Source organism: Pseudomonas alkylphenolica, from assembly GCF_016009175.1.
GTDB lineage: Bacteria > Pseudomonadota > Gammaproteobacteria > Pseudomonadales > Pseudomonadaceae > Aquipseudomonas > Aquipseudomonas alkylphenolica_B.
In genome coordinates, this window is record NZ_JADUCM010000006.1 from 114,633 (window position 1) to 199,231 (window position 84,599).

Sequence of the window (84,599 nt, forward strand, 5' to 3'; positions counted from 1 at the left end):
GAGATCTTGCTCGCGTAATCCGGGTCGGTTGCGTAACCGGCCCGCTGCAGCTCGCGTACAAACTGTTCCGGTTTATCGGCAGCCTTGACCGCATCTTTATAGCGCGCGTTGTTTTGCAACAGGCTCACCAGGTCATGGAAACTGTCCTGGTAGGAATCGTAGGAACGGAACGCCGCCGTCTCTTTGACGAACTGGCCATCGCGGTATTCGCTGGTGATCGCCCGCGCTTCATCGCCTTGCCAGTTACCCGTCGCCTTGATGCCGAACAGGTTGTGGCTGCTGCGGCCATCGGCCGTACGCATGACCGACTTGCCCCAACCGGTTTCCAGCGCGGCCTGGGCCACCAGGTAACGCGGATCGATACCGATGCGCTTGGCGGCCTGCTCGGCCATCGGCAGCATGGTGGCGACAAAAGCGTCCGAAGATTCGAAGGCACGCTTGGCCGGTGCCAGCGGCGGCTGAGCCATGGCGCGACCGTAAATGCGCACGCTGCCAGGTGCGGCAAACGCCTGCGCCGGCTGCCAGTCACCCTTGACCACGGCATCACCGACCTGGGTCGAGCGCCCGGGAATCGGCGCGGTGTTGGTGGTTGCCGGCACACCGCCTGCGGCAGGCACCAGGCCTGCCAGCAAGCGATCGGTAAGCTTGCCCGGCAACGCCAGGCGTCGCGAATTCAGCGCTGCCACGTCATTGCGCGTGACCGCGGTTTCCTGTGGCCGCTCAGCCACACCCACCGCCACCGCGCCCAACGGACGCGCCTGCACATCGTAGCGCGGGAACGGGCTGGTGTTGCCTGCCGGGGCGGCCTTCTGCTTGGACAGCTGGCGCATCAGCACGTCCTGCAAACCGATACCACCCCCCTCGCGTGACATGCTCACCGCCAGCTGCTGGTCGTACATCTGCTGGTACTGCTTGGTGGTCTCGGTGTTGAGCGGGTTGTCCTTGGCCAGCACATCGCTGGCCGAGCGCATCGACTTGAGCATTTCGTTGAGGAACAGCGACTCGAATTCCTGGGCCACCTTGCGCAGGTTGGCCTCACTGTCGCGATCACCGACCTTCAGCGAACTGAGGCGATTGAGGTCGGTGTAGGCACCGCTGTCAGCCGACGAGGCAATTGCATGCTTGGGCATATCCATCGACCGGCCCTCAGATCACGATCAGGTCGGCTTGCAGGGCGCCGGCCTGTTTCAGGGCTTCGAGAATCGCCATCAGGTCACTGGGCGCTGCGCCCACCTGATTCACCGCACGGACGATTTCATCCAGGGTAGTGCCCGGGCCAAACTTGAACATCGGCTTGGCTTCCTGCTCGGCGTTGACCCGCGAACGAGGCACGACGGCAGTCTGGCCGTTGGAGAACGGCCCCGGCTGGCTGACGATCGGGTCTTCGGTGATGGTCACGGTCAGGCTGCCGTGGGTAACCGCAGCAGGCGAAACCTTGACGTTCTGGCCAATGACGATAGTGCCGGTACGCGAGTTGATGATGACCTTGGCCACCGCCTGGCCCGGATCGATCTCGAGGTTCTCGAGGATCGACAGGTAGTCGACACGCTGGCTTGGATCAAGCGGCGCAGTCACCCGTACCGAACCACCATCCACCGCTTGCGCCACACCCGGGCCGAGCAGTTCGTTGACCTTGTCGACGATACGCTTGGCGGTGGTGAAGTCCGGACGGTTGAGGTTCAGGGTCAGGCTGTTGCCCTGGTTGAACCCACTGGGCACGGCACGTTCAACCGAGGCACCACCCGGGATGCGGCCGGCCGAGGGGACGTTGACGGTGATTTTCGAGCCATCGCGCCCTTCGGCGTCAAAGCCGCCGACCACCAGGTTACCCTGGGCAATCGCATAGACGTTGCCGTCGATACCCTTGAGCGGCGTCATCAACAGGCTGCCACCGCGCAGGCTCTTGGAGTTACCGATCGACGACACAGTAATGTCCACCACCTGCCCCGGCTTGGCAAACGCCGGCAGGTCGGCATGCACCGACACTGCCGCGACGTTCTTGAGCTGGACGTTGCCCGAGCCCGCCGGCACCTTGATGCCAAACTGCGACAGCATGTTGTTGAAGGTCTGCAGGGTGAACGGGGTCTGGGTGGTCTGGTCACCCGTACCGTTAAGCCCCACCACCAGGCCGTAGCCGATCAGCTGGTTACTGCGCACGCCGGAAATGCTGGCGATGTCCTTCAGGCGCTCGGCCTGTGCGGCAAAGGCGGCGGACATCAGAAGCGCGGCGGCGATCAGCTGCTTGTAGTTGAACATGGTCATCCGAACCTAGAAAGGCCAAAGCGGGCTGAGGAAGAAACGGTCAAGCCAGCCCGGCTGGCTGGCATCGGCAAACGAGCCGGTTCCCGAATAAGTGATGCGTGCATCGGCGACCCGCGTCGACGGGACGGTGTTGTCCGTAGCAATGTCGTCGGCGCGGATCATGCCGGCGATACGCACCAGTTCGTCACCGGTGTTGAGGGTCAGCCACTTCTCGCCGCGCACGGCGATGATGCCGTTGGGCAGCACATCAGCGACGGTCACGGTGATCGAACCGGTCAACGTGTTGCCCTGCGCCGCCTTGCTGTCACCCTTGGTCGAGCGGTCACCCTTGTACCCGGCACTCAGGCTCAGGTCGCCACTGCCAAACGGGTTGTTGGTGGTGGCGGACGAGCCGAACAACGAGCTCAGACCGATGTCGGCCGTGCTGTTCTTGTCGATCTGCGAGTTGGCGTTCTTGCTCGCCGAGGTTCTCTCATTCAGGGTGATGGTGATGATGTCACCCACCCGGAATGCCTTGCGGTCGCTGTACAGGTTCTGATCAAAACCCGCCTGGTAGATCGAGCCGTTGTTGGCCGCAGCCGGCAGTGGTGTACGCGGCAAAACCGGCGCGTAGTACGGATCATTGGGCTTGGGTGTCGGCGCAACGCAGCCGACCAGCACAGTGACCCCACTCAGGGCAAGTACGGATAACAAACGACTCATGACTCTGACCTCACGGTGTAACAGGCGCAGTAAAAGCGACCTCGAAGACTTCACTTACAGGTTCTGGGTAACGAACGAGAGCATCTGGTCGGCGGTGGAAATGACCTTGGAGTTCATTTCGTAGGCACGCTGGGTGGTGATCATGTTGACCAGCTCTTCCACGGTGCTGACGTTGGAGTTTTCCAGGGTCTGCTGCTGCACCACGCCAAAGCCGTTCAGGCCCGGGGTACCGACTTGCGGCGCGCCACTGGCGGCAGTTTCCAGGAACAGGTTGCCACCCACGGCCTGCAGGCCGGCCGGGTTGATGAAGTCGGCGGTCTGGATGTTGCCGATGACCTGCGATGCCGGGTTGCCGGCGGTGGTGATCGATACGGTGCCGTCACGGCCCACGGTGAAGGTTTGCGCCTCAGGCGGCACCACGATCGCCGGCTCCAGGGCAAAGCCGCTGGCAGTAACGATCTGGCCGTCGGAGTTCAGGTGAAAGGTACCGTCACGGGTGTAGGAGACGGTGCCATCGGGCTGCAGGATCTGGAAGAAACCACGACCGTCGAGGGCCATGTCCAGCGGGTTCTCGGTGGTTTGCAGGCTACCGGCGGTGAAGCTCTTCTGGGTGCCGACAATGCGTACACCGGTACCCAGTTGCAGGCCCGACGGCAGCTCGCTGTCCTGGGTCGACTGGGCGCCAGCCTGGCGACGGGTCTGGTACAGCAGGTCCTGGAACTCGGCACGATCACGTTTGAAGCCGGTGGTCGAAACGTTGGCCAGGTTGTTGGAAATGGTGGTCAGGTTCATGTCCTGGGCGGACAAGCCTGTTTTACTGACCCAAAGAGCCGGAAGCATGCTGTTCTCCTCGCGCGCCTGTTTTACGGCGCTACGTCTGTGTAATTAGCCGATTTGCAAAACCCGAGCCATGGCTTCATCGCCTTCCTTGGCCGTGGTCATCATTTTGATGTGCAGTTCGAATTGACGGGACAGCGCCAGCACCGAGGTCATTTCCTCGACCGCATTGACGTTGCTGGTTTCAAGAAAACCCGACACCAGCTTGACGTCGGCATCAGCCGCAGCCGGTTGACCATTGGTGGTGTGGATCAGGCCATCAAGGCCTTTGGTCATGGTTTTCAGGTCCGGGTTGACCATCTTGATGCGGTCGACTTCAGCCATCACCCGCGGCCCCTCACCCATGGCACGGATGCTGATCGTGCCGTCTTCACCGACTTCGATCTTCTGCTCCGGCGGCACGGCGATCGGCCCGCCATTGCCCATCACCGGCATGCCGTTGCCGGCACGCAGCACGCCCAGGGCGTCAATGTTCATGCTTGCGGTACGCACATAGGCTTCGCTGCCATCCGGCGCCTGCACGGCGATAAACCCGTCGCCACCGATGGCCACGTCCAGGTCACGCCCGGTTTCCTGCATCGAGCCTGGCGAGAAGTCTGTCGCCGGGCGCTCGGTCATGGCATAGGCACGCGCCGGAAAGCTGTCGCCGAACACCGGCATCGAACGCGCCTGCTCCAGGTCGCGCTGAAAGCCGGTGGTGGAAATGTTCGCGAGGTTGTTGGCATGTGCCTTTTGCGCCAGCGCGTTCTGGCTGGCCCCGGTCATGGCCACGTACAGCATCTTGTCCACAGTATTCCTCCCCTGCGCTGGCGAACACTTGCCGTTCGCCGCTGCTTTGCAGTGCATGAAGCAAGTTTCAAACCAACTTTACGCAAGCGCCGCAAAGCCCCGCCAGACAAGGCCTCGAGCAGTGCGCACGGATCAGAACAGAAGAAGCGCCGTCGAAATTACGGCGCCGGCTTGCCGCTAGCGGCAACACTCAATAGGCGCGGCATGCCGCATTGTTGAAGGGACCGGCAAAACGCTTCCAGCCATCGCCCGGCGAAAACTGTGAGCACACCAGACGCCCGTCGGCCTGGCTCTCCCAGCGATACCAGGCGGCAGCATCGGCCCTCACCCCGGTTATCAGCAGCGCGGCACACACGCCCAACAGCCATCGTTGCCACATGATCAGACCCTCTGAAATGAAAGACCCCTTCCGAAAAAGGGGTCCGTCGATCACTAACGCACTACACCGGCATCAGGTCATCTGAATGATGGTCTGCATGATGGTGCTCTGGGTCGAGATGGTCTTGGCGTTTGCCTGGTAGTTGCTCTGCGCCTTGATCAACTCGACCAGTTCGTTGGTCAGGTTAACGTTGGACGCTTCCAGCGAGTTGGAAGCGATCGAGCCCAGGGTGCCGGTTTTCGGCGCGTCGATACCCGGAATGCCCGAGGCGTAGGTTTCGGTCCAGCGGGTACCGCCCATTGGTTGCAAGCCCTGCTCGTTGGCGAACGAGGCAACGGCCACCTGGCCAATGGCACGAGACTGCTGGTTGCTGAAGCTGGCGAACATTACACCACTGGAGTCGATGCTCAGGCTCGACAGAATACCGGTGGCATAACCGTCCTGGCTTTGCGACAGGCGCGTGGTCGGCGTGTTGTACGAGGTGGTCGCGGTCATGTCGATGGCGATGCCGCCAGCGTTGGCCTCGGAGCCGTTATTACCCCAGGTTGGCGGCGTGGTGGTGGCATCGGTGACGGTAGCCGGAATCCAGCCGGTCAACTTGAAGACCTTGTTCACCACTTCGTAGCCAGAACCTGCTGCACCGGCAGTCATGGTGTCGACGCTGCCATCAGGCTTGAAGGTAATGGTGCCTTCCAGTGCCTGCGGCGGCTCCTGGGTCGGGTCGAGCGGGTTGCGGCCATCGATCAGGGTGTAGGACTTCCACTCGTTGGTGTCGGTCTTCACGTAGTACTGATCCATGACGTGCTCGTTACCCTGGCTGTCATAGATCTTGGTGGCGAAGGTCTTGTTCCAGGTCGAGTCGTCGCTTGGGCTGAAGGTCACTGTGCCCGGAATGACCTTGTCCGACGAGTTCAGGTTGATGCCCTGGTCGATCGACGTCGTGGACTTTGGCGCCAGCGCCGAGGTATCGATCTTCAGGTCGGTCAATACGCCGTTGATGATCTTGCCGTTTTCATCCACACCATAGCCACGCAGGCGCAGACCATCGGCCGTCACTACGTAGTTGTCCTTGTTGGTCTGGAAGGCACCGGCACGGGTGTAGCTCAGCGAGCCGTTGTCGCTCAGGACAAAAAAGCCCTGACCCTGAATCCCCATGTCCAGCACGTTGCCGGTGTTGGTGATTTCGCCGTTGGTGAACTGCTGGGAAACCGAGGCCAGGCGCACGCCGTTGCCTACGCTCTGCGAGCCGACACCCAGCTTGTTGGCCGAATAGACGTCGGCGAATTCCGCGCGCGACGATTTGAAGCCGGTGGTCGCAACGTTGGCGATGTTGTTGCCGGTCACGTCCAGTTGTTTGTTGGCTGCATAGAGACCGCTAAGGCCGATATTGAATGACATCTTTCACTCCTTGTGCCGCGTTAGCCGGCTCTATATACCGATGGTTTGGACTTTGGACAGCGCGATGCTGCCCAGGCCGGCAAGATTGAGCATCATCTCGCCGCCGGTCTGACTGATCGTTACGCTGCTGACCGTGGCAGGCAGCATGGTGTACATGTCCAGCTGCTTGCCATCGATGGTGGTTTTGGCGCCAAAGGTGTAGGTACCCGGGTCAACCTTCTCGCCCGCATCGTTGGTGCCGTCCCAGACGAAGGCAGCGTTGCCGGCCGCCTGCTCACCCAGCTCGATGGTCTTGACCACCTTGCCGTCCTTGTCGGTAATGGTGACAGTGGCGTTGCTCAGCGATTGCGGGACAACCACCGAACCGTTGAAGCTCTTGGTGGTATCGACCACCGCCTTGTCCGTCTGGGCAATCACCGAGCGACCGACCAGCGAAGACGCCTGCAATGCTTGCGACGATTTGTAGTTGCCGGAAATAGCCGTCACCGACTCGTTCAGCGAGGTGATGCCTTCCAGGCTGCTGAACTGCGCCAGCTGGGCCACGAACTCGCTGTTGTCCTGCGGATCGAGCGGGTTCTGGTTACGCATCTGGGTAACCAGCAACTGCAGGAACGCATCCTTGCCCAGGGTCTGGTTGCCCGTGGCACTGTTGGTTGCCGAGGCAACGCCGGTAGAGGTGCCGGTCGTGGAGGTCTTGGCCGACGCCTTGAGGACGTCGTTCAGGTTGACCCCGGCGGTGGTGTCGTTAACGCTTGCCATTGGCTTCGTCCTTTATCACTGACCCAGGGTCAGGACCTTCTGCATCATGGTCTTGGCCGTGTTCATCAACTCGGCATTGGTCTGGAACGAGCGACTGGCGGAGATCATGTCCGCCATCTCCTCGACCACGTTGACGTTCGGGTAGTAGACGTAACCGTCCTTGTTCGCCGCCGGGTGATTCGGCTCGTAGCGCGCCTCCAGATTGCTCTGGTCTTCCACCACGCCCAGCACCTGCACACCCTGCCCGGCGGCATCCTGATCCTGGAACAGCGACTGGCTGACGCCGGCCTGGGCGTTCTGGAACGTGGTGGCAAACACGGGATGGCGGGCACGGTAGGTCTGATCGATGCTCGACGACACGGTTTCGGCGTTGGCGATGTTCGAAGCGACGGTATTCAGGCGCGTGGTTTGCGCACTCATGCCGCTACCGGCAATGTTGAAGACACTGGCGAGGGACATGACTTACTCTCCGCGCAGGGCCGATACCAGCCCTTTGAATTTACTGTTGAGCAGCGTAAAGCTGGCCTGGAAACCCACGGCGTTCTCCGCATAGCTCGATTGTTCAAGCTGGGCATCGACGGTGTTCTGATCGATCGACGGCTGCATCGGCGTACGGTACTGCAGGGTATCGTCGGCCATGGCCAGCCCCTCGGCATCGATATGCCGGGTGTTGGTGCGATCCAGCGCAAAGCGGCCGGTCTTGGTTTTTTCGCTCTCGGCCGCCAGCACCGAAGCGAAATCCATGTCGCGCGCCTTGTAGTTGGGCGTGTCGGCGTTGGCGATGTTGTTGGCCAGCACTTCAGCACGCTGGGCGCGAAAGCCCAGTGCCTTTTCGTGAATGCCGAGCGCTTTGTCGAAGCTGATGCTCATGTCGGGGAAACCTTCGAAGGTTTTTCGTTGACTGAGCTAGAGCAAGAGCCATGCCAAAAAACAAAACCCCGTAAATATGGGGCTTCGAAGGGTTTGCCGCTGGCGGCAATGCCAGAAAAGCGGCAAAGGATTTCCGCTGCCGCCAGCAAAGTGGCAAAAAAAAGCGGCAAGTCAGAAGCTGTAAGCGGCAAGGAAAGCACACCGCGTTCAGCTTGTAACTTGCCGCTTTCAGCAGGCAGCTTGCCGCTTATTTGGCCTGATAGATGATGCCCGGGCTGCACTGAACCATCTGGTAATGGTCAGGCAGACCATTGAGCGCCTCTGATGCGCCGAGGAACAGGTAGCCACCCGGCTTGAGCGTGCTGTGAATGCGCAGCAGGATGTCTTTTTTGACCTGCGCCGAGAAGTAGATCAGCACGTTGCGGCAGAACACGATGTCGAACTTGCCCAGGCTTGCGTAGCTGTCGAGCAGGTTGAACGAGCGAAACTCCACACGGCTGCGAATCGGCGCCTTGACCGCCCAACGCCCTGGCGCCTTCACGTCAAAGTAACGCTGCAGACGCTCCTGGGACAAACCACGGGCAATCGCCAGGCTGTCATATTCGCCACTCTTGCAGTTGGTGAGCATGGAGCCGGACAGGTCGGTGGCGACAATCTGTGCCCCCATCTTCAGCTGGCCGATGTTGCTGCGCTCGAACTCATCGATGGCCATGGAGATCGAGTACGGCTCCTGCCCCGAGGAGCAGGCCGCCGACCAGATACGCAGGCGCTGACCGGGGTTGGCCTTGATCTGCTCGGGCAACACCTTGTTCTTCAGCACTTCGAAGGGATAGGTATCGCGAAACCAGAGCGTCTCGTTGGTGGTCATGGCATCTACCACCTGCTCACGCAAGCCGCTGCGCGGCTGGCTCTGAATGCGCTGCACCAGTTCTGTCAGGGACTTGATACCCTGCTGTTCCATCAGCTTGTTGAGACGGCTGGAGACCAGGTACTGCTTATTTTCGCCCAGCAGGATGCCACAGGCTTTTTCCAGGAAGACCCGGAACTGTTCGAAATCCAAATTACCCGTAGACAATGATGCCGCCTCTTAAATCGTGTGAACCGCCAGGGGCTCAGCCCCTGGCCGTTAGTGCGTAGCCTTGATGCGATCGACAACGCGCTGGGCGAGGTCGTCTGGCTTGAATTTGGCCAGGAAGTCATCCGCCCCGACCTTCTTGACCATCGCCTGGTTGAACACGCCGGAAAGCGAAGTATGCAGGATGATATGCAGCTTTTGCATGCGCGGGTCGTTGCGAATCTCGGCGGTCAGGGTATAGCCGTCCATCTCCGGCATCTCGATATCGGAGATCATCATCAGGAATTCATCCTCCGGACGCTTGCCTTCATCCACCAGCTTGCGCAGGTAGTCGAGCGCCTGACGGCCATCATTGAGTGCCACCACTTCGACCCCGACAGTCTGCAGGCAACGGCTGACCTGCTTGCGCGCCACCGACGAATCGTCGACCGTCAGCACCCGCAGCAACACCGCCTTGTCCTGCACCTCGGCATCCACCACGCCGGCCGAGATGGACTCGGAGGTCGGCGCGACTTCGGCGAGGATCTTCTCCACGTCGATGATCTCGACCATCTTGTTGTCGACCCGGGTCACCGCCGTCAGGTAGTGATCACGGCCGGTCCCCTTGGGTGGCGGATGGATCTCTTCCCAGTTCATGTTGACGATGCGCTCCACCGAGTGCACCAGAAAACCCTGGGTCTTGGTGTTGTACTCGGTGATGATCACGAAACTGTTGCTTGTTTCTTCACGCAGACCGGGCATCCCGGTCGCCATCGCAAGATCGAGGATCGGGATGGTTGCCCCACGAATATTCGCGACTCCGCGCACTACCGGGTTGGACTTTGGCAACACGGTCAGGGGCGGGCATTGCAGCACTTCCCGCACCTTGAACACGTTGATCCCGTAGAGCTGATCGCCATTGAGGCGGAACAACAGCAACTCCAGGCGATTCTGTCCAACCAATTGCGTGCGCTGGTTAACCGAATCCATTACACCAGCCATGCCAGACTCCTTCACCAAACGCTACAGGCTACGTACCCAGTCGGCACGCGCTTTGCTTTTTTTAATCGTATGAACACGAAAACGACATTTTTCCGACGCCTGACCTGCCAGCTACCCGGCTTCCTTGCTGCGCTGTGCCTGATGATGCCAGGCGCCCGCCCCTTGGCTGATTCTTTCACCTTGCCTGAACAGCTTATCGGTGTCACCCAAGGGTTTCTTGAATTCACCGTCGAAGATTACCTGGCCAGCAGCCAGACCGAAGGACGCTATGAAATCCAGGTCAACACCCTCGACCCGCGCCTGCGCATGCCCCTGTGTGACCGTCAGCTGGACGCCAGCCTGGAAAGCCCTGCGCAGCCCCTGGGCCGGGTTACGGTAAGGGTACGTTGCGCAGGCAGTGGTCCTTGGACGGTGTTCGTGCCCGCCCAGGTACGCCTGTTTCGCAATGTCGTGACCGTCACCCGCCCGCTCAAGCGCGAAAGCATTGTCGGCGAGCAGGACGTTGCCCTGCGCGAGCGCGACGTAGGCACGCTCAACCAGGGTTTCCTGAGCAGCCTGGACCAGGCCGTCGGACTGAAACTTATCCGACCGACGGTCATGGACCAGGTGCTGACGCCTCAGCACCTGGAGCAGGCCGAGGTAATCCGCAAGGGCGATCAGGTGGTGATCACCGCGCGCAGCGGCAGCCTGAGCGTGCGCATGCCCGGCGAAGCCCTGGCCAAAGGCGGCCTGAGCGAGCAGATCCGGGTGCGCAACCTCAATTCAAAACGGGTGGTCAAGGCCAGGGTAACCGGGCCAGGCCAGGTGGAAGTGGCCATGTAAACGCTAAATCAGCAAGAACTCTGGCGATCAGGAACTGCTTTTCCTAAACTGTGTCCCATTGGGAGCCCAGACGTGCCGCTCAGGTTGCAGTGCATTTGCGCCTAAAGTTTCTTTCGGGTTGGCCGAAAACAAGGCAAGCGTCCATATACCCAGAGGTTTTCTGATCATGGTCATCGACATCAGTCGTTTGAATAGTTCTCCGTCAGTGACTGGCGTGCGTACTGGCAACAGCCAGGAAAACACCGCCAGCACCGCAGCCACCAAGGCCGACAGCGTCGCCCAGGGCAGCGCCAGCGGAGAAACCGTACACCTCAGCCAAGAGGCACAGCAGTTGCAAAAGGTCAGCGATAAGCTGCGCGACCAGCCGATTGTCAACAGTGCCCGTGTGGCCGAGTTGAAACAGGCTATCGCCGACGGCAGCTACCAGGTCGACAGCAACCGCGTCGCCAGCAAACTGCTAAATTTCGAAGCCCAGCGCTAGCCCCTGGCGCGCTGACTTCAGGACGCTTGAACCAAAGAGCCAGCCATGCACGACACTACCTTGCTGCAATTGATCGAAGACGATTTTGCTCCAGCGCAACAACTGCTCGATTTGCTGCAGGCCGAATCAACTGCCCTGCACGGTCGCGACATGCCGCTGCTTGAAGACATTCTTGCGCGCAAGCAGTCGCTGGTACTCCTCCTCGATCAGCAAGGCCGGCGGCGCAGTGAGCTACTGGCAGGCCTTGGCCTGAGCCCGGACCGCGAAGGTGCGCAACAGCTGGCCAGCCAGTCATCGCTGGGTGAGCTGCTGATGCAGCAACTCGATGCATTGGGCAAGATGCTCGCCGATTGCCAGGTAATCAACGAGCGCAATGGCCGCGCCATCACGCTTCAGCAAAGCACCACCGCCAACCAGATCAGAATCCTCATGGGCGGAGAAGCACCTTCGCTCTACGACAGCCGTGGGTCGACCTCCCCCCTTTCCAAGCCGCGCGCACTCAGCCAGGCTTGATTCCCTGTATCAAGGCGCAGAACATACTGGCAAAATGCCGTTACTTGCGTGTGTCGTTTTTGCCTGGAGATTGATTAACCGTGTTCAATGAAGCAGAAGCTCCGCAGCCTCCAAAGGTGCTTACCACGCCGTTGGAAATTGCCGCCAACTTGCGGTCGCTGCAAGAGAGCCATGACCCGCTGATCATCACTTTCCACGAACGCAGCCAGCGTTTCCAGAGCTATGTGGTCGAGGTCGACCGCGAAAGCAATCGCCTGGCGCTTGATGAAATGATCCCCCGTGACGGTGAACGCTTCCTGGAGAATGGGGAGCCGTTTCGCGTCGAGGGCTTTCATGATGGCGTACGTATTGCGTGGGAATGCAACACGTCGCTGACCATCAGCGAAGTCGATGGCCACCGTTGCTACCGCGGTGCCTTGCCGAGCGAAGTGGCCTACCACCAGCGTCGCAATGCCTTCCGTGCCGCGCTCAAGCTGTCGCAGCTGGTCGACATCAAGCTCGATGGCGACAAGCTCAAGGGCAATGGTGATCTGCGTGGCAAGTTGCTGGACATCTCGGCCACCGGCTGCAAGTTGCGCTTCGAAGGCGATGTGACTGAACGCCTGCAGCTGGGCCAGGTGTACGAAAAGTTCGCCACCGGCACACCGCTTGGCTTGTCCCAGGTTGAAGTTGAGCTGCGCCACCTGCACTTTGAAGAGCGCTTCAACACCACCTTTGCCGGGGTGCGCTTCCACAACCTGAACGGGCAGATGCAGCGCAAGATTGAAACTTTCGTCTATCAGTTGCAGCGCGAAGCGCGGCGTTTCGATAAAGACGACTATTGAGTTGATGGCTTCGCCGCAATGCCTGACTCCCCTGTAGGAGCCAGGCTTTCCGGCGAAGCAGACACCGCAGTGTGGCTGATACACCGCGTTCTCGTTCTTCGCGGGCAAGTCGGAGCGCCGCCCGCTCGCTCCTACGACGCCATGCGGTCATGACTCACACTGGCGTCGGCTTCTCCTCCGGCTCGCCAGCGGCACCCTCCTCGTCTTCCTCTTCGTCTTCGGTGTCTTCGGCCGCCACTGGTGCCTGCATCTGATCCTGTACAACCTGCTCATCAACCCGCGGGTCGAGTGCCGCCGACAACGGTGAGCCCGCCGCTGGCATGGCCACGTGATTGAGTGGCGCGTCGTCGACCTGGTGCAGCCCGGTAACGGCTTTCGGACGAATTCGCCAGACCAGCACCAGGGCAAAGAACACGAAGAAGGCATACAGCATCTGGGTGCCCAGCATCTTCATCAGCACCCCCGCCACCAACGGCCCGATACTGGCGCCAACACCATAAGTCACCAGCAACATGGCGGTAAGCGACACCCGTCGCTCACTTTCCACATGGTCGTTGGAAAATGCCACTGCCAAGGGGTACAGGCAGAACTGCAGCAACGACACCACAAACCCGGCAACAAACAACACCACCAGCGGCACCGTCGGCATGATCGCCAACGGCAACGCCGCCAGCGCCAGGCCCACCGCCACGCTGCGAATCAACTGCGCCCGGTCATAACGGTCCGATAACCAGCCCAGCGGCCACTGCACGACCAGGCCCGCGAAAATGCAGCAGCCCATGAACAAACCGACGTACTCGGTGCTCAAGCCCTGCTTGGCCGCATACAGCGGCGCCAAACCATAAAAGGAGCCGACAATCAGCCCCGAGCCGAGCACGGTACTCAGCGACTGCGGCACACGCTTGATGAAGAAGCGCGGCTCCATGGGGGCCGGTCGCAGCGGTGCCGGGTGAATACGCCGGGTCAACGCCACCGGCACAAGGCACAGGGCAAAACACATCGCCACCAGCATCAACAGTTCAGGCCCCAGTTGCGGGTGCGCAACCAGAATCAGCTGACCAAGTACCAGCCCCAGGTAGGACGCGATCATGTAGCCACTGAACACCATCCCGCGTTGCTTGGCGTCGGCCTGCTCATTGAGCCAGCTTTCGATGACCATGTACTGGCACATCATCCCCAGGCCGACAATCACCCGCAGCACCACCCACGCCGGCAGCCAGCTGACCAGGCCATGGCCAAGCACCGCAGCGCCGACAATGCCGGCACAGGTGGCGTAGGCGCGAATATGCCCGACCCGGGCAATCAGCCGGTGACCGATCTTGCCACCCAGGGCCAGACCAAAATAGTTGGCCGCCATCAGTGCACCCACCCACAGGCTATCGACATGGTCGGCCGTCAGGCGCAAGGCCAGGTAGGTACTCAACAGGCCAGAGCCGATCAACATCATCAGCGCGGCAAAATACAGCGCGCGAAAAGACTTCCAGATCTGTCGCATCAGCGTCCCTAACGGCTCCTTGAACAGGTGGGAAAAACTGCTTGAAAGCATAAGTGAAAATGACGGTGTTGCAGGCGCCAGGCATAAAAAAACAGGCAGCAGACCTTCATTGAAAAATGTCTGCTACCTGCCTCAATGATCTCCCATCGCAGTGATCACTGCGTTGCCAAAACTACGCTTGAGCTGCCAAAACGCGACGTTCCCACGGGGTAATTTCATCAAAGAAGCTGGTCAGCTCCATCGTCTTGGTAGCGATGTAGCCGTCAATGAATTCCTTGCCGAACAGCTCCCGCGCCAGTTCGCTGCGTTTCAGACGCTCAAGGGCCGCATGCAAGGTACACGGCAGGCTCAAATGATCGGGCACTTCGAACTCACCCTGGATTGCCGCTGTCGGGTCAAGCTGCTGCTCGATGCCGTGCAGGCCTGCCGCCAGGCTGGCGGCGATGGCCAGGTAGGGGTTGGTATCGGCGCCCGGCAGGCGGTTTTCCACCCGGCGTGCCACCGGCGCACTGGCCGGAATACGCAGGCCCGCCGCACGATTGTCTTCGGACCAGCAGGCATTGTTGGGCGAGGCGTAGGGATGGCACAGCCGCTGGTAGGAGTTAACGTTAGGTGCGAACAGCGCCGTGAAGTCGGCCATGCAGGCCTGCTGGCCGCCAATGAAATGGTAGAAGGCCGGTGTTGGCTTGCCGTCGTCATCACTGAACACATTGCGCCCGCTGCCGACCTCCACCACGCTTTGATGGATGTGCATCGAGCTGCCGGGTGTGTGGGCCAGGGGCTTGGCCATACACACCACGGTGAGGCCATGCTTGAGCGCTACCTCTTTGAGCAGGTGCTTGAACAGCAGGGTCTGGTCGGCCAGCAACAGCGGATCGCCGTGCAGCAGGTTGATCTCGAACTGGCTCACGCCCATTTCATGCATGAAGGTGTCGCGCGGCAAGCCCAGGGCTTCCATGCAGCGGTAGACTTCATTAAAGAAAGGGCGCAGACCGTTGTTGGAACTGACGCTGAACGCCGAGTGCCCTTCTTCGCGGCGACCATCCCTACCCACGGGCGGCAGGAACGGCTGGGTGGGATCGGTGTTGGGGGCAAAGACAAAGAATTCGAGCTCGGTCGCCACCACCGGCGCCAGCCCCCGCGCCGCATAACGGGCGATCACCGCCTTGAGCAACCCGCGGGTGGAAAGCCCGGAGCTGGCTCCGCTCAGTTCGACCGCATCACAAATTGCCAGTGCACGCGGCTCGTCGCTCCAGGGCAGGCGATAAATGTGCTGAGCATCGGCTACCAGGGCCAGGTCGCCATCATCGCTGCCGTAAAAACGCGCTGCCGGGTAACCGCCCATGATGCATTGCAACAACACGCCTCGCGCCATTTGCAAACGGCGGCCCTCGAGAAACCCTGCGGCGGTCATTACCTTGCCGCGCGGTACGCCATTGAGGTCTGGCGTTACACACTCGATCTCATCGATGCCCGTCAATCGCTCGGCGAGAGAGCGGTGGCCACTGGTCGTCATGACGCTATCCTTATTGTTTTCGCATGCCGGTATCGGCGACACCTACAACATAGGCATTGGCCGTTCGAAATTTCAAGCACCCAAAGCCTTGGTGATCGTAATTATCTACACACGGGGCATCGTCTCTCAGGCCGGCAAGGTCAGGCCATTGGCCGGCAACGGCAGCGCAGTCTTGTAGCGCACCTGCTTCAAGGCAAAGCTCGAGCGGATATTGGCCACACCCGGCAGACGCGTGAGGTAGTCGAGAAAGCGCTCCAGCGCCTGGATGCTTGGCAGCAGTACGCGCAACAGGTAGTCCGGGTCTCCGGTCATCAGGTAGCACTCCATGACTTCCGGGCGCTCGGCTATCTCCTCCTCAAAACGATGCAGGGATTGCTCCACCTGCTTTTCGAGGCTGACATGAATGAACACATTGACGTCCAGCCCCAGCACCTCGGGCGCCAGCAGGGTCACCTGCTGGCGAATCACGCCCAGCTCTTCCATGGCCTTTACCCGGTTGAAACAGGGTGTCGGCGACAGATTGACCGAACGTGCGAGCTCGGCGTTGGTGATCCGCGCATTTTCCTGAAGGCTGTTGAGAATGCCGATATCGGTGCGATCCAGTTTACGCATGAGAAAATTTCACCTGTTTTTTGTCTTTATAAAGAATGTTTATCCGCAAGCCCAAGCAAAGGCAATGAACTTGAGATAAATATTCTTCAGGCGCCCGAATATTATGTAGGACAAGACTGACTCTCTGGTCACAAGCCGGGGTTTCAGTAGCGACCGCTTCAAAGCTCAACAAAAACACAAGACAGAGCGAGCGTAAAAAAGCATGAACGAGTACGCCCCCCTGCGTTTGCATGTGCCCGAGCCTACCGGCCGGCCAGGCTGCCAGACCGACTTTTCCTACCTGCGGCTGAACGATGCCGGCAAGGTCCGTAAACCCCCCGTTGATGTAGAAGCCGCCGACACGGCCGATATCGCCTACAGCCTGATCCGGGTGCTGGACGACAAAGGCAACGCCCTCGGCCCGTGGGCTGAAGACATCGGCCCCGACGTCCTGCGCCAAGGCATGCGCACCATGCTCAAGACCCGCCTGTTCGACAGCCGCATGGTCGTCGCCCAGCGCCAGAAGAAGATGTCCTTCTACATGCAGAGCCTGGGTGAAGAAGCCATCGGCAGTGGCCAGGCGATGGCCCTGAACCGCACCGACATGTGCTTCCCTACCTACCGCCAGCAAAGCATCCTCATGGCCCGCGACGTCTCGCTGGTGGAGATGATCTGCCAACTGCTGTCCAACGAGCGTGATCCGCTCAAGGGTCGCCAGCTGCCAATCATGTACTCGGTACGCGAAGCCGGTTTCTTCACCATCAGCGGCAACCTCGCGACCCAGTTCGTCCAGGCTGTCGGCTGGGCCATGGCCTCGGCGATCAAGGGCGATACCAAAATCGCCTCGGCGTGGATCGGCGACGGCGCCACCGCCGAATCCGACTTTCACACAGCCCTGACCTTCGCCCACGTTTACCGCGCGCCGGTGATCCTCAACGTGGTCAACAACCAGTGGGCCATCTCCACCTTCCAGGCCATCGCCGGCGGCGAGTCGACCACTTTCGCCGGTCGCGGCGTCGGTTGCGGCATCGCCTCGCTGCGTGTAGACGGCAACGACTTCATTGCCGTCTACGCGGCCTCGCGCTGGGCGGCCGAACGCGCCCGTCGTGGCCTTGGCCCAAGCCTGATCGAATGGGTCACCTACCGTGCCGGCCCGCACTCGACGTCGGACGACCCGTCCAAGTACCGCCCGGCCGACGACTGGAGCCACTTCCCGCTGGGCGACCCGATCGCACGGCTCAAACAGCACCTGATCGCCATTGGCCACTGGTCCGAAGAAGAGCACCAGGCGGTGACCGCCGAGCTCGAGGCCGAGATCATCAAGGCGCAGAAAGAAGCCGAACAGTACGGCACCCTCGCCGGCGGCCAGATGCCAAGCCCGGCCTCGATGTTCGAGGATGTCTACAAGGAAATGCCGGAGCACCTGCGCCGCCAGCGCCAGGAACTGGGGGTCTGAGATGAACGATCACAACACTTCTATCCAGCTGGAAACTGCCATGGCGACGACCACGATGACCATGATCCAGGCCCTGCGCTCGGCCATGGACATCATGCTTGAGCGCGATGACAACGTGGTCGTGTACGGCCAGGACGTAGGCTACTTTGGCGGCGTATTCCGCTGCACCGAGGGCCTGCAGGCCAAATACGGCAAGTCGCGGGTGTTCGATGCACCGATCTCCGAGAGCGGCATCGTCGGTACCGCCGTCGGCATGGGTGCCTACGGCCTGCGGCCGGTGGTGGAGATTCAGTTCGCCGACTACTTCTACCCGGCCTCCGACCAGATCGTCTCGGAAATGGCGCGCCTGCGCTACCGTTCCGCCGGCGAGTTCGTTGCTCCGCTAACCCTGCGCATGCCTTGCGGCGGTGGCATCTATGGCGGCCAGACTCACAGCCAGAGCCCCGAGGCGATGTTCACCCAGGTGTGCGGCCTGCGCACGGTGATGCCATCGAACCCGTACGACGCCAAAGGCCTGCTGATCGCCTCGATCGAAAACGACGACCCGGTCATCTTCCTTGAGCCCAAGCGCCTCTACAACGGCCCGTTCGACGGCCACCACGACCGCCCGGTGACGCCGTGGTCGAAACACCCGACCAGCGCCGTGCCCGACGGTTACTACACCGTCCCGCTGGACAAAGCCGCCATCACCCGCCCCGGCAATGACGTAACCGTGCTCACTTACGGCACCACCGTCTACGTGTCGCAAGTCGCCGCCGAAGAAACCGGTGTCGACGCCGAAGTCATCGACCTGCGCAGCCTGTGGCCGCTGGACCTGGAAACCATTGTCGCCTCGGTGAAGAAGACCGGTCGTTGCGTGGTGGTCCACGAAGCCACCCGCACCTGCGGCTTTGGCGCCGAACTGGTGTCGCTGGTGCAAGAACACTGCTTCCATCACCTCGAAGCCCCGATCGAGCGCGTTACCGGCTGGGACACCCCCTACCCGCATGCGCAGGAATGGGCGTATTTCCCAGGCCCCTCACGTGTGGGCGCGGCTTTGAAACGGGTCATGGAGGTCTGAATGGGCACGCACGTCATCAAGATGCCGGATATCGGTGAAGGCATCGCACAAGTTGAACTGGTGGAATGGTTCGTCAAAGTCGGCGATACCGTCACCGAAGACCAGGTCGTGGCCGATGTCATGACCGACAAGGCCACAGTGGAAATTCCTTCCCCCGTCAGCGGCAAGGTATTGGCCCTGGGTGGCCAGCCTGGCGAAGTCATGGCGGTGGGCAGCGAACTGATTCGCATCGAAGTCGAAGGTGCCGGCAACGTGCACGCCAGTGCCAGCACAGCTGCCACTGTGGGAGCGGGCTTGCCCCGCGAAGAGCCCCGCGCAGTCGATACGCCTGCACCGGCAACCAAGCCAGCTGCACCACCTGTAGCCGCCCCCACTGCACCCGCACCTTCCGCGCACCAGGCCGCTCCAATCGTCCCGCGCGAAGCCAACGAGCGCCCACTGGCCTCCCCGGCCGTGCGCAAACGTGCCCTGGATGCCGGTATCGAATTGCGTTATGTACACGGAAGCGGGCCGGCCGGACGCATCCTGCATGAAGACCTGGATGCGTTTCTCACCCAGCCGACCCTTAGCACCCAGAGCGCGCCGGGCGGCTACGGCAAACGCACCGACAGCGAGCAGATCCCGGTCATCGGCCTGCGCCGCAAGATCGCCCAGCGCATGCAGGATGCCAAACGCCGTGTCGCGCACTTCAGCTACGTCGAAGAGATCGACGTCACCGCCCTGGAAGAGCTGCGCCTGCACCTGAACAAGAAGTGGGGCGACAGCCGCGGCAAGCTCACCCTGCTGCCATTCCTGGTGCGCGCCATGGTCGTGGCCTTGCGCGAGTTTCCCCAGATCAACGCGACCTACGACGATGAAGCCCAGGTGATTACCCGCCACGGCGCGGTGCATGTCGGCATCGCCACCCAGGGTGACAATGGCTTGATGGTTCCGGTGCTGCGCCATGCCGAAGCCGGCAGCCTGTGGAGCAACGCCGGCGAAATCGTGCGCCTGGCCAATGCCGCGCGCGGCAACAAGGCCAGCCGTGAGGAGTTGTCCGGATCGACCATCACCCTGACCAGCCTCGGTGCCTTGGGCGGAATCGTCTCGACACCGGTGGTGAATACTCCGGAAGTCGCCATCGTCGGCGTCAACCGCATGGTCGAACGGCCGATGGTGATCAACGGCCAGATCGTCATCCGCAAGATGATGAACCTGTCCAGCTCGTTCGATCACCGCGTGGTCGACGGTATGGACGCAGCCCTCTTCATCCAGGCCATCCGCGGCCTGCTCGAACAACCTGCCAGCCTGTTTGTGGAGTGACCATGCAACAGACGCTTAACACCACCCTGCTCATCATTGGTGGCGGCCCTGGCGGCTACGTCGCGGCGATTCGTGCCGGGCAACTGGGCATCCCGACCATTCTTGTCGAGGGCCAGGCGCTCGGCGGCACCTGCCTGAACATCGGCTGCATTCCGTCCAAGGCACTGATCCATGTTGCCGAGCAGTTCCACCAGACCCAACAGCACAGCCAGCAGTCAAGCCTGGGCATCAGGGTTTCGCCTCCCAGCCTCGACATCGGCCAGAGTGTGGCGTGGAAAGACGGCATCGTTGACCGGCTGACCAGCGGCGTCGCTGCCCTGCTGAAAAAGCACGGGGTCAAGGTAATCCATGGCTGGGCGAAGATCCTCGACGGCAAGAGCGTCGATGTCGATGGCCAGCGCATCCAGTGCGAACACCTGTTGCTGGCCACCGGTTCCAGCAGCGTCGCGTTGCCGATGCTGCCACTGGGCGGCGCGGTCATCTCGTCCACCGAAGCCCTGGCGCCCAAAGCTTTGCCCAAGCACCTGACGGTGGTTGGTGGTGGCTACATCGGCCTGGAGCTGGGCATCGCCTACCGCAAGCTGGGCGTCGCGGTCAGCGTGGTCGAGGCCCGTGAGCGGATCCTGCCCACCTACGACAGCGAGCTGACTGCACCGGTGGCCGAGTCGATCAAGAAGCTCGGCATAACGCTTTACCTTCAGCACAGCGTCGAAGGCTTCGATGCCGACACGCAGTGTCTGCAAGTGCGTGACCCGGCGGGCGCGTTGCTGCAGCTTGAGACCGACCAGGTGCTGGTCGCGGTGGGCCGCAAGCCTCGCACCCAGGGTTTCAACCTGGAAAGCCTGGCACTGAAGATGAACGGTGCGGCCATCGCCATTGATGACCGCTGCCAGACCAGCATGCGCAACGTCTGGGCCATCGGCGACCTCAGTGGCGAACCGATGCTCGCTCACCGGGCCATGGCTCAGGGCGAAATGGTTGCGGAGCTCATCGCCGGCAAATCCCGTCGTTTCGAACCCACCGCGATTGCCGCGGTGTGCTTCACCGACCCGGAGCTGGTGGTGGTGGGCAAAACACCGGAAAACGTCGAGCAGGAAGGCCTGGACTGCATCGTGTCGCAGTTCCCCTTTGCCGCCAATGGTCGCGCCATGACCCTGGAATCGAAAAGCGGCTTTGTCCGCGTGGTGGCGCGTCGCGACAACCACCTGATCCTCGGTTGGCAGGCCGTGGGCGTCAGCGTCTCGGAGCTGTCGACCGCGTTCGCCCAGTCGCTGGAAATGGGCGCACGCCTGGAAGATGTGGCAGGCACCATCCATGCGCATCCAACCCTGGGCGAAGCGGTCCAGGAAGCGGCACTGCGCGCACTGGGTCACGCCCTGCACCTGTAGAACACTGAAGCGGCTGCGGCCGATTTTGACCCGCTGCACGGCGCAGCGGGTCCTTTTTACTCGCTGATGAACTGCTTGCCGGCCGCCTTGGCCCGGTACAAGGCTTGATCTGCACGTGCCAACAACCCCGCCTGTGCTTCCCCCTCCGCTAACTGCACAATGCCGATGCTCAAGGTCAGACGCGTCTCGCCCACCGGCAGCGCTTGCTGCATGGCCCCACTGATACGCTCAGCCAGCGCTCGCGCCTTCGTCAGCGGCGCCTGCGGCATCACCACGACAAATTCGTCGCCGCCCCACCGTGCCAACAACTCGCCTGCGCCCAGGCAGCCCTTGATACGCTCAACCACGTCGATCAGTGCCGCATCCCCACAGGCATGACCGTAACGGTCATTGACCGGTTTGAAGTCGTCGATGTCCATGACCACAAGCGACAGCGGATGGCGAAAGCGCCGGGCCCGCTCGCACTCCTGCAGCAGGACTTTTTCCAGACGGTACCGGTTGGCGATCAGGGTCAGCGCATCGCGCTCGGCCAGGTCACGGTTCTCGTCGAGCTGGCGCTGCAACTGCTCGTTGACCCACGACAGCTCACGGGTGCGCTCGGCAACCAATGCTTCCAGCGACAGGTTCTGCTGTTTCAACTGTTCGAGCAAACGCTTGCTGGCGTCGATGTTGCGGTGGGCACCGAGCATGCGTGCCACCGAACCATCCGGGTTACGCGCGATGATATGGCCGCTGTCTTCTATCCACAGATAACTGCCGTCCTGACACTTGCAGCGGTACTGCACCCGATACTGCTCTGCACACTGCGTGATATAGGCCTCGAAGTGCTCCATCACCCGCGGGTAGTCATCAGGGTGGATGACGCTTTCCCAGGTGAACACCGAGTTATCCAGCGAATGATGGGCATAACCGAGCATCGCGTACCAACCCGGGTTGCGGTAGACATAACCGGTGTTGGCATTCCAGTCCCAGATACCGTCGCTGATGAGATCGAGCAGGGTTTGCAATTGAGCGTGCTCAAACGTTACGTACGGAACCTTCGGTACTGCCGATTCAGGTGCTTGACTCATGGACTTTCTCCCTTGTCCTCGACGACGGCATCCCAGCCTTGCCTTGACGCTGCCTTGCGCTTTGAATTGGCGCTGACAGGGCCGCCACGACCCGCCCCCTTCATAGCGTAGAACCTTAAGCGCTGTTGGCCAGCCGGCTTGAGACTCGGTTCGATCAGGCATGCACCCAGAATGCACTTTCGGCAAACTGCTCGCCCTTCCACCAGTTTGCCCTGCCAGTGCCATAGCGAAAATTGCTGGCACCCGCCTGGCTCTGCAAGGGCGAAGTCACTTCACCTGCAGCGCTGCGGGTGGCGCTGAACTCAGGGGTTTCGGGAACGACCACGACAATATGCCCTGACTTCCCCTCTTCCTTGCGCCTGGCCACAATCAAACCTATGCCGCCCTGGTCGGCAACTTGCTGGAGCTTGCTCAGCGTCCCGGTCTGGCGCCAGCCAAAGTCGGGACCAAAATCCCGTAACCAGCGAAACAGATCGTTAGCGCGCATCTCGAAGATCGTGTCGCCGATCAGGGGCTCTACCGGGTTGCCCTTGGCAAGCGCAATGGCAGCCCTGGATGTCCACCAGACGCGCGGCAGGTATACCCCTGCCAAATGACAATAATCGTGACAGTAGATATTGCAGAACGTCAGGCCATTATGCGGCTGATAGCGTGTGTGGGAAGGATTGTCCACAGCCAGCCACTTGATGATGGCGGCAAGCTCTGCCCGCAACGCGTCCGGCGTCGTGCCATGTCGTGTCGGCTGGCCAGACTCGTTCAAGGAATGAGCACCCGCCGCGTCCGTTCGTTTGGTCACCCGCCCGGGCTTTCTCGGCATTGATACCGCCACCACGCCAGTGACCGGCGGTGAGTCGGCAGGCGCCATGACAGGGATATCCTGAACTTCCGATGCTGCAACCAGAAACTTCTGCGAGACAAAGCCGTGCAACAGTGCGCCCGCCAGCGACGTTTCTATTTCACGAAAGCCGTTCTGGGCTTTGCTGGCAACCGCTCGCACAGGATGCCCGTCCGGTAAATGACCAATGACGTTGGCTTGTGCCGGGTTACTGATGCTGGGTGCGCTGCGCACCCGCAGCATGCCCTCGCGCGTGTCGACCCTGAAGAAGTCACCTTGCGCGCTAACCGGGCTGGCTGCCGGCATCAACGCCAGGCCGGCTGCCGGCGCCACGAGTTCTGGTGTAGCGCCTGGCAGGGCGACAGTTTGTGCCAGGCGGATGAAATCAAAGATCTTCTCACCATAGAAGTGCTTGCCATCAAAATGGCCTTGCTGGAGTCCTTTCTTAGGATTGAAGCCCCCCGTGTTATAGGCAATGGCGACAGCGGCCAGTTCTTGGGTCGTCAGCTCAGAGCGTCCCTGGAAGCCAAGCTTCTTCAAACCCCGCGAGAGCTCGCCAATGCACATGCTCAGGGTTTCATCAAAATGCTCGTAGCGCCGGTCAAGGAAGTAATCGGGGTCGGTTTTGAAAAACTGCAGATCGCGCTGAAACATGCCAAAGCCATGACAGAACTTGTTCGGTCTCTTGGCCACTGCGGCAAACTCGGGGATATGCACGGCCATATCGATCAGCGCCTGGTGGGCCAAAGCGAACATTTCGTCGCCACGGGGCGCCGCCAGCAAGTCCGACTTGTTCCCGGGAAATGCCGATCGCCCTTTATCAGCGTCCAGCGTGTCTCCCACGCACAAGGCAAGAATCTGTTTGATCGTCATTGATTTGTTACGCAGAACCGACCAGACATGCCCGGTTTCCTGGCAGGCAATCGCTGCAATGAAATCGACGGTGAACGGCACGCCTGCAAGGCGGGGGGTGATCAGGGCTTGAAACTGCGTCTTGAACCACAACACATCAGCACTGTTGGGCATGGTGGGTCTCCCGAGAACAAGTGAACTCGCACACGGATACCACCCGGACTGCGACTCGGGAAAACTGGTTACTTTTCAGGTCCTTCATTAATCAAGTAAAGCTACGAACGGGGGAGCGTCAAGCGTTCGTCCAGGCCAGCGGCCAAGTAACCCTGACGAGATGGTCGTGAAGACAAGAAACAAGCAAAAGCGATTGCGAGCACGTCAGTGCCCATTTGCCCACTTGAGTAGATTGATATGGTGTCCCAGGGCAGGTTCGAACTGCCAACCTTCCCCTTAGGAGGGGGATGCTCTATCCAATTGAGCTACTGAGACACAGGTGTCGGCAACGGGCGCTGCACGACGGAGGACGGCGTGCATGTTAACCAGCACGTCGGCATTTGTCATGTCATCCGTGGGGCTTTTTGACTGTGGCTTTTTCCCACCCGCTGAAGGCCATCGTGCATTTTGCAACAAGGCAGTGAGCCATCATTGCAGAGTGCACGGCCCCGTCACCTCAATCTGAATATAACCATTTGATTAAAATAGAGAAAAGCAGGCAGCTCGACTGGCATGCAGCATGCACTCCACTCTCTAAAAAACGCCCGGCTACCGCCTTTACACTTGTGGAGTACGCCAGATGAACCGCACGCTGCTCTTGCTCAATGCCCTGGCACTGACCGCTTTGCTGGGCCTTATCTTTCAGCCGCAAAGCATGACGCCAACGCCACAGGTTCACAGGATCAGCGCAACCCCTGCACAACTGACAGTACTCGACGACGCCAGCAGTAAAGCGACCGCCACCACGTTGCCAGCCCAGCGCTTGCCTGCTGCTTCTCAAGGAAGGCTGGTGTTCTGAGAGGAATGTTACGGGCTGACAACCACGCCCTGATCACGCAGCAGGTCGAGCAGCCGCGCCACGGCATCGTCGAGCCGGCCGGAATTATCCAGTACGTGTACGCCATCATCCATTACTGACAGCTGTTGACTACGTGCCAGACGCTGCTCGATGTCCTCCAGGCTCTCGCGGCCACGCGCGAGCAAGCGCTGACGCAGCACCTGCGGCTCGACAGCCAATAGCACTGGCAGCAGGTCTGGGTAACGCTGGCGCGCTTCAGGCAAATGCGCACGGGAGCCGTTGACCAGCACCGCCCTGCCCTGCTTCAACCAACCGTCGATCTGCTCCGGTATGCCATACGCCAGACCGTTGGCCCGCCAGTGCAAGGCAAAGGCGCCCTCGGCACACAGCTGCTCGAAGCGCTCGCCTGAAACACCCACGGCATCTTCGCCCTTGGCTTCGGCCGAACGGGTGATAACACGTCGAGCCACCATGACGTTGTGCTGCTCGAGCGTGGCACGGGCAGCCTCTATCAATGAATCCTTGCCGGAACCGGAAGGCCCCATCAAATAGATCAATCGCCCAGAGGCGCTAGAATCGGGCGCGACGCTTGCGTCATGCTGCATAGCCACTATGCTCAGTTGAAGGAAAGCCTGCGCATTCTAGACACTTTCCCCGCTGTTTTCGCCTGTTACCCATTGCGGATGGCGGAGGTTCTGTTCACGTGCCAAACGAAGAAATGAAAACTTTTCAAACCAGTGCTCATTTCTGATAATTGGTACTGGCAAATCGCCTTTACCCGGTTCAATATTTGTCACAGAATTGACGCCAAGGAACCGGCGACAATGAGGCATGATTCACGCCTCATTCACAATTCAGGTTGAACATTTTGTCGCCGTGATGGTCGTAGTTTCATCCTGCGGCCAATTTCGAGAACCGCTTCCCCTGAACTAAAACCGGTCAATTATATGCGCCCAATGAAACAGGCTGTTTACTCAAGCCGCACCGCTGACAAGTTCGTCGTCCGCCTGCCAGACGGAATGCGTGAGCGCATTGCCGAAGTAGCGCGCCACCATCACCGCAGCATGAACTCGGAAATCATCGCCCGCCTGGAGCAGAGCCTGATTCAGGAAGGTGCACTGGGTGACGAACTCAGCATGCGCCTTGACAGCCCGGAGCTGTCGCTGCACGAACGTGAATTGCTGCAACGCTTCCGTCAACTGTCCCACCGCCAGCAAAACGCCCTGGTGGCGCTGATCGCCCACGACGTTGAAATGGCCGCCGACGCGTCCTGAAGTCCGACCTGCAATTGAAAAAGCCAGCGAAAGCTGGCTTTTTTGTGTCTGCGGTATTGTCCAGACCTAGAGCAGGAAAATGGTCGCCAGGCCAAGGAAGATAAAGAAGCCGCCGCTATCGGTCATCGCAGTGATCATCACACTGGCGCCCATCGCCGGGTCACGCCCCAGGCGCGCCAGGGTCATGGGAATCAATACCCCCATCAGCGCTGCCAGCAGCAGGTTCAGGGTCATTGCCGCGGTCATCACTACGCCTAGCGACCAGCTGCCATACAGCAGGTAGGCCACCACACCGATCACCCCACCCCAGACCAGGCCGTTGATCAACGCTACCGCCAATTCCTTGCGCATCAGACGCGAAGTATTACCCGGGCTTACCTGGTCGAGCGCCATCGCCCGCACGATCATGGTGATCGTCTGGTTGCCGGAGTTGCCACCAATGCCCGCCACGATCGGCATCAGGGCCGCCAGGGCCACCAGCTTCTCGATGGAACCTTCGAACAAGCCGATTACACGGGAAGCAACAAACGCGGTGATCAGGTTGATTGCCAGCCACGCCCAACGGTTGCGCAGCGATCGCCAGACCGAGGCAAAGATGTCTTCTTCTTCGCGCAGACCGGCCATGTTCAGCACTTCGGTCTCGCTTTCTTCACGAATCAGATCGACCATCTCGTCGATGGTCAGACGGCCGATCAGGCGGCCGTTCTTGTCGACGACCGGTGCCGATACCAGGTCGTAACGTTCGAACGCCTGGGCGGCATCGTAGGCGTCCTCTTCCGGCTGGAACACCACCGGGTCGTCGGCCATGACCTCGGCCACCTTCTTCTCGGGGTCGTTGACCAACAGGCGCTTGATCGGCAGCACGCCCTTGAGGATGCCGTCGTAATCAACCACGAACAGTTTGTCGGTGTGCCCCGGCAGCTCCTTGAGCCGGCGCAGGTAGCGCAGGACCACTTCAAGGCTGACGTCTTCGCGGATGGTCACCATCTCGAAGTCCATCAGCGCACCGACCTGCTCCTCGTCATAGCTCAGCGCGGAGCGAACACGCTCACGCTGCTGGGCATCGAGGGTCTCCATGAGCTCATGGACGACGTCACGGGGCAGCTCGGGCGCCAGGTCAGCCAGTTCGTCGGCGTCCATCTCCTTGGCGGCAGCAAGCAGCTCGTGATCGTCCATGTCGGCGATCAGGGTTTCACGAACCGAGTCGGATACTTCGAGGAGGATGTCACCGTCACGCTCGGCCTTGACCAGCTGCCAGACCGTCAGACGATCATCCAGGGGCAAGGCTTCGAGAATGTAGGCGACGTCGGCAGAGTGCAGGTCGTCGAGCTTGCGCTGCAACTCGACCAGGTTCTGGCGGTGAACGAGGTTTTCTACCAGGTCATGGTGATGACCTTCCTGACGGTGGGTCAGGTCTTCAACCACACGCTGACGCTGCAGCAGCTCGACCACCTGGGCAAGGCGGTCCTGCAAGCTTTCTTGCGTCTTTTTTGCTTCGTTTTCAGTCATAGGCGAACTCCACTCCCAGCAGCGGAGCACGCCGGGAGATTCAATCAGTCAGATCTTGATTGGCAAAACTTGCTATTGAGTAACTACTGGGTAAGTCCATGGTGGTTTTCCACAAGCCCCGGCGGGGCTGACGGGCGCATCATACACCGCTTGAGCGGTAAGGGCGCTTAAAAAATCGCGGCTAGAACAATCGTTTGCGAGCTATAGCTATGACAGTCTATGCAACTATCAGTGCGACGGTGGCCAGAATAAAAAAAACACATGCCTGAGCGAAAAATAACAGACGCAGAAAAGCAAAAAGCCCGCCTGAGAAGGCGGGCTTTCTGTTGTATGGTGCACTCAGGAGGATTCGAACCTCCGACCGCTCGGTTCGTAGCCGAGTACTCTATCCAGCTGAGCTATGAGTGCAGGTTGGCGCTTGATAGACCAGATCACCTCTGGTTGAAGCTGAAACAATCTTCACGAAGAAAACCGCTTCATATATGGTGCACTCAGGAGGATTCGAACCTCCGACCGCTCGGTTCGTAGCCGAGTACTCTATCCAGCTGAGCTATGAGTGCAGGGTTGGCGCTTGATGGACCAGATCACCTCTGGTTGAAGCTGAAGCAATTTTCAAGATGAAAACCGCTTCGTCGTATGGTGCACTCAGGAGGATTCGAACCTCCGACCGCTCGGTTCGTAGCCGAGTACTCTATCCAGCTGAGCTATGAGTGCATTTGTTGCCGCGCATTATAGACCGCTAAATCTTTTTGCCAACCACTTTTTCGTTTAATTTCAACGACTTACGCGATTCAGGCAGATTACAGCGTCCTACATGAATAATGGCGGAGAAGGGGGGATTCGAACCCCCGATACCCTTGTGAGGTATACTCCCTTAGCAGGGGAGCGCCTTCGGCCACTCGGCCACCTCTCCGCAACACGGGGCGTATAATAACCAGAGCCTTCCCCGTTTGCAAACTCTTTTTTGAAAAAAACTCGATAAAAATTAATGGGTTGGTTCTTCGTCCTTCTCTTTCTTGATCCGCAGGTAGATTTCTTCACGGTGAACGGCCACTTCTTTAGGGGCATTCACGCCGATTCGCACCTGGTTTCCTTTGACGCCGAGCACCGTCACGGTGATCTCGCCGTCGCCAATGATCAGGCTCTCGGCGCACCGACGAGTCAGAATCAACATACCTTTCTCCTCACGAAATTCAGTTCAGGGATAACAGTCTGCAAAAAAAAGGGCTTGGGCCTGCAACCGCTGACGGTTACCGACCCACGCCTTAGTATTGACCAGTGCGAGCAAAACGATGGCTTTGCCACACCTGCCAGAAACGCGAAGGGCGCGGCTTAGCCGCGCCCTTTGGGCAACGCCTTACTCGCCCTGTCGGGCTGGCGCGTCCAGTTCGAAAGCGGTGTGCAGGGCACGCACAGCCAGTTCCAGGTACTTCTCTTCGATGACCACCGAGACCTTGATCTCGGACGTGGAGATCATCTGGATGTTGATGGTCTCCTTGGCCAGGGCTTCGAACATACGGCTGGCAACACCGGCGTGAGAACGCATGCCGACGCCGACGATCGAGACCTTGGCGATCTTGGTATCACCGACCACTTCACGAGCGTTGAGCTCTTCGGCAGTCTTGTCCAGGACCTTGTGGGCCTTGTCGTAGTCGTTGCGGTGCACGGTGAAGGTGAAGTCGGTGGTGTTATCGTGCGAAACGTTCTGCACGATCATGTCGACTTCAATGTTGGCGGCACTGATCGGGCCGAGGATCTTGAAAGCAACGCCCGGGGTATCCGGAACGCCACGAATGGTCAGCTTGGCTTCATCGCGGTTGAAGGCGATGCCGGAAATGATCGGCTGTTCCATGGATTCCTCTTCATCAATAGTAATGAGGGTGCCCGGACCCTCTTGAAAGCTGTGCAGCACGCGCAGCGGAACGTTGTACTTGCCGGCGAACTCGACGGCACGGATCTGCAGAACCTTGGAACCGAGGCTGGCCATTTCCAGCATCTCTTCGAAGGTAATCTTGTCCAGGCGCTGAGCCTGGGACACCACACGCGGGTCGGTGGTGTAGACACCATCGACGTCGGTGTAGATCTGACACTCATCGGCCTTCAGTGCTGCCGCCAGGGCAACACCGGTGGTGTCCGAACCACCACGCCCGAGCGTGGTGATGTTGCCGTGCTCGTCGACACCCTGGAAACCTGCAACCACAACCACACGGCCGGCCTTGAGGTCGCCACGGATTTTCTGGTCGTCGATTTGCAGGATACGCGCCTTGTTGTGCGCACTGTCGGTCAGGATGCGTACCTGGTTACCGGTGTAGGACACCGCAGGAACGCCCCGCTTCATCAGCGCCATGGCCAGCAAGGCGATGGTTACCTGCTCACCGGTGGACACAATCACATCCAGCTCACGTGGAACCGGCTGATCACTGATCTGCTTTGCCAAGTCGATCAGGCGATTGGTTTCGCCACTCATCGCCGACAGCACAACCACCAGGTCATCGCCGGCCTCGCGGAACTTCTTGACCTTGTCGGCAACCTGCTCGATTCGCTCGACCGTGCCGACCGAAGTGCCGCCAAATTTCTGTACGATCAACGCCATTTCAAAGCCGCCTCAGCCCATGAAGGGCACCCAATAAACATTCAAACGACACCAGGGCCCGCCACTAGACGACGGGCCGGATGGTGCCTTAAACGCCCTGCTCTACGAACGGAACGGTCAGGGCCAGCGCGTTGTCCAGCGCCGCGGTGTCAACGCCACCGCCTTGCGCCATATCCGGACGACCGCCGCCCTTGCCGCCCACTGCGGCAGCGGCTTGCTTCATCAAATCACCGGCTTTGAGTTGGCCAGTCAGGTCTTTGGTCACACCGGCAACCAGCACGACCTTTTCCTCATGGACACTGCCGAGCAGGATCACTGCGCGGCCGAGTTTGTTCTTCAGTTGATCGACCAGCGCCAGCAGCGCCTTGCCGTCCTGACCATCCAGACGCGCAGCCAGGACCTTCACGCCCTTGACCTCGACCGCCGAGTTGGACAGATCGTCGCCCGCAGCACTGGCGGCCTTGGCCTGCAGTTGCTCCAGCTGTTTTTCCAGCTGACGGTTGCGCTCCAGCACGGCCGAGAGCTTGTCGATCAGGTTGTCACGACTGCCCTTGACCAGCTGCGCGGCTTCCTTGAGCTGCTCTTCGGCTGCATTGAGGTAGGCCAGTGCCGCTTCGCCGGTGACCGCTTCGATACGGCGCACACCGGAAGCCACACCACCTTCGCTGATGATCTTGAGCAGGCCGATATCGCCGGTACGCTTGGCGTGGATACCACCGCACAGCTCGACGGAGAAATCACCGCCCATGCTCAGTACACGCACGTTGTCGCCGTACTTCTCGCCGAACAGCGCCATGGCGCCCTTCTGCTTGGCGGTCTCGATATCGGTCTCTTCGGTTTGCACCTCGGAGTTCTTGCGCACTTCGCGGTTGACGATGTCTTCCAGTGCCTTGAGTTGCTCTGGCTTGACCGCTTCGAAGTGGCTGAAGTCAAAACGCAGGCGCTGGCTATCGACCAGCGAGCCTTTCTGCTGCACGTGCTCGCCGAGCACCTGGCGCAGGGCGGCGTGCAGCAAGTGCGTCGCGGAATGGTTCAACGACGTGGCGTGCTGCACATCGGCGTCAACCTTGGCGTGAACCTTGGCGCCGACCACCAGGGTGCCGCTGGCAACCACACCGTGGTGCAGGAACGCGCCGCCGGTCTTGGTGGTGTCACGCACATCGAAACGTACGCTGGCCGCTTGCAGGTAACCGGTGTCGCCCACCTGGCCACCGGACTCGGCATAGAACGGCGTGCGGTCGAGGATGACCACGCCCTGCTCGCCTTCGCTCAGCTGCTCGACGACTTTGCCGTCCTTATAAAGAGCAACGATGTTCGCCTCGCCTTCGGTGCTGGTGTAGCCGGTGAACTCGGTGGCTACATCGACTTTGACCAGGGTGTTGTAGTCCAGGCCGAAGGCGCTGGCGGAACGCGCGCGCTCACGCTGCGCTTCCATTTCACGCTCGAAGCCTTCTTCGTCAATGGTCAGCTCACGCTCACGGGCGATGTCGGCGGTGAGGTCCATCGGGAAGCCGTAGGTGTCGTAGAGCTTGAACACTACGTCACCCGGAACCACGCTGCCCTTGAGCTCGGCGAGATCCTGCTCGAGGATCTTCAGGCCCTGCTCCAGGGTCTTGGCGAACTGCTCTTCTTCAGCCTTGAGCACGCGCTCGATGTTGGCCTGCTGCTGGGTCAGCTCAGGGAAGGCTTCGCCCATCTCGGCAACCAGCGCCGCGACGATCTTGTAGAAAAAGCTACCGGTAGCGCCGAGCTTGTTACCGTGACGGCAGGCGCGACGAATGATGCGACGCAGCACATAGCCACGGCCTTCGTTGGAAGGCAGTACGCCGTCGGCAATCAGGAAGCCGCAAGAGCGGATATGGTCGGAAACCACCTTGAGCGACGACTGTTCTTCGTTCTTGCAGCCGATGGCAGCGGCCGACGCGTCGAGCAGGCTGCGAAACAGGTCGATCTCATAGTTCGAGTGCACGTGCTGCATGACCGCACTGATACGCTCCAGGCCCATGCCGGTATCCACCGACGGCGCTGGCAGCGGGTGCAGTACGCCATCGGCAGTACGGTTGAACTGCATGAACACGTTGTTCCAGATCTCGATGTAACGGTCACCGTCTTCTTCCGGCGAGCCGGGTGGGCCACCCCAGATGTCAGGACCGTGATCGTAGAAGATCTCGGTGCAAGGACCGCACGGGCCGGTATCGCCCATGGTCCAGAAGTTGTCGGAGGCGTAAGGCGCGCCTTTGTTGTCGCCGATGCGCACCATGCGCTCGGCCGGGACGCCAATTTCCTTGGTCCAGATGTCGTATGCCTCGTCATCGCTGGCATAGACGGTTACCCAGAGTTTTTCTTCCGGCAGGTTCAGCACCTTGGTCAGGAAGGTCCAGGCGTAGGTGATGGCGTCTTTCTTGAAATAGTCGCCGAAGCTGAAGTTACCCAGCATTTCGAAGAACGTATGGTGACGGGCGGTGTAACCGACGTTTTCCAGGTCGCTGTTCTTGCCGCCGGCGCGCACGCACTTCTGGCTGCTGGTCGCGCGGGTGTAGGCGCGCTTTTCCTGGCCAAGGAAGCAGTCCTTGAACTGGTTCATCCCCGCGTTGGTGAACAGCAGGGTCGGGTCGTTGCCCGGAATCAAGGAGCTGGAGGCAACTCGGGTGTGTCCCTGCTCTTCGAAGAAGCGAAGGAAGGCTTCACGGATTTCTGCGCTTTTCATAGGTTCTTCCACGGAAACGGCGGCCTTAAGGCAAATGCTTGCGTCAAATTGACGAAACGACGGCAAAGGGCCGCATTATATCGGGCCTTAGGCTTGGATGCAGTGTGTTTATGCTATAGAAACCGTCAATTGGACGGACTTCGACATTCGGCCGATGCAGTATTACTGGGGTTCGAATGTAAAATTGGCAAGGTTTCCCGGATGAAATGCCGTTCACCTTCGAAAAAATCGTTAGCAGCCTATACGTTCACTTCACATATGTGCTAATAATTCTCCGCCGCCGACACTCGGTGGCAACGTTCTCAGGGCGGGGTGCGATTCCCCACCGGCGGTAATTGCGTGTACTGCGCATAGCCCGCGAGCGCTTGCAGGCCTGCCCTGCAAGGTCAGCAGACCCGGTGTGATTCCGGGGCCGACGGTCATAGTCCGGATAAAGAGAGAACGGGATCGGCACACCTGTGTCTGTCGTTGCGCACCTGCGTGGCGAAATCCCTTTCGATCCAGATGCCCTGTTTCTCATACAAACAGGAGTCCGTTTCAATGCAACCCACCGCAATCGATAGCAAAAACCCTACTCACGAACGCATCGCTTTTATCCAGGCTTGCTGGCACAAGGATATTGTCGATCAGGCGCGCAAGGCCTTCGTCGAGGAAATGGGTCGCCAGGGCTATCAGGCAAGCGATATCGACTTTTTTGAAGTCGGTGGCGCCTTCGAAATTCCTCTGCACGCCAAGCTGCTGGCGAAAACCGGCCGTTATGCCGGTATCGTTGCCGCCGGCCTGGTGGTCGATGGCGGCCTGTACCGTCACGAGTTTGTTGCCCAGTCGGTTATCAGCGGCCTGATGCAGGTGCAACTGGAAACTGAAGTGCCGGTGTTCTCGGCGGTGCTGACCCCCCACCACTTCCACGCCGGTGACGAGCACCAGAATTTCTACTTCGAACATTTCCTGGTCAAGGGTGCCGAGGCCGCGAAGACCTGCGCCGATACGCTGCAGAAGTTGCGCGCCCTGCGCCGCAATGAAATGCCACAGAAACGCGTAGGCTGATATACACCGCGTTATCGTTCATCGCGGGCAAGCCTCGCTCCTACAACACAGCGGCGTGATCCGCAGGAGCCAGGCTTGCCCGGGTCAGCCCAGTTGATCCGGCGTGGTCGGCACAATCAGGATCCCGGCGCGCAAGCCATTCTTGACCTTGGGGTTGGGGAAAATGATGCGCGCCCCCTCCTCCTCAACGATCCAGCGCGTGCTGCTCAAGTCCTCGGCCAGCAGATAGCCCTTGGACAACTCCGAAAAGTTCTCGATATCCGCCGGCAGGTGCAGGTGGAAACTGTCGCTATGCTTGATGATTTCGCGCGCCACACTGAACAGCTTCAGCCCGTCCAGTGCTTCCGGCTCGCCCGGCTCGTTGCCTTCGATGATCTGCTTCAGCCGGGTTTCCAGACGCTCCAGATTGACCTGCTCGTTCTGCCCGAAAGGCCGCGCCTTGCCCAGTTCCAGGGTGAAAGCTTCAGCGTCGAGGGTTTCGTAGGTAAAGGCGGTGAAGGTAATCGACGGCTTGCTTTGCAGCAGTACCGCCTCCATGCCTGCTGCACTCAAGCGCGCCAGTTCACGCCGGGAATGCTGACGCCCCTCTTTGTAGGGGTACAACGCAAACTGCTCGATTTTCGACCCACGAATGGCGGTGTGCAGGTCGTAGTGCAACCGGGTACGTCCGGGAACACTGAAAAAGGTGGTGGCCAGGCGTTCCAGCTCACAGGCACGTAGCGCCTCGGTGCCGCTGGACAACTCATGACGGCCGTTGAACAGGCGGTTAACGTCCTGTTCGAGGTAACGCTCGCCCCTGCGAATCGCTTCGGGGTTGCCGAACAGGAACAGAATCCGCGCCCGTGGCTTGATCTCGCCGCGGGCAATGCCATGGAGCAACTCGTCGAGCAACTCGATCGGCGCGGTTTCGTTGCCATGGATGCCTGCCGACAGCAGCAGGTCCATGCCATTGTCACGCGCCTCGGGCGGGCGCACTTCAAGTGCTCCCTCACCCAGCCAGCGCATGCGCACGCCTTCGACAGTCAGCTGAGTCTTCTCCGCCGGTTCACGACCGGCGAGGGTCAGTTCGAGCAGTTTGCCGAGGGCGAGCATGGGCTATTCCTTAGTGATGGTGGCCGCAATCAGGACCATGGACGTGATCATCATCGTCGCCGGCATCAGCCGGTTCCATTTCCAGCTGCAGGCTGACCAGGTTGGTGGCCAAAGGACGCAACAACAGGTTGGCATACTCGGCGTCGTCTTCTTCGACATCGACGCCGATCAGTAGCTGACCACGGCCGTCCTGCTGAATCCATACCTCCTTGCCTTGCCAGACCACGGCGAAACGGGTGCAGGAAGTTTCCAGCTGGGTACCATCGTCATCTTCAAGGATCAGCTGCAGGGCGTCGGACATAGTCGAATTCTCTCTCAAGGTTGGAGTTGGAACGGATACACCGAACCCAGCTTCAGGATCTGGGTCAGTTCATCCAGTGCCGTACGGCATTCCAGCAACAGCTGCGGATCCGCCAGATCAGATTCGCTCAAACGGTCGCGGTAGTGCTTGTCGACCCATTGGGTCAGGGTGTCGTACAGCGGTGCCGTCATGATAACCCCTGGATTGACCGCCGCCAGCTCCGTTTCATTGAGCGCCACACGCAAACGCAGGCACGCCGGGCCGCCGCCGTTCTGCATGCTTTGCTTGAGGTCGAACACCTTGACCTCGGCAACCGGGCCGCCCTGCTGGGTCAAGGCCGACAGATAGGCCCATACCCGCTCATTGTTACGACACTCTTCCGGAACGATCAGCAGCATCGAACCGTCGCCACGGGACAGCAGCTGGCTGTTGAACAGGTAGGAACGCACTGCATCCTCTACCGTAACCGCCGAGCGCGGGACGCAGATTGCTTTGAAATTGCCACCCCGTTTAGCCAGTTTAGCCTGCAGTTGGCCAAGCATCGCCTCGGTCTCGAGGAAGGCGTCTTCGTGATAGAACAGGACTTCGCCGTTACCCACTGCGATCACATCGTTGTGGAACACGCCCTGATCGATCACCGCCGGGTTTTGCTGGGCGTAGACCACGCCTTCGTCGCTCAGGCCATGCAGACGGGCCACTGCCTGGGAGGCCTCGAGGGTTTGTCGCGCCGGGTACTTCTGCGGTGCCGGGTAGCGGGTGTCAAACGCACTGCGGCCATAGACGAAGAACTCCACGCCAGCCTCGCCATAGCTGCGGCAGAAACGCGTGTGGTTGGCCGCCCCCTCGTCGCCGAACTGCGCCACTGCCGGCAGGGCGTCATGGTGCGCGAAGTGCTTGCTGTCAGCGAACATCGCACCGAGCACACGGCTGGTAGTCGGGTGTTCGATGCTGCGGTGGTATTTGCAGTTGAGGTTGGCCGCAGTGAAGTGCACGCGACCGTCGGCAGTGTCGGCACTCGGGCTAACGGTGGCGGCATTGGCCACCCACATGCTCGACGCCGAGCAACTGGCGACGAGCAACGGCATGGCTTCTTTCGCGGCACGCTCGATCACTAGCGCATCGGTGCCGGCAAAACCCAGGCGGCGCAATGCGGCAACATCCGGGCGCTCCTGCGGGGCCAGCACGCCCTGCTGGAAACCCATTTCCATCAGCGCCTTCATTTTCGCCAGGCCCTGGCGCGCCGCTTCACGCGGGTTGGAGGCCTGCTGGCTGTTGCTCTGCGAGGCCACGTTGCCGTAGGACAGCCCGCCGTAGTTGTGCGTCGGTCCTACCAGACCATCAAAATTCACTTCAAACGATTTCATCGGCAAGGCTCCGTGGACCTTTTGTTATAGGGAGACGCCTGGCGTCAGCGTGGCAGGCAGGGTCAGGCTGGCGGTCTCCAGCGAGGCTACCGGGTAAGCGCAATAGTCGGCCGCATAGTAGGCACTGGCGCGATGGTTGCCGCTGGCCCCCACACCGCCGAACGGTGCGCTGCTGGCCGCACCGGTCAGCTGTTTGTTCCAGTTGACGATACCGGCACGGCTCTGCAGCCAGAAATACTGATAGCGTGCGCGTGAATCAGACAACAGGCCGGCCGCCAGGCCGTACTGGGTGTTGTTCGCCTCGGCAATCGCCGCGTCGAAATCGCTGTAGCGAATCACCTGCAGCAGCGGGCCGAAAAACTCTTCATCGGGGCGATCGGCCACCGCCGTCACATCAATGATGCCCGGGGTCAGCAGGGCAGCAGAGGCTTGCGGCTGAGTCATGCCCAGCAGCGACACGCCACCATTGCTCAGCAGTTGCGCCTGGGCATCCAGCAATGCCTTGGCCGCAGCCAGGGAAATGACCGAACCCATGAATGGCGCCGGCTGTTGATCGAATGCGCCGACGGTAATGCTTTTGCACACTTCGACCAGACGCGTGAGCAGCGAATCGCCCCAGGCGCCTTGCGGTACCAGCAAGCGACGTGCACAGGTGCAACGCTGACCGGCGGAAATGAACGCCGACTGGATGATGGTGTAGACCGCGGCATCCAGATCTTTGACTTCATCGACGACCAGCGGGTTGTTGCCACCCATTTCCAGCGCCAGGATCTTGTCCGGGCGACCGGCAAATTGCTGGTGCAAGAGGTTGCCGGTACGGCTGGAGCCGGTAAAGAACAGGCCATCGATACCCGGGTTGGCGGCCAGCGCCACGCCGGTTTCGCGGGCACCCTGAACCAGGTTCAACACACCTGCCGGCAGCCCGGCTTCGATCCAGCACTTGACCGTCAGCTCGGCCACCTTGGGGGTCAGCTCACTGGGTTTGAACACCACGGTGTTGCCCGCCAGCAGCGCCGGCACGATGTGGCCGTTGGGCAGGTGGCCCGGGAAGTTGTAGGGACCGAACACCGCCACCACGCCATGGGGCTTGTGTCGTAGCACGGCAGTGGCATCCGCCAGCGGGCCGCTTTTCTCACCGGTACGTTCACGGTAACTCTGAACCGAAATGGCGACCTTGTTGACCATACTGGTCACTTCGGTAGCGGACTCCCATAGCGGCTTGCCGGTTTCTTCACCGATGCAGTGGGCCAGCGCTTCGGCATTGGCTTTGAGTGACGCGGCAAAGGCTTCGAGCACACTGATGCGCGCTTCCAGCGACTGCAACGCCCAGGCAGGAAACGCCTGGCGGGCGGCCTTGACGGCGCTGTCGACCTGCTCGGCACTAGCGCCCTGGCCGTGCCAGATGACCTTCTGGCTAACCGGGTCCAGCGACTGCAGCGCCTCGCCCTGCCCTGCCTGCCAAACGCCTGCGATAAAGTGGGTCGTCATTACTTGGCCTCCCGGGCAGCAGACAGCGGTACGGCACGCACCTGATCGCCGGCCGACAGGCGCAGGCGTTTTGCAGTCAACGGATCGACCACCAGGGTACCGGCCGCCAGGCGCGCTGGTGCCGCAGTAATACGGCAGTCTTCACGCTTGCGGTTATGGATGAGGAACGGGGTGACATCGTCGCCCGGCGTACCAACGGCCAGCACCAGCGGCTGGCTGTCGTGCACCGCACGGATCTTGGAAGTTTCACACTCCACCGCAGGACCGGCGTCGAAAATGTCGACATAGCCCTGGTAGCTGAAGCCTTCGCTTTTGAGCATCGCCAGCGCCGGCTCGGTGTCGGTGTGCACCCGGCCGATCACGCCGCGGGCCGCTTCGGACAGGAAACAGGTGTACAGCGGAAACTTCGGCATCAGTTCGGCGATAAAGGCCTTGTTGCCAACGCCGGTCAGGTAATCGGCCTGACTGAATTCCATCTTGAAAAAATGCCGCCCCAGGCTTTCCCAGAACGGTGAACGGCCCTGCTCATCGGACATGCCGCGCATCTCGGCGATGATTTTGTTGCCGAACAGCTCCGGGAACTCGGCGATGAACAACATGCGCGCCTTGGCCAGCAAGCGGCCATTGAGGCCACTGCGGTAATCGCTGCGCAGGAACAACGAGCACAGCTCCGAATTGCCGGTGAGGTCGTTGGCCAGGAACAACGTCGGGATTTCCCGGTAGATGTTCAGTTCCTGGGAAGCGCTGACGGTAAGGCCGACGCGGTAGTTGTACCAGGGCTCACGCAAGCCGACGGCACCGGCGATGGCAGAAATACCCACTACGACGCCGTCATCGTTTTCCAGCACGAACAGGTAGTCGGCATCAGCGCGCTCCGCTTCGCCACGGAAGGTTTTCTCGGCCCAGCCGACGCGATGCGACAGGCGCTCTTCGTTGGCCGGCAAGGTGGTCAGGCCGGTGCCAGTGCTGCGCGCCAACTCGATCAGCGCCGGTAAATCGCTGCTGCGTACGGGACGAACGATCATGCTATCTCCTCGGGCGGCGGCCTGTGGCCTGCCGCAAAACTCGACCTGGGGTGCGCGGTTATCGAACCGCAGGGATCAAACCGCGACCAGGCGCACACTGGCGCCATCGCCGACGCCCAGGGCTTCGGCGGCTTCAAGACTCAAGGTGACCGGCTTGCCTGGTACCCAGTCGAGCTCCAGCAGCACGGCGCGGTAATCCTGCAGCTGGCCATTGCAGACCAGGTAAGGGCGCCCGCCCTTGACCACCGTGCTATCAAGCTTGACCGGCACCACACGGCTCTGGGCGATCGAGCGGATGCTCGAGACGCGTGCGTGCAGCGTCGGGCCGCCGTCGAAAATGTCGATGTAGTGATCGGTTTCGAAGCCTTCGCGCATCAGGATGTCGAAGGTGATCTGCGCCCGCGGATGCACCTGGCCCATGGACTCTTGCGCCGCATCCGGCAGTAACGGCACGTAGATCGGGTAATGCGGCATCAGCTCGGCCAGGAAGGTCCGGCTCTTCAGGCCGCACAGGCGCTCGGCCTCGGCGTAGTTGAGGTCGAAGAAATTGCGCCCGATGGCATCCCAGAACGGCGAATCACCGTTCTCGTCGCTGTAGCCGACGATTTCGGTCACCACTGATTCTGCGAAGCGCTCCGGGTGAGCAGCCATGAACAGCAGACGTCCGCGGGAGTTGAGCTCCGACCAGCCGGTACCGACCAGTTCCGGCAGCACATAGAAGCTGGTCAGCAGGCTGTTGCCGGTGAGGTCGTGGCACTGCGAAAGCACGTGAATCTTGTTGTGAATTTTCAACTCACGCGAAGCGTGCACAAACGTCTCGTTGCGAAAGCTGTAGAACGGCTCGGAGTAACCGGCCGAGGCGACGATGGCCGAGCACCCCACCAACTTGCCGGTGCTGCTGTCTTCGAGCACGAAGAAGTAGCTTTCTTCGCCGTTGAAACTGACTTCGGCAGCGAAGGACGTCTCCGAGGCGGCAATTTTGTCGCTCAGGCGACCGGCATCATCCGGCAAGGACGTGACACCAATGGGGCTGTCCGCTGCCAGACGCTGTACTTCGCCCAGATCAGCCATTTGCGCGGGGCGCATCACCAGCAGGGTGTCACTCCTTTCGGGAAAACAGGCCAGCCACTGCCGGCACAGAAAAAAACAGCAAGCGCCCGGTGGGCACCGGCTCTGAAATTCGGATTCACCGGCCCCGAAGGGCCGGCGAAAGCACCGCAGGCGCCAATCAGGCCTGGGTCAGGGTTGCAGCTGCACGTTCGAAACGGGCGAGGCCTTCGTCGATGTCGGCATCTTCAACCACCAGGCTCGGGGCGAAACGCACCACATCCGGACCAGCCTGAAGCACCATCAGGCCTTCTTTCTCGGCCGCGTTGAAGACGTCCTTGGCCTTGCCTTTCCAGGCATCGCTCAGCACACAACCGATCAGCAGGCCGACGCCACGCACCTGGGTGAACAGGCCGTATTTCTCGCCGATCTGTTCCAGGCGGGCCTTGAACTTCTGGTGCTTGGCCTTGACGCCCGCCAGCACTTCAGGGGTGTTGACCACGTCCAGCACCGCGTTGGCTACGGCACAGGCCAGCGGATTACCACCATAAGGGGTGCCGTGGGTGCCGACGGCCAGGTGCTTGGCCAGCGCTTCGGTGGTCAGCATCGCGCCGATCGGGAAACCGCCACCCAGGCTCTTGGCGCTGGACAGGATGTCCGGGGTTACACCGTAGTGCTGGTAGGCGAACAGCTCACCGGTACGACCGACGCCGGTCTGCACTTCGTCGAAGATCAGCAGCGCGTTGTGCTGGTTGCACAGCTCACGAGCACCTTGCAGGTAGGCAACATCGGCAGGAACCACACCGCTCTCGCCCTGGATCGGTTCGATGACCACCGCGCAGGTCTTGTCGGAGATCTGTGCTTTCAGCGCTTCCAGATCGTTGTACGGCACATGGCTGATACCAGTGATTTTCGGGCCGAAACCATCGGAGTACTTGGGCTGACCGCCGACGCTCACGGTGAACAGGGTGCGACCGTGGAAGCTGTTAACGGTGGCGATGATTTCGTGCTTTTCCGGACCGAAGCGGTCATGGGCAACACGACGGGCCAGCTTGAATGCGGCCTCGTTGGCTTCAGCGCCGGAGTTACAGAAGAACGCCCGCTCGGCGAAGGTGGCGTCGACCAGTTTGTGGGCCAGGCGCAGCGCCGGCTCGTTGGTGAAGACGTTGGATACGTGCCACAGCTTGTTGGCTTGCTCGGTCAAAGCGCTGACCAGCGCCGGATGAGCATGCCCCAGAACGTTCACGGCAATCCCGCCCGCGAAGTCGATCAGCTCGCGGCCCGACTGATCCCAGACGCGGGAGCCCGCACCACGAACGGGGATAAAAGCCGCCGGTGCGTAATTGGGAACCATTACCTGGTCAAAATCGGCGCGTTGCACCGGAGCTTGCGGAGCGGACATCGGAGTCTCCTGAAGAGGAACGCCTGCCTGGAACTGGCGAGCGATGGGGGGATTGTAAGGACAGATTGGCGCCCGACATTGCCGCCAAGCGACAACTTCTTATAGCGCCCAACCCTGTTTTACCAAGGCTTTCGGCAATGCGACAAATAGGGTCGCAAAGGCGCAGTTTAAACGGTGCGGGGAATGGGTGGGAGATTCTGTTTCGACAAGCGTGCAGGAGCGGATTCACCGGGACGCGGCACCGGTGAGTCTCTTACAGTGTGATCAACAATCAGCCGCGCTCGGCAGGCGCCGAAGAGAGTTCAAACGGGCTGCTGCTGCGGCGCTGGTTACGGTCTTCGCGCGGTGTTGCACCGAAGAAGTTGCGATACGCGCTGGAAAAGTGCGGCCCCGAGGAGAAACCGCACGACAGGCCGATCTGAATGATCGACTTGCTGGTCTGCATCAGCATCTGCCGCGCCTTGTTCAAGCGCAGCTCCAGGTAATACTGGCTTGGCACACGATTGAGATACTGCTTGAAAATGCGCTCCAGCTGGCGCCGCGAGACACACACATGCTGGGCGATTTCATCGGTGGTCAGCGGCTCTTCGATGTTTGCCTCCATCAACAGTACCGCCTGAGTCAGCTTCGGATGGCTGGACCCCAGGCGATTCTGCAGTGGGATGCGCTGACGTTCGCCGCCCTCGCGGATCCGCTCGACTACCAGTTCTTCCGAGACCGCACCGGCAAGCTCGGCACCGTGATCGCGGGACAACACCGCCAGCAGCAAATCGATCACCGACATGCCACCACACGCGGTCAGGCGATCACGGTCCCAGTCGAACAGGTGACTGGTTGCAATGACCTTGGGGAAACGCTCGCCAAAATCGTCCTGCCAGCGCCAGTGCACCGCGGCGCGATAACCATCGAGCAAGCCGAGTTGCGCCAACGGATAGACACCGGCCGACAGGCCGCCAATCACACAACCGGCGCGTGCCAGTTGCTTGAGCGCAGCCCCCAGCCCCGAAGCGACCGACTGCGGCGGCTCATCCGCCAGCAGGAACAATTTCTGGCAACCTTCCAGGCGCCCCGCCCAAGGCTCGCCAGGCAAGCGCCAGGCGCCCTCGGCCGCAGGCTCGGCCTGAAGAAACGCCAGGTCGTAGACCACCTCCGGATGAACCTTTTGCGCAACCCGCAAAACCTCTTCAGCCAGCGCCAGAGTCAGGGCTTTGGTGCTGGGCCAGATGAGAAAACCGATTCGCTGGGTGGTCATTGAGTGCGGTCCGAAACCTGTGTGAGGTCAAGAGAGGGAAGCCGGGTCATGCTGCGCTGGATTTGCAGCATGACCCATTTTGGTGCGACGGGGCAATCTTACTTCAAGCTGCCCGAAAGGAACTGCTGCAGCCGCTCCGATTGCGGATTGACCAGCACCTCGCGCGGGTTACCGCTCTCCTCCACCAGGCCCTTGTGCAGGAATACCAGCTGGTTCGACACCTCACGGGCAAAGCCCATTTCGTGGGTCACCACTACCATGGTCCGGCCTTCCTGGGCCAGCGACTGCATGACCTTGAGCACATCACCGACCAGCTCGGGGTCGAGTGCCGAAGTCGGCTCGTCGAACAACATCACTTCCGGCTCCATCGCCAGTGCACGGGCAATCGCCACACGCTGCTGCTCACCGCCGGACATGTGCCCAGGGTAAGCATCCTTGCGATGGGAAACGCCGACTTTGGCCAGGTAGTGCTCGGCTTTCTCCAGCGCATCCTTCTTCGACATACCCAACACATGCACCGGCGCTTCGATGATGTTTTCCAGTGCCGTCATGTGCGACCACAGGTTGAAGTGCTGGAACACCATCGACAGGCGCGAGCGCATGCGCTGCAACTGCTTGGGATCGGCGGCCTTGAGCGCGCCATCCTTGTTGGCAACCAGCTTGAGCTCTTCGTTGTTGAGCAGGATTTTGCCCGCGTGCGGCTGCTCAAGCAGGTTGATGCAGCGCAGGAAGGTACTTTTGCCCGAACCACTGGAGCCGATGATGCTGATCACATCGCCCGCCTTGGCGGCCAGGGATACACCCTTGAGCACTTCGTGACTGCCGTAGCGTTTATGCAGATCTTGGATTTCGAGTTTGTACATGCTGTCGATTCTCACAAAGCAGTCAGTCTTGAGCTAACGCCCAGGGCGAAAAAGTTGGCGCAGGCCTCAGTGCTTGCGCGGCGCCAGGTAGCCGAGCCAGCGGCGCTCGGCCAGCTTGAACAGGCGCACCAGAATGAACGTCAGGCACAGGTAGAACACGCCGGCGGTGATGTAGGCTTCGAACGGCAGGTAATACTGGGCGTTGACCGTCCGCGCTGCACCGGTGATGTCGATCAGGGTAACGATCGACGCCAGGCTGGTGGTCTGCAGCATCATGATCACTTCGTTGCTGTACTGCGGCAGCGCCCGGCGCAGAGCCGAAGGCAGCAGGATGCGACGGTACATCTTGACCCGTGACATGCCCATGGCCTTGGCGGCTTCAATCTCGCCGTGGGGCGTGGCCTTGAGGCTACCGGCAATGATTTCTGCGGTGTAGGCGCTGGTGTTGATGGCAAAAGCCAGGCACGCACAGAAGGTCGCGCTGGACAGCCACGGCCACAGGAAGCTCTCGCGCACCGCCTCGAACTGGGCCAGCCCGTAGTAGATCAGAAACAGCTGAACCAGCATCGGCGTGCCGCGGATCACGTAGGTGTAAAGCCAGGCGATCAGGTTGACCAGCGGCTGCTTGGAAACCCGCATCAGGCCGAGCGGGATCGCCGTCAGCAGGCCGAAAAACAGCGACAGCGCCAACAGCTTGAGGGTCGTCAACAGCCCGCCGAGGTACAGGGGCAGCGCTTCCCAGATGACGTTGTAGTCAAAAATCATAGATCAGCCGCCTTTACGCCAACCGAGTAGCGCTTCTCAAGGTAACGCAGGGCCAGCAGCGAGACACTGGTGATCACCAGGTACAGCGCCGCAACCGCCAGGAAGAAGGTGAAAGGTTCGCGGGTGGCATCGGCCGCCTGCTTGGCCTTGAACATCATGTCCTGCAGGCCGACCACCGAGATCAGTGCCGTCGCCTTGGTCAGGACCAGCCAGTTGTTGGTGAAACCGGGAATTGCCAGGCGAATCATCTGCGGCACCATGACCCGGAAGAAAACTTGCAGGTTGCTCATGCCATAGGCCACGCCGGCTTCGGCCTGCCCTTTGGGAATGGCCATGAAGGCACCGCGAAAAGTTTCCGAGAGGTAGGCGCCAAAAATGAAGCCCAGGGTGCCAATTCCCGCCATCAGCGGATTGAGGTCGATGTAATCGTCATAACCGAGCAGCGGTGCGACGCGGTTAAGCAGGTCTTGACCGCCGTAGAAAATCAGCAGGATCAATACCAGATCGGGAATCCCGCGGATCACCGTGGAATACAGGTCACCCAGCCATGCCAGCCAGCGCACGGGCGACAGGCGCAGGGCCACACCGATAAGGCCGAGTACAATGGCCAGGGCCATGGACGACAAGGCAAGCTGCAGCGTAAGCCACACGCCGTCGAGGATAACTGCCCCGTAGCCTTTCAACATGATGAGGTCCTCGACCTTAGGGATGAAAAAATGGTGCAAACCTCAGAGCCTCTGCTGCTTGCACCATTACACAGGTGAAACGTCGACGATTTACTTGGCTTCGGGGCCGTAGATGTCGAAGTTGAAGTACTTGTCCTGGATCTGCTTGTACTTACCATTGGCGCGGATGGCCGCGATGGCAGCGTTCAGACGATCGAGGTTGGCCTTGTCACCCTTGCGCACAGCAATACCGATACCGTCACCGAAGTACTTGGCGTCGGTGAAGGCCGGACCGACGAAGGCGTAGCCCTTGCCGGCGTCAGTTTTCAGGAAGCCATCTTCGAGCAGCGTAGCATCGGCCACGGTGCCATCCAGGCGACCGGCAGCGACATCCAGGTAGATTTCGTTCTGGGTGCCGTAAGGAACGATAGTCGCGCCCTGAGGAGCCAGGACTTCTTTGGCAAAACGGTCATGGATCGATCCACGCTGCACGCCGATTTTCTTGCCCTTGAGCTCAACCAGGCTGTCGCTGACGGTGGTCCCGTCCTTCATCACCAGGCGTGCCGGGGTCAGGTAGTACTTGCCGGTGAAGTCCACGGACTTCTTGCGGTCTTCGGTGATCGACATCGACGAGAGGATAGCGTCGATCTTGCGCACTTTCAGTGCCGGGATCAGGCCGTCGAACTCTTGTTCGACCCAGGTGCACTTGACCTTCATCTCTTCGCACAAGGCGTTACCGATGTCGTAGTCGAAGCCGACGATACTGCCATCCGGGGCTTTCGAAGCGAACGGTGGGTAGGCGGCCTCGATACCGATTTTCAACGGTTTCTCATCAGCCAGCGCTGCCAGGGAAAACACAGATAGCGCCAATGCGCCAAGCAGTGCGAGTTTCTTCATCTGGAACTCCATCGGTAAAGGGCAATAGCAGGCAGCGCGTAAACAGCCTGATATGCGAATGGGTACAACGCGAGCTGCGCAGGGTCGACGAAGGTCGAACGCCACGAGCGAGTGATCGGCATTTTAGCGACAGCTCCGAAGCCGATATTTCCTCAATGCGACAACTAGTTATAGAAGCGCAGGAACGCGGGGGCGGAGATATTGACAGCTTTCGCGAGATATGCAAAAGCAAAAGACAAATAACCAATCAACGAAGCAATAAACGGGCCTATTATTGGCAAAGCCTTCTAATCCGGCAAGTGTAGCGTGCCAGAAGCCAATGACAGAACGGAAAATTCCTCAACAACCGGCGCATTCGTTCCCCTTTGCCCCGTTTTTGCGCGCACGCGGTGACAGAAAAGGTTACCGATGGTTATTGACGTAACAGGTAGCAAAAAGCCCCGCTGGCGGGGCCTTTTTGAGCGTGGGAGCTGGCGCAGCCTGCGATCGAGCGCGCAGCGGTCGCAGGGCTGCTGCGCGGCCATCGCCGGCAAGCCTGGCTCCTACTGGCAGCATAGGAGCCAGCACTAGCGTCAGGCCGAGGCCAGGTTCATCGACTTGTGTGTATCGATCAAGTGCTGGACCACACTTGGGTCAGCCAGGGTCGAGATATCACCCAGGGCATCGTACTCGGCCGTGGCAATCTTGCGCAGGATACGCCGCATGATTTTGCCCGAACGCGTCTTGGGCAGGCCTGGCGCCCACTGGATGACATCCGGCGAAGCAATCGGGCCGATCTCCTTGCGCACCCAGTTTTTCAGCTCCAGACGCAGCGCCTCGCTCGGCTCCTCGCCACCGTTGAGGGTGACGTAGACATAGATGCCCTGCCCCTTGATGTCATGCGGCACACCCACAACAGCAGCCTCGGCCACTTTCGGGTGGGCAACCATGGCGCTTTCGATTTCGGCGGTACCCATACGGTGCCCGGACACGTTGAGCACGTCGTCAACCCGGCCGGTGATCCAGTAGTAGCCGTCTTCATCGCGACGCGCGCCGTCACCGGTGAAGTACATGCCACGGAAGGTCTTGAAGTAGGTGTCGACGAAGCGGTCGTGATCGCCATACAGCGAACGCGACTGGCCCGGCCACGAATCCAGAATCACCAGGTTGCCTTCAGCCGGGCCGTCGATCAGGTTGCCCAGGTTGTCGACCAGCGCTGGCACCACACCGAAGAACGGACGCGTCGCCGAACCCGGCTTGAGTGCAGTGGCGCCTGGCAACGGGCTGATCAGCACGCCACCGGTTTCGGTCTGCCACCAGGTATCGACGATCGGGCAGCGTTCTTTGCCGACGGTCTGGTAGTACCAGTTCCAGGCTTCCGGGTTGATCGGCTCGCCCACCGAACCGAGCAGGCGCAGGCTGGAGCCATCGGCACCGGCCACAGCGGCCTGACCTTCGGCCATCATTGCGCGGATCGCAGTCGGCGCGGTGTAGAGGATGTTGACCTTGTGCTTGTCGATGATCTTCGACACGCGAGTGATGTCCGGGTAGTTCGGCACCCCTTCAAACAGCACGGTGGTCGCGCCGTTGGCCAGCGGGCCGTAGACAATGTAGCTGTGACCGGTGACCCAGCCGACGTCGGCGGTGCACCAGTAGACTTCACCCGGACGGTAGTCGAACACCCGCTCGTGAGTCAGCGCGGCGTAGACCATGTAGCCGCCGGTGGTGTGCAGCACGCCCTTGGGCTTGCCGGTGGAGCCGGAGGTGTAAAGGATGAACAGGGCTTCTTCGGCACCCATTTCTTTCGGTGCACAGTGGCTCGAAGCAACCTTCATCAGGTCTTCGTACCAGATGTCACGGTGCTGGTGCCAGGCAATGTCGCCACCGGTGCGCTTGCACACGATGATCTTCTGCACACTGGCGGTTTCCGGGTTGGTCAGGGCCAGATCAACATTGGCCTTGAGCGGCGTGCGACGGCCACCACGCAGACCTTCGTCGGCGGTGATCACCACTTTCGATTTGCAGTCGATGATGCGCCCGGCCAGGGCCTCGGGCGAAAAGCCACCGAAGACCACCGAGTGGATTGCGCCGATACGGGCACAGGCCAGCATGGCCACCACGGCCTCGGGAATCATCGGCATGTAGATGGTCACCACGTCGCCACGGTGCACGTCCTGGCCGCGCAAGGCGTTGGCGAATTTGCACACTTCTTCGTGCAGCTCGCGATAGGTGATGTTGCGGTGTTCGGAAGGGTCGTCGCCTTCCCAGATGATTGCGACCTGATCACCACGCTCGGCGAGGTGGCGGTCAAGGCAGTTGTAGGAGACGTTCAGAGTGCCATCGGCAAACCATTTGATATCGACATGGTGGTCGTCGAAGGAGGTCTGCTTGACCTTGGTAAAGGGCTTGATCCAGTCCAGGCGCTGCGCCTGCTCACGCCAGAAGCCGTCCGGGTTGATAACCGACTGCTGGTACATGGCCTTGTAGGTCGCCTCATCAGTCAGCGTAGTGGCCGCAACCTCGGGACGAACGGGGTACAGGGGAGCCGCACTCATCTTTATCTACCTCGGTGTAATAGTTGTTTTTGTATGACCTCGTTGTAACTGTACCAGACCTCATGGGCCATTCGACGTTGGTAGTAACTCCGACCCCATTTGCACCCATGCACTTGACCGCAGGCTCAAGACCGGGCATCAGCGCCGGAAAAATAATTTCGCGAATGCGCAAAAAGGCGATTGTTACAGTTTTTGCCAACAGTGTTTATCAAAACGTCATCTGTTTAAGGCAGGTGGCCACCCCTAAAATTCACACCGCCAGCAACGGCAACGCGATTAACTTCTTGTTACAGCCCCCACGAAGGCCGTTAATCCCGCGATAACTGTGATAGTTGAACTTTAGTTGTACACGTGGCGCCACAAGCGCTACGTGCCCCCTTACGACCTTAGACAGGTAAACGAAAAATGAAAGCTTTACTGGTATTGGTACTTGGCAGTCTTTGCAGCGTGGCGATGGCCGACGAAGTTGCAAACGGTGGCGCCGAGCAAATTCCGGTTGAACAGTACAGTTACTCGCAGCATCTGGACATCGCCAAAGTCATTTCCATGAGCGAAGTTCCAAACGTCTGCGAAGTCGTCCCTGCCCGCATGACCTACGAGGACTCGCAGGGCCAGCGCCATATTCTCGAGTACCGTGTGATGGGCAACGGTTGCTCCAACGGCTAATCTGCAGATTACCGCTCGCCGCGCCTCGATCATTCAAGACCGAGGCGCGCGGTTCAAATTTACTACGTGTGCTTTAAATATCCCGCGACGCAAATACTGCAACTAAACGCCGTTATTCAACCGACTTGCCCACGCCATGTTCGCGCAACTTGTTGGCGATCGTGGTATGCGAAACACCCAGCCGCTTTCCAAGCGCCCGACTGCTGGGAAATTCGCTCATCAATTGTTCCAGCACCGCTTTTTCAAAGCGTCCGACAATATCGCCCAGATCACCGTCCAGGGAAAACTCGCCCAACGGTTGACGCGCGCCGTAGTCGGGCAAACGTATGTGTTCACTCTTGACCACCCCGCCATCACACAGCGAAACCGCCTGGAACAATACGTTTTCCAGCTGACGCACATTACCCGGCCAGTGGTACTGGCTCAGCCGCTCCATGGCGGCCGGCGCCAGGCGCGGTAACGGGCAACCGATCTGGCGGCTGGCCTGGTCGAGAAAATGCTCAACCAGCGGCTGCAGGCCATCCAGGCACTCGCGCAGTGGCGGAATATGCAGCGACAGCACGTTCAGGCGGTGGTAAAGGTCCTGGCGAAACTCGCCACGCGCGCACAGCTCAGACAAGTCGACCTGGGTGGCACAGATGACCCGCACATCCAGGTACACCTCCTCGTCACTGCCAACACGGCGAAAGCAACCGTCCTGCAGAAAGCGCAGCAACTTGACCTGCAAGCGCGGGCTCATTTCCCCTACCCCATCAAGGAACAGGGTGCCGCCAGCGGTCAGCTCCAGCAAACCGAGCTTGCCTTCGGCCCGCGCCCCTTCGAATGCCCCCGGGCCGTAACCAAACAATTCGGTTTCTGCCATGGATTCCGGCAGGCCGGCGCAGTTGAGTGCCATCAACGGTGCCTGCCCACGCGGACTGGCGAGGTGACAGGCGCGAGCCAGCAGTTCTTTGCCCGTCCCGGTTTCACCTTCAATGAGCAGCGGTGCATCCAGCGGCGCCATACGGCGCGCCTCGCGAACCACCGCAGCCATCACCCGCGAACTCTGGAAGATGCTGTCGAAACCGCGCAGCTCCTGCTTGCGCACGTTGTAGATGCGCTCGCCAATGCGGTCGGCCCGGTGCAGGGTCAATACCGCGCCGGCCAGGGCTTCACTGTCGTCATGCTCCGATTGCAGCGGGGCGATATCCGCGAGAAACACATCGCCCTTGACCTTTACCCGCAGGCCGTTGATCCGCGACTTGTTGGCCCGCACCAGCTCGGGCAGGTCAAAGTCTTCGGCATAACGCGACAACGGAATGCCCGGCACCTCGTCCACCCGCACCCCGAGCAACTGCGCCGCCGCCCGGTTGGCCGCAACAATGGAGCCGCCCATATCGATCGACAGCACCGGAAAATCCAGCGCACCGAGCAACGCATTGAGCTCCATGTGCCTGCGTTCGCTGGGCATCAAGCCCACACGCTTGACCCCGAACACACCGGCAATCGACTCGAACTTGGGCCGCAAAGCCTGGAACTGCAGGTTGATCAGGTTCGGGCAGTGCAGGTAGATGGCATTGCCGTGCTCGCCACCCACCTCGCCGCGGGCGACGTTGATGCCGTACTCAACCAGCAAATTGAGGATGTCGCGCAGAATGCCGATGCGGTTTTGGCAATGCACTTTGATACGCATGAAATGTCCTACAAATAGGTCTGGAACGCGTGCTGACAGCGGTCAGGCAGGCATTGATTTACCGAGCCGACAGATTATTTGTAAAGATTACGTGACAAAAAGCCGGAAATCGAGCGCCGACACCCCTCGGATTTTCGGACCCTGACTGATTTCGTAAAATATTCGTTACGAAAAAGCCCCGCCAAACCCTGCCAGCCAGACCGCGAAGCGATGCAAAGCCTCGCGCCGCGCGCTATTTCTTAAGGCAATCGCTTGTACTCATAACAAGAACGGCCCTCAGCAGGAGAGCAGTATGAAACAGACGCAATACGTGGCTCGCGAGCCCGATGCGCAGGGTTTAATCGACTACCCGCAGCAGGAACATGCGGTGTGGAATACCCTGATTACCCGCCAACTGAAAGTGATCGAGGGCCGTGCGTGCCAGGAATACCTGGACGGCATCGAGCAACTGGGCCTGCCGCACGATCGCATCCCGCAGCTGGGCGAGATCAACAAAGTGCTGGGCGCCACCACCGGCTGGCAAGTCGCCCGGGTTCCGGCGCTGATTCCGTTCCAGACCTTCTTTGAACTGCTGGCCAGCAAGCGCTTCCCGGTGGCGACGTTCATTCGCACCGAAGAAGAGCTCGACTACCTGCAAGAGCCAGACATCTTCCACGAAATCTTCGGCCACTGCCCGCTGCTGACCAACCCCTGGTTCGCCGAGTTCACCCACACCTACGGCAAGCTCGGCCTCAAGGCCACCAAAGAAGAGCGCGTGTACCTCGCCCGCCTGTACTGGATGACCATCGAGTTCGGCCTGGTCGATACCCCGCAGGGCCGCAAGATCTACGGTGGCGGCATTCTGTCATCGCCAAAAGAAACTGTTTACAGCCTGTCCGATGAACCTGAGCACCAGGCCTTCGACCCGCTGGAAGCCATGCGCACGCCGTATCGCATCGACATCCTGCAGCCGCTGTATTTCGCCCTGCCGAACCTCAAGCGCCTGTTCGACCTGGCCCACGAAGACATCATGGGCATGGTCCACACCGCGATGAAAATGGGCCTGCACGCGCCAAAATTCCCACCTAAGGTTGCTGCCTGAGCCACCTTGCAAACCAATAACAAACCACTTGCGGAAAACCTTATGAACGCCTTGAACCAAGCCCACTGCGAAGCCTGCCGCGCCGATGCCCCTCAGGTCAGCGACGAAGAACTGCCGGTACTGATCAAGCAGATCCCGGATTGGAACATCGAAGTCCGTGACGGCATCATGCAGCTGGAAAAAGTCTTCCTGTTCAAAAACTTCAAGCACGCCCTGGCCTTTACCAACGCCGTCGGCGAAATCTCCGAAGCTGAAGGCCATCACCCTGGCCTGCTGACCGAGTGGGGCAAAGTCACCGTGACCTGGTGGAGCCACTCGATCAAAGGCCTGCACCGCAACGACTTCATCATGGCCGCGCGCACCGACGAGGTTGCCAGCACCGCCGAAGGCCGCAAGTAATGCACTTCGGCGCAATCGGGCGCGTACCTGGCGATCCGATTCTGGGGCTGATGGAGGCTTATGCCAAAGACAGCAACCCCCAGAAGTTCGACCTGGGTGTCGGCGTGTTCAAGGATGAACAGGGCCTGACGCCGATTCCTGCAGCCGTCAAACATGCAGAGCAGCGCCTGCTCGACCGGCAAACCAGCAAGAGCTATGTCGGCGGTCACGGCGATGCCGACTTCGGCCGCCTGATCAGCGAACTGGTGCTGGGCAATGGCTCACCGCTGCTGGCCGACAAGCGCGTCGGTGCCACCCAGACACCGGGTGGTACCGGGGCATTGCGCCTGGCAGCCGAGTTCATCGCGCACTGCCTGCCGGGCCGCGGCATCTGGTTGAGCGACCCGACCTGGCCGATCCACGAAACCATCTTCGCCACTGCCGGCCTCAAGGTCAGCCATTACCCCTACGTGGGCACAGACAACCGCCTGAACGTCGCCGGCATGCTGGAAGCGCTGGAGGCGGCGCCTGTGGGCGACGTGGTGCTATTGCATGCCTGCTGCCACAACCCGACCGGGTTCGACCTGTCGCAGAATGACTGGCGCGCAGTGCTGGAGGTGGTGCGTCGCCGACAGTTGCTGCCGCTGATCGACTTCGCCTACCAGGGCTTCGGTGACGGCCTGGAAGAAGATGCCTGGGCGGTGCGGTTGTTCGCCAGCGAACTCCCCGAGCTGCTCATCACCAGTTCCTGCTCGAAGAACTTCGGCCTCTACCGTGATCGCACCGGCGCGCTGCTGGTGTGCACCCACGACGCCGAAAAGCTGCTGGACGTGCGCAGTCAGCTGGCGCTGCTGGCGCGCAACCTGTGGTCGACGCCACCAGACCATGGCGCAGCGGTGGTTGCCGAGATTCTCGGTGATGCCATGCTGAAGAAGCTGTGGAGCGAAGAAGTCGAAGCCATGCGCCAGCGCATTGCCGAGCTGCGCGTGGGCCTTGTCGAGGCACTGGCGCCGCACGGCCTTAGCGAACGCTTTGCCCACATTGCCGCGCAACGCGGCATGTTCTCCTACACCGGGCTGTCGCCGGAGCAGGTCAGGCAATTGCGTGAACGTCACAGTGTGTACATGGTCGGTACGGGTCGGGCGAACATCGCCGGTGCCGATGCTGCGCGCCTGGGCGCACTGGCTGCCGCCATCGCTGACGTCTGCCGCTGAAATCCTCACCCGGCCGGTCGCATTTCGAATGCGGCTCGGCCGGATGATGGCCATTAAGCAGGAAAATTCATACTGTCATCCAGACTCCTGTATCCTGCACTGGCTTTTTATGAGCCATTGCGCGCCTTGCGCAGCCTTTCCACACACTTGCGAGGAACGACGAGATGCATGAAATCCCGAACTTTCCCTTCCCAAGCCTGACTCCAGAAGAGCAGTCAACTGCCACCCACAGCGCCGAACCAGCCCAGGCTGATCACGACGGCGACGAAACTCCCAGCGCCGACCAGGAATAACCGCGCACCGATCAGACTGTGTGAAAACGCTTGATGCCGGGACTCCCTCGCCAATACGTTTTCACACTGTCAAGAAGCCCTCAGCGACGAAAGCCCCTCATGCCCGACTCACCGCGTCCCCTTGCGGTCACCCTGCAAGTCGTCTCCATCGTCCTCTTCACCTTCATCGGCTACCTGAACATCGGCATCCCTCTGGCCGTTCTGCCCGGTTACGTGCATAACAACCTGGGCTTTGGCGCCGTGGTCGCTGGCCTGGTGATCAGTGTGCAGTACCTGGCCACCCTGCTCAGCCGGCCTTACGCCAGCCGCATCATCGACAACCTTGGCAGCAAGCGTGCTGTACTTTATGGCCTGGCGGGTTGCGGATTGAGTGGCGTATTCATGCTGCTTTCTGCCTGGCTTGAGCATGCCCCCTGGCTGTGCCTGGGCAGCTTGCTGGTCGGTCGCCTGATCCTCGGCAGCGCCGAAAGCCTGGTAGGTTCCGGTTCGATTGGCTGGGGCATTGGCCGAGTGGGCGCGCAACACACCGCCAAGGTGATCTCCTGGAACGGCATTGCCAGCTACGGCGCGCTGGCGATTGGCGCACCGCTGGGCGTAGTGCTGGTGCAACAGTTCGGCTTGTGGAGCATGGGTGCAAGCATCGTCGCCCTGTGCCTGCTGGGCCTGGCACTGGCCTGGCCCAAAACGGCTGCCCCCATTGTCGCCGGCGAACGCTTGCCGTTCATGCATGTACTCGGGCGTGTATTTGGCCATGGTGCCGGCCTGGCGCTGGGCTCGATCGGCTTCGGCACCATCGCCACGTTCATTACCCTGTACTACGCCAGCCATGCCTGGAACAACGCGGCACTGTGCCTGAGCCTGTTCGGCGCCTGCTTTATCGGCGCACGCCTGCTGTTCGGCAACCTGATCAACCGTATCGGCGGTTATCGCGTCGCCATCGCCTGCCTGTCAGTGGAGACCGCCGGCTTGCTGCTGCTCTGGCTGGCACCGTCCGCCGAACTGGCGCTGGCAGGGGCCGCACTCAGTGGCTTCGGTTTTTCACTGGTGTTTCCGGCCCTCGGTGTAGAGGCGGTGAACCTGGTGCCCGCCTCCAATCGTGGCGCCGCCGTGGGAGCCTACTCGTTGTTCATCGACCTGTCCCTGGGGATCACCGGACCACTGGCCGGTGCGATTGCTGCCGGTTTCGGCTTCGGCTCGATTTTCCTGTTCGCAGCGATTGCAGCCCTGTGCGGCCTGCTGCTGAGCCTGTACCTGTATCGCCAGGCACGGCTGCACCCTCGGCCGCGCGAGTAGCCCTAGTACTCGATCTTGCCACGCCCGGCCTTGATCGCCCCGCGCTTGCTCTTGGTGTCCAGGCGCCGGGTTTTCGAGCCCAGGGTCGGTCGCGTCGGGCGACGCGCCTTCTCTACCTTTACCGCCGACACAATCAGCTCGCGCAGACGCTCCAGTGCATCGGCGCGATTCTGTTCCTGAGTACGGTATTGCTGGGCCTTGATGACGATCACACCGTCACGGGTAATGCGGCTGTCGCGCAGGGCCAGCAAGCGTTCCTTGTAGAACGGCGGCAACGAGGAAGCCTGGCTGTCAAAACGCAGGTGCATGGCACTGGAGACCTTGTTGACGTTCTGTCCGCCGGCACCTTGGGCGCGAATGGCATTCAGCTCGATCTCCTGGTCGGGAATCTGCACGGTATTGGAAATGATCAACATGGGTCACGGGCCTGATAAGGCCTTGAGGATACCGCAAAAACAAAAAGCCCGGCGCACAGGCCGGGCTTTCTGGTCAAAGGCTGCGCGTTACTTGGTTGCCGCAGCCTCTGGCTTTTTGATGCGACGGGCGTGGCGATTGCCCTTGAGGCCGTAGCAGGCAAACATCACCAGCAGCCACACCGGAATCGCGTACACCGACATCTGGATACCCGGGATCATCAGCATGATGCCCAGGATCAGCACCACGAACGCCAGGCAAATGTAGTTGCCGTAGGGGTACCACAGCGCCTTGAACAGCGGCTTCTGGCCGGTCTTGTCCATGTGCTGGCGGAACTTCAGGTGCGAGTAGCTGATCATCGCCCAGTTGATTACCAGCGCCGCAACCACCAGCGACATCAGCAGCTCCAGCGCATGATGCGGCATGAAGTAGTTGAGCAGCACCGCCACCAGGGTCACGGCGGCCGACGCCAGGATCGAACGTACCGGTACACCGCGCTTGTCGATCTTCGCCAGACCCGCCGGCGCATCGCCTTGCTCGGCCATGCCGTAGAGCATACGGGCGTTGCAGTAGGTGCCGCTGTTGTACACCGACAGCGCCGCCGTCAGCACCACGAAGTTGAGGATATGCGCCGCCACATCGCTACCCAGCAGCGAGAACACCTGAACGAACGGGCTTGCGCCATAGGTGCCGCCCGAGGCGTCAAGGCTGCTCACCAGGCTGTCCCACGGGGTCAGCGACAGCAGCACGACCAGGGCGCCGATGTAGAAAATCAGGATACGGTAGATCACCTGGTTGATCGCTTTCGGGATCACGGTCTTCGGCTTGTCTGCTTCAGCGGCGGTGAAACCGAGCATTTCCAGGCCGCCAAAGGAAAACATGATGATCGCCAGTGCCATGACCAGGCCGCTCACCCCGTTCGGGAAGAAGCCACCATGCTCCCACAGGTTGCTGACCGAAGCCTGCGGGCCACCGCTGCCGCTGACCAGCAGGTAGCTGCCCAGGGCAATCATGCCGACGATGGCCAGCACCTTGATGATCGCAAACCAGAACTCAGCCTCGCCGAACACCTTGACGTTGGCCAGGTTGATCGCGTTGATCAGGATGAAGAAAGCCGCTGCCGATGCCCAGGTCGGAATCTCCGGCCACCAGTAGTGCACGTACTTGCCGACAGCCGTCAGCTCCGACATGCCCACCAGGATGTACAGCACCCAGCAGTTCCAGCCGGACAGGAAACCTGCGAAACCACCCCAATATTTGTGGGCAAAGTGACTGAACGAACCGGCCACCGGCTCTTCGACGATCATTTCGCCCAGCTGGCGCATGATCATGAAGGCGATGAAGCCACAGATCGCATAACCCAGAATCATCGACGGACCCGCCGATTTCATCACGCCGGCCGAGCCCAGGAACAGGCCGGTACCAATTGCACCGCCCAGGGCTATCAACTGGATATGGCGATTTTTCAGGCCGCGTTTCAGCTCGCCTGAATGCGTGTTTTGTCCACTCATGAACGAAGTCACCTGCGTTGTTTTTATCTGTGACGGGATCGGACCCACCGCGCTCGTGGCGCAGCGGAATTAACAAGGTGGTTACCTTGAGGATCTTGGACAACTGCTGCCCTTCCAGGGCAAAAGCCGTGGGGAAATCAGCCGGGTGTCAGCAAGAGTGCGCGGTACGCATTGGGGTCACAGGTAAAACGCGGCGCATTGTATACCCCTGCTGACGCGCAGGGGTCAACACGTTGCGTAAATGTCCGACGACAAAACGCAGCGTTCCTGAGGAAAGAATGAAGCCTGGGGAGGTAATCGGCGTACATGGCGCCTCCATTTGTTCTTATTGAATGCCCGGCTCTCCGGCCCGGCTTTGCACTCGGCAATGCGCACATATCACCGCCCCGGGGACCGGCGAGCAAGCACTTGACGTGCGCGTAAATGCTGGCGCCGCAGGTTTTGCGGCAAGTTCTGTTTACAGTGGCGGCGGACTGCGTAAACATCCATGCAGGGCGGGTATTTTTGTAAGGATTTATTTACAAGGCGGTCTGAAAACTTTCCACGGTGCGCACTACCGTTCGTAAGACAATGTTTTTTCAGGCAAAAAAAAGCCAACCCGAAGGTTGGCTTTTTAACCGGACCGCAGAACCGCTTACGGGCGAGGCTTGTTGCGTGTGCTGCCCGGACGCTTGGGCGCCGGCTTGTCACGCTTGTTCATCTCGCTAGGACGCTCGGCGACGGTGCTACGACCACGCCCGGCATCTTTGCGCGGCGCTTCGCCACGTGGCTGGCGCGCAGGACGCTCGCCCTCACCACCACGCGGTTGACGCGCTGGACGCTCGGTTTCGCCGCCACGTGGCTGACGCGCCGGACGCTCGGCTTCACCACCGCGCGGCTGACGTGCCGGGCGCTCGCCTGCCGCAGCAGCGTCCTGCGCCGGACGCAGAGTACGCACACGCTCGCCACGGCCCATAGGACGGGTGGATTTACGCTGCAAGCGCTCCAGCTTGTCCTTGGACTTGTGGTTCAGGGTCGGCATCGCCACCGGCGTCAGACCGACTTCAGCCGCCAGGATATCCACTTCCTGCTGGCTCATTTCGCGCCAGCGGCCCATCGGCAGGTCGGAGTTCAGGAACACCGGACCGAAACGCACGCGCTTCAGACGGCTGACCACCAGGCCCTGGGATTCCCACAGGCGACGTACTTCACGGTTACGACCTTCCATTACCACGCAGTGGTACCAGTGGTTGAAACCTTCACCGCCAGGCGCTTCCTGGATGTCGGTGAAACGCGCCGGGCCGTCTTCAAGGACAACACCGGCCTTGAGGCGGGCAATCATGTCTTCGTCGACTTCGCCGCGTACCCGTACCGCGTATTCGCGGTCCATCTCATAGGAAGGGTGCATCAGGCGGTTGGCCAGCTCACCGTCGGTGGTAAACATCAGCAAACCGGTGGTGTTGATGTCCAGGCGCCCGATGTTGATCCAGCGGCCTTCTTTCGGCCGTGGCAGGCGGTCAAACACGGTCGGACGGCCTTCCGGGTCGTCACGGGTGCAGATCTCGCCGTCGGGTTTGTTGTACATGATCACCCGGCGCACGGTCTCGGCAGACTCTTCACGCTTGATCAGGCGGCCATCGACCGAAATGGCGTCATGCAGGTCGACACGCTGGCCGAGGGTAGCGTCCTTGCCGTTGACCTTGATGCGGCCCTGGCTGATCCAGGCCTCAACGTCACGACGCGAGCCCACGCCGATACGCGCGAGAACTTTTTGCAGTTTCTCGCCTGATGGCGGCAACGGTTGGGTTTCTTGCAGGTCTTTATCACTCATCTGGGCACCTCCCGGTGTAAGAATTGAATACTGATTGGGCGAACTTGCGCCAAAAAGGTCGCGAATCATACGCTGATCACGCCTGAAGCGCACCTGAGACTAGCTGAAATTCTTGTGGCCGCCGGGTAAATCCGCCCGAAGGGTACTGATTACTGACGTGGCGACTCGGGCTCGGGCTCAACATCCAGCACTTCGGCGTCGTCGACCGCAGGCGATGCGTCGAGCAAGTCGTCAAAGTCGGTCTTGAGGCCCTCCTCCATGGAATCAAGCTCGACCAGCAAGGTACGGAAGCTGGTTTCTTCCCGAGGCTCTGCGGGTTCGGCACTTTCATCGGCAAGCGCCTGAAGGTGAGCCGGCACCGGCGCATCATCGAGTTCCAGCACAGGCTCCGGTTCCATCTCGCGCAAGTCGGCCAGGGCCGGCAGGTCGTCGAGGTTCTTCAGGTTGAAATGATCGAGAAACGCCTTGGTGGTAGCGAACATCGCCGGTTTACCCGGCACTTCGCGGTAGCCGACGATGCGAATCCACTCGCGCTCCAGCAAGGTCTTGATGATGTTGCTGTTCACCGCCACGCCCCGAACGTCTTCGATCTCGCCACGGGTAATCGGCTGGCGATAGGCGATCAAGGCCATGGTTTCGAGCAGCGCCCGCGAGTAACGCTGCGGCCGTTCTTCCCACAGTCGCCCTACCCAGGGGGCGTAATCTTCGCGAATTTGCAGGCGATAGCCCGAGGCGACCTCCTTGAGCTCGAAGGCCCGGCCGTTGCACGACTTGCGCAACACCTCGAGGGCTTTCTTGAACACGGCAGGTTCAGGCCGCTCGGCCTCTTCGAAAAGCTCGAACAGGCGCTCCAGCGATTGCGGCTTTCCGCTGGCCAGCAAAAAGGCTTCAAGCAAGGGCGCCAGGTCGCGCGGATCAGTCAGGTTCATGGCGTTGCTCGTTGTCACTCGGCCCGGGCGCGGACGTGGATCGGCGCAAAAGGCGCATTTTGCACCAGTTCGATCAAGGATTCCTTCACCAGTTCAAGAATGGCCATAAAGGTCACCACCACACCCAGTTTGCCCTCCTCGGCGGTAAACAGCTCGACGAAGGGGACAAAACCGCCGCCCTTGAGGCGCTCCAGCACTTCGCTCATGCGTTCTCGGGTCGATAGCGCCTCACGGCTGATCTGGTGGCTTTCGAACAGGTCTCCCCGGCGCAGCACTTCGGCCATCGACACCAGCAACTCCTCCAGGCTGACGTCCGGCAACAGTTTGCGGGCCTTGGCCTGCGGCGCATCCAGCCGCGGCACGATGATTTCGCGGCCCACCCGGCTGAGGCCATCGATCCCTTCGGCAGCGGCCTTGAAGCGTTCGTACTCCTGCAGGCGGCGGATCAGCTCGGCGCGCGGGTCACCCTCTTCCTCTTCAACCTCGGTCGAGCGCGGCAGGAGCATGCGCGATTTGATCTCGGCGAGCATCGCTGCCATCACCAGGTACTCGGCCGCCAGCTCCAGGCGCACGGTTTTCATCAACTCGACATAGCCCATGTACTGGCGCGTGATCTCGGCCACCGGGATATCGAGAATGTCGACGTTCTGCTTGCGGATCAGGTAGAGCAACAGGTCCAGCGGGCCTTCGAAGGCTTCGAGGAAAACCTCCAGCGCGTCGGGCGGGATGTACAAATCCACCGGCATTTCGGTCATGGCCTCGCCATACACGAGTACCAGCGGCAGTTCCTGTTGGGCGCCAGCCTGCGGGTCGGCAATCACCTCGGCGGGTGTTGTCTGACTCACGCTTCAACCATGAACGGGGTAGGGTCGCCGCAGCCGACACGGATCACCTCGGGCTCATCGCCACTCAGGTCGATGATGGTGGACGCCTTGAGGTCGCCGTAGCCACCGTCGATGATCAGGTCGACGTGCTTCTCCAGGCGTTCGCGGATCTCATACGGATCAGTCATGGGCTCTTCATCGCCCGGCAAAATCAGGCTGACGCTCATCAGCGGCTCGCCAAGTTCTTTGAGCAGATCGAGCAAGATGGGGTTCTGCGGCACCCGCAGGCCGATCGTGCGGCGTTTTTCGTGCAGCAGCAGCCGCGGCACCTCGCGGGTGCCGTTGAGGATGAAGGTGTAGGGCCCGGGAATATGAGCCTTGAGCAGCCGGAAGATCCCGGTGTCGATCTTGGCAAACAAACCCATTTGCGAAAGGTCGCAGCAGATCAACGTGAAGTTGTGGGTTTTATCCAGCTGGCGCAAACGACGAACGCGCTCAATGGCATTCTTGTCGCCGATCTGACAGCCCATGGCGTAGGAGGAGTCGGTGGGATAGACCACTACACCGCCCTTGCGAATGATTTCCACGGCCTGTTTGATCAGGCGCGGTTGCGGGTTTTCCGCATGAATCTGGAAAAATTGACTCACGTGCTCTTCCTGTTCAGACGGCCGCGATAGGCTGCTCATGTTTGAATCGACGCCACAAGGGCGGCAGATCCTCTGGCAATGGCCGGTAGACACCGATCTCACCCCAGGTGCCAGGGCCATGGAAGTCACTGCCAGCACTTGCCAGCAGACCGAACTCACGGGTCAGGATGGACATCGTCCCCACCTGCTCGGCCGGCATCATTCCATTGACCACTTCCAGTGCCTGCCCGCCTGCTTGAATATAGTCGGCAATCAGCCGGCGGCGCTTGCTGCGTGTTAATTCGTAGTGCATCGGATGCGCAAGGCTGACCCAGGCCCCCGACTTGCGTAGCGTCTGTACGGTGTCGTCCAGGGTTGGCCAATGCAGTTTGACGTCCCCCAGCTTGCCGGCGCCCAGCCACTTGCGAAAGGCTTCGGCGCGATCTTTTACGTGGCCTGCACGCACCAGGTATTCGGCAAAATGCGGACGCGCCGGCGCGTTGCCGCTGTCACCCAGCTCCTGCTGAATGGCCCGAGCACCGTCCAGCGCCCCCGGCATGCCCTTGAGCCCCAACCGCCGGTCGATTTCTTCGGCGCGCAACCAGCGTCCGCGGTGCAGCGACTCGACCGCTTCAAGCAAGGGCGCGGCATCCAGGGGAAAGTTGTAACCCAATATATGGATGGTGGCACCGCCCCAGGTGCACGACAGCTCAATGCCGCTGACCCACTGCATGCCCAGTGCCTGGGCGGCGGCGCGCGCCTCGAGCTGGCCCTCGAGGGTGTCATGGTCGGTCAGCGAGAGCATCCGCACGCCGTGCTCAAAAGCCCGCTCGACCAGAACCGTCGGCGAGAGTGCGCCGTCGGAGGCCGTACTGTGGCAGTGCAGATCAACATTCATAGGAGGCGCTTTCGCTGTCATTGATGTTTGTTATTATGCCGTCACATCCTGCTTCTGGCTGCCACTGTGAAACAATTCATCGATTTCATCCCGCTGCTCCTGTTTTTCATCGTCTACAAACTCGATCCTCGGTCCGTAGAATTTGCCGGCCACAGCTTCGAGCTGGGTGGCATCTACAGCGCCACGGCGATGTTGATCATCAGCTCGCTGGTAGTCTACGGCGCCCTGTTCATCCGCCAGCGCAAGCTGGAAAAGGGCCAGTGGCTGACGCTGGTCGCCTGTCTGGTGTTCGGCGGCCTGACCCTGGCCTTCCACAGCGAAACCTTCCTCAAATGGAAGGCGCCGGTGGTCAACTGGCTATTTGCCCTGGCCTTTGCCGGTAGCCACTTCGTCGGCGACCGGGTGCTGATCAAACGCATCATGGGTCATGCCATTGCCCTGCCGGACGGGGTGTGGACACGCCTGAACCTGGCCTGGATCGTGTTTTTCCTGTTCTGCGGCGCCGCCAACCTGTTTGTTGCCTTCACCTTCCAGGACTTCTGGGTCGACTTCAAGGTGTTCGGCAGCCTGGGCATGACCGTACTGTTCCTGGTGGGCCAGGGTGTCTACCTGTCGCGCCACCTGCACGACAGCGACCCCACCACACCGCCTTCCACCCCGAAGCACGAGGACTGACATGCTCTACGCAATCATCGCCACCGACGTTGCCAACTCCCTGGACGCCCGCCTGGCCGCCCGCCCGGCTCACCTGGAGCGCCTGCAGCAACTCAAGGCCGAAGGCCGCGTGGTATTGGCCGGCCCACACCCGGCCATCGACAGCAATGACCCGGGCGCTGCCGGCTTCAGCGGCAGCCTGATCGTTGCCGAATTTGACTCCCTGAGCGCAGCGCAAGCCTGGGCCGATGCCGACCCGTACATCGCCGCCGGTGTTTACGCCAACGTCGTGGTCAAGCCTTTCAAGCAAGTCCTGCCGTAAAGGCTTCAGGCAGTGCGCCTCGCTGCGCACTGCCTCCCCCCCTTTTTACTGACGTAACTGCTCATTATTCTCGTCTTGCAGCCGACAACCTGCCGAATCGACGAGAATCAGGAGTCCCCATGCGTCAAGGTCCGTTGTCCCTGCTGCTGTGCCTGTTGTTGCTGAGCCCGTTCGCCCTGGCCGAAGAACCCGCTGCCGCCAGCACGCCGCTGTCGCTCAGTGCCGGCAGCCAGATCACCGAGCTGCAACAACGCCTGAAAGAAAGCGAGCGCCAGCGCGACGTGCTGGCCCAACAACTGCACAACGCCGACAGCGAACGTGAAAGCGCCCAGCTCACCCGCCTGCGCCAGGAAAACCAGCGCCTTAAAATGGCACTCAAGGAACTCCAGGCCAGCGCGCCTGAACGCCTGATCACCGACCAGCAACAATGGTTCCTGATTGGTGGCGCAGTTGCCCTGTTGGCTGCAGTCTGCGGTATCTTTGCCAGTGGCGGACACAGAAAGCGTCGGCAATGGTTGAATTGAGTGAGTCATGAGCGAGCTGTTACTGATTGATGATGACCAGGAACTCTGCGAGCTGCTCGGCAGCTGGCTGAGCCAGGAAGGTTTCGTGGTACGTGCCTGCCACGACGGCCAGAGCGCCCGCCGGGCCTTGAGCGAGCAGCCCCCCGCCGCAGTGGTACTGGATGTGATGCTGCCCGATGGCAGCGGCCTGGAGCTGCTCAAGCAACTGCGCAGCGAGCATGCCGAGCTGCCCGTGCTCATGCTGTCGGCCCGTGGCGAACCCCTGGACCGCATCCTGGGCCTGGAGCTGGGTGCCGACGACTACCTGGCCAAGCCTTGCGACCCACGTGAACTGACCGCACGCTTGCGCGCGGTACTGCGCCGCAGCCACCCCAACGCCACACCGAGCCAGCTGGAAGTCGGTGACCTGTGCTTCAGCCCGGCACGCGGCGTTGTCAGCATCGACGAACACGAGTTGACCCTGACCCTCTCGGAAAGCCGCTTGCTCGAAGCCCTGCTGCGCCAGCCAGGTGAACCGCTGGACAAACAGGAACTGGCGCAAATCGCCCTGGGCCGCAAACTCACCCTGTATGACCGCAGCCTGGACATGCATATCAGCAACCTGCGCAAAAAGATCGGGCCACATCCCGACGGTCGCCCGCGCATCGTCGCCCTGCGCAGCCGTGGCTATTACTACAGCCTGTAATGTCAGTTCGGCGTCCGGGCATCTTTACCGAAGCTTTACCCTTGCCTGACCGCCATTGACCTTGATCTCCCTAAACTGAGCACATCCGGTAACCACCGGCCTCAGAAAGGAGAGACACCATGCGCAAGACCCTTATCGCCCTGATGTTCGCTGCCGCACTACCGACCGTCGCCATGGCCATGCCAGAAGGCGGCCCTCGCCACGGCGATCACCACCGCGGTGACGCGCCTTTCGCCCAGCTGGACCTGAGCCGTGAACAACGCCAGCAAATCGGCAAGCTGATGGGCGAGCAGATGAAAGGCCGCCAGGAAATCACCAAGCGCTACCTGGAAAAACTCCCGGCAGCCGACCAGAAGGCGCTCAAAGACGAGCTGCAAGCCAAGAAGGACAAGACCCAGGCCGACATCCGCGCCCTGCTCAAGCCTGACCAGCAGAAGAAGTTCGACGAGCTGCAAAAAGAGCGTGCCGCCCAGCGCGCCGAATGGAACGAGTTCAAGACCTGGAAAGCTGAAAAAGCTGCCAAGGCCCAGTAAGCTGTCAGCCATCCGCCCGGCCTGCCTTCGCGCAGGCCGGGCTTTTTGCCGTAAAAGGAGCCTCCCTTGCGTTCATTGTTCTGGCGCATCCTGGCCAGTTTCTGGCTAGCCATCGCCCTGGTTGCCGGCCTGTCGATTCTCCTCGGGCACATGCTCAACCAGGACGCGTGGATCCTGAGCCGCCATCCGGGCCTCAACACCCTGGCGCAGACCTGGACCGAGCGCTATGAACAGCAAGGGCCGGAAGCTGCCCAGCATTTTCTGGAACACCGCAAGCACCGTTACAACATCGATGTGCAGGTGCTTAACGACAGTGGCGAGGCGGTGGTCCCCGGGACCTTTCCGCGTCGTGCTGCAGCGTTCGAGGCGCGTCGCAACAACGACGACCGGCGCCTGCCCTGGCGCCGTCTGACCGAGGAATACACCAGCGCGCAAAGCGGTGACACCTACCTGCTGATCTACCGCATCCCGCACCCGGAACTGGACGCCTGGCATCGCGACAGCCTGATGTGGCCCCTCAGCGCGCTCGGCATCGCCCTGGTGGTACTGACCTTGTTCAGCTTGCTGGTGACACTGTCCATCACCCGCCCGCTGAGCCGCTTGCGCAGCGCGGTGCATGACCTGGGCCAGACCTCATACCAACAGAACAGCCTGGCGCGACTGGCCAACCGGCGTGACGAATTCGGCGTGCTGGCCAACGATTTCAACCGCATGGGTTCGCGCCTGCAAAGCCTGATCGGCAGCCAGCGCCAGCTGTTGCGCGATGTCTCCCATGAATTGCGCTCGCCCCTGGCACGTTTACGCATTGCCCTGGCCCTGGCCGAACGCGCCGAGCCGGAACATCGCCAGGCCTTGTGGCCCCGCCTGACGCGCGAGTGCGATCGCCTGGAAGCGCTGATCAGCGAGATTCTGGTACTGGCCCGTGTTGATGCCGAACAGACCCGCGCCGAGCCGGTGGACGTGGATGCGGTGGTACACGCCGTGCACAAGGACGCTCAGTTGAGTGCGCCTGAGCAACAGATCCAGCTCCATCAGGAAACCGGCCTGACCCTGCAAGGCTGGCCGACCTTGATTGAGCGTGCGCTGGATAACCTGTTGCGCAATGCCCTGCGCTTCAACCCACCGGGGCAGCCCATCGAGATCACCGCTGTGCGCGGTAACGAGCAGATCACCCTGAGCGTGCGCGACCATGGACCGGGCGTTGCCGAAGAGCACCTGGCGCAACTGGGCGAGCCGTTCTTCCGCGCCCCGGGGCAAAGCGCTGCAGGCCATGGCCTGGGCCTGGCCATTGCACGCAAGGCTGCAGAACGCCATGGCGGCAGCCTGAGCCTGGGTAATCACCCGCAGGGAGGGTTTGTTGCCAGCCTCGAACTGCCATTGGCCGGGCCCGGTAGCGCCTGACCCCTACAACCTGTAGGAGCCAGGCTTGCCGGCGATGGCTGCGCAGCAGCCCTGAGGCCCGTGCAGGCTGCAAGGACCTGCGACCGCTACGCGCTCGATCGCCGGCAAGCCTGGCTCCCACAAGGCACTGCAGGCCATGGCCTGACCCTGGGTAATCACCCGCAGGGAGGGTTTGTTGCCAGCCTCGAAGCCATTGGCCGGACCTGTAGGAGCCAGGCTTGCCGGCGATGGCTGCGCAGCAGCCCCGAGGCCCGTGCAGGCTGCAAGGGCCTGCGACCGCTACGTGCTCGATCACCGGCAAATCTGGCCTACCCCACAAGGGAGGTGGGGTTACTGCCCCCAGGCGCTGACGAAGTCAGCCGTGGCCTGTACCGGCGCCGTACGCGGCTCGTTCAACGGCGTCCCCAGGTACAGGAAGGCAATGATCTCTTCGTTGTCAGCCAGCCCCAGGCCTTTGGCCACATGCTTGCTGTACGACAGCTCACCGGTGCGCCAGACCGCGCCGATACCCTGCGCATGGGCCGCCAGCAAAATACCGTGGGCAGCACATCCGGCCGCCAGGCGCTGCTCCGATACCGGCACTTTGAAGTGATCCTGCAAACGCGCAATCACTACGATCAGCAACGGCGCACGTAGTGGCATGGCGTGGGCCTTGTCGAGGGCTGCCGCCGAAGCGTCACCGTCGACTTTCACGGCTTCAGCCAGCAGTGCGCCAAGCTTTTCGCGCCCCTCACCTTCTACCGTAAGAAAGCGCCACGGCCGCAACTGACCGTGGTCCGGCGCGCGCAAGGCCGCCTGAAACAGGGCCTCGCGCTGCGCGGCATTAGGCGCGGGCTCCACCAGGCGTGGTACGGAAACACGGTTGAGCAATGCGTCGAGAGCCTCCATCGGCTACCCCCTGAAAAGAAATGTGCGGCTATTCTAGCGTTTACTTAAAAAGGCCCATAGGTAGAATGGCGCCCTTCCGTTACGAGTCAGAGCAGATTACATGGCGTTGCCGACCTTAAGGATCATTGGTTTCATCATCGGCATCTTCCTGATCACCCTGGCGATCAGCATGGTCGTGCCCATGGCCACCCTGGTGATCTTCGATCGCACCAGCGATCTGCCCTCGTTTCTCTGGGCCAGCATGATCACTTTTGTCGGCGGGCTCGCCCTGGTCATTCCGGGGCGCCCCGAGCACGTCCACCTGCGTCCGCGCGACATGTACCTGCTGACGGTCAGCAGCTGGCTGGTGGTGTGCATCTTCGCCGCCCTGCCGTTCCTGCTGACCCAGCACATCAGCTACACCGACGCCTTCTTCGAGAGCATGTCCGGCATCACCGCCACCGGCGCCACCGTCCTCAGCGGGCTGGACACCATGTCCCCCGGTATCCTGATGTGGCGCTCGCTGCTGCACTGGCTCGGCGGCATCGGTTTTATCGCCATGGCCGTGGCGATCCTGCCGCTGCTGCGCATCGGTGGCATGCGCCTGTTCCAGACCGAATCATCGGACCGCTCGGAAAAGGTCATGCCGCGCTCGCACATGGTCGCCAAGTCGATCGTTGCGGTTTATGTCGGTATTACCGCTCTGGGCGGCCTGGCGTTCTGGCTGGCGGGGATGAACGTGTTCGACGCGATCAACCATGCCATGTCTGCGATCTCCACCGGCGGTTTCTCCACCTCCGACCAGTCGCTGGCCAAGTGGGACCAGCCGGCCGTGCACTGGGTGGCAGTGGTAGTGATGATTCTCGGCAGCTTGCCCTTTGCGCTGTATGTGTCCACCTTGCGCGGCAACCGCAAGGCACTGATCAAGGACCAGCAGGTTCAGGGGCTGCTGGCCATGCTGGTGGCCACTTGGCTGGTGCTGGGCACCTGGTACTGGGCAACCACCGACCTGCACTGGCTCGACGCATTGCGTCACGTGGCGCTGAACGTCACCTCGGTCGTCACCACCACCGGTTTTGCCCTGGGCGACTACAGCCTGTGGGGCAACTTCTCGCTGATGCTGTTTTTCTACCTGGGCTTCGTCGGCGGCTGTTCGGGCTCCACGGCGGGCGGGATCAAGATTTTTCGTTTCCAGGTGGCTTACATCCTGCTCAAGGCCAACCTCAATCAGCTGATCCACCCACGGGCAGTGATCAAGCAGAAATACAATGGCCACCGCCTGGATGAAGAGATTGTCCGCTCGATCCTGACCTTCTCGTTCTTCTTCGCCATCACCATCTGCGTGATCGCCCTGCTGCTGTCGCTGCTCGGGGTCGACTGGATGACCGCGCTGACCGGCGCCGCCAGCACGGTTTCGGGTGTAGGCCCGGGCCTCGGTGAGACCATTGGCCCGGCCGGCAACTTTGCCACGCTGCCGGATGCAGCCAAATGGATCCTGGCCTTCGGCATGCTGCTCGGACGCCTGGAGATCATTACGGTGTTGGTGCTATGTATGCCGGCGTTCTGGCGTCACTGACCGGTTCATTGCTCGCCTCTTCGGGCTCTGTCACCACCACGCCGCTGCACATGCGGGCCCGGTACTCACCGGGCGTGACCGCGAACCAGCGGCGAAACGCCCGGAAAAAGTTGCTTGGGTCAGCAAAGCCGAGCAGATAAGCGGTTTCCAGCAGGGTCATGCTTGGCTGCGCCAGGTACTGCTCGGCAAGTTCACGCCGGGTGTCGTCGAGCAAGGTCTGGAAGCTGGTGCCCTCCTCCTGCAACCGCCGCTGCAACGTGCGCTGGGACATGTGCAGGGACTGGGCCACCATCTCTCGCTTGGGCTCCCCCTGGGGCAACACACGACAAAGCACCTGACGTGCCCGATGGGTCACCCGGCTCTCGGAAAAGCGCGCCAGGTACTCACCCGCGAAGCGGTCATGCAGCGTCGCCATCGCCTCATTGGCTGTCGGTAACGGTGCCTCCATGTCGGCACGTTCAAACACCAGTGCATCGTGGGCGGCGCCAAATATCAGCGGCGCATGAAACGCCACCTTGTACGGCGTCAGGTCAGCCGGTTGCGGTCCCTGGATCAGTACCCGCCGCGGCTGGATCAGCCGCCCACTGAGCCAGCTGCACAACGACAGGGCGCAGGCCAGCGAGGCTTCGGCACTGTGCCGGGTGGGAGGAAGATGGTCGCCATGCACGGTGAGGATCAACGCATAGCCGTCGGGTTCCAGACGAAAGCTCAGGTCAGAGCTTTCGGCGATGATACGCTGGTAACGTACCAGCCGCTCGAAACCTTCGGCCAGGGTCCGGCTCGACATCAAGGCGTAACCGACCACATGAAATGACGCAGGGCGCACCACCCGGGCCATGTTCAGGCCAATGGCCTGGTTGCCAGACAGGTCCACGGCCAGTTGCCACAGACGGGTCATGGAATCTTGGGTAAAACGTGCATCCGGGTCGTCCAGCGCGGCGAAATCCAGGCCGAGCTGTTTGAACATTGCACGGCAATCCAGCCCTTCCAGCTCGAGTGCCTTGACGATCCCTGATGCCCAGCTTGCTGACGTGGTTCTTTCGCTCATGGCCGGCTTCTTTTTGTTCGAACTGACCGCTCCTGCGGCGAACTCAAAGGATACTCAAATGGCGCCCATTGTCACTGCCCGCGATTTTTACTCACTCTAGACTCAGATTTGGATCCATGCCGTGTATCTTCACTTGTATCGTTAGCTTTAAGGAGCTACATCGTGAACAACGCTCCGCAATTTCGCAGTTTTGCCGAGTTTTACCCCTATTACCTGGAAGAACACAGCAACCCCACCTGTCGGCGCCTGCACTTTGTCGGCACCAGCCTGGTAATCGCCTTGCTGGCCTTCACCATCGGCAGCGGCAAATGGCTGTTGTTGCTGGCGATCCCCTTCGCCGGCTACGGGTTTGCCTGGATCGGCCATTTCTTTTTCGAGAAGAACCGCCCCGCCACCTTCAAGCACCCGCTTTACAGCCTCATTGGTGATTTCGCCATGTACCGCGACATGCTGCGCGGCAAGGTGTCGTTCTGATTTAGGCCCACAAGGCCAGAAACGCGTCTTCAGCGGCCACTGCCTCGATTGACCGCCCGGGTAGAGTGGACTGACAGCCCCTGCCTCTGGAATGCCGATGAATCAGCTGGCCCGCTTCACGCACATGCAAGAAGGTACCGAGCAGGACTGGGCGATCATTGCCAATGATTTCAGAGCCTATGCCAGCCAGCTTGCCGAGCGGATCCTCACGCACCTGCAACTGCTCGACGGTGATTTCGGCGGTTTCCCCATCGACCGGCTCAGCCACTCCCTGCAAACCGCCACTCGCGCCTGGCGCGATGGACGTGACGAGGAATACGTGGTCTGCGCTCTGCTCCACGATATTGGCGACACCCTCGGCAGCTTCAACCACCCCGATATCGCCGCCGCCATCCTCAAGCCCTTCGTCAGCCCGGAAAACCTGTGGATGGTGGAAAAACACGGGATTTTCCAGGGTTACTACTTCTTTCATCACCTAGGCATGGACCGGCACCTGCGCGAGCAATTTCTGCCCCACCCGCAATACCAGCAGACCATCGAGTTCTGCGCCCTCTACGATGCCGCCGCCTTCGACCCGGCGTATGAAAGCCTGCCTTTGAGCTTTTTCGAGCCGATGCTCAAGCGCCTGTTCGCCCAGCCACGCCAGTCGATCTACAAGGCAGCGCTGCAAGCGATGGCAGAAGACGCCTGATTTAGCGACGTTCAGTGACGCTGAACATAACCAGTCAACGTCGATCCGATGACATGCCAGGTGCTCCAGCAACCCTGTACACTGCCGCCACTGCTTGGAGGACTCCGCAATGAGCAGCGGCTCGATACTTTCCCTGCGTCACTACCGCCACGACCTGATTGCCCACAGCCATGAACACCCGCAACTGGTGTTCGGCCTTCGCGGGCAACTGGACTTCGAGCTGGAAGGCCGTGGCGCCCGGGTTGAACGCCAAGGCCTGATGGTCGTACCGTCCGGCGCCCATCATACCTGCGGCAGTGCCTCGGGCAGTCACTGCCTGGTCCTTGATGTACCCGGCGACAACTGGCTCGACAACAGCCTGGGGGAGCACGCCCAGGCCAGCCGAAGACTGCTCGAACATCACGGCCCGCTCAGCCTGGATACCCGCCAGCAGCAACTGGTCGACTGGTTGGCCACAAGCCCGGTGAACGACCCGTTGATAGCCCAGCAAGGCGCGGTCTTGTTGCTGGCCAGCCTCAACGCGGCTCCGGTGCCTGCTCCGCTGCCCAAGCGCCTGCCTTTTGCGCGCTTCGATGCGCATATCGAACAGAACGCCGCGTACCCCTTGCAGGTGGCCGACCTCGCGCGCCTGGCCGGGTTGTCCGGCGCGCGCCTGCATGCTCGGTTTATCGCCGAAGCGGCAATGACGCCCATGGACTACATCCGCCAACGGCGGCTGCTGCAAGCACGCAAGCTGCTGGTCGAAACCGACCTTGCGATCGGTGAAATCGCCAACCGGGTTGGCTACAGCTCGCAAAGCGCATTCTCTGCCGCCATGCTCAAGGCCTTTGGTTGTGCACCCCGGACACTACGCCAAGAGTCTGGCGACAACTGACGCGAGGACCGCGACAGACAGCCACCTGCACGGCTTCGTACACTGGCCGGGCTGTCTTGCCTACCACAAGGATCACCATGAACCACCGCACTGCCCTTGGCGCCCTGCATATCGGCGCGCTGTTCTTCGGCCTGACTGGCGTTTTCGGCAAACTGGCCCAGGCGGCGCCGTCCGTCATCGTGTTTGGCCGCGCGGCTTTTGCGGTGTTGGCGCTCGGCCTGTTCGCCCGCCTGATGCAAAAAGGCTGGCAACCGCTGCAAGGCCAGGACTGGCGTCGACTGCTGTTGGGGGGCGTGCTGCTGGCCGGGCACTGGGTGAGTTTCTTCATTGCGGTAAAAGTTGCCGGTGTTGCCATTGCCACCCTGGGCTTTGCCAGCTTTCCGGCATTCACAGTGATCCTTGAAGGGCTGCTGTTTCGCGAGCGGATTCGTAGCAACGAAATCATCCTGGTGCTGTTGGTCAGCATCGGCCTGGTGCTGGTCACTCCGGATTTCGACCTGGCCAGCCAGGCCACCGGCGGCCTGCTCTGGGCTTTGTTGTCAGGCTTGCTGTTCTCGTTGCTGTCGCTGACCAACCGCGCCTCCAGCGGCCGCATTCCGGCAGTTCAGGCGGCGCTGTGCCAGAACGCGGTGGTTGCCCTGTGCCTGCTGCCGGCGGCCGCCCCGGCACTGGCCGATGTAGCAGCCATGGACTGGTTATGGATTGGCTTGCTGGGGGTGTTCTGTACGGGCGTCGCCCATAGCCTGTTCGTTGCCAGCCTTGCCGTGATCAAGGCGCGTACCGCCGCGGTGGTGTTTGCCCTTGAGCCGGTCTACGGCATTGCCATGGCCTGGCTGATCTTTGCCGAAATCCCGACCCTGCGCATGCTCCTGGGCGGCGTTCTGATCATTCTTGCCATTATTGTTTCCAGCCGCATGGCGGCTGGCAATCAGGGAGCCAAGACAGTTGCAGTCGAAAGCTGAAGCTCAGGAGCGGTCGTTGTGCCCAAGGTCGCGCTGCGGATCGATCTGGTCACGCACCCGTTGCTTGAGCACCTTGGCCTCCGGAAAGCCGCCATCGGCCTTGCGCTCCCAGATCTGCACGCCGTCGCAGGTAACACGGAAAATACCGCCGGTAGCAGGCTCCAGGGCCACTCGCGCCAGGTCATCACCGAACGTGCTGAGTAACTCCTGGGCCAGCCAGGCGGCACGCAGCAGCCACTGGCACTGGGTGCAATAGGTAATGACAATTTCAGCTTTGTGGACATTCATGGGGAAAGGACTCCTGACGGACGGGCGCGCTTATACTAGCGGTCTTTTGCCTTAGCTCCGAGAGCCATGATGCGCCGCTTGCTGTTGAGTTTGTTGTTGACCGTCATCGCCATGCCCCTGCTGGCCGCCGAGCCACCACGTCCGAAAATCGGCCTGGTACTCTCCGGCGGCGCGGCCCGGGGGCTTGCTCATATCGGCGTGCTCAAGGCCCTGGAGGAACAGGGCATCAAGATCGATGCGATTGCCGGCACCAGCATGGGCGCGGTGGTCGGGGGCCTGTATGCCTCTGGCTACAAGGTCGATGAACTGGAGCGCCTGGCCCTGGAAATCGACTGGCGCCAGGCGTTGTCGGATGCACCGCCGCGCAAGGATGTGCCGTTCCGGCGCAAGCAGGACGACCGCGATTTCCTGGTGAAACAGAAGCTCAGTTTCCGCGATGACGGCAGCCTTGGCCTGCCGCTGGGGGTGATTCAGGGGCAGAACCTGGCGCTGCTGCTCGAAAGCTTGCTCGCGCATACCAGTGACACCCGTGACTTCGACAAGCTGGCAATCCCCTTTCGCGCCGTGGCCACCGACATCGCCAGCGGCGAAAAAGTCGTGTTCAGTCGCGGGCACCTGCCTCAGGTGATTCGCGCCAGCATGTCGATTCCCGCCGTATTCGCACCGGTCGAGCTCGATGGCCGACTGCTGGTCGATGGCGGCATGGTCGACAACATTCCACTGGATGTTGCCCGCGAGATGGGCGTCGATGTCGCCATCGTGGTCGACATCGGTTCGCCGCTGCGCAACCGCAAGCAACTGGCAACGGTGGTCGACGTGCTCAATCAGTCGATTACCCTGATGACCCGGCGCAATTCCGAAGAGCAACTGGCACAACTGCATCGCGACGACATTCTGATCCAGCCGCCGCTGGCCAGTTTTGGCGTCACCGATTTCGGCCGCGCCCAGGAAATGATTGATGCAGGTTACCGCGCTGCCCAGGCACTGGACCTGCGCCTGGCAGCCCTCAAGCGCCCCGACAACACCGATGCCGAGCTGGATGTCGCGCGCTCGCCGAGCCAGCGCACCCCCGTCATTAATGCGATCAGGATCGAGAACGACTCGAAAGTCAGCGACGACGTGATCCGCTACTACATTCGCCAGCCCATCGGCGAACCCCTGGAGCTGGGGCGCCTGCAGACCGACATGGGCACCCTGTACGGCCTCGACTACTTCGACCGGGTGCAATACCGGGTGGTGCACAAGGGCAAGGAAAACACCCTGGTCATCAACGCCCGTGGCCGCCGCGGCGGTACTGACTATTTGCGCCTCGGCTTGAACCTGTCAGACGACCTGCAGGGCGACAGCGCTTTCAATATAGGCGCCAGCTACCGCGTAAACGGTATCAATGAGCTGGGCGCCGAGTGGCTGACGCGGGCACAGATTGGCGATCAGCAGGAGCTGTACAGCGAGTTCTACCAACCCCTGGATGCCGGCTCGCGCTACTTTGTTGCGCCCTATCTGGACCTGGGTTCACAGAATATCGAGGCTACCCTGGAAGACGATCCGGTCGCCGAATACCGCCTTGAACGCTACGGTTTCGGCTTGAACCTGGGACGCCAGATCGGCAACAGCGGTGAGGTACGTTTCGGGGTGGGCCAGGCTTGGGGCAAGGCCGACGTGCGCATCGGCGACCAGGACCTGCCGAGCTTCAGCTTCAACGAAGGCTTCTACGAGCTCAAATACTCCTTCGACACCCTGGATAACGTCTACTTCCCCCACAACGGTGAAGACATCAACCTGATCATGCGCCAGTACGACGAAGGCCTGGGCTCCGACCAACGCTACCGGCAGTGGGCGTTCAAGCTCGACAAGGCCTTGAGCAGCGGCCCGAATACCTGGGTGCTGGGCGGACAATACGGACGCACCCTGGATGACGCCGAAGTGGTCACCTCAAGCTTCGTGCTGGGAGGCGCCAGGCAACTGTCCGGTTTCCGCCAGGACTCGGTATCCGGACAGAACGTCAGCCTGATGCGCATGGTCTACTACCGTCGGCTGACCCCGCGCGCCTACCTGCCCCTCGACTTCCCGTTGTACCTGGGCGGGTCACTGGAGCGCGGGCGTGCCTGGAACAACGACAACGAGTTCGACAGTGGCTACATCAATGCAGCCAGTGTCTTCATCGGCTTCGAGACGCCACTGGGGCCACTGAACTTCAGTTACGGGACCAACAGCGAGCACCAGCAGGCGTTGTACCTGAACCTCGGAAACACGTTCTGAGGTCGCTCAGGACTTTTCCAGGTTGGCCAGAATACGTGCGTGAACCTTCATGCACACGCGCAGTTCTTCTTCGTCGACGCCTTCGAAGAGCTCGATGCGCAAGGCATTGGCAATGGTTTCAATCTGCTCGATCAATGGTTTGGCCGGGGGGCACAGGAGGATTTTCTTTGCCCTGCGGTCTTCCAGCACCGCCTGACGACGTACCAGCCCCTGGGACTCAAGGCTGTCGAGCAGACGTGCCAGGGTCGGGCCTTCGACGCCGACGCTCTGGGCCAGCTCACGCTGGGTAGGTGCCTCTTCGAAACGAGCCAGGTGCAGCAGCACCAGCCAGCGAGCCTGGGAAAGGTTGAGCCCGGCCAGGCGGCGGTCCAGTTCGGCGCGCCAGCCTCGTGACATATGGGCCAGCTGCATTCCGAAGCGGTGTTGATCGGTCAACGGCATAGAAAACTCATCATCAGAACTAATTATTAGTCAGCTAACCATGCTCCTGCGCATCAGGCAAGACTCATCCGGACGAGATCCGGCTGACAATCGTTATAAATGATGACAGATGGCCGCTTACATCCCGAATTCCGCGGCCAGCGCAGCCCGCACGCAGTACAGCACCCCTTCCGGCACACGGCTGCCAAACTGCTCGGCAATCGCCGAAACTGGCGGCAGTTCACCCTCACCATCGAGGAAGGCATCCTGAACCTCGCCGAGCAGGTCTTCTGGCAAGTCCAGCGCCTGCTCGAGGGACAGCTGCTGGCGGCCGATGGCTTCGGCAAGCATGCTGTAGACGTTCTTCTCGCTGCAGTTGAGCTGCCCGGCGATTTGCGCCGGGGTCATGCCGGCGCGGGCCAGGCTGGTCAGCTCGTGACGCAGGTCGGCGACCTGTGGCGGGGCCTCGGCCGCACCGCCCAGCACGTCGAGGAACGCTTCGCCGTAGCGCTCAAGCTTGCGCGCACCGACGCCACTGACCTGGGCCATTTCACTGAGGCTGGTCGGCTGGCTGCGCAGCATTTCCAGCAACGTCGAATCGGGGAAAATGACGTAAGGGGGTACGCCGTGTTCCTCGGCCAGTTTGCGCCGCAACGCACGCAGCGCTTCCCATTGTTCTCGCTCGTCGCCACGCACCAGCTGGCTGGCCGGGCTGCCACCGCTGCCACTGCTTTTGCTGCTGGTCTGCGGCTTTAGGTCACGGCGCAACTCCAGGCTCACCTCGCCACGCAACAAGGGCCGACAGGTATCGGACAGGCGCAAGCCGCCATAACCTTCAAGGTCGATATCGGCGAGGCCTCGCGCCACCAGCTGACGGAACAACGAACGCCAGTCACCTTCGGACCGGGCTTTGCCAACACCGTATACGGCAAGTTTTTCGTGGCCGAAATTACGAATCTTCTCGTTATCGCGGCCGAGCAACACGTCCACCAGGTGCCCGACACCATAGCGCTGACCGGTGCGGTACACCGCCGACAGCGCCTGACGGGCAGGCTCGGTGGCATCCCAGGTCTGTACGCCATCGATGCAGTTGTCACAGTGCCCGCAGGGTTGCGGCAATTCTTCGTCGAAGTAATTGAGCAGTGTCTGCCGACGGCAGCGGGTTTCTTCACACAGCGCGAGCATGGCATCTAGCTTGTGCTGCTCGACGCGCTTGTGCCGCTCATCGCCTTCGGAGTTTTGCAGCATCTGCTTGAGCATCACCATGTCCTGCAGGCCGTACGCCATCCAGGCATCGGCCGGCAGGCCATCGCGGCCCGCTCGACCGGTTTCCTGGTAATAGGCTTCCAGTGACTTGGGCAGGTCAAGGTGAGCGACAAAGCGCACGTTGGGCTTGTCGATGCCCATGCCGAAGGCAATCGTGGCCACCATGATCAGACCTTCCTCATTGAGGAAGCGGCGCTGATTGGCGGCGCGGGTCTCTGCCGGCAGGCCGGCGTGATAAGGCAGCGCCGGGTACCCCTGCTCACACAGGTAGGCCGCAACATCGTCGACTTTCTTGCGCGACAGGCAATAGACGATGCCGGCGTTGCCGCGGCGCTCGCTGAGGAATGCCAGCAACTGCTTGCGTGGCTGCTCCTTGGGCACAATGCGGTAGAAGATGTTCGGCCGGTCGAAACTGGACAGAAAACGCTCGGCGTTCTGCAAATGCAGCCGGGTGACGATCTCTTCGCGGGTACGCATGTCCGCGGTAGCGGTCAGGGCGATGCGCGGTACCTGGGGGAACAGCTCGGCCAGTTGCCCCAATTGCAGGTACTCGGGCCTGAAGTCATGGCCCCATTGCGATACGCAGTGGGCTTCGTCGATGGCAAACAGGGCGATATCCAGCGTGCGCAGGAAGTCCAGCATGCGCGGTTGCACCAGGCGTTCCGGTGCTAGGTAGAGCATCTTGACCTCGCCGCGACGGATCCGTCCGGCAAGGTCACGTTGCTGCTCGGCGCTCAGGGTGGAGTTCAGCGATGCCGCCGCCACGCCCAGCTCGTCGAGTGTCGCCACCTGGTCTTCCATCAGCGCGATCAGTGGTGATACCACCACTGCCAGCCCCGGGCGCAGCAGCGCCGGTACCTGGAAGCACAGGGACTTGCCGCCGCCGGTGGGCATCAGCACCAGCGCATCGCCACCTTTGGCTACGCATTCGATAATCGCCCCTTGGCGACCCCGAAAGCTGTCGTAGCCGAAGATGTCCTTGAGGACGCGCTGAGCCTGTTCGAGCATAAAAACTCCATAAATCGCAGAACCATCCTGGCCACAGGCTGGATGAAAACCTTCCCCGCCACACCCCAAAATGCGTAAGCGGCTTTTACCAGGCCGGGCGTTTGCCCATGGCCAGGTACAAAAGCCGGGCAGTATACCCGAGCACCGCCTCGTGCAGGGCGCTCTGCGATAGGCGTCATCCTTTGCCTCGCCAGGGCTGCAAGATGCTAGAATTCGCTCATCGTTTATTCCCAAGGTAGCCCTGTAATGTCCTTCGCCGAGCAATTGAACCGCCTGCAAGCCTTCCTCGACGCCGACGAGCTGCACGAAGAAGCGCTGGACTACGTTGCCGCCCACGGCTACCTGACCGCTTTGTCGATTGGTACCGAGGCGGTTCCCGAGCGCGAATGGATCGAAGCCCTGTTCGCCGAAGAGCCTCATTACAAGGACGACGCCCAGCGTCAGGAGATCGAAGCCACGCTGATCCAGCTCAAGGCGCACATCGCCCGCCAGCTGGCCAGCGACGAGGAATTCGAACTGCCTTGCGACCTGGACCTGGGCGACGAGCCGGACGATTCCGACCTGCGCGGCTGGTGCATCGGCTTCATGGAAGGCGTGTTCATGCGTGAAGAGGCCTGGTTCGAAACGGCCGAGGAAGAAGTCAGCGAGATGCTGCTGCCGATCATGGTCGGTTCCGGCCTGTTCGACGAACAGCCTGAATTCGCCGACATCGCCAGCGATGCCAACCTGATGGACGACATGATCGTGCAGATTCCAGAAGCCCTGACCGCGCTGTACCTGTTGCAGCACGCGCCAGACGAAAAGCCTGCACCTGCACTGCTCAAACCGCGCCACCACTGAGTTTGCTGCGGTGCGCTACCTGCTGCTGGCCATCGGCTGGCTCAGCGTCGCGCTCGGGGTGATCGGCATCTTTCTACCGGTGCTGCCGACCACCCCGTTCCTGTTGCTGGCAGCGGCCTGCTTTGCCCGCAGCTCCCCACGCTTCCACGACTGGCTGGTCTACCATCCCAGGCTGGGACCGTGGATTCGCGACTACCTGAGCGGCGAAGGCATTCCGCTCAAAGGCAAGGTGTATGCAATCGGGCTGATGTGGCTGAGCATCGGTTTTTCCTGCTACCTGGTGCCTCTGCCTTGGGCACGCGGCTTCATGCTGACCAGCGCGGTGCTGGTAACCATCTACATCTTGCGCCAGAAAACCTTGCGTCGACCGTCCTGACAGAGTCTTCCGGCGTCCCGGTAAATTCGGCAATCCCACCTCGTAGGCGCCAGGCTTGCCGGCGAACCAGGCACTGCGGTGCCCCTGGTGCACCGCGTCATCGTTTTTCGCGGGCAAGCCACGCTCCTACAGGTTGGGGTGCATCGCAGACCTGTAGGAGCGGATTTATCCGCAAATGGGAACAGCGCTAAACCGTATCTACCTTCAGTGAATGATCATTGAGCATGCCGTTGATGATCGTCGCCGTGTCCTGCCCCGCCGCAATCACACCGCCCGCCCCCGCCGTCACACCGTAGTGCTGGGCCAGATCGACACCGGCAAGGTCGATGGTCTGGGTCGGTGCCGCACCGGCCACCGCACTCACTTCAATGGTCGAGACCACGCCGGGGCCACTGCCGGTCACTTTGAAGTGCAGGTAATCATCCAGCGATGCCGAGGTCGCGTTCTCACCCTGCAGCAATTGCGACAGGTCCAGACGGTCGGTGCCCGGGGTGAAGTCAGTCACCCGGTCATGTCCGCTATTGCCCTGTTGCCAGAGGAAGGTATCGGCGCCCGTCCCGCCAGACAGGGTGTTGTTACCCGGCCCGCCGATCAGCACATCATCGCCGCCACCGCCATTCAGGGTGTCATTGCCCTTGCCGCCGACCAGCAGGTTGGCGTTGCTGTCGCCGGTCAACGTGTCGTTATAGTCCGAGCCGATGAGGTTTTCGATCGAGTTCAGCGTATCGGTTCCGGCACCGCCAGTATTCTGAGGCCCGGTCAGGTTCAGGTTGACCGTTACCGCGCCTGGCGCACTGGCATAGCTGGCGGTATCGATCCCTGCCCCGCCGTCGAGCAGGTCGTTACCCAGGCCACCGATCAGCAGGTCGTTGCCGTTACCACCGTGCAGCACATCATCGGCATTGCCGCCCACCAGCACATCGTTGCCGTCGCCACCGTTGAGCGTTGTCGCAGTATTGGCGGCTACCAGGACATCATCGTGGCTGGTACCAGTCAGTGTGTCGCCTGCCTGATAGGTGATGTCTACAGCGCCCGTGCCGCTACCTCCGTGTCCATCGCTCACGCCGTAGCTACCGTTGTACTGCGGGGTGCTGTCCTGCGCGCCAGCGTAGTTGATGCTCATGTTCAACTGGTAGTTCTCGGCAGCGTTGGCATTGCCGCCACTGAGATTGGTCTGGTTCTGCAGGTGGATGGTATAGACGCCATCATGGCTGGCGGTGAAGCTGTCACCGTCGGCAATGCTCTGGAAGCTACCGTTGGCATCTTTCCACTCCATCAACAGGTTGTTTTTGGCCTGGAGATCGTGATTGAGCGTCAGTGTTTCTCCCTGCTTGAGGGTGACCGTGATGAGGTCCTCGTCATTGGCACTGGTATTACTTACCGCCCCCAGATAGCCGCTGACAATCAACGCCGCCGTCATTGACCCCGAAGTCCCGGTGAACGAACTGCGCGAAAGGTTCAGCAACTGGTTGGACGCCGTGTTGGCATTGGTACCGGTAAAGGAGACAGTTGGCGTCGAGTTGCCCACCGTGAAGTCGGCCCCACGGACGGCCCAGCCGGTACTGAAGGTGATTGGCGAAGCATTCAGCGAATCATTGTTGGCATCACTGTCGTTGGCCAGCAATGCTTCGGCCGGCACGGTGATTTTGCTCGACAGCAGGTTGGTGATGACGTGGTCGGCACCGGCCAACGGGTTGGCGTTGGCGTAGACGTTGACCACCAGCGTCGCACTGGAAGTGTCGCCGTCATTGTCACTGACCACAAAGCCGATCTGCTCGACCTTGCCGCTACCGGAGTCCTTGGGCGGTGTGTAGGTGAACTCGCCCGTGTCCATGTCAACCACGATGCTGCCACCGAGCGCCGTTTTCACGGTGATGCTGTTGGTGACTGTATCGAAGGTGCCACGGTCCGCAGCACCACTGGTGGCATAGGAGCCGGCACCGGACTTGCCCAGTGGATCGAAGGTGTAGGTAGTGCCGTCAATCACCAGTGACTTGATGAAGCCGCCATCGGCACCAAACTCGCCGCCACTCATCAGGCTGCCGGTGACTGGCGCGCCCTGTACGGTACCGGTGAGCACTGAGTTGAGCTGGTTGAGGTCGGTGACAATATTGGCGTTGGTGTTGGTATGAGTGCTGCCGTCATACGCCAGCGGGTTCAGGTTCTCGGCGTTGACACCTGTGCCCAGACCGATTGCATACGACTTGATGCCGTTGGCATCGAGGAATGCCTTCCACGCGGCTTCATCGGTTGCATCAATCCCTTGAGCATTGGTCGATGGCTCACCGTCCGAGAAGAAGTAGCCGACATTCTGCGCACCGGTCAGCTTGCCGCTGGTGTTGAACGCCGATTGCGCGCCCGACACAGCGGCATCGTAGTTGGTACCACCACCCGCGCTGAGGCCGGCAACGATGTTCTTGGCATCGGCTACCGACACCCAGCTGGTTTCTTTCACCGAGGCGTTGGAGCTGAAGGTGACGATCTGTACCTTGACATCACCCATGTCGTCGTACTTGTCGAGCAGCGCACTGATCGCTTGCTTGGCGAGCTGCAAACGAGTCAACCCGGTGACACCGGACGGGTCGTTCATGCTGCCGGACACATCGATGGTCAGCAGCAGGTTGGAGTCGACCTGGCCTGGTGTGACCGAGCGTTCAGCGCCTACCGCCGACGGTACGTCGTCGATGATGTTCACATCGATGGTGGCTGTTTTGCTACTGCCATCGGCATCGGTTGCCGTGACAGTGATCGCCTCGTTGAGGCTGTTGGTACTGTTGCCCGCCGGATGGGTTTCACTGTCCTTGAGCGTGTAGGTGTAGCTGACCACACCGGTGCTTGGGTTGTAGCCGGTGATGGTCAGCGAATTGCCCATCGGCGTCACACCCGTTTGCGGGACACCATTGGCCACCCCGTTACTGACCAGGGTGATGCTGCCGACCGTCAGGGTCTGCAGGCCATCAGGCGCCGTCACGGTAAAACTCCCCGATCGGGTCAGTGCCGACTCATCCGGGCTGGTACCGTCACTGAGGTTCTTCTCGTAGACAATCAACTCACCACCCTTGACGTCAAGACCGTCAATGGACACAGGGTGATCCACGCTGCTGACGTTAAGGGTCAAGGTCGCCTTGCTGACGTCACCGTCGGCGTCCTTGAGGGTATAGGTGAAGTTCTCCACACCGCTACCGCCACCATGCAGGTTGATGAAGTCCGGGTCGCTGGTGTTCAGCGTGTAGGTGTAGGTGCCATCGGCGGCCAGTACCAGGGTGCCGTAGGTACCGGTGAAGGTGCCCGCCGTGATCGGGCCGCTCGCGATACGGTCTGCACCCTGGATGTCGTTGGTCAGCACGTTGCCAGTCAACGTGAGGTGCGCTTCGGTGGCGTTCACAGCGTTGGTGTCGTTAACCGCTGTCGGCACATCATCGACAATGTTGATGTCCGCCGATGCCTTGGCCGTACTGCCGTCCTTGTCGACGGCTACGACTTCCAGGCTCTCAACCAAGGTGTTGGTGCCGTTGGCATTCGGATGCGTTTCGTTGTTCAGCAAGGTGTAGCTGGCCGTCACCACACCGGTGACCGGGTCGAAGCTGTGGATGGTCAGCAGGTTGCCAAACGGTGTCGTCCAGGGGGTCGAGAAGTCGCTGACCACACCGTTGCTGACGATGGTCATGCCGCCAATGGTCAACGATTGCAGGCCATCCGGGGCGACCACGGTGAAGGTCCCGCCCGAGGTCAGTGCCCCTTGGTTCGGGCTGCTGCCGTCGCTGAGGTTCTTCTCGTAGAACGTCAGCTCACCGCCGCAAATGTCCAGGCCGTGGATCACTACCGGGTCGTTGATATTGGTGACGTTGAATTTCAGGGTCGCGTTGCTGGTGTCGCCATCGGCATCGTTGAGGGTGTAGGTGAAGACTTCGACGCCGTTACCGCCGCCGTGCAGGTTGATGAAGTCCGGATCGCTGGTGTTCAGCGTGTAGGTGTAGGTGCCGTCGGCGGCCAGCACCAGGGTGCCGTAGGTGCCGGTGAAGGTGCCTGCGGTGATCGGGCCGCTGGCGATACGGTCAGCGCCCTGGATGTCGTTGGTCAGCACGTTGCCAGTCAACGTGAGGTGCGCTTCGGTGGCGTTCACAGCGTTGGTGTCGTTAACCGCTGTCGGCACATCATCGACAATGTTGATGTCCGCCGATGCCTTGGCCGTACTGCCGTCCTTGTCGACGGCTACGACTTCCAGGCTCTCAACCAAGGTGTTGGTGCCGTTGGCATTCGGATGCGTTTCGTTGTTCAGCAAGGTGTAGCTGGCCGTCACCACACCGGTGACCGGGTCGAAGCTGTGGATGGTCAGCAGGTTGCCAAACGGTGTCGTCCAGGGGGTCGAGAAGTCGCTGACCACACCGTTGCTGACGATGGTCATGCCGCCAATGGGCAACGAGTGCAGGCCATCCGGGGCGACCACGGTGAAGGTCCCGCCCGAGGTCAGTGCCCCTTGGTTCGGGCTGCTGCCGTCGCTGAGGTTCTTCTCGTAGAACGTCAGCTCACCGCCGCAAATGTCCAGGCCGTGGATCACTACCGGGTCGTTGATATTGGTGACGTTGAATTTCAGGGTCGCGTTGCTGGTGTCGCCATCGGCATCGTTGAGGGTGTAGGTGAAGACTTCGACGCCGTTACCGCCGCCGTGCAGGTTGATGAAGTCCGGATCGCTGGTGTTCAGCGTGTAGGTGTAGGTGCCGTCGGCGGCCAGCACCAGGGTGCCGTAGGTGCCGGTGAAGGTGCCTGCGGTGATCGGGCCGCTGGCGATACGGTCAGCGCCCTGGATGTCGTTGGTCAGCACGTTGCC

General features: G+C 60.9%; 81 protein-coding genes, 5 tRNA genes and 1 riboswitch (1 of these 87 only partly in view). Of the genes, 32 read left to right on the forward strand and 54 right to left on the reverse strand.

Translation table 11 applies throughout. The features are described from left to right. From flgJ to flgB, 10 genes are all read right to left on the reverse strand, one after another. Positions 1-1,136, reverse strand: partial view of a flagellar assembly peptidoglycan hydrolase FlgJ gene (gene flgJ / locus I5S59_RS08450; protein ID WP_197876215.1) — the 5' portion only. 67 nt of this gene lie to the left of the window's left edge; the window shows 1,136 of its 1,203 coding nt (coding positions 1-1,136); its start codon is at positions 1,134-1,136; its stop codon lies off the left edge, out of view. A gap of 10 nt (positions 1,137-1,146) precedes the next feature. Next, positions 1,147-2,256, reverse strand: coding sequence for a flagellar basal body P-ring protein FlgI (locus tag I5S59_RS08455; protein ID WP_128324322.1), 1,110 nt, complete (start codon positions 2,254-2,256; stop codon positions 1,147-1,149). 12 nt (positions 2,257-2,268) lie between these two features. Continuing rightward, positions 2,269-2,964, reverse strand: coding sequence for a flagellar basal body L-ring protein FlgH (flgH, locus tag I5S59_RS08460; protein WP_197876216.1), 696 nt, complete (start codon positions 2,962-2,964; stop codon positions 2,269-2,271). 54 nt (positions 2,965-3,018) lie between these two features. Next, positions 3,019-3,804: a flagellar basal-body rod protein FlgG gene (gene flgG, locus I5S59_RS08465; RefSeq protein WP_128324320.1), complete on the reverse strand. Its 786-nt coding sequence runs from the start codon at positions 3,802-3,804 to the stop codon at positions 3,019-3,021. Positions 3,805-3,849: 45 nt separating this feature from the next. Continuing rightward, complete coding sequence (gene flgF / locus I5S59_RS08470) at positions 3,850-4,590, reverse strand: flagellar basal-body rod protein FlgF (protein ID WP_128324319.1); 741 nt, start codon at positions 4,588-4,590, stop codon at positions 3,850-3,852. A gap of 190 nt (positions 4,591-4,780) precedes the next feature. Beyond that, positions 4,781-4,969 (reverse strand): hypothetical protein, encoded by a 189-nt coding sequence (locus I5S59_RS08475; protein ID WP_197876217.1) that lies wholly within the window; start codon positions 4,967-4,969, stop codon positions 4,781-4,783. Positions 4,970-5,041: 72 nt separating this feature from the next. Continuing rightward, entirely contained in the window at positions 5,042-6,367 is a 1,326-nt protein-coding gene (flgE, locus tag I5S59_RS08480; protein ID WP_197876218.1) for a flagellar hook protein FlgE, read from the reverse strand. Positions 6,368-6,397: 30 nt separating this feature from the next. Beyond that, a complete protein-coding gene (gene flgD, locus I5S59_RS08485) occupies positions 6,398-7,126 on the reverse strand; it encodes a flagellar hook assembly protein FlgD (RefSeq protein ID WP_128324316.1) in 729 nt (242 codons plus the stop codon). A gap of 15 nt (positions 7,127-7,141) precedes the next feature. After that, on the reverse strand, positions 7,142-7,585 hold the full coding sequence (gene flgC, locus I5S59_RS08490) for a flagellar basal body rod protein FlgC (protein WP_128324315.1): 444 nt from the start codon (positions 7,583-7,585) through the stop codon (positions 7,142-7,144). Between the two features lie 3 nt (positions 7,586-7,588). Continuing rightward, the gene (flgB, locus tag I5S59_RS08495; RefSeq protein ID WP_128324314.1) at positions 7,589-7,996 is read right to left on the reverse strand and encodes a flagellar basal body rod protein FlgB; all 408 of its coding nucleotides are present in this window, start codon (positions 7,994-7,996) and stop codon (positions 7,589-7,591) included. On the opposite strand from flgB, the gene I5S59_RS08500 reads away from it, so the two are divergent. Beyond that, positions 7,961-8,263 (forward strand): hypothetical protein, encoded by a 303-nt coding sequence (locus I5S59_RS08500; protein ID WP_197876219.1) that lies wholly within the window; start codon positions 7,961-7,963, stop codon positions 8,261-8,263. The two genes, flgB and I5S59_RS08500, sit on opposite strands and share 36 nt — an antisense overlap. Here the strand turns inward: I5S59_RS08500 and cheR are convergent. Both cheR and I5S59_RS08510 read right to left on the reverse strand, forming a co-directional pair. Next, complete coding sequence (cheR, locus tag I5S59_RS08505; protein WP_128324313.1) at positions 8,244-9,071, reverse strand: protein-glutamate O-methyltransferase CheR; 828 nt, start codon at positions 9,069-9,071, stop codon at positions 8,244-8,246. The two genes, I5S59_RS08500 and cheR, sit on opposite strands and share 20 nt — an antisense overlap. Before the next feature lie 51 nt (positions 9,072-9,122). Then, complete coding sequence (locus I5S59_RS08510) at positions 9,123-10,052, reverse strand: chemotaxis protein CheV (RefSeq protein WP_128324312.1); 930 nt, start codon at positions 10,050-10,052, stop codon at positions 9,123-9,125. A 69-nt stretch (positions 10,053-10,121) separates the two neighbouring features. On the opposite strand from I5S59_RS08510, the gene flgA reads away from it, so the two are divergent. From flgA to I5S59_RS08530, 4 genes are all read left to right on the forward strand, one after another. Beyond that, complete coding sequence (flgA, locus tag I5S59_RS08515) at positions 10,122-10,874, forward strand: flagellar basal body P-ring formation chaperone FlgA (RefSeq protein ID WP_197876220.1); 753 nt, start codon at positions 10,122-10,124, stop codon at positions 10,872-10,874. Positions 10,875-11,040: 166 nt separating this feature from the next. After that, entirely contained in the window at positions 11,041-11,355 is a 315-nt protein-coding gene (gene flgM, locus I5S59_RS08520; RefSeq protein WP_197876221.1) for a flagellar biosynthesis anti-sigma factor FlgM, read from the forward strand. 45 nt (positions 11,356-11,400) lie between these two features. Further along, positions 11,401-11,868 (forward strand): flagella synthesis protein FlgN, encoded by a 468-nt coding sequence (locus I5S59_RS08525; RefSeq protein ID WP_197876222.1) that lies wholly within the window; start codon positions 11,401-11,403, stop codon positions 11,866-11,868. Between the two features lie 80 nt (positions 11,869-11,948). Further along, positions 11,949-12,692 (forward strand): flagellar brake protein, encoded by a 744-nt coding sequence (locus I5S59_RS08530; RefSeq protein WP_128324308.1) that lies wholly within the window; start codon positions 11,949-11,951, stop codon positions 12,690-12,692. Between the two features lie 154 nt (positions 12,693-12,846). Here the strand turns inward: I5S59_RS08530 and I5S59_RS08535 are convergent, their stop codons facing one another. From I5S59_RS08535 to bkdR, 3 genes are all read right to left on the reverse strand, one after another. Further along, on the reverse strand, positions 12,847-14,187 hold the full coding sequence (locus I5S59_RS08535; RefSeq protein ID WP_197876223.1) for an MFS transporter: 1,341 nt from the start codon (positions 14,185-14,187) through the stop codon (positions 12,847-12,849). A 172-nt stretch (positions 14,188-14,359) separates the two neighbouring features. Beyond that, positions 14,360-15,601 carry a glutamine synthetase family protein gene (locus I5S59_RS08540; protein ID WP_197876268.1) on the reverse strand — a complete coding sequence of 414 codons (1,242 nt, stop codon included), beginning with the start codon at positions 15,599-15,601 and terminating at the stop codon, positions 14,360-14,362. Between the two features lie 228 nt (positions 15,602-15,829). Further along, on the reverse strand, positions 15,830-16,315 hold the full coding sequence (gene bkdR / locus I5S59_RS08545; RefSeq protein ID WP_128324305.1) for a Bkd operon transcriptional regulator BkdR: 486 nt from the start codon (positions 16,313-16,315) through the stop codon (positions 15,830-15,832). A gap of 202 nt (positions 16,316-16,517) precedes the next feature. Here bkdR and I5S59_RS08550 point away from each other — a divergent pair, with 202 nt between their 5' ends. Genes I5S59_RS08550 through lpdA form a run of 4 tightly spaced genes read left to right on the forward strand, consistent with a single transcriptional unit; the run spans position 16,518 to position 21,500 of the window. Beyond that, the gene (locus I5S59_RS08550; protein WP_197876224.1) at positions 16,518-17,750 is read left to right on the forward strand and encodes a 3-methyl-2-oxobutanoate dehydrogenase (2-methylpropanoyl-transferring) subunit alpha; all 1,233 of its coding nucleotides are present in this window, start codon (positions 16,518-16,520) and stop codon (positions 17,748-17,750) included. A 1-nt stretch (position 17,751) separates the two neighbouring features. Further along, positions 17,752-18,810 (forward strand): alpha-ketoacid dehydrogenase subunit beta, encoded by a 1,059-nt coding sequence (locus I5S59_RS08555; RefSeq protein ID WP_197876225.1) that lies wholly within the window; start codon positions 17,752-17,754, stop codon positions 18,808-18,810. Continuing rightward, the gene (locus I5S59_RS08560; RefSeq protein ID WP_197876226.1) at positions 18,811-20,112 is read left to right on the forward strand and encodes a dihydrolipoamide acetyltransferase family protein; all 1,302 of its coding nucleotides are present in this window, start codon (positions 18,811-18,813) and stop codon (positions 20,110-20,112) included. 2 nt (positions 20,113-20,114) lie between these two features. Further along, a complete protein-coding gene (gene lpdA / locus I5S59_RS08565; RefSeq protein WP_197876227.1) occupies positions 20,115-21,500 on the forward strand; it encodes a dihydrolipoyl dehydrogenase in 1,386 nt (461 codons plus the stop codon). A gap of 56 nt (positions 21,501-21,556) precedes the next feature. On the opposite strand, the gene I5S59_RS08570 is transcribed toward lpdA, so the two are convergent. From I5S59_RS08570 to I5S59_RS08580, 3 genes are all read right to left on the reverse strand, one after another. Then, positions 21,557-22,570 carry a diguanylate cyclase domain-containing protein gene (locus I5S59_RS08570; RefSeq protein WP_197876228.1) on the reverse strand — a complete coding sequence of 338 codons (1,014 nt, stop codon included), beginning with the start codon at positions 22,568-22,570 and terminating at the stop codon, positions 21,557-21,559. A gap of 154 nt (positions 22,571-22,724) precedes the next feature. After that, positions 22,725-24,431, reverse strand: coding sequence for a hypothetical protein (locus I5S59_RS08575; protein WP_197876229.1), 1,707 nt, complete (start codon positions 24,429-24,431; stop codon positions 22,725-22,727). Positions 24,432-24,669: 238 nt separating this feature from the next. Continuing rightward, positions 24,670-24,746, reverse strand: a tRNA-Arg gene (locus tag I5S59_RS08580). Between the two features lie 304 nt (positions 24,747-25,050). On the opposite strand from I5S59_RS08580, the gene I5S59_RS08585 reads away from it, so the two are divergent. Continuing rightward, complete coding sequence (locus I5S59_RS08585; RefSeq protein ID WP_197876230.1) at positions 25,051-25,269, forward strand: hypothetical protein; 219 nt, start codon at positions 25,051-25,053, stop codon at positions 25,267-25,269. A gap of 8 nt (positions 25,270-25,277) precedes the next feature. Here I5S59_RS08585 and phnN read toward each other — a convergent pair whose 3' ends face one another. Beyond that, a complete protein-coding gene (gene phnN / locus I5S59_RS08590; protein ID WP_197876231.1) occupies positions 25,278-25,874 on the reverse strand; it encodes a phosphonate metabolism protein/1,5-bisphosphokinase (PRPP-forming) PhnN in 597 nt (198 codons plus the stop codon). A 342-nt stretch (positions 25,875-26,216) separates the two neighbouring features. Between phnN and I5S59_RS08595 the strand changes: the two genes are divergently transcribed. Further along, complete coding sequence (locus tag I5S59_RS08595) at positions 26,217-26,543, forward strand: Arc family DNA-binding protein (protein ID WP_038616878.1); 327 nt, start codon at positions 26,217-26,219, stop codon at positions 26,541-26,543. A gap of 66 nt (positions 26,544-26,609) precedes the next feature. On the opposite strand, the gene mgtE is transcribed toward I5S59_RS08595, so the two are convergent. From mgtE to alaS, 8 genes are all read right to left on the reverse strand, one after another. Further along, positions 26,610-28,052, reverse strand: a complete 1,443-nt coding sequence (gene mgtE, locus I5S59_RS08600) for a magnesium transporter (protein WP_128324295.1) — start codon at positions 28,050-28,052, stop codon at positions 26,610-26,612. A gap of 331 nt (positions 28,053-28,383) precedes the next feature. Further along, positions 28,384-28,460, reverse strand: a tRNA-Arg gene (locus I5S59_RS08605). Between the two features lie 75 nt (positions 28,461-28,535). After that, positions 28,536-28,612, reverse strand: a tRNA-Arg gene (locus tag I5S59_RS08610). 77 nt (positions 28,613-28,689) lie between these two features. Next, positions 28,690-28,766: transfer RNA gene (locus I5S59_RS08615), tRNA-Arg, on the reverse strand. Between the two features lie 108 nt (positions 28,767-28,874). Continuing rightward, positions 28,875-28,965, reverse strand: a tRNA-Ser gene (locus I5S59_RS08620). A 72-nt stretch (positions 28,966-29,037) separates the two neighbouring features. Further along, positions 29,038-29,226: a carbon storage regulator CsrA gene (gene csrA, locus I5S59_RS08625; RefSeq protein WP_010226667.1), complete on the reverse strand. Its 189-nt coding sequence runs from the start codon at positions 29,224-29,226 to the stop codon at positions 29,038-29,040. A 183-nt stretch (positions 29,227-29,409) separates the two neighbouring features. After that, the gene (locus I5S59_RS08630; protein WP_128324294.1) at positions 29,410-30,645 is read right to left on the reverse strand and encodes an aspartate kinase; all 1,236 of its coding nucleotides are present in this window, start codon (positions 30,643-30,645) and stop codon (positions 29,410-29,412) included. An 88-nt stretch (positions 30,646-30,733) separates the two neighbouring features. Next, a complete protein-coding gene (alaS, locus tag I5S59_RS08635; RefSeq protein WP_197876232.1) occupies positions 30,734-33,352 on the reverse strand; it encodes an alanine--tRNA ligase in 2,619 nt (872 codons plus the stop codon). Positions 33,353-33,646: 294 nt separating this feature from the next. Next, positions 33,647-33,799: riboswitch (FMN riboswitch) on the forward strand. Between the two features lie 93 nt (positions 33,800-33,892). Here alaS and I5S59_RS08640 point away from each other — a divergent pair. Continuing rightward, positions 33,893-34,399, forward strand: a complete 507-nt coding sequence (locus I5S59_RS08640) for a 6,7-dimethyl-8-ribityllumazine synthase (RefSeq protein WP_128324292.1) — start codon at positions 33,893-33,895, stop codon at positions 34,397-34,399. Positions 34,400-34,483: 84 nt separating this feature from the next. Here the strand turns inward: I5S59_RS08640 and astE are convergent, their stop codons facing one another. The 13 genes from astE to acs form a co-directional block, all read right to left on the reverse strand. After that, positions 34,484-35,491, reverse strand: coding sequence for a succinylglutamate desuccinylase (astE, locus tag I5S59_RS08645; protein WP_197876233.1), 1,008 nt, complete (start codon positions 35,489-35,491; stop codon positions 34,484-34,486). A 10-nt stretch (positions 35,492-35,501) separates the two neighbouring features. Continuing rightward, complete coding sequence (locus I5S59_RS08650) at positions 35,502-35,792, reverse strand: topoisomerase II (protein WP_028944689.1); 291 nt, start codon at positions 35,790-35,792, stop codon at positions 35,502-35,504. Between the two features lie 14 nt (positions 35,793-35,806). Continuing rightward, the gene (gene astB, locus I5S59_RS08655; RefSeq protein ID WP_197876234.1) at positions 35,807-37,156 is read right to left on the reverse strand and encodes an N-succinylarginine dihydrolase; all 1,350 of its coding nucleotides are present in this window, start codon (positions 37,154-37,156) and stop codon (positions 35,807-35,809) included. A 24-nt stretch (positions 37,157-37,180) separates the two neighbouring features. Continuing rightward, positions 37,181-38,644, reverse strand: coding sequence for a succinylglutamate-semialdehyde dehydrogenase (astD, locus tag I5S59_RS08660; protein ID WP_197876235.1), 1,464 nt, complete (start codon positions 38,642-38,644; stop codon positions 37,181-37,183). After that, complete coding sequence (gene astA / locus I5S59_RS08665) at positions 38,644-39,669, reverse strand: arginine N-succinyltransferase (protein WP_197876236.1); 1,026 nt, start codon at positions 39,667-39,669, stop codon at positions 38,644-38,646. Before astA ends, astD begins: the two co-directional genes overlap by 1 nt. Before the next feature lie 75 nt (positions 39,670-39,744). Then, on the reverse strand, positions 39,745-40,764 hold the full coding sequence (gene aruF, locus I5S59_RS08670; protein WP_197876269.1) for an arginine/ornithine succinyltransferase subunit alpha: 1,020 nt from the start codon (positions 40,762-40,764) through the stop codon (positions 39,745-39,747). A gap of 133 nt (positions 40,765-40,897) precedes the next feature. Further along, the gene (locus I5S59_RS08675; RefSeq protein ID WP_197876237.1) at positions 40,898-42,118 is read right to left on the reverse strand and encodes an aspartate aminotransferase family protein; all 1,221 of its coding nucleotides are present in this window, start codon (positions 42,116-42,118) and stop codon (positions 40,898-40,900) included. Positions 42,119-42,389: 271 nt separating this feature from the next. Further along, a complete protein-coding gene (gene argR / locus I5S59_RS08680; RefSeq protein ID WP_197876238.1) occupies positions 42,390-43,370 on the reverse strand; it encodes a transcriptional regulator ArgR in 981 nt (326 codons plus the stop codon). Positions 43,371-43,468: 98 nt separating this feature from the next. After that, complete coding sequence (locus I5S59_RS08685; protein WP_128324284.1) at positions 43,469-44,233, reverse strand: ABC transporter ATP-binding protein; 765 nt, start codon at positions 44,231-44,233, stop codon at positions 43,469-43,471. A gap of 66 nt (positions 44,234-44,299) precedes the next feature. After that, complete coding sequence (locus tag I5S59_RS08690) at positions 44,300-44,998, reverse strand: ABC transporter permease (protein ID WP_197876239.1); 699 nt, start codon at positions 44,996-44,998, stop codon at positions 44,300-44,302. Then, the gene (locus tag I5S59_RS08695) at positions 44,995-45,684 is read right to left on the reverse strand and encodes an ABC transporter permease (protein ID WP_128324282.1); all 690 of its coding nucleotides are present in this window, start codon (positions 45,682-45,684) and stop codon (positions 44,995-44,997) included. Before I5S59_RS08695 ends, I5S59_RS08690 begins: the two co-directional genes overlap by 4 nt. 90 nt (positions 45,685-45,774) lie before the next feature. Continuing rightward, complete coding sequence (locus I5S59_RS08700; protein ID WP_128324281.1) at positions 45,775-46,560, reverse strand: ABC transporter substrate-binding protein; 786 nt, start codon at positions 46,558-46,560, stop codon at positions 45,775-45,777. 572 nt (positions 46,561-47,132) lie between these two features. Beyond that, on the reverse strand, positions 47,133-49,094 hold the full coding sequence (gene acs / locus I5S59_RS08705) for an acetate--CoA ligase (protein WP_128324280.1): 1,962 nt from the start codon (positions 49,092-49,094) through the stop codon (positions 47,133-47,135). Positions 49,095-49,499: 405 nt separating this feature from the next. Between acs and I5S59_RS08710 the strand changes: the two genes are divergently transcribed. After that, positions 49,500-49,760, forward strand: coding sequence for a DUF2790 domain-containing protein (locus I5S59_RS08710; protein ID WP_197876240.1), 261 nt, complete (start codon positions 49,500-49,502; stop codon positions 49,758-49,760). Between the two features lie 112 nt (positions 49,761-49,872). Here the strand turns inward: I5S59_RS08710 and I5S59_RS08715 are convergent, their stop codons facing one another. Beyond that, a complete protein-coding gene (locus I5S59_RS08715; protein ID WP_197876241.1) occupies positions 49,873-51,432 on the reverse strand; it encodes a sigma-54-dependent transcriptional regulator in 1,560 nt (519 codons plus the stop codon). 292 nt (positions 51,433-51,724) lie between these two features. On the opposite strand from I5S59_RS08715, the gene phhA reads away from it, so the two are divergent. The 5 genes from phhA (at position 51,725) to I5S59_RS08735 (ending at position 55,691) form a co-directional block, all read left to right on the forward strand. After that, positions 51,725-52,513: a phenylalanine 4-monooxygenase gene (gene phhA / locus I5S59_RS08720; protein WP_197876242.1), complete on the forward strand. Its 789-nt coding sequence runs from the start codon at positions 51,725-51,727 to the stop codon at positions 52,511-52,513. Positions 52,514-52,555: 42 nt separating this feature from the next. Beyond that, complete coding sequence (locus I5S59_RS08725; RefSeq protein ID WP_036994257.1) at positions 52,556-52,912, forward strand: 4a-hydroxytetrahydrobiopterin dehydratase; 357 nt, start codon at positions 52,556-52,558, stop codon at positions 52,910-52,912. Next, positions 52,912-54,105, forward strand: a complete 1,194-nt coding sequence (locus tag I5S59_RS08730; protein ID WP_197876243.1) for an amino acid aminotransferase — start codon at positions 52,912-52,914, stop codon at positions 54,103-54,105. Before I5S59_RS08725 ends, I5S59_RS08730 begins: the two co-directional genes overlap by 1 nt. A 164-nt stretch (positions 54,106-54,269) precedes the next feature. Further along, positions 54,270-54,398, forward strand: a complete 129-nt coding sequence (locus tag I5S59_RS26520; protein ID WP_269670195.1) for a hypothetical protein — start codon at positions 54,270-54,272, stop codon at positions 54,396-54,398. Between the two features lie 99 nt (positions 54,399-54,497). Next, positions 54,498-55,691 carry an MFS transporter gene (locus I5S59_RS08735; protein ID WP_197876244.1) on the forward strand — a complete coding sequence of 398 codons (1,194 nt, stop codon included), beginning with the start codon at positions 54,498-54,500 and terminating at the stop codon, positions 55,689-55,691. Between the two features lie 2 nt (positions 55,692-55,693). Here I5S59_RS08735 and arfB read toward each other — a convergent pair whose 3' ends face one another. From arfB to I5S59_RS08770, 7 genes are all read right to left on the reverse strand, one after another. Continuing rightward, positions 55,694-56,107: an alternative ribosome rescue aminoacyl-tRNA hydrolase ArfB gene (arfB, locus tag I5S59_RS08740; RefSeq protein ID WP_197876245.1), complete on the reverse strand. Its 414-nt coding sequence runs from the start codon at positions 56,105-56,107 to the stop codon at positions 55,694-55,696. Positions 56,108-56,194: 87 nt separating this feature from the next. Further along, entirely contained in the window at positions 56,195-57,616 is a 1,422-nt protein-coding gene (locus I5S59_RS08745) for an amino acid permease (protein WP_197876246.1), read from the reverse strand. A gap of 634 nt (positions 57,617-58,250) precedes the next feature. Next, positions 58,251-59,426, reverse strand: coding sequence for a 23S rRNA pseudouridine(2605) synthase RluB (rluB, locus tag I5S59_RS08750; RefSeq protein ID WP_197876247.1), 1,176 nt, complete (start codon positions 59,424-59,426; stop codon positions 58,251-58,253). Positions 59,427-59,575: 149 nt separating this feature from the next. Continuing rightward, complete coding sequence (gene scpB, locus I5S59_RS08755) at positions 59,576-60,355, reverse strand: SMC-Scp complex subunit ScpB (protein WP_197876248.1); 780 nt, start codon at positions 60,353-60,355, stop codon at positions 59,576-59,578. Positions 60,356-60,369: 14 nt separating this feature from the next. Further along, entirely contained in the window at positions 60,370-61,068 is a 699-nt protein-coding gene (locus tag I5S59_RS08760; protein WP_197876270.1) for a segregation and condensation protein A, read from the reverse strand. Between the two features lie 128 nt (positions 61,069-61,196). Beyond that, positions 61,197-61,826: an L-threonylcarbamoyladenylate synthase gene (locus I5S59_RS08765; RefSeq protein WP_197876249.1), complete on the reverse strand. Its 630-nt coding sequence runs from the start codon at positions 61,824-61,826 to the stop codon at positions 61,197-61,199. 13 nt (positions 61,827-61,839) lie between these two features. Then, on the reverse strand, positions 61,840-62,703 hold the full coding sequence (locus tag I5S59_RS08770; RefSeq protein ID WP_197876250.1) for a PHP domain-containing protein: 864 nt from the start codon (positions 62,701-62,703) through the stop codon (positions 61,840-61,842). 66 nt (positions 62,704-62,769) lie between these two features. Here I5S59_RS08770 and I5S59_RS08775 point away from each other — a divergent pair, with 66 nt between their 5' ends. The 6 genes from I5S59_RS08775 to I5S59_RS08800 all read left to right on the forward strand — a co-directional run bounded on the left by I5S59_RS08775 (position 62,770) and on the right by I5S59_RS08800 (position 66,822). Continuing rightward, positions 62,770-63,378, forward strand: a complete 609-nt coding sequence (locus tag I5S59_RS08775; protein WP_197876251.1) for a septation protein A — start codon at positions 62,770-62,772, stop codon at positions 63,376-63,378. 1 nt (position 63,379) lies between these two features. Beyond that, a complete protein-coding gene (locus tag I5S59_RS08780; protein ID WP_197876252.1) occupies positions 63,380-63,679 on the forward strand; it encodes a YciI family protein in 300 nt (99 codons plus the stop codon). Positions 63,680-63,798: 119 nt separating this feature from the next. Further along, entirely contained in the window at positions 63,799-64,203 is a 405-nt protein-coding gene (locus I5S59_RS08785; RefSeq protein ID WP_197876253.1) for a translation initiation factor 2, read from the forward strand. 7 nt (positions 64,204-64,210) lie between these two features. Next, on the forward strand, positions 64,211-64,888 hold the full coding sequence (locus I5S59_RS08790) for a response regulator transcription factor (RefSeq protein ID WP_128324265.1): 678 nt from the start codon (positions 64,211-64,213) through the stop codon (positions 64,886-64,888). A gap of 119 nt (positions 64,889-65,007) precedes the next feature. After that, positions 65,008-65,421, forward strand: coding sequence for a Spy/CpxP family protein refolding chaperone (locus tag I5S59_RS08795; protein ID WP_128324264.1), 414 nt, complete (start codon positions 65,008-65,010; stop codon positions 65,419-65,421). A 66-nt stretch (positions 65,422-65,487) separates the two neighbouring features. Further along, positions 65,488-66,822 (forward strand): sensor histidine kinase, encoded by a 1,335-nt coding sequence (locus tag I5S59_RS08800; RefSeq protein ID WP_197876254.1) that lies wholly within the window; start codon positions 65,488-65,490, stop codon positions 66,820-66,822. Between the two features lie 330 nt (positions 66,823-67,152). Here I5S59_RS08800 and I5S59_RS08805 read toward each other — a convergent pair whose 3' ends face one another. Then, positions 67,153-67,710: an NAD(P)H nitroreductase gene (locus I5S59_RS08805; protein WP_197876255.1), complete on the reverse strand. Its 558-nt coding sequence runs from the start codon at positions 67,708-67,710 to the stop codon at positions 67,153-67,155. A gap of 100 nt (positions 67,711-67,810) precedes the next feature. Between I5S59_RS08805 and I5S59_RS08810 the strand changes: the two genes are divergently transcribed. Beyond that, a complete protein-coding gene (locus tag I5S59_RS08810) occupies positions 67,811-69,265 on the forward strand; it encodes a TrkH family potassium uptake protein (protein ID WP_197876256.1) in 1,455 nt (484 codons plus the stop codon). On the opposite strand, the gene I5S59_RS08815 is transcribed toward I5S59_RS08810, so the two are convergent. Next, entirely contained in the window at positions 69,222-70,313 is a 1,092-nt protein-coding gene (locus I5S59_RS08815; protein WP_197876257.1) for an AraC family transcriptional regulator, read from the reverse strand. The two genes, I5S59_RS08810 and I5S59_RS08815, sit on opposite strands and share 44 nt — an antisense overlap. A gap of 162 nt (positions 70,314-70,475) precedes the next feature. Between I5S59_RS08815 and I5S59_RS08820 the strand changes: the two genes are divergently transcribed. The 4 genes from I5S59_RS08820 to I5S59_RS08835 all read left to right on the forward strand — a co-directional run bounded on the left by I5S59_RS08820 (position 70,476) and on the right by I5S59_RS08835 (position 73,314). Further along, on the forward strand, positions 70,476-70,787 hold the full coding sequence (locus I5S59_RS08820; protein ID WP_197876258.1) for an Mpo1-like protein: 312 nt from the start codon (positions 70,476-70,478) through the stop codon (positions 70,785-70,787). A 97-nt stretch (positions 70,788-70,884) separates the two neighbouring features. Beyond that, positions 70,885-71,478, forward strand: coding sequence for an HD domain-containing protein (locus I5S59_RS08825; RefSeq protein ID WP_197876259.1), 594 nt, complete (start codon positions 70,885-70,887; stop codon positions 71,476-71,478). Positions 71,479-71,587: 109 nt separating this feature from the next. Then, on the forward strand, positions 71,588-72,352 hold the full coding sequence (locus tag I5S59_RS08830; protein ID WP_197876260.1) for a helix-turn-helix transcriptional regulator: 765 nt from the start codon (positions 71,588-71,590) through the stop codon (positions 72,350-72,352). 77 nt (positions 72,353-72,429) lie between these two features. Next, positions 72,430-73,314 (forward strand): DMT family transporter, encoded by an 885-nt coding sequence (locus I5S59_RS08835; RefSeq protein WP_197876261.1) that lies wholly within the window; start codon positions 72,430-72,432, stop codon positions 73,312-73,314. A 3-nt stretch (positions 73,315-73,317) separates the two neighbouring features. Here the strand turns inward: I5S59_RS08835 and I5S59_RS08840 are convergent, their stop codons facing one another. After that, a complete protein-coding gene (locus I5S59_RS08840; protein WP_197876262.1) occupies positions 73,318-73,602 on the reverse strand; it encodes a SelT/SelW/SelH family protein in 285 nt (94 codons plus the stop codon). 69 nt (positions 73,603-73,671) lie between these two features. Here I5S59_RS08840 and I5S59_RS08845 point away from each other — a divergent pair, with 69 nt between their 5' ends. Further along, positions 73,672-75,861, forward strand: a complete 2,190-nt coding sequence (locus I5S59_RS08845; RefSeq protein WP_197876263.1) for a patatin-like phospholipase family protein — start codon at positions 73,672-73,674, stop codon at positions 75,859-75,861. 6 nt (positions 75,862-75,867) lie between these two features. Here the strand turns inward: I5S59_RS08845 and I5S59_RS08850 are convergent, their stop codons facing one another. After that, the gene (locus tag I5S59_RS08850) at positions 75,868-76,302 is read right to left on the reverse strand and encodes a MarR family transcriptional regulator (RefSeq protein WP_128324253.1); all 435 of its coding nucleotides are present in this window, start codon (positions 76,300-76,302) and stop codon (positions 75,868-75,870) included. Between the two features lie 117 nt (positions 76,303-76,419). After that, positions 76,420-78,555: a DNA helicase RecQ gene (gene recQ, locus I5S59_RS08855; RefSeq protein WP_197876264.1), complete on the reverse strand. Its 2,136-nt coding sequence runs from the start codon at positions 78,553-78,555 to the stop codon at positions 76,420-76,422. Positions 78,556-78,801: 246 nt separating this feature from the next. Here recQ and I5S59_RS08860 point away from each other — a divergent pair, with 246 nt between their 5' ends. Together I5S59_RS08860 and I5S59_RS08865 are read left to right on the forward strand one after the other, a co-directional pair. Beyond that, the gene (locus tag I5S59_RS08860) at positions 78,802-79,395 is read left to right on the forward strand and encodes a YecA family protein (RefSeq protein WP_128324251.1); all 594 of its coding nucleotides are present in this window, start codon (positions 78,802-78,804) and stop codon (positions 79,393-79,395) included. After that, on the forward strand, positions 79,367-79,771 hold the full coding sequence (locus I5S59_RS08865) for a YbaN family protein (RefSeq protein WP_164897272.1): 405 nt from the start codon (positions 79,367-79,369) through the stop codon (positions 79,769-79,771). Before I5S59_RS08860 ends, I5S59_RS08865 begins: the two co-directional genes overlap by 29 nt. A gap of 187 nt (positions 79,772-79,958) precedes the next feature. Here I5S59_RS08865 and I5S59_RS08870 read toward each other — a convergent pair. Further along, the coding region (locus tag I5S59_RS08870) for a beta strand repeat-containing protein (RefSeq protein ID WP_197876265.1) at positions 79,959-84,599 on the reverse strand (4,641 nt) is incomplete at its 5' end.

Coding starts and splice junctions, on each gene's coding strand:
- flgM (WP_197876221.1), top strand. CDS start 11,041: ATGGTCATCGACATCAGTCGTTTGAATAGTTCTCCGTCAGTGACTGGC.
- I5S59_RS08795 (WP_128324264.1), top strand. CDS start 65,008: ATGCGCAAGACCCTTATCGCCCTGATGTTCGCTGCCGCACTACCGACC.
- alaS (WP_197876232.1), bottom strand. CDS start 33,352: ATGAAAAGCGCAGAAATCCGTGAAGCCTTCCTTCGCTTCTTCGAAGAG.
- I5S59_RS08850 (WP_128324253.1), bottom strand. CDS start 76,302: ATGCCGTTGACCGATCAACACCGCTTCGGAATGCAGCTGGCCCATATG.
- I5S59_RS08695 (WP_128324282.1), bottom strand. CDS start 45,684: ATGTTGAAAGGCTACGGGGCAGTTATCCTCGACGGCGTGTGGCTTACG.
- astB (WP_197876234.1), bottom strand. CDS start 37,156: ATGAAATCGTTTGAAGTGAATTTTGATGGTCTGGTAGGACCGACGCAC.
- I5S59_RS08510 (WP_128324312.1), bottom strand. CDS start 10,052: ATGGCTGGTGTAATGGATTCGGTTAACCAGCGCACGCAATTGGTTGGA.
- I5S59_RS08455 (WP_128324322.1), bottom strand. CDS start 2,256: ATGTTCAACTACAAGCAGCTGATCGCCGCCGCGCTTCTGATGTCCGCC.
- I5S59_RS08745 (WP_197876246.1), bottom strand. CDS start 57,616: ATGAGTGGACAAAACACGCATTCAGGCGAGCTGAAACGCGGCCTGAAA.
- I5S59_RS08835 (WP_197876261.1), top strand. CDS start 72,430: ATGAACCACCGCACTGCCCTTGGCGCCCTGCATATCGGCGCGCTGTTC.
- I5S59_RS08675 (WP_197876237.1), bottom strand. CDS start 42,118: ATGTCCGCTCCGCAAGCTCCGGTGCAACGCGCCGATTTTGACCAGGTA.
- I5S59_RS08640 (WP_128324292.1), top strand. CDS start 33,893: ATGCAACCCACCGCAATCGATAGCAAAAACCCTACTCACGAACGCATC.
- I5S59_RS08770 (WP_197876250.1), bottom strand. CDS start 62,703: ATGAATGTTGATCTGCACTGCCACAGTACGGCCTCCGACGGCGCACTC.
- I5S59_RS08685 (WP_128324284.1), bottom strand. CDS start 44,233: ATGTACAAACTCGAAATCCAAGATCTGCATAAACGCTACGGCAGTCAC.
- I5S59_RS08560 (WP_197876226.1), top strand. CDS start 18,811: ATGGGCACGCACGTCATCAAGATGCCGGATATCGGTGAAGGCATCGCA.
- acs (WP_128324280.1), bottom strand. CDS start 49,094: ATGAGTGCGGCTCCCCTGTACCCCGTTCGTCCCGAGGTTGCGGCCACT.
- I5S59_RS08540 (WP_197876268.1), bottom strand. CDS start 15,601: ATGACCGCCGCAGGGTTTCTCGAGGGCCGCCGTTTGCAAATGGCGCGA.
- I5S59_RS08570 (WP_197876228.1), bottom strand. CDS start 22,570: ATGAGTCAAGCACCTGAATCGGCAGTACCGAAGGTTCCGTACGTAACG.
- I5S59_RS08825 (WP_197876259.1), top strand. CDS start 70,885: ATGAATCAGCTGGCCCGCTTCACGCACATGCAAGAAGGTACCGAGCAG.
- I5S59_RS08715 (WP_197876241.1), bottom strand. CDS start 51,432: ATGCGTATCAAAGTGCATTGCCAAAACCGCATCGGCATTCTGCGCGAC.
- I5S59_RS08555 (WP_197876225.1), top strand. CDS start 17,752: ATGAACGATCACAACACTTCTATCCAGCTGGAAACTGCCATGGCGACG.
- I5S59_RS08535 (WP_197876223.1), bottom strand. CDS start 14,187: ATGCGACAGATCTGGAAGTCTTTTCGCGCGCTGTATTTTGCCGCGCTG.
- scpB (WP_197876248.1), bottom strand. CDS start 60,355: ATGAACCTGACTGATCCGCGCGACCTGGCGCCCTTGCTTGAAGCCTTT.
- I5S59_RS08735 (WP_197876244.1), top strand. CDS start 54,498: ATGCCCGACTCACCGCGTCCCCTTGCGGTCACCCTGCAAGTCGTCTCC.
- I5S59_RS08690 (WP_197876239.1), bottom strand. CDS start 44,998: ATGATTTTTGACTACAACGTCATCTGGGAAGCGCTGCCCCTGTACCTC.
- argR (WP_197876238.1), bottom strand. CDS start 43,370: ATGACCACCCAGCGAATCGGTTTTCTCATCTGGCCCAGCACCAAAGCC.
- I5S59_RS08810 (WP_197876256.1), top strand. CDS start 67,811: ATGGCGTTGCCGACCTTAAGGATCATTGGTTTCATCATCGGCATCTTC.
- arfB (WP_197876245.1), bottom strand. CDS start 56,107: ATGTTGATCATTTCCAATACCGTGCAGATTCCCGACCAGGAGATCGAG.
- lpdA (WP_197876227.1), top strand. CDS start 20,115: ATGCAACAGACGCTTAACACCACCCTGCTCATCATTGGTGGCGGCCCT.
- I5S59_RS08815 (WP_197876257.1), bottom strand. CDS start 70,313: ATGAGCGAAAGAACCACGTCAGCAAGCTGGGCATCAGGGATCGTCAAG.
- I5S59_RS26520 (WP_269670195.1), top strand. CDS start 54,270: ATGCATGAAATCCCGAACTTTCCCTTCCCAAGCCTGACTCCAGAAGAG.
- phnN (WP_197876231.1), bottom strand. CDS start 25,874: ATGCAGCATGACGCAAGCGTCGCGCCCGATTCTAGCGCCTCTGGGCGA.
- I5S59_RS08595 (WP_038616878.1), top strand. CDS start 26,217: ATGCGCCCAATGAAACAGGCTGTTTACTCAAGCCGCACCGCTGACAAG.
- I5S59_RS08630 (WP_128324294.1), bottom strand. CDS start 30,645: ATGGCGTTGATCGTACAGAAATTTGGCGGCACTTCGGTCGGCACGGTC.
- I5S59_RS08830 (WP_197876260.1), top strand. CDS start 71,588: ATGAGCAGCGGCTCGATACTTTCCCTGCGTCACTACCGCCACGACCTG.
- flgE (WP_197876218.1), bottom strand. CDS start 6,367: ATGTCATTCAATATCGGCCTTAGCGGTCTCTATGCAGCCAACAAACAA.
- flgH (WP_197876216.1), bottom strand. CDS start 2,964: ATGAGTCGTTTGTTATCCGTACTTGCCCTGAGTGGGGTCACTGTGCTG.
- I5S59_RS08785 (WP_197876253.1), top strand. CDS start 63,799: ATGCGTCAAGGTCCGTTGTCCCTGCTGCTGTGCCTGTTGTTGCTGAGC.
- I5S59_RS08725 (WP_036994257.1), top strand. CDS start 52,556: ATGAACGCCTTGAACCAAGCCCACTGCGAAGCCTGCCGCGCCGATGCC.
- flgC (WP_128324315.1), bottom strand. CDS start 7,585: ATGTCCCTCGCCAGTGTCTTCAACATTGCCGGTAGCGGCATGAGTGCG.
- I5S59_RS08840 (WP_197876262.1), bottom strand. CDS start 73,602: ATGAATGTCCACAAAGCTGAAATTGTCATTACCTATTGCACCCAGTGC.
- I5S59_RS08575 (WP_197876229.1), bottom strand. CDS start 24,431: ATGCCCAACAGTGCTGATGTGTTGTGGTTCAAGACGCAGTTTCAAGCC.
- phhA (WP_197876242.1), top strand. CDS start 51,725: ATGAAACAGACGCAATACGTGGCTCGCGAGCCCGATGCGCAGGGTTTA.
- rluB (WP_197876247.1), bottom strand. CDS start 59,426: ATGAGTGATAAAGACCTGCAAGAAACCCAACCGTTGCCGCCATCAGGC.
- I5S59_RS08805 (WP_197876255.1), bottom strand. CDS start 67,710: ATGGAGGCTCTCGACGCATTGCTCAACCGTGTTTCCGTACCACGCCTG.
- I5S59_RS08790 (WP_128324265.1), top strand. CDS start 64,211: ATGAGCGAGCTGTTACTGATTGATGATGACCAGGAACTCTGCGAGCTG.
- I5S59_RS08845 (WP_197876263.1), top strand. CDS start 73,672: ATGCGCCGCTTGCTGTTGAGTTTGTTGTTGACCGTCATCGCCATGCCC.
- recQ (WP_197876264.1), bottom strand. CDS start 78,555: ATGCTCGAACAGGCTCAGCGCGTCCTCAAGGACATCTTCGGCTACGAC.
- I5S59_RS08475 (WP_197876217.1), bottom strand. CDS start 4,969: ATGTGGCAACGATGGCTGTTGGGCGTGTGTGCCGCGCTGCTGATAACC.
- flgG (WP_128324320.1), bottom strand. CDS start 3,804: ATGCTTCCGGCTCTTTGGGTCAGTAAAACAGGCTTGTCCGCCCAGGAC.
- I5S59_RS08860 (WP_128324251.1), top strand. CDS start 78,802: ATGTCCTTCGCCGAGCAATTGAACCGCCTGCAAGCCTTCCTCGACGCC.
- I5S59_RS08730 (WP_197876243.1), top strand. CDS start 52,912: ATGCACTTCGGCGCAATCGGGCGCGTACCTGGCGATCCGATTCTGGGG.
- I5S59_RS08780 (WP_197876252.1), top strand. CDS start 63,380: ATGCTCTACGCAATCATCGCCACCGACGTTGCCAACTCCCTGGACGCC.
- I5S59_RS08550 (WP_197876224.1), top strand. CDS start 16,518: ATGAACGAGTACGCCCCCCTGCGTTTGCATGTGCCCGAGCCTACCGGC.
- astA (WP_197876236.1), bottom strand. CDS start 39,669: ATGATCGTTCGTCCCGTACGCAGCAGCGATTTACCGGCGCTGATCGAG.
- csrA (WP_010226667.1), bottom strand. CDS start 29,226: ATGTTGATTCTGACTCGTCGGTGCGCCGAGAGCCTGATCATTGGCGAC.
- I5S59_RS08650 (WP_028944689.1), bottom strand. CDS start 35,792: ATGTCCGACGCCCTGCAGCTGATCCTTGAAGATGACGATGGTACCCAG.
- I5S59_RS08700 (WP_128324281.1), bottom strand. CDS start 46,560: ATGAAGAAACTCGCACTGCTTGGCGCATTGGCGCTATCTGTGTTTTCC.
- flgD (WP_128324316.1), bottom strand. CDS start 7,126: ATGGCAAGCGTTAACGACACCACCGCCGGGGTCAACCTGAACGACGTC.
- I5S59_RS08585 (WP_197876230.1), top strand. CDS start 25,051: ATGAACCGCACGCTGCTCTTGCTCAATGCCCTGGCACTGACCGCTTTG.
- flgB (WP_128324314.1), bottom strand. CDS start 7,996: ATGAGCATCAGCTTCGACAAAGCGCTCGGCATTCACGAAAAGGCACTG.
- I5S59_RS08525 (WP_197876222.1), top strand. CDS start 11,401: ATGCACGACACTACCTTGCTGCAATTGATCGAAGACGATTTTGCTCCA.
- astE (WP_197876233.1), bottom strand. CDS start 35,491: ATGCTCGCCCTCGGCAAACTGCTCGAACTGACCCTCGCCGGTCGTGAA.
- I5S59_RS08710 (WP_197876240.1), top strand. CDS start 49,500: ATGAAAGCTTTACTGGTATTGGTACTTGGCAGTCTTTGCAGCGTGGCG.
- mgtE (WP_128324295.1), bottom strand. CDS start 28,052: ATGACTGAAAACGAAGCAAAAAAGACGCAAGAAAGCTTGCAGGACCGC.
- bkdR (WP_128324305.1), bottom strand. CDS start 16,315: ATGCGTAAACTGGATCGCACCGATATCGGCATTCTCAACAGCCTTCAG.
- flgA (WP_197876220.1), top strand. CDS start 10,122: ATGAACACGAAAACGACATTTTTCCGACGCCTGACCTGCCAGCTACCC.
- astD (WP_197876235.1), bottom strand. CDS start 38,644: ATGACGACCCACTTTATCGCAGGCGTTTGGCAGGCAGGGCAGGGCGAG.